The sequence below is a fragment of the Dryocola mayonis genome, assembly GCF_051307045.1.
Taxonomy (GTDB): Bacteria; Pseudomonadota; Gammaproteobacteria; order Enterobacterales; family Enterobacteriaceae; genus Dryocola.
This window is the reverse complement of record NZ_CP150452.1, coordinates 2,816,549-2,931,891: the sequence shown is the minus strand read 5'-3', so window position 1 is coordinate 2,931,891 and position 115,343 is coordinate 2,816,549. Positions and strand designations below refer to the sequence as shown.

Below are 115,343 nucleotides of genomic sequence, written 5' to 3'. Positions count from 1 at the left end.
AGAGTACCCAACCAAGTCGCGTGCGACCCAGGGCGTTATCTCCATCAAAGTGACCGAGCGTAACGGCAGCGTCGTTGGCGCGGTGCAGGTGGAAGATACCGACCAGATCATGATGATCACCGATGCGGGCACGCTGGTTCGTACCCGTGTCTCCGAGGTGAGCGTGGTTGGCCGTAACACCCAGGGCGTTATCCTCATCCGTACCGCGGAAGATGAAAACGTCGTCGGCCTGCAGCGCGTTGCTGAGCCGGTAGATGAAGAAGAGCTGGATGCCATCGACGGCACGGTAGCGGAAGGCGACGACGAGATCGCGCCGGAAGCGGAAAGCGACGATGAAGTAGCGGACGACGCGGACGAATAAGCTGCGTTTAGCGTCTGCAACGACGTCGCCTGGTTGAGGCTTCAACCCTTAAAACGCCTGATGCACCGCATCGGGCGTTTTGTATTCACGGCTTAATTAAAGAGGTAAACCAATGGCTATCCCTGAAAAGTATGAAAATGCCGAGCGCTGGGCGTTCGGCGACACCGGCCCTCAGGCGGATGAGCTGGCTAAGCTGGTGCTTGATGGCGTAAAAACGGCCACCTGCTCCAACCTGGACGGCGAGGGCATTCCGCAACCCGGCGATATTTTTGTGGTGGTGGACGGCAGGAATGAGCCCGTCTGCGCGATTGAACTGACCACGGTGGAGATGAGCACTTTCGAGCAGGTGAACGAAGAGCATGCCCGCGCGGAAGGTGAGGGCGATCGCACGCTGGCCTACTGGCGCAACGAGCATAAGCGCTTTTTTGAAGCCTACGATCTGTTCTCACCGGATATGACGCTGGTGCTGATGCACTTCAGGGTTATCGAAAAGTTCTGATGGTTATGACCGATGGCCGGCGTCCTCCACGCAGGCCGCCGTCATCCCCATCGCTGCCGGAGATAAAGCGATACGCCTTTTCTTTGCCGTTGCGAGGTCTGCCTTTTGCGGCTACCTTATCGGCATCCAACGATTTGTTTTCCTGCGACCAGGCTTAATTTGAAATATCTCGTCTCTTTTCGCACCACATTAAAAATTTCCCGCTATCTTTTTCGGGCGCTGGCGCTGCTGCTATGGCTGCTGATAGCGCTTTTTTCGGTGTTCTATATCGTTAATGCGCTGCATGAAAAAGAGTCGGATATCCGGCAGGAATTCAATATCAGCTTTGAGCAGGCGCAGCGCTACATTCAGCGTACCTCCGACGTGGTCAAAGAGCTGAAGTACATTGCGGAAAATCGGCTGAGCGCCACCAACGGCGTGCTGCCGGCGATTGAACGAGACGACAGTAAAGTTGAAACCCCTAACTTCATGCCTTTGTTCCCGGACTCGGACTGCTCGGCGGTGGGCGCCTCCTGGCGCAGTTCGCTGCAGTCGCTTTCCTGGTTCCTGCGCTACTGGCGCGATAATTTCTCTGCGGCCTATGACCTTAACCGCGTCTTCCTGATTGGCGGTGACAATTTGTGTATGGCGGATTTTGGCCTGCGCGAAATGCCGCTGGAGCGGGAAAAAGCGCTGAAAACCCTGCATGAACGCATTCTTAAATACCGCAATGCGCCGCAGGACGAGCGCAGCAACAGCATTTACTGGATAGGCCAGGGGCCGCGCCCCGGCATCGGTTATTTCTACACGCTCACCCCCGTTTATCTGGCGAACCGCCTGCAGGCGCTGCTTGGCGTAGAGCAGACCGTGCGTATGGAAAACTTCCTGACGCCCGGCACCCTGCCGGTCGGCGTCACCATTCTGGATGAAAACAGCCATCCGCTGATTTCGCTCACCGGCCCGGAAACCAAAATAGAGCCCGACGCCCGCTGGATGCAGGAGCGTTCATGGTTTGGCTACACATCCGGCTTTAAGGAGCTGGTGCTGAAGAAAAACCTGCCGCCGTCGTCACTGAGCGTTATCTACTCGGTGCCGGTCGACATGGTGCTTGAGCGTATCCGCATGCTGATTCTGAACGCGGTGCTGCTGAACGTGCTGGTGGGCATCGTGCTCTTTACCCTTGCGCGCATGTACGAGCGAAGAATATTTATTCCGGCGGAAAACGACGCCCAGCGCCTTGAAGAGCATGAACAGTTCAACCGCAAAATCGTTGCCTCGGCGCCGGTGGGCATCTGCATTCTGCGAACGCAGGACGGCACCAATATCCTGAGTAACGAACTGGCGCATAACTACCTGAATATGCTTACCCACGAAGATCGGCAGCGGCTTACGCAAATCATTTGCGGGCAGCAGGTGAACTTCGTCGACGTGGTGACCAGCAACCATACCAACCTGCAGATTAGCTTTGTTCACTCCCGCTACCGTAATGAGAACGTGGCGATTTGCGTGCTGGTCGACGTCAGCGCGCGCGTGAAGATGGAAGAGTCGCTGCAGGAGATGGCGCAGGCCTCCGAGCAGGCCAGCCAGTCGAAATCCATGTTCCTTGCGACCGTCAGCCATGAGCTTCGTACGCCGCTGTACGGGATAATCGGCAACCTCGACCTGCTGCAGACCAAAGCCCTGCCGAAAGGGGTCGACCGCCTGGTGACGGCGATGAACAACTCGTCGAGCCTGCTGCTGAAAATCATCAGCGATATCCTCGATTTTTCGAAGATAGAATCTGAACAGCTGAAGATCGAGCCGCGCGAATTCTCGCCGCGAGAGGTGATGAGCCATATCACGGCGAACTACCTGCCGCTGGTGGTGCGTAAACAGCTCGGCCTTTACTGCTTTATCGAGCCGGATGTCCCGCTGACGCTGCAGGGCGATCCTATGCGTTTGCAGCAGGTAATTTCCAACCTGTTGAGCAACGCCATCAAGTTTACCGATGTGGGCTGCATTATTTTGCACGTGTCGATTAACGGCGACTATCTCAGCTTCCGGGTGCGCGATACCGGCGTGGGCATTCCGGCCAAAGAGGTGACGCGGCTATTCGACCCGTTCTTCCAGGTCGGCACCGGCGTGCAGCGCAACTTCCAGGGCACCGGCCTTGGCCTTGCGATCTGCGAAAAGCTGATAGGCATGATGGACGGGGATATTTCCATCGACACCGAGTCCGGGATGGGCAGCCAGTTTACCATCCGCATTCCTCTCTATTCGGTGCAGCCCGCGCCCCTGGCCCAGGTCGACGGCCTGGCGGGCAAGCGCTGCTGGCTTGCGGTGCGTAACGCTTCGCTGAGCGACTACCTGGAATCCCTGCTTAATAAAAACAATATCCGCACCCAGCCTTACTATGGCGAAGAGCCGGACGGCGACGACGTGTTGATAACGGACGACACGCTGGAAACGCCGTGGAAAGGGCGAGCGGCGATAGTCTTCTGCCGTCGTCATATCGGCATTCCGCTGGAGACTTCCCCTGGCTGCTGGACGCACAGCGTGGCCGCGCCCCATGACCTGCTGAATCTGCTGGGCCGTATTTACAGCATTGACGTTGAGGTGCCGGGCAGCACGCCGGTGCTGCCTTCGCCGCAGGAAGCCTGCGAGCAGAATGACGACATGATGATCCTCGTGGTTGACGATCATCCTATTAACCGTCGCCTGCTGGCCGATCAGCTGGGATCGCTGGGCTACCAGTGCAAAACGGCCAATGACGGCGTCGATGCGCTTAACGTCCTGAGTAAAAATCATATTGATATTGTGCTCAGCGACGTGAATATGCCGAATATGGACGGCTATCGCCTGACGCAGCGCATTCGACAGCTGGGGCTAACCTTGCCGGTTATTGGGGTCACGGCCAACGCGCTGGCGGAGGAGAAACAGCGCTGTATCGAATCCGGCATGGATAGCTGCCTGTCGAAACCGGTTACTCTGGACGTGATTAAGCAAACGCTGGCGGTTTATGCGGCGCGGGTCAGAAACGCGAGGAAGTAACGGGGAAAGGCGCCCTCATCTCCACCAGGAGGTGAGGGCAGACAGCTTACTCTTTGTCAGCCGGAGACAGGCTCACGGAAGAAAGGTAGTTCAGCAAAGCGATATCGTTCTCAACGCCCAGTTTCATCATGGCTGATTTCTTCTGGCTGCTGATAGTTTTGATGCTGCGGTTAAGCTTGCGGGCGATTTCCGTTACCAGGAAACCTTCCGCAAACAGGCGCAGCACTTCGCTCTCTTTTGGCGACAGGCGCTTGTCGCCGTAACCGCCGGCGCTGATTTTTTCCAGCAGGCGTGAAACGCTTTCCGGGGTGAATTTCTTGCCCTTTTGCAGCGCGGCCAGCGCCTTAGGCAGGTCCGTCGGCGCACCTTGTTTAAGCACAATCCCTTCGATATCCAGATCCAGCACCGCGCTCAGAATGGCCGGGTTATTGTTCATCGTCAGCACGATGATGGAAATGTTGGGAAAATGGCGTTTGATGTATTTAATCAGCGTAATGCCGTCACCGTATTTATCTCCCGGCATCGAGAGATCGGTAATCAGCACGTGTGCGTCTAATTTAGGAAGATTATTGATAAGCGCTGTGGAATCTTCAAACTCACCGACAACATTCACCCACTCGATCTGCTCAAGGGACTTACGAATGCCGAACAGAACAATCGGATGGTCGTCGGCAATAATTACGTTCATACTGTTCATGTAATAGGCTACCTTGCTACAGCAAACTCTTGACGTAAGCGTCAATATCGCTGGTGTATTTTTGTATGTTGGCAGCATCACTTTCACGAATGTGATGCTCTAACGTTTCACATAACTGCTTGCCGGGTACCAGATTGAGCATGGCAAACACCCCTTTTAAACGGTGTGCCGTCTGTGCCAGCGCAGCAAAATCGCTGATCGCCGATTCAGTATACAATCTCCTTACATCTTCCGGTACCGTGTCGGCAAAGAGCGAGTAATAGCCGCTGGCGTGAAGCTGCGCGTTTTCGTCGCCGCCCTGCGGTGACTCGGACATCTCCCCCTGCGCCAGCTGCTCTTCTATCAGCTGAAGGACAGCATCCTGCATGGCATTGCTGATATTAAAGTTAACGCGGAACTGCCCCGCGCCAAGCTTGCGCATCCCGTCCTCATCATCGCTTAAAAGCAAGCCTGAAGCTGTAAGATTAGACGGATTATCGGTCAGGAAGATATCAAATTCTTGACTAACCAGCCGTTCGTCCGGGGTGATGCAGTTCGCCCCCCAGTTTTCAAGCTGGCGGGTGACGATGTTACGAACCTCGTTAGAAGTAATATCCAGCATCGCCACCACTTCATCGAGCAGTTTTTCATCCTGCGCTTCCGGCTGCGGCTCCACGTCCATTTTGATATGCAGATTGTAGCGTGTGCCGATATCGGGACGGGTTTTGATATTCAAATGCCCGCCGAGCTTGCGCGAAAGACGATCGCAAAGATAGAACGTCAGGCCATAAGCCTTGCCATAACGGTCCTCGCTGGTTTCGTTGAGGAACGGGAAGTGAAGATTGTCTATTTCTTCATTACTGATGCCTTCGCCGGTGTCCAGCACGCGGAACAGGAGGCGATCCGGCGACGACTCCTCTTCGCTTATCTCAAGGGTTATCTTACCGATCTGCGTGGTGGTGACGGAATAGTGCAGCAGCAGCTGCAGTATTTTACGCAGCGCCTCGCGATCGCCGTGACGTTCCTCATCGGCCGGCAGCTGGTTGTTGATAAGCAGCTGCAGCCCCTTACGCTTGATAATCGGCAGCATTTCCAGCGCCACCTCGTCTATCAGACCCTGAATGGTAAACGGCGTGACGGTGGTTTTCCAGCTATCGGCCTCGAGCATATTCAGCAGCTGAATTTCATCGACGAGCCGGATAATGGTCTGGGGCCTCGTTCGCCAGCTGCTTATGTTCAGGGGTATTGAACGCGGCCGCGCGCTCCGCGAGTTTTTTCACCGGCAGCTGCAATGCCTCGCCGATGTGCTGCATAAACGCCACGCGGCCCTGCTGGTTTTTCTCGTACAGGCGCTGCGCCTGCTTGAGCTTTTTATTTACCAGAATCTCGCGATCCTGATCGCGAATAACGAAAATCTGCGTGCGCGGCGCAATCTGGCTGCGGAACTGGCGAATCTCGTAGAGCTCGTTATTAATGGTGGCCTGAATCACGCCCTGGTGCTGATCGGCCATCGCAATAATATTCTGCAGGTTCAGATGGGGAAGCAGGTGGTCGGCAATCTTGTTGCTGATAACCGTCCTGTTGGCGTCGAGATCGTGCACCAGCAGGCCCAGCGGCAGCAGGGCGACGATCTCTTCGTTTAGCGCGCGCAGCACCTGCAGCTCGCCGTTGCCGCCCGGCGTCTCCGTCGAGCGCGGAGCCTGCTGGCGGAACGTCGTATAACCGAACAGTGCCAGCGCCAGCAGCCCGATGTTAAGCAGCAGCGGCAGCAGAATATTTTGTAGCGTATCCATCAGCAGCGTGCCGAAAGGCACCTGCCACACCAGGCGCAGATGCGTACTGCCTAACGGCGAGGTGATTTCAATGCGCGCGCTATTAAAGTTAATGGTGACGCTGTCCGGATCTTCCTTGCCGGGCTGCGCGGCGTTCAGGCTGTCGTCCGGCTCAAGCTGGAAGCTATCCAGCGCCATGGTGGGCGGGATAAGATCGTTAATCGGCAGGTCAAACGCGACGACCGTGGCCAGATGCCCCGGCTGATTAAAGGTGGTCCGCAGCGTAAAGTAGTAGCCGTTTTGCCACACCAGGCGCCGTAGCGGAGAGAAGCTTTCGCGTTCATCCAGCGCGTTCGCCTGCTGCAGCATCTCCGCGCGGCGGGAATCAACGATGGTTCCCACGCCGGTTTCTTTAAAGCCGGAAGAGAGATCTTTTAAGGGCAGGGTTGAAACCAGGATCATGCTGTTGTCCTGACCGTTGAGATAGTACATCGACCACGGGCTGCTTTCCGCGCCCCAGAGCGTATCCAGATAGGTGGAGATGCGCTGGGTCATCTCAAGCGTGGAGCTATCGTGGGAGCCAAAAATCAGCGCTTCGGTTTTGCGGCGCGGCTTTTCAAGATAGTAGACGTCCTGGCGCAGGCGCGTTTCCTGTAAGCCATCGCTGGCAGACGCAGGCGCGGCGGCAACGTTGTCGTAGATTTGCCAGGTGGCGTAACGGTAGGTATCGACGCGTTTATGCAGCGCATGGGTGATATCGACTATCTGATAGCTTTTATCTTTTAGCCAGGCGTTAACGGCGCTTTGTACCATCACACCCATAGCGACCAACAGCACGACGATCAGCAGAAGAAAGAAGCGCGTGATATTGCTGGGAATAAGGGAAAATTTGTTAGGGATCATGCCGTCTGACTGACTCATTATAAGCGCGTAACCCGGCGAACATTCGCCACTCAGGAAAAATTACCACGCTACCTACGCATGCAGGCGCCGTAGCTGTTATCGATGCATCAAACGCACCCGGCCTAAGGATACCTGTATCAGAGGCTGCCGTCATCGACTCTCTTATATTCACAAGCAGTATAAGGGTAAATCATGACATTGCCAGGCCGTTGATAATTAGCCGAAATAAGAAGCAAAGAAGGCATACCGAAGATGGCTACGCGGCGTTATTTTTGTACACCGCAGACGCACTCGTACAATTATTACGTTTGAAACTATTAACCTGGGGAAATAAATATGCGCGAAAATTCTCCGCTAACAGGAACTTAGCGGCGACAGGCGGAAGCGTTTACTTAATAATCGTTATCTTTTTGTGCGGTGTAGCACAAAAATATTCAAGTAACGTAAAGAAGAGTAAAAAAAACCGGATGCACGCATCCGGTATCAATAGGGGGTAAACAGACATTCAGAACTGAATGACGGTAATAAATAAAGTTAATGATGATAGCGAGATATATTTTATAGCTAAAAACAGAAACCATTTTGGCAATCAGTGCTACATGATTGTGTCTTTGTAACTTGATGATTTAACTATAAATAATATTATTTTTGATTATAGGTGCTTATATTTTTAGCTATTTGTGCGAAAAAAAGTTCCCTCAAATATACATTTTGAAACATCTATCTGGACAAATGAAACATCTATATAGTTTTAGTATCATAATGATGTTGGATTATTCTGGATTTGTTTTGGACAATGAGTTCGCCGACTGATTAGAGGGTAATCAGTAAGCAGTGGCATATAAAAAGGCATATAACAGAGGGTTAATAACATGAAAGTTAAAGTACTGTCCCTCCTGGTTCCAGCATTGCTGGTAGCAGGCACCGCTCATGCAGCCGAAATTTATAATAAAGACGGCAACAAATTAGATCTGTACGGCAAAGTTGATGGTCTGCACTACTTCTCTGACGATAAGAGCGCGGATGGCGATCAGACCTACATGCGTCTGGGCTTCAAAGGCGAAACGCAGGTAAACGACCAGGTGACCGGTTACGGCCAGTGGGAATACCAGATCAACGGCAACACCGCTGAAAGCGAAAACAACGCGTGGACTCGTGTGGCGTTCGCGGGTGTTCGCGTGGGTGACGCAGGTTCCTTCGACTACGGTCGTAACTACGGCATCATCTACGACGTTGCAGCATGGACCGACGTTCTGCCTGAGTTCGGCGGCGACACCTACGGCGCTGACAACTTCCTGTTCAGCCGTGCAAACGGCGTGGCAACCTACCGTAACACCGACTTCTTCGGTCTGGTTGACGGCCTGAACTTCGCCGCCCAGTACCAGGGCAAAAACGGCAGCACCAGCGGTGAAGACTTTGGCGGCCGTAGCGTTCTGCAACAAAATGGCGACGGTTACGGCCTGTCTCTGACCTACGATCTGGGCGAAGGCTTCAGCGTCGGCGGTGCGATGGCTTCTTCCAAACGTACCTGGGATCAGAACAACACCGCGGCCCTGGGCAACGGCGACCGTGCTGAAGCGTACACCGGCGGTCTGAAATATGACGCCAACAACGTTTACCTGGCCGCGCAGTACACCCAGTCTTATAACGCCACTCGTTTTGGCGGCAACTCTTCTTCCGCAGCTTACGGCTTTGCTGATAAAGCGCAGAACTTCGAAGTGGTTGCGCAGTACCAGTTCGACTTCGGCCTGCGTCCATCCGTGGCCTACCTGCAGTCCAAAGGTAAGGATATCGAAGGCTACGGCGACCAGGATCTGCTGAAATATGTTGATGTTGGCGCGACTTACTACTTCAACAAAAACATGTCCACCTACGTTGATTACAAAATCAACCTGGTTGACGACAACGACTTTACCCGTGCCGCCGGCATCGGTACCGACGATATCGTAGGTGTTGGTCTGGTTTACCAGTTCTGATTCCGACCTTCGTTGTGAAAGGCGCCTGCGGGCGCCTTTTTTTATCTCTGCAGCCTCAACGGCGCCCCGCTTTTCCGCACCTCTTGCCGCATTTGATATACTCTTGCGCCTCTTCAGAGGAGAAACGACATAATGGAACGACATTTGCTTCGCCGCGGCCTGCTGGTTGTTGCTGTGCTGGCGCTTGCCGGCTGCGATAACCCGCCCGCCGCCGTTAAGCCGGGGCTGGTGCTGGAAGGCAAAACCATGGGCACCTTCTGGCGAGTAAGCCTGGCCGGCATCGACGCTGCCCGGCAGAATGAGCTGCGCGCCAGCATTCAGGCCCAGCTCGACTACGACGATCGTCTGCTGTCCACCTATAAATCTGACTCCGCGCTGTCCCGCTTTAACCAGTCCCGCAGCACCGAACCGTACCCGGTAACAGAAGCGATGAGCGATATAGTGACAACATCCTTACGCATCGGCGCCAAAACCGGCGGCGCGATGGATGTTACCGTTGGCCCGCTGGTGAATTTATGGGGATTCGGCCCGGACAAACAGCCGGTAAAGGTGCCCACGCAGGCGCAAATTGACGCGGCGAAAGCCCTTACCGGGCTGCAGCATCTGACGGTGATGAATAAAGCCGGGCGGCAGTGGCTGCAAAAGGATCTTCCAGGCCTGTATGTCGATCTTTCTACCGTTGGCGAAGGCTATGCCGCGGATCGTCTGGCGCGCCTGATGGAACAAAATGGTATTAGCCGTTATCTGGTTTCCGTAGGCGGCGCTGTGGTGACGCGCGGCACAAACCAGGACGGAAAAGCCTGGCGCGTGGCGATTCAAAAACCGACCGACCGGGAAAATGCGGTACAGGCGGTGGTCGATCTGAACGGCCACGGCATCAGCACCTCCGGCAGCTACCGCAATTATTACGAACTTGAAGGCAAGCGGCTCTCACACATCATCGATCCCGTATCGGGCGCGCCTGTTCAACACCGGCTGGTTTCGGCAACGGTTATCGCCCCCACGGCGCTGGAGGCCGACGGCTGGGATACGGGCCTGATGGTGCTTGGCACGGAAAAAGCAAAGCAGGTCGCTCAAAAAGAGGGGCTGGCGGTGTATCTGATTACTAAAGAAGACGAAGGTTTTTCCACCTGGATGTCGCCGCAGTTTAAAACTTTCCTGCTGAGCGAGTAAAATTAGAAAGCAAGAATGTGGGTTTTCCAGAACGGCGATGCTGGCAAAGTAGGTCTGTGACAGCAAAACCAGGAGCCAGTCATGAAAAACGTCAATGACATTACCACTGATAACGGCCGCTGGCAGGCCGTGGAAACCCGCGACGGCGGCGCGGACGGAGAATTTGTCTTCGCCGTGAAAACGACGGGCATTTTCTGCCGCCCATCCTGCAGCGCAAAACACCCGCTGCGTAAAAACGTCCTTTTTTTTAGCGGCCCGGATGCTGCGAAAGAGGCGGGGTTTCGCCCCTGCAAACGCTGCCAGCCGGATAAGCTCGCCCCTGAACGGCAGCGCGCCGGGCGTATCGTTCAGGCCTGCCGCATTATTGAGGCAAGCCCTGAGCCCCTGACGCTTGCGGCTCTTGCAGACCAGGTCGCCATGAGCCCGTATCACTTTCACCGCCTGTTTAAAAGCGTAACCGGCCTGACGCCAAACGCCTGGCAAAAAGCGCTGCGGACGCAGAAACTGCGCGACCAGCTGGCGCAGGGCGAAGCCGTTACCCGCGCCGCATACGATGCCGGCTATCAGTCGGGCAGCCAGTTTTATCAGCAGGCGGACGCGGCGCTTGGCATGACCGCGCGCCAGTATCGCCGGGGCGGCGAGCGGGTAGCGATCCGATTTGTGGTCGGCACCTGTCAGCTTGGCGAGTTTCTGGTGGCCCAAAGCGAACGCGGAATTTGCGCCATCCTGCTGGGCGACACGCCGGAAGCGTTGATTGCCGAGCTGGAGGGCCTGTTCCCGCATGCTGAATTAGTTGCTGATGATGAAGGATTTGCCGGGCGCGTTGCGCGGGTAGTGAGCTTCCTCGACCATCCGGCCCGGCATTTTGATCTGCCGCTCGATATTCAGGGCACGGCCTTCCAGCAGCAGGTCTGGCAGGCGCTGCGGGCGATTCCTCCGGGAGAAACGCTGAGCTATCAGAAGGTTGCCGAACGTATCGGCAGACCCGGCGCGGTCAGGGCGGTCGCCAGCGCCTGTGCGGCCAACCGGCTTGCGGTGATCGTTCCCTGTCATCGGGTCGTGCGCAACGACGGAACGCTCTCAGGCTACCGCTGGGGCGTGGAGCGTAAGCAGCAGCTTCTGAATACAGAGGCGGAACAGAGGAATGAATAATGCTCGATCTCTTTGCTGATGAAACACCCTGGCAAGAGCCGCTGGCGGAGGGCGCCGTTATTTTGCGGCGCTTTGCCCGCGCCGACGCTGACGAATTAATTAAGCAGATCGGGGAAGTGGCGCAGCGTTCGCCGTTTCGCCAGATGGTGACGCCCGGCGGCTACACCATGTCGGTGGCGATGACCAACTGCGGTGAACGAGGCTGGACGACCAACCGGCACGGCTATCTCTACTCGACGGAAGATCCCCTGACGGGCAGGCCCTGGCCCTCGATGCCGCAGGCGTTTCGAAAATTATCCGATGCGGCTTCGGCCGCCGCGGGCTATCGCGGTTTTCATCCGGATGCGTGCCTTATTAACCGCTATGCGCCGGGGGCGAAACTCTCCCTTCATCAGGATAAAGACGAACCCAACCTGCAGCAGCCAATCGTTTCCGTTTCGCTCGGCTTGCCGGCGGTTTTCCAGTTTGGCGGCCTGAAGCGTAACGATCCGCTGGCGCGCATTATGCTGGAGCACGGCGACGTGGTGGTGTGGGGCGGGGCGTCCCGCTTGTTCTATCACGGCATATTACCCCTGAAGCCGGGGCATCATCCCGCCACCGGCGATGTGCGCTATAACCTCACCTTCCGCAGCGCCGGAAAAAGCGAATAAAAATAAGAATTATTCTTGCTGTAGCTAGATAGCCGTTTAAACTGCTCGCTGTTTTTGTTAGCGGGTAATGAGCGATGGAACTTTTACGAGTGGTTTACCGGCAGTATCGCTGGCCTTTTTTAATGGTGATGCTCTTAAGCTTCGCCAGCGCGGCGTTGGGCATCGGCCTTATCGCCTTTATCAACCAGCGGTTGATTGAAACGCCGGACGTTTCACTGCAGGTGCTGCCTGAATTCCTCGGCCTGCTGCTGCTGCTGATGGCCGTTACGCTTGGCTCGCAGCTGGCTCTCACCACCCTTGGCCACCATTTTGTGTTTCGCCTGCGCAGCGAATTTATCAAGCGCCTGATGGATACCCATATCGAACGCGTTGAGCAGCTCGGCAGCGCCGCGCTGCTGGCGGGTTTAACCAGCGACGTGCGCAACATTACCATCGCGTTTGTTCGTCTGCCGGAGCTGGTGCAGGGGATTATCCTGACGTTTGGCTCGGCGGCCTGGCTTGCCTGGCTGTCTCCTGAAATGCTCGGCGTCACCGCTATCTGGATGGCGATAACCATTCTGGGTGGTTACCTGCTGGTGGCCCGCGTTTATAAGCACATGGCGCAGCTGCGTGAGACAGAAGATCTTTTGTACAACGACTACCAGACGGTGATTGAAGGGCGCAAAGAGTTAGCCCTTAACCGCGAACGCGCCGAGCGCGTGTATGAAGATACCTATATTCCTCACGCCAGCGATTATCGTCGCCATATTATTCGCGCCGATACTTTCCACCTGAGCGCGGTGAACTGGTCGAACATTATGATGCTGGGCGTGATTGGTCTGGTGTTCTGGATGGCAAACAGCCTCGGCTGGGCTGATACCAACGTGGCGGCAACCTTTTCCCTGACGCTGCTTTTTCTGCGCACGCCTTTGCTTTCCGCCGTGGGGGCTTTGCCAACGCTGCTTAGCGCCCAGGTGGCCTTCAATAAACTGAGAAAGTTTGAGCTGGCGCCGTACGAAGCCGCCTTCCCGCGAGCTAAAGAAGCGGGCGAATGGCAAACCCTCGAAATGCGCGACGTGGTATTCAAATACGGCGATAACGCCTTTGCCGTCGGCCCGCTGAATCTGAAAATAGAGCGCGGCGAGCTGATCTTCCTGATCGGCGGCAATGGCAGCGGCAAATCCACCCTCGCCATGCTGCTCACCGGCCTGTATCACCCGGTTTCCGGAGCGATTTATTTAGACGGCAGGCAAGTCGATGCCGGCTGTCTGGATGACTACCGCAAGCTGTTTTCAGCCGTTTTCACCGACGTCTGGCTGTTTGACCGTCTGCTCGGGCAGCAGGGCGAGCAGGCCAACCCGCAGCTGGTGGCGAGCTGGCTTGAACGCCTGAAGATGAGCGAAAAGCTGGAGCTGGACAACGGCACCATCCTCAACCTGAAGCTTTCCAAAGGGCAGCGTAAGCGCGTGGCGCTGCTGCTTGCCCTCGCCGAAGAAAGAGAGATTATCCTGCTTGATGAGTGGGCCGCGGATCAGGATCCCCATTTCCGCCGTGAGTTTTACCAGGAGCTGCTGCCGCTGATGCAGCAAATGGGCAAAACGATTTTCGCCATCAGCCACGACGATCACTACTTTATTCACGCCGACAGGCTGCTTGAAATGCGTAAAGGGCAGCTAAGCGAGCTGACGGGCCATGAGCGCGAAAGCGCCTCGCGGGATGCGGTAGCGAGAACGGGCAGCTAATAAGCAAATAAACCAGCCATTTAAGGCTGGTTTTTTGTTTTTCGGGCGGCTTCAGGCTATAAATAAGCTCGTCGTTATCAGGGAATAAACGTCAGATGTCAGCCACTGTGAAGTACAACACCAAACAGCGTGCACAAGACCGCGCGCGAATCCTCCAGATCCTGCTTACCAACAGAGCCGTTGCCGGCGGCATACTTGGGCGTTTGCCTGCGCCTGACGTCCACACGCCGGAGCAGGATATCGCTGAGGTCGCCTCGCTGGCTGAAAAGCTGCCGGCCCCGGATCTTGCGGACGTGCTCGAGGCGCTTCCTACGGAAGAGCGCCACGCGCTGTGGAGCCTCGTAAAAGAGGACAAGCGCGGGCACGTGCTGATCGAGGCGGCGGAAAACGTCTGGGACGACCTGATTGAAGATATGAGCGATAAGGACTTGCTTAAGGCGCTGCGCCCGCTCGATATAGACGACCAGATCTACCTCGCGCAATATTTACCGCGTGACCTGATGGGCCAGCTGCTGTCCACGCTTCCGCAGGAAGAGCGTACCCAGGTTCGTAAGGTGCTGCATTACGACAAGCACAGCGTCGGCGCCATCATGGACTTTGAGGTGATTACCGTTCGTGCGGATGTCACCCTTGCCGTCGTGCAGCGTTTTTTGCGCCTTCGCGGCAAGGTTCCGCAGAACACCGACAAGCTCTTTGTCACCACCCGTAATAAAACGCTGCTGGGCGAGCTGGGCCTGACCACTATTCTGCTTCATCCGCCCGAAACCCCCGTGCTGAAAGTGATGGACGATAACCCCACCTGTTTTGTGCCGGAAGACGACGGCGAAACGGCTGCGAGAACCTTTGAAAGGGACAACCTGGTCAGCGCCGCCGTTATCGACACCAGCGGTAAGCTGATGGGCCGCGTGACCGTGGATGAGATAGTTGACGTCGTATACGAAGAAACGGATAACGATCTTCGCCGCATGGGGGGGCCTGAGCGCGGAAGAGGATGTCTTCGCGCCGGTAGGCAAGGCCGTTAAAGCGCGTTGGGCGTGGCTTGCCATCAATCTGTGTACCGCCTTTGTCGCATCACGCGTGATCGGCATGTTTGAACATACCATCTCACAGCTGGTGGCTCTGGCTTCGTTAATGCCGATAGTGGCGGGTATCGGCGGCAACACCGGTAACCAAACCATCACCATGATCGTTCGCGCGCTGGCGCTGCAGCACATTCAGGCCGGCAACTACTCGTTCTTAGTGCTGCGTGAGCTGGGCGTGGCTTTAATAAACGGCATCGTCTGGGGCGGGGTAATGGGCACGGTAACCTGGCTGCTGTATGACGATCCGGCGCTCGGCGGCGTGATGACGCTCGCGATGGTGCTCAATCTGTTAGTCGCGGCGTTAATGGGGGTGCTGATCCCGATGCTCATGACGCGGCTGGGCAAGGATCCGGCGGTGGGCTCAAGCGTTATGATTACCGCATTAACCGATACCGGCGGCTTTTTTATCTTCTTGGGGCTGGCGACGATTTTCCTGCTCTGAGCGATAAGAAGAGTTGGTCTTTTTAGTAAATTTTTTATTCAGATACTAATCTCAGAGGGCGGAAACCCCGCCCGGACTTATGCTGAATTTGAGAACTAGCCGACGGGAGGTAAGTCCAGCAGATGAATTTCCTCAATATGGCGTTTGTTAAGGTTTATCACGCACTGATCGATAAATGACTGGTAGTCATAAGCATCCTCGTTAAGCTCTGTCGCCACCGCAAGACACAGCTCGTCCCTGTACTGCTTCCATTTTATTTGGGCATCGAGAAAACGCCTGCTGTATACTTCCCCATAGGTTTCTTCAGCATCCTCTTTGCCGTTAAAGTCGCCTACGTTATTAGCTTTAATTCGTTTTACTGAATCTTTTATCAATAAATCAACTTTCGTATTACTTGCTTTCTTTTCAGTGGACAAACATTCATATGCGAAAGGTATGTTGTCAGGGTGTTCATCAAAGCATTTCTCGCGTTCACTACCGCTATACAAGGCTGCTGATGCTCCGTTCATTAAGAATAAGCATGCTGATACAGCAATTACTATTGTTCTCATTTTAAATATCCTATTCTATTTCGCTGTTGCTCAAAGCCCATGTATTCCCTGTCATTGCGAATATACTTTATTAATTCAGCCTTTCCACTTGCCGCTGCCTGAATAAGACCCCGCGCCTTATGTACCCCCTGATAAAAAATATCAACAACGACGTCACGTATTTTGGGGTCCAGTTCATTCCACGCCGGTGCTGCCGGCATAGTTCTGGTCAGACGCCTGTACAGGCTTTGGGCCTCCATAAGCTTTGTTTTATAGGCGATTTCAAACAGCCCGATCTGTTGCTGATGCGTAATCTCTCCGACCAGCGGCCCGTACACCTTCACAAATTCACCTGCACGCTTTCCCTTAAGGCCGGCCGCTCTGGCGCAAAGGCTGGCTTTATACTCCTCCAGCTCCGCCTGCCGCAGCGTGGCGTAGACTTCTCCGGCAGAGCGGTTCCCCATATCATAACCCCGCCCCAGCGTAACCCCGGACAAACCCACGGGAGGCCAGTGCAGTATCCGTGAAAAACCAGGCGTCCTGTACTGCCGGAACGGCTGCACGGCTGTCACATAATCAACCCCTTCCGCATCGAAGGTTATCTGTCCTTCCGTTACCGTCAGCGAACCACGCTGGTGTTTCGGACGCCAGCCCGGCGCTGCGTTTCTCAGGGCTTCCATAAAGGCAGCGTCGACAGGATGAACCAGACCCGACGGATGCATATGCAGCAAGCGCTGATACCAGCGAATGGCCTCAATGGTCGCCTGTCCGCACCGCCCGTTTATCTCAAGAACCCGGCCGGTCGCCTGCTGATAGCCGGCATGCGCCATCATTTTCTGTATGCTTTTTACATCGTCAGCGGCGTTGGTGCCGCAGGTTCCGACCGAGGAAAATAACCGCGAGGGATGAAGCAGCACTGGATCGTGATATCCGGACATGAAAATCTCCCTTTATTCTTGTCTTCGCAGGAGAGTGTAATTGCTGTTTTCTGCTATGTTCTGAAAGTGGCTTAAAACAGGATTTTTGCCCGGGCATAAATCCTGGAATGCGGGCTGTAACAGGCGGGCCTTAACAAAGGACAAAATAATATTTATATGTCATATCTTTGTATGGTTCAGGATGTATATAAAAATTGAAATGAACAGGATAGCCATTAACCGTGGCATATGACGCGCAGTTCTGACCTGTTTGTTTGCTAACCGCTGGGAAGCGTCGAAGTATTGACTCCACAAATTACAGGCAATAAAAAAAGCAGCCATAAAGGCTGCTTTTTCGGAGTTTTTGGTCGGCACGAGAGGATTTGAACCTCCGACCCCCGACACCCCATGACGGTGCGCTACCAGGCTGCGCTACGTGCCGACATCCGGATAAAAATATTACCTTTTTTGCCGGCCTTTGCAAGGCCAACGACTGCTAAGTGCTTTATAAATATACAATCAGTTAGCGATGAAGCGTTTTTCGTCGGTCAGAACCTGCAGCAGCAAGCCGAGCTGCGGCTTTGTCTCTTCCACGCGTTCGCCCTGCAGGTCGTAGATGCGATAGTTGCCGTTATTATCAAGCACCAGCGTCATATGCGGCATGGTGATGGCCAGGCTGTTGTTATCTGCGCCCACAACCCAGTTGTTATGGCGCGTAGCGGCAAACAGATCCTCGCCCTGCGAATACTCATTCGCCGGCGTTTTAACGTGCAGCAGGCGCTGCATCAGGGTGGTCATCACATCCTGATGATCGGTCAGCTTGCTGATGGTTTGCGCAGGCGTGCCCGGCCAGTGGATAACCAAAGGCACCTGGATACGCGAGCGTGACCAGGCGAACGAATCCCTGTCATCGCCCAGCGGAACGCCGTGGCCCGCCGTAACGATAACCACGGTATTATCCAGCTTGCCGGCGGCTTTCAGGGCGTTCAGCACTTCCTGAATGCGATCGTCCACGTTACGCGCCGCGCGGGCATAGCGACGCGTGAAATCTTGTTTGCTGCTGTCGCCGTTAATGCTGGTGCCGTTAAAGGCGATCCAGGAGAACCAGCGGTTATCTTCGGAGGCGTACTGCGTGAGCCAGTTCACCCATTGCGAAGCGGTCTGGCTATCCGACTGGCTTTTGGCCGTCGGCAGCGAGAAGTCTGAAAGCAGCGCCTGGCGGTACATCGACGAGTTAAAGCCGTCGGAGGCAAACAGGCCCAGCTGGTAACCCTGCTGGTTCAGGGCGGTAATCAACGCCGCCGGAATGCGCGCGGAAAGCACGCCGTCCATATAGGCCGGCGAAATGCCGTAGAACAGCCCGAAGATGCCGTTATCGGTGCCGTTGCCCGCGCTCATGTGCTGCGTGAAGTTAATATTGCCACGCGCAAACTCATTGAGGGCAGGGAGATCTTTGGCAAAGCGGGAGGCGTTCAGACCGTCCACCGTGATCAGCAGGACGTTATGGCCGGTACCCATATCGCTAAACTGCAGATTGCTTAGCGGATACTGCACCGACACCGCTTCCGGATTGCCTTGTTCCACCAGGCGACGCTGGTATTCCTTCGCGTCCAGCAGGCCGTGTTTCTCAAGGAAGCGGCGCGCCGTCATCGGATAGGCCAACGGCAGGTTTGCGCGCTGCATGGTAATCGGACGATAGAAGTTCGCGTCCGCCCAGATATACATAATGTGGCTGCTAAAGAAGGCCACGAAGAACAGGGCGACGACGGGTTTGGCAAAATGTCTGCGCCGCCCGAGGCTGCGCAGCTTCTGCCAGCTCCAGGTGGCAAATAACATCTCAATAAGCAGGATCACCGGCACGCTGATGAACATCAGCTGCCAGTCGCGCGCCATTTCGCTCTGGTCCGGGTTGATCACCAGCTCCCAGACGACAGGATTGAGATGAAGGTGGAAACGGGTAAAGACTTCGCTGTCTATCAGCAGCAGCGTCATGCCCGCGGTGGCGAAGGCCGCCGACAAAAAGCGCATCAGGCGCTGGGACATGACGACAAAAGTCAGCGGGAAGAGAATCAGCAGGTAGGCGGCAAACACCAGAAAGCTGAAGTGGCCGATAACGCTCAGGTATGAATAGATACGCCCGGTGAGCGTCGTCGGCCAGTCGGCGACAAACAGATAGCGGCTACCCAGCAGCGTGGCCAGCAGGATATTGAACAGGGCGAACCAATGTCCCCAACTGACCATCTGGGAAACTTTTTCGCGGTAGCGCTGACGGTTAGTCACCATAACTCGTAGCTACAATCCCTTAATGAGCTTGATCTTCGCTCACGGAGGCCTGCAGCGCCTCAGCGAAAGAGCGGGCCAGCGTGCGGCGTTGTGCGGAAGCCACGCTGGTATTAATCAGGTTAGTGACCATATTTCCCAGCACCATCAGGGAAAGATCGGTAGGCGTCTGGTGTTTTTCCAGCACGCCCGCCAGTTCGGCCAGCAGTTCTTCGACGCGTTCGTCACTATAACGGGATGTTTGTGGCATAAATTAACAATCAGTCAGGTTCAGGAAAGGGCGTTATCTTACCGTAGGAAGACCTTTTTTTCTGCTTTTTTATCTTCTGTTGCACAAGGCTCCCGGCAGTGGTTGAATACCGCCCAGTCTAAAAGGAGAGTTTATCATGAGTCTGGATATCAACCAGATTGCCCTGCATCAGCTTATCAAGCGCGGCGAAGACACGCTTGAAGTGGTGCTGCGCGATTCCCTGCTGGCGACTAACGGCGCCGTAGAAGAGATGATGGCTGAGCTTCACCGTGTTTATAGCGCAAAAAATAAAGCATACGGGCTGTTCAGCGAAGAGAGCGAATTGGCGCAGGCGTTACGTTCGCAGCGTAAAGGCGATGAGGATTTTCTCGCCTTTAGCCGTGCGGCAACCGGCCGACTGCGCGACGAGCTGGGGAAATATCCCTTCGCCGACGGCGGCATCGTGCTGTTTTGCCATTACCGCTATCTGGCCGTCGAGTATCTGATGGTGGCGGTGCTTAACAACCTGAGCAGCATGCGCGTCAACGAAGAGCTGGATATCAGCTCCACCCACCATCTGGATATCAACCACGCGGATATCGTAGCGCGTGTTGATTTGACCGAGTGGGAAACCAATCCGGAATCAACCCGCTACCTGACATTCCTCAGAGGACGCGTAGGACGTAAGGTTGCTGATTTCTTTATGGACTTCCTCGGCGCCAGCGAAGGGCTGAATGCCAAAGCGCAGAACAAGGGCTTGCTGCAGGCGCTGGATGACTTTACTAACGAAGCGCAGCTCGACAAAAACGAGCGTCAGGCTGCCCGCCAGCAGGTGTACGCCTACTGCAACGAGCAGCTGCAGGCCCGGCGAAGAAATCGAATTGTCTTCCCTTGCAGACGAGCTGCCGTGGGCCGTCGACGACAGAAACTTCAAAGAGTTTACCGCAGAAAAGGGCTACGAGCTGGAAGAGAGCTTCCCGGCGGACCGCAGCACGCTGCGCCAGCTGACCAAATACGCGGGCAGCGGCGGCGGCTTGACGATTAATTTCGACGCCATGCTGCTGGGCGAGCGCATTTTCTGGGATCCCGCGACGGATACGCTGACCATCAAAGGCACGCCGCCGAATCTGCGCGACCAGCTGCAGCGCCGCAGTTCGGGTAAGTAATATTAGGGTGGCGGGGCATTAACCCCGCCCGCGTCGGACAAGCATAGCGCCATCCGACGTTTAGCGTGACGCAAAAACAAAAAACCCGCCGAAGCGGGTTTTTTTTCGAACAGGGTTCGCGATTAAGCGCGAACGAAGTCGATGTGAGACAGTTTTGGCTTGAACGGGTGACGCTGAACAGCCTGAACCTTCGCTTTTACTTCTTTACCATCAACAACCAGAGTCAGCACTTCTTCGTAGAAACCTGGTTTAGTCTGCAGGTTCATTACGTTGTCGTGGTCCAGTTCGATGGAGATTGCAGCTTCGGAACCACCGTAGATGATTGCCGGGAATTTGTTAGCTGCACGCAGGCGGCGGCTCGCACCCTTGCCCTGCTCTTTGCGTTCTACTGCATTGATAGTGAACATTAACTGTTTCTCTCTTAAATACTCCTGTTACAGGCGACCCAGCAACAGGAAAGATTTCTGCTTTGCGGATGCAAAAGCGGGCGGCATTATAGCCATTCCTTGTGGTATCAGCAACGAAAAGAACCCTCAGCCGCGCAATTCATTTGCGCGCCGGAAGCGCCCCTGGTAATCGAACACCTTTTCCCGCACGTTCCAGAAGTTGCCGTTTTTGCGCGCCACCACAAAATCCGGATGACGCAGCAGCGGCTGCTGGGCGATGACGTCAGCCACGGTTATCCAGCGTAGCGGTACGCCGGGCGCCCGGCTGTGCGGGCGGATAAACAGCTGTTCGAAGGCCATGCGTTGGGCGGGGGTGTGCAAACGGAAGCGCTCACTTACATCGGCGCCGTCTTCGTCGTAATAGGTCACTTTCAGCCAGTCCCCTTTGGCGTCGCCGCCTTGCTGTAAGGCCATGCCGCTGCAGCGCAGCACCAGCGCGTCTTTCAGCTTCAGCGCCGCTTTTAGCATATCGTCCGGGTCGACCAGCACCCAATCGCACTGGTGACAGCGGCGGGCGGCGATATCGTTCTCCGCGTTGCACTGCGGGCAGTTTTTGAAGCGGAAGCGATAATCACACTGTTCCCGCTGGCCCTCGTCATCCTCGAACCAGCCCTGACAGCGGCGGCCAAAGTGTTCGATGATGGCGCCATCGGCGGTGGTTTTTCCCCAGAACGTATTGGCGAACCCGCAGGAGGGACAGAAAACCTGCACCGGGACATTGTCACTTTTGCCTTTGGCGTTGCCTACTTCGGGGGTGAAGAGATCGTGCGGGTTACCGGCGTAATCAAGAATCAGGCAATCGGTCTTCCCGGGCGCGAGGCGCAGCCCGCGGCCGACAATTTGTTGGTAAAGGCTTACTGATTCCGTGGGGCGCAGAATGGCGATTAAATCCACATGCGGCGCGTCAAAGCCCGTCGTCAGCACCGAGACGTTAACCAGAAAACGGAACTGCTGATTCTTAAAGGCCTCAATCAAGGCGTCGCGCGCCGGGCCGGGAGTATCCGCCGTAATCAGCGCCGCATCGTTCGCAGGCAGCAGGGCGGTCACCTCTTTTGCGTGTTCTACGGTCGCGGCAAAAATCATCACGCCGCGTCGTTCGGCCGCAAACTCCACAATCTGGCTGATGATATGCGGCGTAATGCGCTTTTGCTGCTTCAGCTCGCGGTTAAGTTCCGCCTCGCTGAACAAACCGTTGGCCTGGGCCTGCAAACGGCTGAAATCATACTGCACAACCGGCATATCCAGCCTTTCCGGCGGCGTGAGATAGCCGTGCTTAATCATATAGCGCAGCGGGAGCTCATAAATGCAGTCGCGGAACAGCGCTTTTTCATCGCCGCGCACCATGCCGTGGTAGTGATAGCGATAAATCCAGCCTTTGCCCAGACGATAGGGCGTGGCGGTCAGCCCCAACAAACGCAGCTTTGGATTCGCGCGGCGTAGATGGGTGAGAATTTGCTGATACTGGCTGTCGTCCGCTTCGCCGATACGGTGACACTCATCGACTATCAGCAGCGAAAACTCGCCGTGAAACTGCTCAAGGTTGCGGGCGACCGACTGCACGCTGCCGAAGACAACCTTGCCGTGGCTCTCTTTGCGCTGCAGCCCGGCGGCAAAAATATCGGCCTCAAGCCCCAGCGCACGGTATTTAGCGTGGTTCTGCGCCACCAGCTCTTTAACGTGAGCGAGCACCAGCACGCGCCCGCGGGCTATGCGCGCCAGCTCTGCGATAACCAGGCTTTTTCCGGCGCCGGTCGGCAGCACAATCACCGCGGGTTCAAGCTGCCTGCGGAAATGGGCGAGGGTGGCGTCCACCGCTTCTTGTTGGTAGGGGCGTAAAGTAAAAGACATCGGCATTCAGGTTTTTAAGTCATCAGTGCCGATTATGGCACGAAACGGGGTTTTAACTTGAGAGAGTTTTTGATGTCGCTATACTGGCAAACTAATTAACAGGCAAACGATTTTGGCCTCAAAAGCGGGCTCCAGATGCCCGACCAGTTATCTTTAGCTGGCTCCTCTTTGAAACAGGCAAGACTTAATGCGACTCGACAAATTTATTTCTCAGCAGCTCGGCGTGAGCCGTGCCATTGCTGGCCGTGAAATTCGTGCTCAGCGTATCACCATCGACGGAGAAGTGGTGCGTGACGCCTCTTTTAAGCTTCAGCCAGACCATCAGGTCGAGTTCGACGGCAACCCTTTGGATCAGCAAAACGGCCCTCGCTATTTTATGCTGAATAAGCCGCAGGGCTACGTGTGCTCGACCGAAGATCCGGATCATCCGACGGTGCTCTATTTTCTGGATGTGCCGGTGGCGCACAAGCTGCACGCCGCCGGTCGTCTGGATATCGACACCACCGGCCTGGTATTGATGACGGACGACGGCCAGTGGTCGCACCGCATCACCTCACCGCGCCATCACTGTGAGAAAACTTATCTGGTGACGCTGGAATCGCCGGTTGCCGAGGATACGGCCGAGCAGTTTGCCCGGGGCGTACAGCTGCATAACGAAAAAGACCTCACTAAGCCTGCCAGGCTTGACATCATCACCCCGACGGAAGTTCGTCTGATCATCAGCGAAGGGCGCTACCATCAGGTCAAACGCATGTTCGCCGCCGTGGGCAACCGCGTCATTGGCCTGCACCGTGAGCGCATCGGCGATATCAAGCTGGACCAGGATCTGCAGCCGGGCGAATACCGTCCGCTGACGGAGGAAGAGATCGCAAGCGTAGGCATGCCGAAAAGCTAACTTCAGGAGCTACCCTTGAGTACCAAGCAGAATTCGTCAGTCGGGATTATCGTCATTCTTGGCCTGCTGGCCATGCTGATGCCGCTGTCGATTGACATGTATCTTCCGGCTTTGCCGGTTATCGCTTCCGAGTTTGGCGTGCCTGCCGGCAGCGCGCAGATGACGTTAAGCACCTACATCCTCGGCTTTGCTATCGGGCAGATTTTCTATGGCCCGATGGCGGACAGCATCGGACGTAAGCCGGTGGTGCTCGGCGGCACGCTGGTCTTTGCGGCCGCGGCGATAGCCTGCGCGCTTTCCCAGACTATCGATCATCTGATCGCGATGCGTTTCCTGCACGGCCTTGCGGCCGCGGCGGCAAGCGTGGTGATTAACGCCCTGATGCGCGATATCTACCCGAAGGAAGAGTTCTCGCGCATGATGTCGTTTGTCATGCTGATAACCACTATCGCGCCGCTGATTGCGCCGATGGTGGGCGGGGCGGTGCTGGTATGGTTCAGCTGGCATGCCATTTTCTGGATCCTCGCGCTGGCCGCGCTGCTGGCCTCCGCGATGATATTCTTCCTGATCCATGAAACGCTGCCGGTTGAACGGCGGCAAAAATTCCATTTGCGCACCACCATCGGCAACTTCGCGACCCTGTTCCGCCACAAGCGCGTGCTCAGCTATATGCTGGCGAGCGGCTTTAGCTTTGCGGGCATGTTCTCGTTTCTCAGCGCCGGGCCTTTTGTTTACATCGAGCTTAACCACGTTGCGCCGCAGCATTTCGGCTACTACTTTGCGCTGAACATCGTGTTTTTATTTATTATGACCATCATCAACAGCCGCTTCGTGCGGCGCGTCGGGGCGCTGAATATGTTCCGCTTCGGCCTGTTTGTGCAGTTTGCGATGGCCATCTGGCTGGTGATCAGCGCGCAGTTTGATTTTGGCTTCTGGGCGCTGGTGCTTGGCGTGGCGGCCTTTGTGGGCTGCGTTTCGATGGTGTCCTCTAACGGCATGGCGGTTATTCTTGACGAGTTTCCTCATATGGCGGGCACGGCGTCATCGCTGGCAGGGACCTTCCGTTTTGGCATCGGCGCGCTGACGGGGGCGCTGCTTTCCGTGGCAACCTTTAACACCGCCTGGCCGATGATCTGCTCAATCGCCGTGTGCGCTACCTGTTCGATACTCTTCTATTTCTACGCCAGCCGCCCCCGCAAGGCCAAAGCCTAATCCTAAACGGGTACCCAGGTGCCCGTTTGTTAATTCAAATCAACGAAATTTCCCCGCCGTCCTCTACAATTTGTTTCTGAAATGTAAACTTCACAACAACAAAAAGTCACAGCTTTGTAGTTAAAAAGGTTGAGTTAGATCACGGAAAGCGTTACATATAGCGCCGAAACGCGTGCGCAGGCGCACAAATAAGCGTTCCTGTGGGAAAAAAAATTTAACTATTACAGCGGATGTGAAGGGTTTTCATGTTGTTTATGCGCAATTTATCAACATTATGTTAACCTTTGTGTAAACTATTTTAAGTAACACTTTTGTACGAATTTCTTCGGGGAGACGATTTTGAATACGTTACAGCTTTCCATCGTTCACCGCCTGCCGCAAAGCTACCGCTGGTCGGCGGGTTTTGCTGGTCTGAAGGTTGAACCGATTCCGCACCATGCCCAGGGCACGGAAAACTGCCTTATCGGCCTGAAATTGCTCAGCGAAGACGGCGACAAGGCGTGGCCCATCATGCACAAACTTAGCCAGGCGCTTAGCGATATCGAAGTGGACTGCTCGGTGGTGGAATGCGACGGCGAGCCGTGCCTGTTTGTTCATCGCCAGGACGAACCGGCAGCAACCTGCCGGCTGAAGAATTTTGGCGTGGCGATCGCCGAGTCGTTCTCCAGCGTTAATCCTTTCTGACGCGCCCGCAGCCTCAGGCCAGCGCTAAAAGCTGGCGCGTGTACTCCGTCTGCGGCGCCGCAAAAACCTTCTGACATTCACCCTGCTCGACGACTTCCCCCTGCCGCAACACTATTACCTGGTGGCACAGCGACTTCACAATCTTCAGGTCATGGCTGATAAAGATGTACGCCAGCCGGTGCTTTTCCTGCAGCGACTTCAGCAGCGCCAGGATTTGCGCCTGCACGGAACGGTCTAACGACGAGGTTGGCTCATCCAGAATAATCAGCTGCGGCTGCAGAATAAGCGCGCGGGCAATGGCGATGCGCTGACGCTGGCCGCCGGAAAACTCCGCCGGATAGCGGTGACGGGTTTGCGGATCCAGCCCGACCTCGCTTAATGCCGCTATCACCCTTTGTTCACGTTCGGGCCGCGCTCAGCTGCGGATGATGAACGCGCAGACCCTCTTCGACGATCTGTAAAACGTCCAGCCGCGGGTTAAGCGCCGAATTGGGATCCTGAAACACAACCTGAATGCGATGGCGAAGCGGAAGAAGCTTTTTGCGGTTTAATGCGTGTAGCGGATGCCCGTCAAACCAGATGCCGCCGCTGGAGTGGATTAAGCGCAGCAGCGCCATGCCGGTGGTGCTTTTTCCCGAGCCGGATTCGCCCACCAGCCCAACGCATTCGCCCGGACGCAGCGAGAAGCTCAGCCCTTTAATGCCGTAGTGGTAGCCCACGGTTTTCTTCAGCAGGCCGCGGCGAATGGGGAAGGCGACTTCCAAATCCTCCACCTTTAACAGCGGGGCGCTGCCTTCATCCAGCGGCCAGGGATCGCCGCCCGGCTCGGCGGCCAGAAGCTGTTGCGTATAAGGGTGCCGCGGCGCTTGCAAAAGCGCCGGCGCCTGGTTTTGCTCGACGCATTTTCCGTTTCGCATTACCGCAATATTATCCGCAAGCTGGCGCACGATGCCGAGGTTATGGGTGATAAACAGCAGCCCCATGTTCAGCTCCTGCTTCAGCTCTTTGAGCAGCTGCAGGATTTGCGCCTGGACGGTGACGTCCAGCGCCGTCGTGGGCTCATCGGCAATCAGCAGCTGCGGACGGGTGAGCAGCGCCATGGCGATCATTACGCGCTGGCGCTCCCCGCCGGAAAGCTGGTGGGGAAAATCCGTGAGGCGCGCGGCCGCGTTACGGATGCCTACGCGATCGAGGCAGGTCAGCATTTCGGCCCGCGCGGCTTCGCGGCGCATTCCCCGGTGCAAAGACAAAACCTCATAAAGCTGTTTCTCGATGCTGTGCAGCGGGTTTAGCGAGACCATCGGCTCCTGGAAAATCATGGCGATTTTATTGCCGCGAATACCGCGCAGCATACGTTCCGGCGCACGCAGCAGCTCCTGGCCTTTAAAGTAAATTTCCCCTGCAGGATAAACCGCAGGCGGCGACGGCAGCAGGCGCAGCACCGAAAGCGCCGTCACGCTTTTTCCCGAACCGGATTCGCCCACCAGCGCCAGCGTTTCGCCGGCCTCAATTTGCAGCGATAAATCTTCTACAACCCGGTGGGTAACCCCGCCGTGGCGGAAAGCGATGGAGAGGTTATTAATGGACAGTAGCGGAGTTGTCATATCAGTGCGCCTTACTCGGATCGAAGGCGTCGCGCACCGCTTCGCCAATAAAAATGAGCAGCGTCAGCAAAACGGCCAGGTAAACAAAAGCGGTAATGCCAAGCCAGGGCGCCTGCAGATTGTTTTTACCCTGCAGCAGCAGTTCGCCAAGGGAAGGCGAACCCAGCGGTAAGCCGAAGCCGAGGAAATCCAGCGAGGTGAGGGTGGTTATCGAGCCGCAGAGAATAAAGGGTAAAAACGTCAGCGTGGCGACCATGGCGTTGGGCAGCATATGGCGGGTCATTATCGCCCAGTCGCCGACGCCCATCGCCTGGGCTGCGCGTATATAGTCAAAGTTACGCGTGCGCAAAAACTCCGCGCGCACCACGCTTACCAGGCTCATCCAGCCAAACAGCACCGTGATGCCCAGCAGCCACCAGAAGTTAGGCTGCACCACGCTTGAAAGCAGGATAATCAGAAAAAGCGTCGGCATGCCGGACCAGACCTCGATAAAGCGCTGGCCCCAGAGATCGGCTTTTCCGCCGTAATAGCCCTGGGCTGCGCCTGCCAGAATGCCGATAACGCTGGAAAAGAGCGTCAGCAGCAGGCCAAAAAAAATCGAGATGCGCGTGCCGTACAGCAGCCGCGCCAGCACGTCGCCGCCGTTGGCGTCGGTGCCCAGCCAGTTCTGGCTGCTCGGCGGCGAGGGGAAGGGAACCTGAGTGGCGTAGTTAATGGCCCGGTCGCCAAAGCGAATCGGCGCCCAGAGCGTCCAGCCGTCACGGCTTAAATGTTCGGCAAGCCACGGATCCTGATAGTCCGCGGCGGTAGCCAGCGGGCCGCCGAAATCGCTTTCGCTGTAATTGACCACCACCGGGAAATAAAAGCGATCCTGGTAATGCACAACCAAAGGGCGGTCGTTGGCTACCAGCTCCGAGCCCAGGCTCAGGACGAACAACACGGCAAAGATCCACAGCGACCAGTAGCCGCGTCGGTTATGGCGAAAACGCGCCCAGCGGGCCTGATTCATCGGGCTTAAACGGCTCATCCGCGCCCCTCGAAGTCGATACGTGGGTCAACAAAGGTGTAGGTGATATCGCTGAGAATATTCAGCAGCAGGCCAATAAGGGTGAAAATATAAAGCGTGCCGAACATCACCGGGTAATCCCGGGACAGGGTGGAGTCATAGCCCAGCAGGCCCAAGCCCGTTGAGCGAGAAGATCACCTCGATAAGCACCGAACCGGTAAAAAACATGCTGATAAAGGTGGCCGGGAAGCCGGCGATAACCAGCAGCATGGCGTTGCGGAACACGTGGCGGTAGAGAATTTTCTTCTCGTCCAGGCCTTTCGCCCGGGCGGTCACCACGTACTGCTTGCGGATCTCATCCAGAAAGGAATTTTTCGTCAGCATCGTTAAGGTGGCGAACCCGCCGACGACGGTGGCGAGCACCGGCAGCGTAATATGCCAGAGGTAATCGGTCACCTTTCCATACCACGGCAGGGAGTCAAAGTTTGTCGATACCAGGCCGCGCAGCGGGAACCAGTCCAGATAGCTGCCGCCGGCAAACAGCACAATCAATAAAATGGCGAATAAAAAAGCCGGGATGGCGTAGCCGATAATAATGAAGGTGCTGCTCCAGATATCAAAGCCGCTGCCGTTGCTGACGGCCTTGCGGATCCCCAGTGGAATAGAAACCAGATAGATAATCAGCGTGCTCCACAGGCCAAGGGAAATCGACACCGGCAGGCTTTCTTTAATCAGATGCAGCACGGACGCGCTGCGAAACAGGCTGTCGCCGAAATCGAAACGCACATAGTCCCACAGCATTTTAAAATAGCGCTCGTGAAGAGGCTTATCGAAGCCGTAGCGGTGGGTGATTTCTGCGATCACTTCCGGGTCCAGCCCGCGCGAGCCGCGATACTGGTTATCCGTGCCGTTGCCGACCCCGACTCGCGCACGGCCGCTGCCCATAGCCTCTGCGCTAACGCCGGGCACGCCGGCGCCGTGGCCGAACTGAATATTGGCGATAGCCTGATCCACCGGGCCGCCCGGCGCGATTTGCACGATAAAAAAGTTGATGGTGATGATCGCCCACAGCGTTGGAACGATCAGCAATAAACGCCTGAGCAAATAGCTTCCCACGGTTTCCCCTTAGCGCCGCTGCGCAGGCAACTGCGCGGCTTTATTAACGTCATACCACCAGGTATCAAATCCGGATGCGTATAACGGGTGAATCGCAGGCTTTGAGAATTTATTCCACCAGGCGAAACGGTCCGCCGTCATGTACCACATCGGAATCATGTAGAAATTCCAGGTGAGCACGCGGTCGAACGCCCGGCCCAGCGGCAGCAGCTTTTTCTTATCGCCCTGGTTTGCCACGATTTGATCCACAAGTTTATCTATCACCGGACTTTTCACGCCGGGCGCGTTATAGGTGGAGTCCACGTATTCCGAGGCCCAGGAGATCTGCACGTCGGCGCTTGGATAGGGCATTGCGCTGTACAGCGTGGGCATCATATCGTAATCACGGCTGCGCAGACGGTTGGTGAGCTGCGAATTATCAACCTGGCGGATTTCCATCGTAATGCCCAGCCGCTGCAGGTTGTGCTGGAACGGCAGCACCCACTGGGTGTTGCCGGTGGTGCCGATCAGCAGCTCAAAGGTAAAGGGCTTGCCGGTTTTAACGTTCACCAGCTTCTGGTTTTTTAACGTCCACCCGGCCTGCCCGAGCAGGGCCTGCGCTTTTAACAGGTTATCGCGGTCGAAACCGTTGCCGCTGGATTTGGGCGGTTTATAAATAGTGGTAAAGACTTCCGGCGGCAGATCTTTTTTCAGCGGCGCGAGCAGCGTAAGCTCGTCGGCATCCGGGTACGATCGCGCGGCATATTCCGTATTCTGGAAGTAGCTGTTCGGGCGGCTGAAAGCGCCGTAAAACAGCGCCTTATTCATCCACTCAAAGTCAAACGCCAGGCTTACCGCCTCACGAACTTTACGGTCGGCGAATACCGGACGCTGAATATTAAACGCCAGCCAGCGGGTGTCCTGGGCCGCATCGTTTTCCTGCTCTTCTTTGATGATGTAGCGGCTGGCGAAGTTCTTGCCGATATAGCGCGTAGCCCAGTTTTTGGCCGAGCTTTCGGCGCGGAAATCAAAGGCCCCGGCTTTAAAGGCCTCAAAGGCGACGTTGTCGTCCAGATAATAGTCATAGCGGATGGAGTCGAAATTCCAGCGTCCGCGGTTGACCGGCAGATTGGCGGCCCAGTAATCCTTAACCCGTGAATAGGTAATGTACTGCCCCATACGCCAGGCGGTGATTTTGTACGGGCCGCTCGCCGGCGGCGGCGCGGAAAGGGGATCGCTCAGCTTATGCTTCTGCCAGAACTTTTGCGGAAATACCGGTAGCGAAAACAGGCCCAGCATGCGCTCTTTGCTCGGCTGGGCCCAGCTCAATGCGTATGGTCAGCGGAGCGATAGCTTTGACTTTCGCGCCTTTATAAATAAGCCGGAACTGCGGCACGCCCTCGGTCATAAACTTATTGAAGGTAAAAGCGAAGTCCTGCGCGGTAATGGGGGCGCCGTCGTGAAAACGGGCGCGGGGATTAATCTCTATTTCCGCCCAGGCGAAGTTTGCGGGATAGCGCGCCATTTCCGCCACCAGCGGGTAATAGCTTCCCGGTTCGTCATCTGAGGTAGTAAACAGGGAGTCGTAAAGGGTTTCCGTACGCACGCCGGGATTACCGCGCAGCGCGTAGCGGTTGAAGTTATCGAAGGTGCCAATAGCGGAAAGCGTGATGTTGCCGCCCTTGGGGGCCGCGGCGTTAACGTAGTCGAACCGGGTGAAGTTGATGGCGTATTTAGGCTCTCCCAGCACGGCAAAGGAGTAGCTTTCTTTGATGTCTTCCGCCAGGCTACCGGCGGCAAACAGGCCCAGGCAAAACAGAATAATAGCGCGCACAAGCATCAGTCAGGTCAGTCCTTGTTGAAGAGGGCCACCGCGAGAGTCTCACTCCCGAAACGATAAACAGGCCAACAACCTACCGCTTTATAACACCATGAGGGTAAATCATAAGTCAGGCAAGAGTGATTGTGAAATTAATGGCCGTCTTTGCGGGAATTATCGCCAGCCTGCGACCGATCCCAGCTTACCAGCTGCGCCAGGGTTAACGGATGGCTGAAATAGTAGCCCTGCAGGAAATTCACGCCGCGCTCAATCAGCCATTTTGCCTGCTCCTGGGTTTCAACGCCTTCCGCCACGGTGGCCATATTCAGGCGCTTAGCTAAGGTCAGCACCGCGTCGAGCACCGGCGCCGTAACCGTTTCCATGCCGATGGAGTTGACGAAACCGCGGTCGATTTTCAGATAATCCAGCGTGAAGCGCTCCAGGTAAATCAGCGCGCTGTGCCCGGTGCCGAAGTCGTCTATCGCGATTTCAAAGCCCTGCGCCTGCAGCCAGCAGAACAGGCTCATGGCCTCCTTTTCTTTGAGCATATCGCGTTCGGTAATTTCAAAGACGAGGCTGAAATGGCGCGCGGGCAGGGAGGCGGCAAAAGCGAGAATATCCTCTTTAAAAGTCGGCGCGTATAAATGGCTTGGCGCAAGGTTAATGCCGAGCTTCGCCCCGGCGGGCAGCACGGTACGCAGCTGCTGGGCATCCCGGGCGACCAGCGCAAACAAATGCTGTGTTAACGGCACGATAAGCTGCTGCGCTTCGGCAAAGGCGATGAACGCGTCAGGCGGGATGATGCCGGCCGTGGGGTGCTCCCAACGCATCAGCGCCTCGATTCCCTGCATCTCCAGTTTTTGCGCGTCAAACACCGGCTGGTAGGCCACGTAAAACTGCCCGCGTTTTATCCCGGTCAGGATCTCTTTTCCCGGCCGCATACGCACGGACAAAAAGTAACGGCATATCACGCCGCTGAATAAGCCGGAGATAAGACCCGCCAGCAGCGCCAGCTGAATATCCTCCACAGGCCAGAGCTTGCCGTAGAGATAAATCTTTATCGGATAATCGGGAAGGGTGGCGGTGCGGGTAGGATGCGGCGGCAGGGAAGCGGTACTAACGACTTCAGAAGAAAGCGTCGTCAGCGCCCTGTCCCCAACCACAATCGCGATCGACAGGACGTCGTTCTGGCGAGCGGTAAACAGCAGGTAGGGGATCAGGTTTACATTTAGCGTGGTGAAGACGCCGCGTGCTTCTGACGCCGGGTTTTTAAACCACACCGCTATGGTCGGCTTGCCGGGCATCATCGGCGTGCCGGTCATAATAAAGAGGTCGTTATTTTTAGTTAAATCGATGCCGGGAATAAGCGTATACATCGACATATTCAGCGCGCCGGTGGCGGATGAGCAATAGGCTTCGCCGTCGCGAACCAGCACAAAAGCCCGCACGTTGACGTTAAACGCCGCTCTGGAGGTCAGCTCTCTGTTAACGAGCCGGCAGTCGGCCGCCGTCAAGGGCTGAATGCCGTCTGCGGTGGCGTGGAGGTCGTGAAAGAAAGCGCTTAAATAATGGCGAACGTCTTGCGTCAGCACGTCATATCCCACCTCGCGTTTGTGATGCAGCATCAGGCTGGTTAAGCCGCCAAACAGCAAAGCGCCCACAAGGCCGGCCAAAACGCTGAGATAAGCAATTTTCCCCGGCGTGGAAAAGTAGCGCGCAAAAATATTATGTGCAGACATGAAGAGAGTGTTCCTGCTGACGCAGCAGACGCGGGATTTCCGTGCGTTTTTTTCGTCTGGAGCGTAAAAGACCGGGTGCCTTTATATAGTTTCGTGTGGAAATTATAACGATTGTGGAGGCGTTTGGGAAGGGTAAGGTGCTGATATTAAAACGTTTGGCAAAAAATACGCTGCCGGGGCAGCGTATTTTTTTGTCTCTTCGGGCATCCAAGGGAATTAAATGCCGGTAACGAGAATCAACTACGACTTAACACGCGTCGCGCTTCGTTGTAGCGCTTGTTCCAGTACGGCTCGTTCATGCTGGAGATCACTACGCCGCTGCTGGTGGAGGCGTGTACGAACTGGTTATTGCCGATATAGATGCCCACGTGGCGACCGGTAGAACCCGCGCGGAACAGCACTAAATCACCGGTGCGCAGTTTACTGCGTGAAACGGATTTACCCATTTCCTGCTGTTCGTAGGTTGAACGAGGCAGCTCTAAACCAAACTGATCGCGGAAGGTCTGCTGCACGAAGGCAGAACAGTCGATACCTTTTTTGCTGCTACCGCCAAGGCGGTAACGCACGCCTTTCCAGCTAGCATACTGATCCATAAGACGGGACTTCACGTCTACATTACGGACCATTTCTTCGAATTCATCCTGAGAGGCTTGCAGTAAAAAACTGTCTTTATTGCCGACTGCATGCGTCTCAGAATGCATATTTGCTGTGTTTGTCGAACTACATGCTGAGAGCATTACTGCTACAGCAACCGCGGGAATCGCCCGCAAGATATATCTCAAAATAGGCTGAGATTTGACCATTTTGTTTATTTTCCCTTGATGTCCTTAACGATGCTAATCGTTATACAAAAATACCAACGTGAGGAGACTAATTATCTAAGCGCCGCGAAACAATTCCCTCTGGGCAGAAATGTGGTTTAACGCACACTTTATTTCTGTCAGGGAGACATAAGGATTAGCAGCACAAAACGCATCTGAGAGTACCCTATCACCACAGGGATGGCGAGGGGTTTTCGCAGCTTTTTTATAAGAAATTGTGATGTTAAAAGAAGAAAAATAAATTTGTACAAATGTTAGCAAAAAGTGCTGCTTATCTATGCAGGTTCTTCAAATTTCAAGGGAAAAATAATGGTTAATAACCAGGCTATTTTTCCCCAGCTGAAAAAAGCAGCCGGGATCCTGTGCGGATCCCGAATAATTTGCGTTAGGGGATGTTTATTTTATGTTATGAACTTGTTTTATTTTTGCCGGGAAGCGTGCGATTCAGAACGTTAATTAACCCGTCGCTGAGTGGGGTTAATAGCACCCACGGCAGGCCAACCAGCGCTATAGAGAGCGCCCCGACAAATACATCGGTAAACCAGTGTGCGCCAATCATTATGCGCGGCAGGGCAAATACCAGGAAAATAAGCACCGCAATAAAGAACGCTTTTTGACCAAAATAACGCAGCATAAAACCGGTAAAAATGAGCAGCATTAAACCATGGTCGCCGGGGAAGCTGTCTTTCGAGGCGTCCTTGGTCGGGAAATGCAGCAGCTCGCTGACGCGGTGGATATCGGTGAAATAGAGCGTTGGGCTGACGTGGGAAACCGGAATCAAATGACCCAGTTGATTGATCACCACCGCGCTTAGCAGCATCACGATGCCCATAATAACCAGGCGGCGACGGCCGGCGGGCGTTTCGTGCCACCAGAACCAGGCAAACAGCGAGCCCATCGCCAGCAAAGAGATGCCGTCGAATACGCGGTTATTGGTAACGGCGACCAGCACCAGGAAAGCGTGGCTTTTCACCAGCTCTTCATTGAAGAAATGAAAAATACCGGAGTCCAGGGTGAACCAGAATCCATGGTTTTCAGGCAGGTACCAGCTAAAAAACAGCGCCAGGCCCAGGGCGTTCAGTAACACAATCAGCGGTAAGCGAATTTTCATCATGCAGGCTTTATTTATCATCTGACAAGTCGGGGAGGGTAGACTTACAAACTTAAACGTAGCTTCAACAGAGTGCTTTGCAAGCTGTTCCAGTCCGTCTCTTCACTATTTATCAATTCGATACGACTATCCGGCGGCGCGACGTTTTGCGTCTCGATATGCAGGTCGTCGCCCTGACGATTGATACGCACCAGGCCTTCAGCAATGCGCAGCACCCCTTTTACCCGGCTCACCGGCGCAAGCCTTGCCCATTCCAGAATGCCGATGGTGTCGAAAACAGTATCCGCATCGAAGATCCAGCCGCAGGCAAAGTAGCCCTGGCCGCTGTTCACGCTGCGTCTCCAGCGCTGGTGGCCCGGCAGGCTTAATGCGGCAAGCCCGCGGTTAGCGGCGTGAGTATGGCTATGTTCGGCGCTGGCCGGCAGTTCGCGCAGGTTCTGGCGAGGCCTGTCTAACAGGCTGATATCAATCTCCCCTTTTTGCGTCAGCACCACTTCCCGCCCGCTGGCGTGCGCCTGCTGCCAGTCGGCCAGAGCCTGACGGCTTTGGTCATTAGCGCGATCGCTCTTATTGGCGATAACGATATCGGCGGCGGCAAGCTGATCGCGGAAATTGTCATTGTTAACGGCGCGCTCATCAAGCAGCTGGCGAGCGTCGAGCAGGCAGAGCGTAGCCTTAAGGTCGATCCAGGGCTGGTAAACGTCCGCGGTAAGCATGTCGAGGATTTGCTTCGGGTGGCCAAGCCCGGTGGGTTCAATAAGCAGGCGGTCCGGCTTTGCCTGGCGCAGCAGGGTATTTAACCCAACCTGCATCGGCAGTCCGTTTACGCAGCACATACAGCCACCGGGGATCTCCTTGAGCAGCGCGCCGCTGTCGGCCAGCAAAGCGCCGTCAATGCCGACTTCGCCAAACTCATTAACCAGCACCGCCCACTTTTCGTCGCGGGGTTTACTGGCAAGAAGATGCAAAATGGTGGTGGTTTTTCCGCTGCCGAGGAAGCCGGTAATCAGGTTGGTTTTGGTCACTGTCGCTCCGGATAATAGCAATCGCGCTGATGATAATTATCGCTATCCTGAACAACATTTGGAAAAAAATGAAGCCTTAACAGGAGACGTTATTTAACGGCAGCCTGTTAAGGGCATGGATTGTCAATTATCCGATGAGGTCGGCAACGCTCCGGCGGGCGCCTTTGCTGCACAGCTCATCCCATGCGGCGCCAACGCGGCTGACGAAACGCTCATCGGCAGGCAGATCGCTGCCGAAGATTTCAGTCAGGCTCAGCAGGGCGGCAACCCGCTCTTTTTCCGAGGCGTTATCCACCAGCCCTTTAATTTTTTGCGCCAGCGGATCGCGGACGTCGATGGCGTTTCCGGCATCGTCAACCCCGCTGACATAGCGCATCCAGCCCGCGATGCCCAGCGCCAGGCAAGGCCATTCATCTCCCTGCTGCAGGTGCCAGCGCACGCTTTCCAGCATGCGCTGCGGCAGTTTCTGGCTGCCGTCCATCGCGATTTGCCAGGTACGGTGCTGCAACGCGGGGTTGCTAAAGCGCGCTAAAAGATTGTTTGCGTATTGTTGCAGATCGACACCCGTCACGCGCAGTGTCGGCGCCTGTTCCTGCATCATTAGCCGATGCGCCGCGCGGTAGAAACTCTCATCCGCCATGCATTCATTAATGTGCTGATAGCCGGCGAGATAGCCCAGCCAGGCGAGGAAAGAGTGGCTGCCGTTAAGCATGCGCAGCTTCATCTGCTCCCACGGCATCACGTCGTCGACCATCTCAACGCCGGCTTCTTCCCACCGCGGGCGGCCAGCGACGAAATTGTCTTCGATAACCCACTGAATAAAGGGTTCACCGGAGATAGCGCACGGATCTTCAACGCCCAGGGTATCGGTGATTTCCTGCAAGGATTCCGGCGTGGCGGCGGGCACGATACGATCGACCATGGTGCCCGGAAAAGTCACCTGCTCGCCTATCCAGTCGGCCAGCTGCTGGCTGCGTTTTTCCGCCATGCCGATAATGGCATTGCGCACGACGTGACCGTTATCAGGAATGTTATCGCACGAAAGCACGGTAAAAGGACGCAGGGCCGCGCTCGCGGCGGCGGTTTAACGCTTCAACCAGAATTCCCGGCGCCGAATGGGGCGCGCCCGGATTTTGCAGATCGTGAACGATGCGCTCGTTACTGGTATCCAGCCTGCCCGTCGCCGGGTCGATGCAGTAACCCTTTTCGGTCACCGTCAGCGAAACAATGGCCACCTGCGGCTCGCAAAACTTTTCGATAATGGCCTCCAGCCCGTCGAGCTTCGCGTTCAGGCACTCCTTCACGGCGCCGACAATAATAGCCTGATTACCCGCAGGCCCTTTTTCCAGCACGGTATACAGATGATCCTGGGCGCGCAGGGCGCTCATCAGCTTATCGCCGCTAAACAGGCTGATTTCGCAGATGCCCCAGTCGCCGCCCAGCGCGTTAAGCACGCGGTCGGTCAGCAGCGCCTGGTGGGCGCGGTGAAAGGCGCCAAAGCCAAAATGCACGATGCGCGTCTTTAACGCGCTACGGTCGTAACGCGGCTGCTGAATACTGGCCGGCAGGCTGACTGAAGCGATGGTGTTCATAAAATGCAAATCCTGATTAACGAATTAGTAACATGCCTAGTCTAAAGTTATATGACAGCAAATTGAATTGGTGTGCTGGCTTTATCGTTTTAATGTGAGCTGGATCAACCAATTTCGCGGGTAAAATGGATCGTTGCCGGCTTTGTGGTATGGTAGTCGTCAAAGCAATATTGTAGAATTGGTATGACAACTTATTCAATGAGGAACTGGTAATGGAACAAACCTGGCGTTGGTATGGACCGAAAGACCCGGTATCGCTGGATGATGTGCGCCAGGCGGGCGCAACCGGCGTCGTCACCGCTTTGCACCACATTCCAAACGGCGAGGTCTGGCCGGTAGCTGAAATCAAACAGCGCCAGGCCGAGCTCGCGGCGAAAGGGCTGACCTGGTCAGTGGTAGAGAGCATTCCGGTACACGAAGAGATTAAAACCCATACCGGCGACTACGACCGGCATATCGCCAACTATCAGCAGAGCATTCGCAACCTGGCCGCATGCGGCATCGACACCGTCTGCTACAACTTCATGCCGATCCTCGACTGGACCCGCACCGACCTGGAATATGAACTGCCGGACGGCTCAAAAGCCCTGCGTTTTGACCAGATCGCCTTTGCCGCCTTCGAGCTGCATATCCTGCAACGTCCCGGCGCGCAGGCGGACTACAGCGAAGAAGAGCGGCGCCAGGCGCTGGACTACTTCCATAACATGTCCGGGGCGGAAAAAGAGAAGCTGACCCGCAATATCATCGCCGGCTTACCGGGTGCGGAAGAGGGCTATACGCTCGATCGGTTCCGCGCTCGCCTGGCGGAGTATGACGGCATCGACAAAGCGCAGCTGCGTGAAAACATGGCCTACTTCCTGCGCGCGATTGTTGCGGTAGCGGAAGAGGTCGGCGTACGCCTGGCCGTGCACCCGGACGATCCGCCGCGTCCGATCCTCGGCCTGCCGCGCATTGTCTCGACCATTGAAGACATGCAGTGGCTGAAGGAGACGGTCGACAGCATCCATAACGGCTTCACCATGTGCACCGGCTCCTACGGCGTGCGCGCGGACAACGATCTGGTGCGCATGATTGAAACCTTCGGCGATCGCATTCACTTTACCCATCTGCGCGCTACCTGCCGCGAAGAAAACCCGAAAACCTTCCATGAAGGTGCGCATCTGCAGGGCGATGTGGATATGGTGTCGGTGGTGAAGGCGATTCTTACCGAAGAGCAGCGCCGTAAAAACAGCGGCGACTTGCGTCCTATTCCGATGCGCCCGGATCACGGCCACCAGATGCTTGACGATCTGCACAAGAAAACGAACCCCGGCTACTCGGCGATTGGCCGCCTGAAAGGGCTGGCGGAAGTGCGCGGCGTGGAGCTGGCGTTGAAGCAGACGATGTTCCCGGATTTGCTGAAGTAGTTTTCAGCCGCCATAAAAAAACCCGCCGCGGCGGGTTTTTTATTTTCTTAGTCCGCGCGGGCCCATCGAGCGCTTCTCAGCGATATGGATGCGGATCTTCTCGCCGGTCACCATGTATTCCGGCACCTGAATCACAAGGCCGGTGGAAAGGGTGGCGGGCTTGGTGCGGGAGCTTGCGGAAGCGCCTTTAATGCCCGGCGCCGTTTCAACAATTTCCAGATCCACGGTTTGCGGCAGTTCCAGCGCCAGCAGCTGGCCGTCCCAGGTCAGCACCTGCATGTCCGGCATGCCGCCTTCCGGGATGAACTGCAGCTCTTCTTCAATCTGATCTTTGGTGAAGATGTACGGGGTGTAATCTTCTTTATCCATAAATACGTATTCGTTGCCATCGATATAGGAGAAATCAACGAAACGACGGGTCAGGGTAATGGTATCGACGATGTCGTCGCCTTTAAAACGCTCTTCCACCTTCTGTCCGGTGCGGACGTCGGAAAAACGCATTTTATAAAGGGTTGCCGCGCCGCGCGCGCTCGGCGACTGAATGTCGATATCTTTTACAATCAGCAACTTGCCGTTGTAGTTCAGTACCATGCCTTTTTTGACTTCGTTAGCTCTTGCCATCGATGTTTCCTGTAAAAAATTGAGGGGCGAAAATATTGCGACAAATTACTCGCGAGGTGCATTTCAGGCAAGCGGATTTCATCGTCTGTGCGACAAAGTATAAATGAGCATAGTAAAGCCCGCGTGGTACTGATACAGTCCGCCCACAAGCCAGCCCACCGGAGTAATGCTGATGGACTGCCGTCCTGATTGCGGAGCCTGCTGCACCGCGCCTTCTATTTCAAGCCCGATACCCGGCATGCCCAACGGCAAGCCGGCAAACACCCCTTGCGTTCAGCTGGCCGCAGATATGCGCTGCAAAATATTCTTCTCGCCGCTACGCCCGAAAGTCTGCGCGAGCCTGCAGGCCAGCCGCGAGATGTGCTTCACAAATCGGGATCAGGCGATGATATATCTGATTAAACTCGAAGCGGATACCGCGCCTTAAACGTCTTTAATACGCGCCATGCAATAGGCCGTAACGGCTATCATGCCCAGCGCGATAAAAAATACGCTGTGGTAGTTCCAGATTTCAGCAGCCACGCCCGCCAAAGAACCGGCGATAATCCAGCCCACGCGCGTGGTATTGGTGTAAAGCGTGGTGGCGGCTCCCGCCTGGCCCGGCATCAAATCCTGAAAATAAAGCATGCCGATGCCCGCCAGAATGCCGATAAAAATAGCGTTCAGCAGCTGTAAAGCAAGCAGCATGATTTCATTGTGCAGGGTCAGCATGCCGACGTAAAACAGCAGGCCCGCGACGGCCGCAATACGCATCAGCAGGCGCTTACCGAAGCGTTTGGCGTAATAGCCCGCAATCAGCATGGTAGGGATTTCCAGACCGGCGGCCGTCCCCATCATCACCCCCGCCAGCTTCTCCGGCAGATGCAGTTCATTAATGATGTAAAGCGGCATATTGATGATGTACAGGCTGTTGCAGCCCCACATCATGGTGCAGGCGACAAACAGCAGCAGCGCATCGCGGCGGTTGCGGCGCGGGGCTTCAAGCCGGCCGGCCGTAGCCAGCGGCTCTTTGCGCATGGAGGGCAGAAACAGCCACACCATCAGGCTACAAACCACAAACGCAAAGGCCGCGCTGAGATACATGGCGGTGAAGCCGAAACCCAGCGCCAGCGCATAGGCGATTGGCGGGCCGATAACCCAGGCAAGCGACACCTGAGCGCGCAAAATAGAGCTGAACATCACGGCTTCGCGCCCGGTGCGGTCAGCGTGCTCGCGGGCAAGGGCGAACATCTGCGGGTTGGCGGTCGAGCCAAAACTGCTCAGAAACACCCCGACAAACAGCAGGATAAAGTAGTTCCGGTTCCAGGCAAACAGCACGCAGGCCAGTGCGCCGAGCAGGCAGCAGACGAAGATCAGCGACTTGCGGTCGCCTTTACGATCCGAACGCCCGGCCAGAAACTGGCTGACCAGAATGCCGATTACCGCGCTGCCGGTAAAGAAGAAGCCCACCATCGCCGGACGAACGTGCACCTCCTCGGTTAAAAACAGGCTCAGCGTCGGCGTTTGCAGGGCGCCGGCAATGCCGGTTAAAAAAGCTACAATCAAGAAGGCGGAAGAGGTCAGATCGAGAGGCTTACGGGCGGCGGCAACAGGGGTGTTTTGCATGGGCTTGGGATCGGTTAAAAGGGAACGCGCGGAGTTTACGCGCCTCGTCACAAAATAAACAGCCGTTCAAATCAAAAGCGATACAAAAAGCTAAAACGGCGTTCTGATTTCATGCCTTAACCCGCCGGATTTTGCCTTAACGGCGTTCAGCTTTGCCGTTTCGATTAGCAAGGAATGTGCGGAACCTCAAAAATTTGGCAACGAAATGACAACAAAACTTGCCTGATTTTCGGGAAAAACACACACTCCTTGAAACGTTTCAGCGTCGTCTTCGTTTAAAGCCTGAGTGGAGTGACGCTTTTTTTCTCACGCAAGCTGAATCGTTTCAATTCAGCAGGAGAGGAACCATGTTTCAGTTATCTGTGCAGGATATCCACCCGGGGCAGAGCGCCGGGAATAAAGAAGAGGCCATCCGTCAGGTTGCCGCGGCGCTCACGCAGGCGGGTAACGTAAGCGAAGGCTATGTGGACGGGATGCTGGCCCGCGAGCGGCAAACCGCAACCTATCTTGGCAACGGCATCGCCATTCCACACGGCACCACCGATACCCGGGATCTGGTGTTAAAAACCGGCGTTCAGGTTTATCAGTTTCCGCAGGGCGTTGAATGGGCCGAAGGGCAGAAAGCCTACGTCGCCATCGGCATTGCGGCCAGCTCCGACGAACACCTTGGCCTGCTGCGTCAGCTGACGCACGTGCTGAGCGACGATGCGGTGGCCGGGCAGTTAAAAACGGCAACCACCGCCGAAGAGCTGCGCGCGCTGCTGATGGGCGAAAAGCAAAGCCCGGCGCTGCTGTTTGATAACTCGCTTCTTACGCTGGACGTCAACGCGGACGATCTGATGACCCTGCAGGCGTTAAACGCAGGCCGTATCCGGCAGGCCGGCGCCGCCGACGCTTCCTTCGTAAGCCAGGTGGTGTCCAGCAAGCCGCTGTATCTCGGCCAGGGAATCTGGCTTAACGACAGCACCGAGGGCAACCTTGCGAGCGCCGTGGCCATCAGCCGTCCGACCCATACGTTTGAAGCCGAAGGCAAGCCGGTCGCCCTGCTGATGACCGTGGCCGTGGTCGACGACCAGCCGCTGCAGCTGCTTAACCGCCTGAGCGACATGCTGATAAGCAATAAAGCTGAAAACCTGCTGAACGCGGATGCGCCGACTTTGCTGACGCTGCTGACCAGCGATACGGCTACGGCTGAAAACCTGCTGACCGAAGAGTTCACCATCCGCAACGAGCACGGTCTGCACGCGCGCCCGGGCACCGTTCTGGTGAACACCATTAAACAATTTACCAGTGAGATAACCGTGACAAACCTCGATGGTTCCGGCAAGCCGGCCAACGGGCGCAGCCTGATGAAAGTGGTTGCGCTGGGCGTGAAAAAAGGCCACCGCCTGCGCTTTACCGCGCAGGGCGATGACGCGCAGCAGGCGCTGCAGGCGATTGGCGAAGCTATCGCCGCCGGTCTGGGCGAGGGGGCAGCATGACCAGACGCGTAGCTACCATCACCCTTAACCCGGCTTACGATCTTGTTGGTTACACCGCGGAAATTGAACGCGGCGAAGTAAACCTGGTGCGCACCACCGGGCTGCACGCCGCGGGTAAGGGCATCAACGTCGCCAAAGTGCTTAAGGACCTCGGCATCGACGTCACCGTCGGCGGTTTCCTCGGCAAGGACAACCAGGACGGCTTTCAGCAGCTGTTCAGCGAGCTGGGCATTGCCAACCGCTTCCAGGTCGTCCAGGGCCGCACCCGTATTAACGTCAAGCTGACCGAAAAGGACGGCGAGGTCACCGACCTGAACTTCTCCGGCTTTGAGGTGACGCCGGCGGACTGGGAGCGCTTTGTCGCCGACTCCCTGAGCTGGCTTGGCCAGTTCGACATGGTTTGTGTGAGCGGCAGCCTGCCTGCGGGCGTCACGCCGGAAGCCTTCACCGACTGGATGACGCGCCTGCGCAGCCAGTGTCCGTGCATTATCTTCGACAGCAGCCGCGAGGCGCTGGTGGCGGGCCTGAAAGCCGCGCCGTGGCTGGTGAAGCCTAACCGCCGCGAGCTGGAAATCTGGGCCGGCCGCAAGCTGCCGGAAATGAAAGACGTGATTGACGCCGCGCACGCGCTGCGCGAGCAGGGCATCGCCCATGTGGTTATCTCGCTGGGCGCCGAAGGGGCGCTGTGGGTAAACGCGTCGGGCGAATGGATTGCTAAACCGCCGGCCTGCGAGGTTGTCAGCACCGTCGGCGCCGGGGATTCCATGGTCGGCGGCCTGATTTACGGCCTGCTGATGCGTGAGTCCAGCGAGCACACCCTGCGCCTGGCCACGGCCGTCGCCGCGCTGGCGGTAAGCCAGAGCAACGTTGGAATAACAGATCGCACGCAGCTGGCCGCCATGATGGCCCGTGTTGACCTGAAACCGTTTAACTGATTCAGGAGAGGAACCATGAAAACGCTGCTGATTATCGACCCTACGCTTGGACAGGCGCGCGCATACCTCGCGAAAACCCTGCTGGGCGCCGCGGCGCAAAAAGCGCATCTGACGATTACCGATAACCCAAACGAAGCCGAACTGGCTATCGTGGTGGGTGACGCCATTCCTGCGGATAGCGCGCTGAACGGCAAAAATGTCTTTCTCGGCGATATAGACCGCGCGGTGCTGCATCCGGAGCTGTTTTTAAGCGAGGCAAAGGGCAAAGCCAAACCTTACACCGCGCCCGTGGCCGAAGCGGCGGCGGTTGCGGTAGCCAAAGGCCCGAAACGCATCGTTGCGGTCACCGCCTGCCCTACCGGCGTGGCGCATACCTTTATGGCTGCTGAAGCCATTGAAACCGAAGCGAAAAAACGCGGCTGGTGGGTGAAGGTCGAAACCCGCGGCTCCGTCGGCGCAGGCAATGCCATCACCCCTGAAGAAGTGGCTGAAGCGGACCTGGTGCTCGTTGCGGCGGACATCGAAGTGGACCTGGCGAAGTTTGCCGGTAAGCCGATGTACCGTACTTCTACCGGCCTTGCGCTGAAGAAAACCGCCCAGGAGCTGGATAAAGCCGTGGCTGAAGCCAGACCTTACGAAGCGACAGGACAAAGCGCTGCCGCCGCGAAGGAAGGCAAAAAAGAGAGCGCGGGCGCCTATCGCCACCTGCTGACCGGCGTCTCCTATATGCTGCCGATGGTGGTGGCGGGCGGGCTGTGTATCGCGCTTTCCTTCGCGTTCGGTATCGAAGCCTTTAAAGTGCCGGGCACGCTTGCCGCGGCGCTGATGCAAATCGGCGGCGGCTCAGCCTTTGCGCTGATGGTGCCGGTGCTGGCGGGCTATATCGCCTTCTCCATCGCCGACCGTCCGGGCCTGACGCCGGGCCTGATCGGCGGTATGTTAGCGGTGAGCACGGGTTCCGGCTTTATCGGCGGCATCATCGCCGGCTTCCTTGCGGGTTACGTGGCGAAAGCCATCAGCACTAAGCTGAAGCTGCCGCCGAGCATGGAAGCCCTGAAGCCAATCCTGATCATTCCGCTGATTTCCAGCCTGATCGTCGGCCTGGCGATGATCTATCTGATTGGCACGCCGGTTGCGAAAATCCTTGAGGGCCTGACCCACTGGCTGCAAACCATGGGCACCGCTAACGCGGTTCTGCTGGGTGCAATCCTCGGCGGCATGATGTGCACCGACATGGGCGGTCCGGTGAACAAAGCGGCGTACGCCTTTGGCGTCGGCCTGCTGAGCACCCAGACCTACGCGCCAATGGCGGCCATTATGGCGGCGGGCATGGTTCCACCGCTGGCGCTGGGTCTGGCGACGCTCGTTGCCCGTCGTAAATTCGACAAGGCGCAGCAGGAGGGCGGCAAAGCGGCGCTGGTGCTCGGCCTGTGCTTTATCACCGAAGGGGCGATTCCTTTCGCGGCCCGCGACCCGATGCGCGTACTGCCCTGCTGTATCGTTGGCGGCGCGGTGACCGGTGCAATCTCCATGGCCGTTGGCGCGAAGCTGATGGCGCCGCACGGCGGCCTGTTCGTTCTGCTGATTCCTGGCGCCATTACGCCGGTGCTGGGCTACCTGATTGCCATTGTGGCGGGTACGCTGCTGGCCGGTCTGTCGTACGCCTTCCTGAAGCGCCCGGAAGGGGAGCTGGCCGCAAAAGCCGCTTAATCTCCAGGACCGCTAAGCTTTACCTCAACGCCTCCGGCCAGACCGGGGGCGTTTTGCTTTCCAGCTGCGCAAAGCTTCACTTACAGCCTGAATTAACCTTTGAAGGTTGCCTGATGAACCATATGGTTCAAACTTAGCTTATCGTCAGTCAGCCTCAGAGGAATATATGCAGCGTTCAATAGCCACAGTTTCCGTTGCCGGTACGTTGCCCGAAAAGCTTCGCGCCATAGCCAATGCGGGTTTCCGTGGCGTGGAAATCTTCGAACCCGATCTGCAGGCCTGGGAAGGCGGCGCCCGCGATATCGCGCGGCTTGCTGCCAGCCTCGATCTGCAAATCCTGCTCTACCAGCCGTTTCGTAACTTCGAGGGGATGCCTGCGGAAGATTTGGCGGCAAATATGGAGCGCGCGCGTAGAACTTTTGCCACCATGCAGCAGCTGGGCTGCGAACAGCTGCTGCTGTGCAGCAACGTTGACGAGCGCGCCAGCGCAGACCGTCACCGGCAGGCTGAAGATCTGGCGAAAATAGCCGACCTTGCCCGGCAGCACGGCATAAGAATCGGTTTTGAAGCGCTGGCCTGGGGCAGGCATATTCGACGTTACTCCCAGGCCTGGGATCGCGTAAAAGCCGTCGATCATCCGTCGTTAGGGCTGGTGCTGGACAGTTTTCACGTGCTGTCTACCGGAGACGAGCTGCGGCTTGCAGATATACCGCTGGAGAAGATCTTTTTTGTGCAGCTGGCTGACGCGCCGCGCAAAGATCTCGACGTGCAGGAGTGGAGCAGGCGCTTTCGTTGTTTCCCCGGCACGGGCGATCTGCCGGTGCCCGCCTTTGCCCGCGCATTGCTGGATAAAGGCTATCGCGGCCCCTGGTCGCTTGAGATCTTCAACGAGGAGTACCAGACCGCGCCGGCGGAAAATATTGCTAAGGCCGGGTTCGAGTCTTTCGGCTGGCTGGAAGAGAAGCTTAGCTAAAGCGCGCAGGCGGATAAGCTTAAGCGCCATCCGCCATAACGCGTTACGCGGCGGTTTCCTGACGCTGCTGGGCTTTCAGCCAGGCGATTTCTTCCGCCCAGATATCCGGATTGGTGGTTTCCAGAATCAGCGGAATGCCGTTAAAACGGTCGTCGCGCATAATCCAGCTGAAGGGCGCGTGGCCGATATTGCCCTCGCCGAGACTGTTATGACGGTCGACGCGGCTGGCAAAGGCGCTTTTTGCATCGTTAAGGTGCATGCCGCGCAGGTATTTAAAGCCGACGATCCTTTCGAACTCGCTAAAGGTTTTTTCGCATTCTTCTTCGGTGCGTAAATCATAGCCTGCCGCAAACGCGTGACAGGTATCGATGCACACACCGACGCGCGATTTGTCCTCGACGCCGTCGATAATCGCTGCCAGATGCTCAAAGCGGAAGCCCAGGTTGCTGCCCTGGCCCGCGGTGTTCTCAATCACCGCCGTTACGCCCCGGGTTTTATCAAGCGCCACGTTAATGGACTGGGCGATCTTCGCCAGGCACTCTTCTTCTGAGATCTGCTTGAGGTGGCTGCCGGGATGGAAGTTCAGCAGCGTCAGCCCGAGCTGTTCGCAGCGCTGCATCTCGTCAATAAAGGCCTCGCGGGACTTTTCCAGCGCCTCTGTGACCGGGTGCCCAAGGTTAATCAGATAGCTGTCGTGGGGCAGGATCTGGCCCGGCGCGTATTGATACTTTTCGCAGGCGCGTTTGAAACTGCTGATAACTTCTTGGGTCAGCGGGGCGGCCCGCCATTGACGCTGGTTTTTCGTGAACAGGGCAAACGCGGTGGCTTGCAGCTCGTGGGCGCGAATGGCGGCGTTTTCCAGCCCGCCCGAGGCGCTAACGTGCGCTCCAATAAACTTCATCTTTTCGTCTCCTGTCAAAACCCGCTACCGGGAAAGCGACAATGATAGCGGGTTAACAGGAATATTTCCGTTCCAGATTATGCCAGCAGATGGTGGACGCCGAGGTTAATCGCGCCGCCGCCGATAATCAGCCAGACAAACAGCACCAGCGCCATCAGTAAAGGACGCACGCCGGCTTTTTTCAGCGCGCCGATGTGGGTGGTTAAACCCAGCGCCGCCATCGCCATCGCCAGCAGGAAGGTATCCAGCGTCACCAGCGCGTTGACCAGCGGGTTAGGCAGCAGATGGAACGAGTTAACTATCGCCACCAGGATAAACAGCACCGCAAACCATGGAATGGCGATTTTGCCCGTCCGTGACGCGCCCGCCGGAGCAAGCTGTTTGATTCTTGCCGCCAGCAAGATCAGGAACGGCGCCAGCATCATCACGCGCAGCATTTTGGCGATCACCGCCGCATTTTCCGTTTCCGGGCTGATGGCGTGGCCGGCGGCCACAACCTGCGCGACCTCATGCATGGTTGAACCGGCGTAAATCCCGAATGCTTCCGGCGTGAACCAGTGGGCGACAAGGGGATAAATCATCGGATAGATGAAGATCGCCAGCGTGCCGAAGATAACCACGGTCGCCACGGCGACGGTCACCTTGCTGGCTTCGGCCTTAACAACCGGCTCGGTGGCAAGAATAGCCGCCGCGCCGCAGATGCTGCTGCCCGCGCCAATCAGCCAGCTGGTTTGTTTATCCAGGCCGAACATTTTTTGGCCCAGCACGCAGGCCAGCATAAAGGTACTGGTTAAGGTCAGCATATCGATAATCAGCCCGCTTGCGCCCACGTCGGCAATTTGCGAAAACGTCAGGCGGAAGCCATAAAGAATAATCCCCAGCCTTAATAAATGCTGTTTGGCGAACAGTACGCCGTCGTCGCACTGCCGTGAAATGTTTGGGTACAGGGTGTTGCCGACGATCATTCCGCACAGGATGGCGAGCGTCAGCGCGCCCAGGCCGAGTCCGGCAACGGCCGGAATATCGCCCAGCCAGAGTGCCAGCGCGGTAATAGCGCCTGATAGCGCCAGCCCCGGCAGAAGATGCCGCGGGGCGTGGCGGTGAGCGGGAACGGTAAGTTCAGTCATAACCTTCTCCTTTGTGATGGCCAAAGGTTAAGGCCGGCTGGTTTAAAAATAAAATTGATTATATATTTATAATCAATCTGAATAAGTAATAAGACAGGTTTTTATGCATATCACCCTACGGCAGCTTGAAGTGTTCGCCGAAGTCTTAAAAAGCGGCTCCACCACCCAGGCCTCGCAGATGCTTGCGCTCTCCCAGTCGGCGGTGAGCGCGGCGCTTGCCGACCTTGAAGGGCAGCTTGGCGTTCAGCTTTTCGATCGCGTCGGTAAGCGACTGGTCATCAACGAGCACGGACGTTTGCTCTATCCGCGCGTGGTCGGGCTGCTGGAGCAGGCGGGTGAAATAGAACAGCTGTTCCGCGAAGACAACGGCGCAATCCGCGTTTACGCCAGCAGCACCATCGGCAACTACATTCTGCCGGCGATGATCGCCCGCTACCGCCGTGATTTTCCGTCCTTGCCGCTGGAAATGAGCGTGGGCAACAGCCAGGACGTGATTAACGCCGTGGCGGATTTTCGCGTGGATATCGGTCTTATCGAAGGCCCGAGCCATATGACCGAGCTGGTAACCGAGCCGTGGCTGGAGGACGAGCTGGTGGTGTTTGCCGCGCCTTCGGCGCCGCTGCTGTCAAAACCCGTCACCCTGGAGTCGCTGGCCGCCCAGCAGTGGATCCTGCGTGAGAAAGGCTCGGGCACGCGTGAAATCGTCGACTATCTTCTGCTCTCCCATCTGCCGCAGTTCCATCTGGGCATGGAGCTTGGCAATTCGGAAGCGATAAAGCACGCCGTTCGCCACGGGCTTGGGATTAGCTGCCTTTCGCGCAGGGTAATCGAAGAGCAGCTGGAAACCGGCTCGCTGGTCGAAGTCGCCGTGCCGCTGCCGCGCCTGGTGCGCACCCTGTACCGCATTCATCACCGACAAAAGCATATCTCTAACGCCCTGCAGCGTTTCCTGCGCTACTGCGAAGCCTGATGCACTAAAAAATGGCGGCGGCACCTTATTGGGGGGCCGCCGCGAGGCAGCGTCGCGTCACGGCAGAGCACAATTTCCCGCTGGGCAAGAAAATATCTCCGCGCGCCTCGTTGGCACATTAGTTGCAAATTTGAATCTAAAGAATCTTTTGTTTCAATCAGGCGACGAGGCTGCACATGACGATGAAAAAATGGTTGTTCACTTTAGTTGGCGCAACGGTGCTGCTGGCCCAGGCCGGGGCGGCGATGGCGGATCGGCTGCAGGATATAGAAAAGCGCGGCGTGCTGCGCGTGGCGGTGCCGCAGGATTTTCCGCCCTTTGGCTCGGTGGGTACCGACCTGCAGCCCCAGGGTTACGATATCGATATGGCGGCCCTGCTTGCCAGGGGCATGAAGGTCAGGCTGGAGCTGGTGCCGGTGACCAGCGCCAACCGCGTGCCGTATCTGCAAACCAATAAGGTGGATTTGGTTATCTCAAGCCTTGGTAAAAACGCCGAGCGCGAAAAAGTAATCGACTTCAGCCGCGCCTACGCTCCGTTCTTCCTCGGGGTCTTCGGCCCGAAGGAGAGCGCCCTGAGCGATGCTAAAGACCTGGGCGGCAAATCCGTGGGCGTAACGCGCGGCGCGGTGGAGGATATGGTGCTAAGCGACCTTGCTCCGAAGGACGCGCAGGTCAAACGCTACGAAGACAACAACACCACTATTTCCGCTTACCTGTCCGGCCAGGTGCAGTACCTTGCCACCGGCAACCTCGTGGTGGCGGCTATCGCCCGGCAGAATCCGGCAAAAGCGCCGGTCAGCAAGTTTATGCTGCAGGATTCGCCGTGCTTTATCGGGCTGAAGAAAGGCGAGCCGGCGCTGAAGGCGAAAGTGGACGAGCTTATCGACGCCGCGCTCAAAGACAACTCCCTCAACACGATGTCGCAGAAATGGATGCACGCGCCGCTGCCTGCCAGCATTGCGCTTTGAGGTGCGACAACGATGATCGCGCAACTTGATTTTGCCGCGCTGCTGCCATACTGGCCGCAGCTGCTCTCCGGGCTGTGGACCACGCTGACCTTAACCGCGCTGGCGACCGTGGGCGGCATCGCTATCGGGGTTACCGGCGCTGCGATCCGCAGCGGCAAGCCGGGTCCGCTGAGCCTGGTATGGGGCGGCTACGTTGAGCTTATCCGCAATACGCCGTTCGTGGTGCAGCTGTTCTTTATCGTCTTCGGCCTGCCGGGGCTGGGGCTGAAGATGACCGCCGGCCAGGCGGCGCTGCTTGCCATGCTGGTGAACCTTGGCGCGTACAGCACCGAGATTGTGCGCGCCGGTATCCAGGTGACGCCAAAAGGGCAGTGGGAAGCGGCGCGGGTGCTGGGGCTTACCCGCAGCCAGACCTTTATGCGCGTGGTGCTCCCGCCCGCGCTGAAGCGTATTTATCCGGCGCTGGTCAGCCAGTGCATCATCGTGATGCTCGGCTCGTCGGTGGTTTCCCAGGTTTCCTATGAGGAGCTGACGTTTATGGCCAACCTGATCCAGTCGCGCACCTTCCTGAGCTTTGAGGTCTATCTGGTGACCACGCTGCTGTATCTCGCCCTGTCGCTGCTGATGCGCCAGGCGCTGCTTGCCGCCGGGCGAAAATGGTTAGGGAGTGACGCCTGATGATGAGTTTTACCGACTGGGATATCGTGCGCAACCTGCTGCTGGCGGCGCGCTGGACCGTGCTGCTGTCGCTGATCGCCTTCTTCTGCGGCACGCTGGTTACGCTGCCGCTCCTGCTGCTGCGCATCAGCCGCTGGAGAGGGCCGAAGCGCCTGATTAGCGGCTATGTGGCGCTGTTTCAGGGCACGCCTTTGCTGATGCAGCTTTTCCTCGCTTTCTTCGGCATCGCGCTGTTCGGCATAGACGTCAGCCCCTGGACCGCGGCGACGCTGGCCCTGACCCTGTTTACCAGCGCCTTTTTGCTGGATATCTGGTACGGCAGCCTGCGCGCGTTGCCGAAAGGGCAGTGGGAAGCGTGCCGCTGCCTCGGGCTGAGTTTCGGCCAGACGCTGTTGCGGGTGATAGCTCCCCAGGCGCTGCGCATCGCCATCGCGCCGACGGTGGGATTTTCAGTGCAGGTGATTAAAGGCACCGCGCTGGCTTCCATTATCGGCTTCGTCGAGCTGACCAAAGCCGGCACCATGCTAAACAACGCCACCTTCGAGCCGTTTAAGGTTTTCGGCCTGGTGGCGTTGGGCTATTTCCTGCTGTGTTATCCGCTGTCGCGCTACAGCCGCTACCTGGAGAAAAAGTTTCATGCCGCTCATCACCATTAACGATGTTCAGAAATTCTACGGCGAAAACCACGTCCTGAAAGGCGTGAGTCTCGATATTGAAATGGGCGAGGTGGTGTCCATCATCGGCCGCAGCGGCTCCGGCAAAAGCACGCTTTTGCGCTGCATGAACGGGCTGGAAGGCTATCAGGACGGCAGCATCAAACTTGGCGGGATGACCATTACCGACCGGGAATCCCAGGCGCGGGAGATTAGCCGATCGGTAGGGATGGTATTTCAAAGCTTTAATCTGTTCCCGCATATGACGGCGCTGGAAAACGTGATGCTGGCGCCGCGCCGGGTATTAAAGAAAAGCGCCGCCGAATGCCGCGAGCTGGCGGCGGAGATGCTCAATAAAGTCGGGCTTGGCGAGCGCGTCGATTACTATCCGGCCAGCCTTTCGGGCGGCCAGCAGCAGCGCGTGGCCATCGCCCGGGCGCTGGCGATGAAGCCGAAGGTTCTGCTGTGCGATGAAATCACCTCGGCGCTGGATCCGGAACTGGTGGGCGAGGTGCTGAAAGTGCTGGAACAGCTGGCGGCGGAAGGCATGACGCTGATTCTGGTGACGCACGAAATGAACTTCGCCCGGGAAGTTGGCGATCGCGTGGTCTTTATGCACCAGGGGAAAGTGTGGGAGCAGGGCGAGAGCAAATCGTTCTTCGCCAGCCCGCGCACCCAGGAGCTACAGCAGTTTATCTCGTCCGTTCGCGGACTCGGTTAACCCCTCACCGCCTGCCGGTTTAGCCGGACAGGCGGTTTTTTTATCCCGCCTGCGCCTTCCGATAAGTCCTTTACTTATAATTCAACGCCGATCATGAAGCTCTCTTATAACCCGGCATTTCTGCTATAAGAACGAGGCGGTTTTGTTACAATCTTGCCTCATTTTTTGGAAGGACCGCAATTTTCTATGGTTTCTCAAGATAAAACCACACAAGCGCCTGGCTTACGTCGTGAGCTGAAAGCGCGCCACCTGACGATGATCGCCATCGGCGGTTCCATCGGTACGGGGCTTTTTGTCGCATCGGGTGCGACCATTTCTCAGGCGGGCCCCGGCGGCGCGCTGTTGTCCTACATGCTGATTGGTCTGATGGTCTACTTCCTGATGACAAGCCTCGGCGAACTCGCCGCCTACATGCCCGTTTCCGGCTCTTTCGCCACCTACGGCCAGCAATATGTCGAAGAAGGTTTTGGCTTCGCGCTGGGCTGGAACTACTGGTACAACTGGGCGGTCACCATCGCCGTGGACCTCGTTGCCTCGCAGCTGGTGATGAACTACTGGTTCCCGGATACCCCGGGCTGGATCTGGAGCGCGCTGTTCCTCGGCATCATGTTCCTGCTCAACTACATCTCCGTGAAAGGCTTTGGCGAAGCGGAATACTGGTTCTCGCTGATTAAGGTCACCACCGTCATTATCTTTATCGTCGTCGGCGTGATGATGATCGTCGGCATCTTTAAAGGGGGGCAGCCTGCGGGCTGGAGCAACTGGACGATTGGCGAAGCGCCGTTCGCCGGCGGCTTCTCGGCAATGATTGGCGTGGCGATGATCGTCGGCTTCTCCTTCCAGGGCACCGAGCTTATCGGCGTTGCGGCGGGCGAATCTGAAGATCCGGGCAAAAACATCCCGCGCGCCGTGCGTCAGGTTTTCTGGCGTATCCTGCTGTTCTACGTGTTCGCCATTTTGATTATCAGCCTGATCATTCCTTATACCGATCCGAGCCTGCTGCGTAACGACGTGAAAGATATCGGCGTCAGCCCGTTCACGCTGGTCTTCCAGCACGCGGGGCTGCTGTCCGCGGCGGCGGTGATGAACGCGGTTATTCTGACGGCGGTGCTCTCAGCGGGTAACTCCGGCATGTACGCCTCAACCCGTATGCTCTACACCCTGGCCTGCGATGGTAAAGCTCCGCGTATCTTCGCGAAGCTTTCCAAAGGCGGCGTGCCGCGTAACGCGCTGTATGCGACCACCGTTATCGCCGCGCTGTGCTTCCTGACCTCTATGTTTGGCAACCAGACCGTTTACCTGTGGCTGCTTAACACCTCAGGCATGACCGGCTTTATCGCCTGGCTGGGCATCGCCATCAGCCATTACCGCTTCCGTCGCGGCTATGTGAAGCAGGGCTTCGATATTAAGGACCTGCCGTACGTGTCGGGCTTCTTCCCGCTTGGGCCGATCTTCGCCTTCGTACTGTGCTTAATCATCACCCTGGGGCAGAACTACGAAGCATTCCTGGCTGATAGCATCGACTGGGGCGGCGTTACCGCCACCTATATTGGTATCCCGCTGTTCCTGATTATCTGGTTCGGCTACAAATTGACCAGGGGCAGCCGTTTTGTGAAGTACAGCGAAATGACCTTCCCGGCGAGCGTTAAGAAATAAACACCCGAGGGCGCGATAATCGCGCCCTTTTCTTTGCCGCGTTCCGCCGTTTCTTTTTCGTAACCTTAACAAGCGAAGTGATATTTACCGCCATCTGATTTATGGTTAGCGCTTCCTTTTGAGATGAAGAAGCCATGAGTACCCACTCCACGATTTCAGGCCGTTACCGGCTCGTGCTGCGCCGCCGTTACTGGCTGATGCTGGCGCTGGTGCTGGGCCATCCTCGCTTCGCTGCTGCTGGATTTTACCCTCGGGCCCGCGGGCCTGCCGCTGAAGGCTTTATGGCAGACGCTTATCGACCCGGCGCAGGCTGACGCGGGCACCCGCGTGATAGTCTGGGACATCCGCTTGCCGTACGCGCTGATGGCGCTGCTGGTGGGCATGGCGCTCGGCCTCGCCGGCGCGGAGATGCAGACCATCCTCAATAACCCGCTCGCCAGCCCCTTTACCCTTGGCGTTTCCTCCGCGGCGGCGTTCGGCGCGGCGCTGGCGATTGTTCTGGGCATCGGTATTCCGGGCGTTCCCGACCAGTGGTTTATCCCGGCAAACGCCTTTGTTTTCGCGCTCTTTACCGCCCTGATGCTGGATGCGGTGACAAGGTGGACGCGGGTCGCTTCGTCCGGCGTGGTGCTGTTCGGCATTGCGCTGGTGTTTACCTTTAACGCGCTGGTGTCGCTGATGCAGTTTATCGCCAGCGAAGATACGCTGCAGGGGCTGGTGTTCTGGACGATGGGCAGCCTTGCGCGCGCCTCCTGGGAGCGGCTCGGGGTGCTGGCGCTGGCCTTTGCCATCGTGCTGCCCGTCTCGATGATGAGCTGCTGGAAGCTCACCGCGCTGCGCCTGGGCGAGGACAGGGCGGTAAGCTTCGGCATCGACGTAAGGCGCCTGCGGCTGGCGACCCTGCTGCGCATCAGCATTATTTCCGCGCTGTCGGTCGCCTTCGTCGGGCCGATTGGCTTTATCGGCCTGGTGGCGCCGCATATCTCCCGCATGATGTTTGGTGAAGATCACCGTTTTTATCTGCCGGGCAGCGTGCTGGTCGGCGCGCTGGTGCTGTCTGCGGCTTCCGTTGCCTCGAAGAATATCGTGCCGGGGGTCATCGTTCCGGTAGGCATCGTGACCTCGCTGGTGGGCGTGCCGTTCTTCCTGAGCATTATTCTGCGCCACCGGGGGAACGTCTGATGCAGGGCTTGCAGATTGCGGACTTTAACGCCGGCTATCCGAAACACAAAATTATTGAAAACCTGAACGTGCCCACGCTGCCGCGCGGAAAAATCACCGTGCTGCTGGGGCCAAACGGCTGCGGGAAATCCACGCTGCTGCGCGCTCTTGCCGGACTCGGCCACGCGCAGGGGCGGCTGCTGCTGGATGGCGAAGACCTGATGGCGCTGCCGTTTGCAAAACGCGCCGGGCAGGTGGTTTATCTGCCGCAGTCGCTGCCGCAGGGCGTTCACCTGCACGTTTTTGAGTCCATTATCGTGGCGCAGCGCGCCTCGGGCGGGCGGCACAATCCGCAGGGCGAGGCGCAGGTGATGGCGCTGCTGGAGCAGCTGGGGATAGCGCATCTGGCGTTAAGCTACCTCGACCAGCTGTCCGGCGGGCAAAAGCAGCTGGTGGGGCTTGCCCAGTCGCTGATCCGGCGCCCTTCTTTATTGCTGCTTGATGAGCCGCTTAGCGCGCTGGATCTTAATTACCAGTTCCACGTGATGGACCTGGTGGCGCAGGAAACCCGCCGGCGCAATATCGTCACCGTTGTGGTGGTGCACGATATTAATATCGCCCTACGCCACGGCGAACACGTGCTGATGCTGCGTGCGGGCAAGCTTGTCGCCAGCGGCGAGCCGGAAGAGGTGATTACTGCGCAAAGCCTGGCGCAGGTATACGGCGTGAAGGGCAGAATCGAGCGCTGCTCCCGGGGAGTGGCGCAGGTATTGATCGACGGACTGGTTGAAACGCCAGGGGAATAGGCCGGCAAAAGAAAAGCCCGCAGCCAAAGAATGCGGGCTTTTTAGCAGCGAACGCTACGATCAGAAGTTATAGGTTAAGCCTACGGTATAGCGACGGCCGTCGAGAATGGTCTCGTAGTTTTCGTAATCGATAGTTTTATCAAAGACGTTATACACCCCCGCGGAAACCGTCATGTCTTTATTCGCGTTATAGCGCAGACCGACATCGACCAGCGTGTAGGAAGGTGTGCTTTGCGCCATCGAGGTTCTGCTCAGGTACTCGGAGGTTTTCCCGCGCAGGTTCAGGCGGCTCCAGAAGCCCACGTCCGGCGTAGCCTGCCAGTCAAGGGTGGAGTTGAACATATGCTTAGGCATTTTGTTCAGCGGCTTGCCGGAGAACTGCCCGCTTTTTTGTTCTGACTCGGTATAGGTGTAGTTGCTGGTTAAGTTCAGCGTCGGCGTTATCTTCCAGCCAAAGGTGGACTCCACGCCGCGCATGTTGGCCTTATCCACGTTTACCCGGTCGCTGACGAAGTCATAGCTGTGGTTGCCGATGCGGCACGCGGGATCGGCACTGCTTTCACAGCGGCGCACTTCCGTGATTTTATCCTTAAAATCAGTATTAAACAGGGTGATGCCGGCGTTGAGGTTATCGCTGTTGTCCCACAGCAGGGCGATTTCTTCGCTCAGGCTTTTTTCAGGCTTCAGGTCGGGGTTGCCGACGATGATGCCGTCCAGGCGTCCTCCGCCGGTCACCTGGCCCCAGCTGGCCGAAGACTGGCGTAAATCCGGCGAGCGGTAGCCCGCCGACACGCCGCCTTTAAGCGTCCACTGTTCAGCGAGATGCCAGACGCCGTAGCCGCGCGGCGTCCAGTGGGTGCCGTAGTTTTCGTCTTTATCCATGCGCAGGCCGCCCGTCAGCGTGAAGCTGTCGGTCATTGCCCATTCGTCTTCGCTAAACAGCGCCCAGCTCCAGCGCGTCAGTTTGTTAAGGCCCTGCGCGGCTTCAAGCTGGTTGCCGTCGTCCCTGAGTTTTTCATAACGGTACTGCCCGCCGAGCGTCAGCGTGTGGTCGCCCAGGAAAAGCTGGTTTTGGTTATTGAGGATGGTGTTGTAAGACGCCATGTCACGCCCGGGATTGTTGCTTTTCTCCTGCTGGACATAGGTGGTGGTGTTAATGTCGTCGTAGTAGCCGTGGTGGGTCAGGGCGTAGGTCGTGTGCTCATAGCGGCTTTCGCTTTTGGTGTTCGGGGTGCAGGTTTTGCCGCATTTTTCAGCCGCCATGGATTCGCCAGGCGTGCTGTTGCGATCCTGAAGCTCCCGTGAAAGCTCAAGATCGAAATCGTTTTTATCATCCGGCGTCAGGTTGAAGGCGACCGAGCCGTTACGCATTTTCTGCTCGTTGTAGCCGTTAACGATTTTGTCTTCCGCCCGGCGTGAGAGCAGGCCGGTGACCTTCGCGCCCAGCAGGCCGTCAATCAGAGGCCCGGAGGCGTAGAAATCCGTCTGGAAGATATCGCCGGAATCATGATTTTCCTGGAAGGTCGCGTCGCCGTGAAGCGATCCCGCCCAGCCGCGGGTATTGGATGTTTTTTTGGTAATGACGTTAATCACGCCGCCCATCGCATCGGAGCCGTACAGGGAGGACATAGGGCCACGGATAACCTCAATGCGTTCGATTGATTCGAGAGGCGGCATCCAGCCCTGCTCAATGCCCGCGTTATCGCTGTTCGGGCGCGTGCCTCGCGTGCTGATGCGCTTGCCGTCGATTAAAAACAGCGTGTACTGGGATGACATGCCGCGAATACTGATATCGCTGCTGCTGCCGCCGCCGGTCACCACGACGCCGGGCACGTCTTTTAGCGCGTCGGTGATATCGCGATAGGCCTTATCTTCAATTTGCTCTTTGCTGATAACCGAGATCGACGCCGGCGCGTTTTGTATTTTCTGTTCAAAGCCCGTGGCGGTTACGACCAGCGTATCCTGGGTTTCTGCCTGGGCAAGGGAAGGTGCTGAAGCTGCGCAGATAACTGCGGCGATAAGTTTGATGCGAGGCATTGGCATATTTTCCACTCCATGTGTTAAGAAAAGGCTCCATCAGTCATAACCCGGTAATAATTGTGCGTATATCTTTGACTTCTAAGGCCTCTGAGCCGATGAAGAACCGTGGGGGATTGTACAAAAAAATCCTCTTTTGTAAACACGAATGATATTAATTATCATTTTGTTTCATTGTGGAGGAATTCGGCAGAGAGCGGGAAGGGGAAGTAAAAGGCGGGGAAAGCCCCGCCTGACGCTATTTCAGCAGATGCTGCGCGTGGAAGCGCAGGTGATCTTCTACGAAGGTGGCAATAAAGTAGTAGCTGTGGTCGTAGCCCGGCTGCACGCGCAGGGTTAGCGGCCAGTTTTTTTGCCGCGCGATTTCGGCAAACTGCGAGGGCTGGAGCTGATCGGCGAGGAACTGATCCGCGTCGCCCTGGTCGATAAGCGTCGGCAGGGCGTCTGCCGGATCGCTCGCCGCCAACAGGCAGCAGCTGTCCCATTCCCGCCACTGGCTTTCATCCTCGCCCAGATAGGCGCTAAAGGCTTTTTTCCCCCAGGGCACGCGCGTTGGGTTCACAATGGGCGCAAAGGCGGAAACGGAGCAGAAGCGGCCGGGGTTTTTCAGCGCGATGCTTAGTGCGCCGTGTCCGCCCATCGAATGGCCGAAGATCGACGCCTTTTCGCTGACGCTGAATTTGTCGGCGATTAAAGCCGGCAGCTCGTCGCGAATGTAGTCATACATGCGGTAATGTTCGGCCCACGGCTGCCGGGTGGCGTTGAGATAAAACCCGGCGCCCTGGCCTAAATCATAGCTTTCGTTATTCGGCACCTTCTCGCCGCGCGGGCTGGTATCCGGCATCACCAGCACGATGCCCAGCTGTGCCGCTACACGCTGGGCGCAGGCTTTGGTGGTGAAATTCTCATCGTTACAGGTCAGTCCGGATAGCCAGTAGAGAACGGGCGGGGGAGTGGTGCGCGGCGGAGGCAGAAAAATACTGAACGTCATCGGGCAGTTAAGCGCCCGGGAGTCATGCCGCCAGCGCTGCTGCCAGCCTTCAAAACATCGGTGTTCTTCGAGGAGTTCCATCAGGACGTTTCCTTAATTATCTTCAGGATCAATGAACAACTTTCACTTCACCCCAGTCTAGTCATGCTGCATCATGCTGACAACGATATTGTAACAACCGAGGTTGATGTGGCGGCACGTATCGCGTTAACGGGTTTTCTGGTGCTGGTGGTGGCGATGGGCATTGGCCGCTTTGCGTTTACGCCGCAGGTGCCGCTGATGATAAGCGAAGGCCAGCTCACCTTAACCAGCGCCGGACTGGTGGCCGCCACTAACTATCTGGGCTATCTGGTCGGCGCCTGGGACGCGATGCGCGCCCGCCGTCACGTGGAGCTGCGTTTGCTGGCCGGAGTCTGGGGCGCGGTTATCCTGACGCTGCTTTCGGCCATGACTGACGCCGCGCCCTGGCATGCCGTGATCCGCTTTCTGCTTGGCTGGGCGAGCGGCTGGGCGATGGTGCTGATCGCGGCCTGGAGCAATGAGCGGCTGGCGCAGCTTGGCAAACCCGGCCTGAGCGCCGCGGTATTTGCAGGCCCCGGAGCGGGGATATTTATCAGCGGGCTGCTGGCGGTAGGCATTCACAGCCTTGGGCTTACGGCAAGCGAGGCCTGGCTGGTTTATGGGATGCTGGCGCTCGTTTTCGTGCTGCTGATTGCGCGCAATCTGCCTCGCAGGGGCGAGCTGCATCGCCCCGACGCGGCGCCGGAACCGCTGATTCTGACCGTGCCGCTTAAGCGGCTGGCATGGAGCTATAGCCTCGCGGGCTTCGGCTATATCCTGCCCGCCACCTTCTTATCGCAAATGGCCCACGCCCGCTTTCCGGACAGCGTATTCGCCCAGTTCGTCTGGCCGGTATTCGGCGGCGCGGCGGTTTCAGGGATTTTGCTCGGCATCGCCACGCGCCGGCTTCTGCACAGCAATCAGCGCCTGGCGCTGGTGCTCTGGCTGCAGGCGCTTGGGGTCTTCGCTTCGGATCTGGTCCCCGGCATGGCCGGCCTGGTGCTGGGCGCGCTGCTGGTCGGCGGCGGCTTTTTATGCGCGGTGCAGCTCGCCTTGCAGTACGGTCGCGAAATGGCGCCCGCGCACATGCGCTATCTGGCAGGGTTATTGACCACGGGCTACGCCGTGGGTCAGCTGGTCGGCCCGGCGCTGTCAGCGTTATCCACCGCCTTAACGCATCGTCTGGAACCCGCGCTGTATGTCGCCGGCGTCGCCCTGATCGTAGGCGGCGCCCTGGTCTGGAAAAGGAATTGACGATTTCAATAATTATCCTTTGCGCTACTGGATTATGTGGACGCGCTCACGCACAATGAGCGCACACTTTGTCCCACGTAGGGCAGAGGTCAGCCACACCTGCAGGAGAAAACAGCATGTCTACACTCAGTAAAGAAGCCGCTTTGGTGCACGAGGCTTTGGTTGCGCGCGGCCTGGAAACGCCTTTGCGTCCGCCGTTGCGCGCCCTGGATAACGAAACCCGCAAACGCGAGATTGCCGGACATATGACGGAAATCATGCAACTGCTGAACCTTGACCTGAGCGACGACAGCCTGATGGAAACGCCGCATCGCATCGCCAAAATGTATGTCGATGAGATTTTCTCCGGCCTGGACTACGCCAACTTCCCGAAAATCACCGTCATTGAAAATAAAATGAAGGTCGATGAGATGGTGACGGTGCGCGACATTACGCTTACCAGCACCTGCGAGCACCATTTCGTGACCATCGACGGTAAAGCAACGGTTGCCTATATCCCGAAAGATACGGTGATCGGCCTGTCTAAAATTAACCGCATCGTGCAGTTCTTCGCCCAGCGTCCGCAGGTTCAGGAGCGTTTGACCCAGCAGATCCTGATTGCCCTGCAAACGCTGCTTGGCACCAACAATGTGGCGGTTTCTATTGATGCGGTCCATTATTGTGTCAAAGCTCGCGGGGTGCAGGACGCCACCAGCGCCACCACCACCACCTCGCTTGGCGGCTTGTTCAAATCCAGCCAGAATACACGCCAGGAGTTCCTGCGCGCCGTTCGTCATAGCTAACTCTTAAGCAGGGGATATATGGAGAGAAACGTCACGCTGGATTTTATTCGCGGCGTCGCTATTCTCGGCATCCTGCTGCTGAATATCGTGGCCTTCGGTTTACCGAAGGCGGCGTATATTAATCCCGCCTGGTCCGGCTCTGTTACCCTTAGCGACGCCTGGACATGGGCGACGCTCGACCTGTTCGCCCAGGTCAAATTCCTCACCTTATTCGCCTTGCTGTTCGGCGCGGGCCTGCAGATGTTGTTACATCGCGGCAAACGCTGGATACAGTCGCGCCTTACGCTGCTCGTGCTGCTCGGTTTTATGCACGCTTTGCTGCTGTGGGATGGCGATATTCTGCTGGCTTACGGCCTGGTGGGGCTGGTTTGCTGGCGTTTGATTCGCGACGCGCCGGGCAACCGCCCGCTGTTTAATACCGGCGCGCTGCTGTACCTCACGGGCGTGGGCGTTTTGCTGCTGCTGGGGTTTATCTCCGGCGATGCGCCTAACCGGTCCTGGGTGCCGGACGCGGCGAATCTGCAGTATGAAAAATACTGGAAAGTTAACGGCGGCGTGGAGGCCATCAGCAACCGCGTTGACCTGCTCTCTTCAAACCTGCTGGCGCTGGGCGCGCAGTATGGCTGGCAGCTGGCCGGCATGATGCTGCTGGGCGCCGCGCTGATGCGTAGCGGCTGGCTGAAGGGGCAATATAGCCTGCATCACTATCGCCGCATCGGCGCCTGGCTGATTGCGGCGGGGATGCTGATTAACCTTGCGGGCATTTATGCCCAGTGGCACGTCAGCTGGAACTACCGGTGGTGCGCATTTTTACTGCAGGCTCCCCGTGAGCTGAGCGCGCCGTTTCAGACCATCGGCTATGCCGCGCTGGCGTTTGGCTACTGGCCGTGGCTGGCAAAACGTCGCCTGGCGGGCGCCATCGCCTGCGTTGGGCGCATGGCGCTGTCGAATTATCTGCTGCAAACCCTAATCTGTACCACGCTGTTCTTCCGTTTTAAGCTGTTTATGGAATTTGACCGCCTGCAGCTGCTGGCCTTCGTTCCGGCGGTGTGGGCGGTGAATATTCTTTTCTCGGTGCTCTGGCTGCGCTACTTCCGCCAGGGGCCGGTTGAATGGTTATGGCGACGCTTAACCGCGCGCGCGGCGGGGGTATCCCTGAGCCGTCCGGCAAGATAATGATATACATCACAAAGGTTAACGAATTGTATGTAACCGTTTTCATGAGTGTGATCCTCTTCACGTAAACCTCCCCCGACTCGCTGCCAGAATAGCTACCTTGTCAAAAACAGGGTGCAGCTATGAGACCGACTCTTTCAACGGCCTGGTATCAACTATGATCACCATTCGTGACGTTGCCCGTATCGCCGGCGTTTCGGTGGCGACGGTGTCCCGCGTGCTAAACAACAGCGCGCTGGTCAGCGCCGAAACCCGTGAAAGCGTGATGCAGGCTGTCTCCCAGACAGGATATCGCCCTAACGCAAATGCGCAGGCGCTCGCCACCCAGGTCAGCGACACCATCGGCGTGGTGGTCATGGACGTGTCCGACCCTTTCTTTGGCGCGCTGGTAAAAGCGGTGGACGTGGTGGCGCAGCAGCACAATAAATACGTGCTGATAGGCAACAGCTACCATCAGGAAGAAAAAGAACGTCACGCCATCGAGGTGCTGATTCGCCAGCGCTGCAACGCGCTTATCGTCCACGCGAAGGCCCTGAGCGACGCGGAGCTGGGCGAGTTTCTCGACCACATTCCCGGCATGGTGCTGATAAACCGCATCGTGCCCGGCTACGCCCATCGCTGCGTGGGCCTCGACAACGTAAGCGGCGCGGTGATGGCAACGCGCATGCTGCTTAATCAGGGGCATCAGCGCATCGGCTACCTTGCTTCCAGCCACAATATCGAAGATAACGAGCAGCGCCGCGAAGGCTGGCTGCGCGCCCTGACGGAGCAGGGCATCGCGCAGCCGGAAAACTGGGTTGGCGTGGGCTCGCCGGATATGCAGGGCGGGGAGGCGGCCATGGTTGAGCTGCTGGGACGTAACCTGCAGCTAAGCGCGGTGTTTTCCTACAATGACAGCATGGCGGCAGGCGCGCTTACCGCGCTGAAAGATAACGGCATTATCGTTCCCCATCACGTTTCCGTTATCGGCTTTGACGATATTCCTATCGCCCGTTACACCGACCCGCAGCTCACCACCGTGCGTTACCCCATTGTTTCAATGGCCCGTCTGGCCACCGAGCTGGCGTTACAGGGCGCGGCAGGGACGCTGGACAGGGATGCAACGCACTGTTTTATGCCGACTTTAGTGCGCCGCCATTCGGTTGCGCCAAAGCAAATTGTGGCGCCGATCACTCTCTGATTAAAGACTTTGATGTAACCGGTTTCAATCTGTGAGTAAATTCACAGTTAATTAACATGCCGCTGTCTATGATGTCAGCGTTTTATCAGCTGAAACACTATGTAACGGTAACTACTCGGTTCCACCATAGGTATTCGGCGAAAAACACCTCATAAAATGCAGTTCAGGATCGTTACAGAACACGGAAGAGTAATTATTTCAGGATAATTTTCGGCATTCAGTAACGTTTTCATAACATTGCTGCCCTGCCATGAATTTAACCAGTACTACCCTGCAAAAAAACCGGAGATACCATGAATAAGAAGGTTTTGACCCTGTCCGCCGTTATGTCCTGCATGCTGTTTGGCGCGGCTGCTCACGCTGCTGATACCCGTATCGGCGTGACCATCTACAAATACGACGACAACTTCATGTCCGTCGTACGCAAAGCTATTGAAAAAGACGCCAAGGCCAGCCCGGACGTTGAGCTGCTGATGAACGACTCCCAGAACGACCAGTCCAAACAAAACGATCAGATTGACGTGCTGTTGGCGAAAGGCGTGAAAGCCCTGGCTATCAACCTGGTTGACCCGGCGGCGGCAGGCACGGTTATCGAAAAAGCTCGTGGCCAGGACATTCCAATCGTCTTCTATAACAAAGAACCTTCTCGTAAGGCGCTGGATAGCTACGATAAAGCTTACTACGTGGGCACCGACTCCAAAGAGTCCGGCATCATCCAGGGCGACCTGATTGCTAAACACTGGGCGGCCAACCCGGCATGGGATCTGAACAAAGACGGCCAGGTTCAGTTCGTGCTGCTTAAAGGCGAACCGGGCCACCCGGACGCCGAAGCGCGTACCACCTACGTTATCAAAGAGCTGAATACTAAGGGTCTGAAAACCCAGCAGCTGCAGTTGGATACCGCCATGTGGGACACCGCTCAGGCGAAAGATAAAATGGACGCCTGGCTGTCCGGCCCGAACGCTAACAAAATCGAAGTGGTTATCGCCAACAACGATGCGATGGCAATGGGCGCGGTAGAAGCGCTGAAAGCACACAACAAATCTTCTATTCCGGTCTTCGGCGTGGATGCCCTGCCAGAAGCGCTGGCGATGGTTAAATCTGGCGCTATGGCCGGTACCGTTCTGAACGATGCCAACAACCAGGCGAAAGCAACCTTCGATCTGGCGAAAAACCTGGCCGACGGCAAGCCTGCCGCGGAAGGCACCAGCTGGAAGATCGATAACAAAATCGTCCGTGTTCCTTACGTCGGCGTTGATAAAGACAACCTGGCGGAGTTCGTCGGTAAATAAGTCAGACAGATTGCAACGGGCGTGCGCAGGTGCGCCCGATTCAGATCTAACGCTCAGTGACACTATCGCAGCCAGGTATAACTATGGTCAGCAATCAGACATCTTCGCCTGAATACTTGTTGGAAATGACCAACATAAACAAGTCATTCCCCGGCGTTAAGGCGCTCGATAATGTGAATTTAAAAGTGCGTCCTCATTCCATTCACGCGTTAATGGGAGAGAACGGTGCGGGTAAGTCCACGTTATTAAAATGCCTTTTTGGGATCTACAGTAAAGATTCCGGCAGTATTCTTTTTCAGGGACAGGAAGTGAATTTCTCCAGCACCAAAGAGGCGCTGGAAAACGGTATTTCCATGGTGCATCAGGAGCTTAACCTGGTATTGCAGCGCACCGTGATGGACAACATGTGGCTGGGTCGTTATCCGACCAAAGGCGTGTTTGTCGATCAGGATAAGATGTACCGCGACACCAAAGATATTTTTGATGAGCTGGATATTGATATCGATCCGCGCGCCCGCGTCGGCACGCTTTCCGTATCACAAATGCAGATGATCGAAATCGCCAAGGCGTTTTCCTACAATGCCAAAATCGTCATTATGGATGAGCCCACCTCATCCCTGACGGAAAAAGAAGTTAACCACCTCTTTAAAATTATTCGTAAATTAAAAGAGCGCGGCTGCGGCATCGTTTATATCTCCCACAAAATGGAAGAAATATTCCAGCTGTGCGATGAGATTACTATTTTGCGTGACGGACAGTGGATCGCCACCCAGCCGCTTGAAGGGCTGGACATGGACAAGATCATTTCCATGATGGTCGGGCCGCTCCCTGAACCAGCGCTTCCCGGACAAATCCAACGTGCCGGGCGAAGTGATTATGGAAGTGCGCAACCTGACCTCCCTGCGCCAGCCGTCCATTCGCGACGTCTCCTTTGACCTGCGCAAAGGGGAAATCCTCGGCATCGCCGGTCTGGTAGGCGCCAAGCGTACTGACATCGTGGAAACGTTATTCGGCATTCGTGAAAAATCTTCCGGAACCATTACGCTGCACGGCAAAAAGATTAATAACCACACCGCGAACGAAGCTATTAACCACGGCTTTGCGTTAGTTACCGAAGAGCGACGCTCAACGGGTATTTACGCCTACCTGGATATCGGTTTTAACTCGCTGATTTCAAACATCCGTAACTATAAAAATAAAGTTGGCCTGCTGGATAACACCCGTATGAAAAGCGATACCCAGTGGGTTATCGACTCCATGCGCGTTAAAACGCCAGGGCACCGCACGGCGATCGGCTCTTTGTCAGGCGGTAACCAACAAAAGGTAATTATTGGCCGCTGGCTGTTAACGCAGCCGGAAATTTTAATGCTTGATGAACCTACGCGCGGCATCGACGTAGGCGCAAAATTTGAAATTTATCAGCTGATTGCTGAGCTTGCCAAAAAAGGGAAAGGGATCATTATTATTTCGTCCGAAATGCCGGAGTTGTTAGGGATTACAGACCGTATTCTGGTAATGAGCAATGGCCTCGTTGCGGGAATTGTAGACACTAAAACAACCACGCAGAACGAAATATTACGTCTTGCGTCTGTGCACCTTTGATAATTTAGGGGCTATTGAAAAATGAGTGCGTTAAATAAGAAAAGTTTTCTAACTTATCTGAAAGAAGGCGGCATTTATGTCGTTTTGCTGGTGCTGCTGGCGATTATTATTTTCCAGGATCCGACGTTTTTAAGCCTGATGAACTTAAGTAACATTCTGACCCAGTCTTCAGTGCGTATTATTATCGCGCTGGGCGTGGCCGGGCTGATTGTCACTCAGGGTACCGACCTTTCCGCTGGTCGTCAGGTGGGCCTTGCGGCGGTGGTGGCGGCAACGCTTCTGCAGTCCATGGAAAACGTCAACAAAGTCTTCCCTGACATGCAGACCATGCCTATTCCGGTGGTTATCCTGATCGTCTGCGTGATCGGCGCGGTCATCGGCCTGCTGAACGGTATTATCATCGCCTATTTGAACGTGACGCCGTTTATCACCACGCTGGGCACCATGATCATCGTTTACGGCATCAACTCCCTGTACTACGACTTCGTGGGCGCATCGCCGATTGCGGGCTTTGACAGCGGCTTCTCGACCTTTACCCAGGGCTTTATCAGAATGGGTGATTTCAAGCTTTCGTACATCACCTTCTACGCGTTGATTGCGATTGGCTTTGTCTGGATCCTGTGGAACAAAACCCGTTTCGGTAAAAATATTTTCGCCATCGGCGGCAACCCGGAAGCGGCGAAAGTATCCGGCGTAAACGTAGCGCTGAACCTGATTATGATTTACGCGCTGTCCGGCGTCTTCTACGCCTTCGGCGGGATGCTCGAGGCAGGCCGTATCGGCTCGGCGACCAACAACCTCGGCTTTATGTATGAACTCGATGCGATTGCAGCCTGCGTGGTCGGCGGCGTGTCGTTCAGCGGCGGGGTAGGTACGGTCATTGGCGTGGTAACCGGCGTTATCATCTTCACCGTTATCAACTACGGTCTGACCTATATCGGCGTGAACCCATACTGGCAGTACATCATCAAGGGCGGGATTATCATCTTCGCGGTAGCGCTGGACTCCCTGAAGTACGCTCGTAAGAAGTAATCTTCGTTATGTCGGGCGGCTATGCCGACCCGATCTGCGAAAGACTTATAAGGTGGATAAGCGTACGCGCTGTCCACCTTTTTTCTTGCAACGGTATGCCTTCTACTTTTTCCCTTTCTTCTGTATTTCCAGCAGCTGCTCAGGCGTTACCGCCGGGTAAGACTGCGCATCTTCCGGAACTTCGTGCAGGGCGGGAATCGGCACCAGCGGGCCGAGGAATCTTGGTTCACGCTTGAAAATATACACGTCCGCAAGCGCTCCCAGACGCGCGCCGAATTCACGAATCCTTACCGTCATCATATTTTTAGGCGAAGGCACGGCGTAGCACTGCGCCTGAATGCCCATATGCAGGGCGATAAACAGCGCCCTTTCGCAGTGGAAGCGCTGGGTAATGATAATAAAGTCGTTGGTGTCGAACACTTTGCGGGTGCGCACGATGGAGTCCAGCGTGCGGAAACCGGCGTAATCCAGCACGATATCCGCAGGATCGACGCCTGCGGCAATCAGATCCTTACGCATCGTCATCGGCTCATTATAGCTGGACTGCGCGTTGTCGCCGCTTAATAAAAGGTAGTTAACTTTGCCGCTGTTATAGGCGTTCAGCGCGCCCTGAATGCGATAGAGGTAATACTGGTTGATGACGCCGGTGCGGTAATACTTGGCGGTGCCGAGCACCACGCCCACCTGGCGATAGGGCAGGTCCTGCAGCTCGTCGTAAACGTAGGGGGCCGTTTTCCAGCTCATCCAGCGGTCAAGGCCCAGCGCGGTTAAAAGAGGCAAGCCGATGATGACTAACAGGCTGTAAAACAAGCGCTTCAACATTGACTTGCGGACTCATGAATAGGATGAAATTTTATCCAAGGCTACTTTACCCACGGGTTAAGAGCAAGGCGTGCGCTCCTGGTTGAGCTAAATTTCAGCAAAGCGGGTGTGGGTACACCCGCTACGGGAAGCTTAACCCAGCAGGGCGCGATCGATATTCTGGCAGCCCAGCGCTTTAAGCGTGGCCACGGTCGCATCCCACTGGGTCAGCGAGGCATCGGCGCGTTCGGCCAGAACGGCGCGTTGAATATCGCTGTAATCATAGCCAGACAGGCTCAATACGTTCAGCGCGGCCTGCAGCGGAGGCAGCGACGGGTTAAAGGCCGCGTTCTCGGCGTAGCTGCCGCAGATAATTTTCCCGTCCCGCAGTTCCAGCGCAACGCCCGCGGGCGCTTTGCTGTACGGCGCATGGCTGCGGTTGGCGGCGGAAATCGCGGCCTGGTTTAACTCATCGCCTTGCAGAGTGAAGCCGTGATCCATCTCGTCTAACAGCAGGGTGGCGATATCTAAATCGCGCGGGCCGAAAGCGTCCGGCAGGTAGTCGCCAAGCGTGGCGGGACTGCGGCCAGGAAGATTGATTTGCAGCTTCACGCCGCTGTTCAGCTCGTTCATAAACTGACGGCAGTGGCCGCACGGCGTGTAGTTAACCGTAATGGAAACCAAAGCTTTTTCGCCGCGCATCCACGCATGGGTAATGGCGCTTTGTTCCGCATGAACGGTTTGCTGCATGGTGGTGCCGGCAAATTCCATATTGGCGCCAAAATAGAGGTTGCCGCTGACGCCGCGGGCTACGGCACCCACGTTAAAATCCGATAAAGCCGCGCGGGCGCAGGAGGCGGCAAGCGGAAGCAGGGCAAAGGCCAGCGCATCGTCATCCAGACCCGTCTGGCTTTTCAGCGCTTCCACTTCCCGGACGCTGAACATGGCCGGGAAATGGTCATCGGCAAGCAGGGATTGCAGGGCGGCCTGCAGTGAAGCCGGGAGCTGTGCGAAAGCAGCATGAAAACGGGAACGCATGGGTCTTAGCCTCATAATAGGTAATGGAACCCTAGTGTACGGTGCAACAGAGGCTTTATATGTGATCGATATCTAATTGCAAATGCAACAGATGAAATAAAAAATGGAATTGCGCGATCTGTCGCAGGTTTTTAGCCAAAAAGCGCCACGATAAGCGGGAACAGGAACGGGGCGATAAGCGACGTTATAATCCCGCAGATGACCAGCGCCAGCGAGCTGAAAGCCCCTTCCTGGAAATCCAACTCCGCGCAGCGCGCCGTGCCGAGGGCGTGAGCGGCGGTGCCCATTGCCAGGCCACGTGAAGCCTTGGTCGTAATGCGCATGACGTTCAGTAAAGTGTGGCCAAACACGGCCCCAAGGATGCCGACAAAAATCACGCACACCGCGCTGATGGCGGGGATCCCGCCGATGCTGCCGCCCACCGCCATCGCAATCGGCGTGGTAACGGATTTCGGCAAGACGGACGCGGCAATTTCCGGCGTGGCGCCCATATACAGCGCAATGGCGGTGCCGCTTATCATCGCCACCATGCTGCCGATAAAACAGATGCTAATGATAGATTTCCAGCGCGCGCGGATCTGGTGGAGCTGTTCATAAAGCGGGAAGGCGAGGGCGACCACGGCGGGCTGCAGCAAATTGTTAAGCACCTCGCTGCCTTTAAAATAATGTTCATAGGGCGTGCCGGTAAAAATCAGCAGCGGGATAATCACCACCATTGAGACCAGCAGCGGATTGAGCAAAGGCGTTTTAAAACGCGCGCCAAGCCTGCGGGCGCCAAAAAAGACCAGCAGCGACAGCGGTAAAGACCACCACATATATTGCATCATTTTTTATCCGCCTCGTTTTCACCGATGATTTTGCGCTCGCCGTGCACCAGATGAGAGCTCCAGCTCACGATAATCAGCACCACCAGGGTGCTGATAAAACAGGACACCACCACCGGACCGAACTGCGCCTTGAGCACTTCGTAATACTGCATCACCCCCACGCCAATCGGCACGAACAGCAGGGCCATATAGCGAATCAGCAGGTGGCAGCTCGGCTTAACCCACTTCGCCGGCAGGATTTGCAGCGAAAGCAGCACAAATAAAATCAGCATGCCGATAATGCTGCCCGGAATGGTAATCGGCAGCAGCGAAGCGATGGCGATACCCGCGTATAAGCACAGGTAAATTAAGATAAAAGATCGCAGGTACTGCCAGATAACGGTGAGCGAGTTGCGCATGGAAATGGTCCTTTGGGAAACGCATTCATCATACAATTAAACTTAATATTGTGCTACCGATCACAACATGAATTATGAGCATATCAAATATTCCCGCCATGAAGGTTGCGGAAACTTTCGCACGGCCGGCCGACGGGCGAAAAAAAGGCGACCCGAAGGTCGCCTCATTGCGGAAAGGGAGCTTTAGTTCAGGCGAACCGGCATACCGGAACGGCTCTGAATCGCCTGGTCCACAACGTTGGTATCAACGTCCGGTTGAGCGGTAATCGCCGTCACGTTGCTTTTCAGGGTGATTGGCACGATTTCATCAGAGTTGAACTGCGCTTCGGTAGTAGACAGCGGGTTATGCACTTCAATGTAGCGCGTGCCGTCTGGCTCTACGGTCGCTTTCACCGGCTCATCAATAAACTGTACGCGAGTACCGACCGGCACGTTTTCGAACAGGAACTTGATGTCTTCGTTACGCAGGCGCACGCAGCCGTGGCTTACGCGCAGGGCCGATACCGAAGTTGGCGTTGGTGCCGTGGATCGCATACAGGCGGCCAATATAGAGCGCGTACAGGCCCATTGGGTTGTCCGGACCGGCTGGCACAACGGCCGGCAGCGGAGTGCCGGCGGCCGCGTATTCCGCGTGCATTTTGGCCGTCGGCGTCCAGGTTGGGCCGGCTTTCTTACGTTCTACTTTAGTCGTCCAGTTGATCGGCGTGTCTTTGCCCAGCTGGCCGATACCAATTGGCAGCACGATAACGGTATTGGTGTCTTTCGGGTAATAGTACAGACGCATCTCGGCGCTGTTGATAACGATGCCTTCATGAACGGTGTCCGGCAGGATAAGCTGCTGAGGAATGTTCAGGATAGTACCGGGCTTTGGCAGATAAGGATCCACGCCAGGGTTGGCTTCCAGCATGTTGGAAAGCCCCATCTGGTAACGCGCAGCAAACTCTTCCAGCGGCGCGGTGCTGCCTTCAGGAATGGTGATAACCTGGTTCTGACCAATCAGGCGGCTGCCGTCGGTTGGCAGAGGATAGGTCACGGCGGAAGCTGTTTTGCAAACAGACACAACAGCCACAAATGCCAGTAAAATCGAGCGTAATTTTATATTCATGTTGTGCGAAGTATTTTGGCCACACAGGCTAGTTAGTTGAAAATCAGATGAGGTTCAGCCGCGCATTATATGTGCATTCCCCCAGTCTGGGAAATCAGATGTGGATTAAATCACATTTTTTTCACAGCGATTACATTATAGACGGCGCACAAGCAGCGCGATCCGTAAACGCACTTATGGCATACTGTGCCCGATATCACAAATTACATTACTTCTTTTATCAGGACATCTCTGTGCTAGTTTCCAGTAACGTCACTATGCAGTTCGGCAGTAAGCCGCTGTTTGAAAACATCTCCGTCAAATTTGGCGGCGGCAATCGCTACGGCCTGATTGGCGCTAACGGTAGCGGTAAGTCCACCTTTATGAAGATCCTGGGCGGTGATTTAGACCCGACCCTGGGCAACGTTTCTCTCGATCCGAACGAACGCATCGGTAAGCTGCGTCAGGATCAGTTCGCCTTTGAAAAATTCACCGTGCTCGACACGGTAATCATGGGCCATGCTGAACTCTGGGAAGTAAAGGAAGAGCGCGACCGCATTTACGCGCAGCCGGAGATGAGCGAAGAAGACGGCTATAAGGTCGCCGATCTCGAAACCAAATACGGCGAGATGGACGGCTACACCGCGGAAGCGCGCGCGGGCGAACTGCTGCTGGGCGTAGGCATTCCCGTAGAGCAGCATTACGGCCCGATGAGCGAAGTTGCGCCCGGCTGGAAGCTGCGCGTGCTGCTGGCGCAGGCGCTGTTCTCCAATCCGGACATCCTGCTGCTCGATGAACCGACGAACAACCTCGACATCGACACCATCCGCTGGCTGGAAACCGTGCTCAACGAGCGCAACAGCACGATGATCATCATTTCGCACGACCGTCACTTCCTGAACATGGTTTGCACCCACATGGCGGACCTGGACTACGGCGAACTGCGCGTTTATCCGGGCAACTACGACGAATACATGACGGCGGCAACCCAGGCGCGTGAACGCCTGCTGGCGGACAACGCGAAGAAAAAAGCGCAGATTGCCGATCTGCAGTCCTTCGTGAGCCGCTTTAGCGCCAACGCCTCTAAATCGCGTCAGGGCCACCTCCCGCGCCCGTCAGATTGATAAAATCAAGCTCGACGAGGTTAAAGCCTCCAGCCGTCAGAACCCGTTTATCCGTTTCGAGCAGGACAAGAAGCTGTTCCGTAACGCGCTGGAAGTAGAAGCGCTGACCAAAGGCTTTGAGGAAGGTCCGCTGTTTAAAGGCGTTAACCTGCTGCTGGAAGTGGGGGAAAAACTCGCGGTGCTGGGCACCAACGGCGTGGGTAAATCCACCTTCCTGAAAACCCTGGTGGGCGAGCTGGAAGCGGACGCGGGCAGCGTGAAATGGTCCGAAAATGCGCAGATTGGCTACTACGCGCAGGATCATGAATATGAATTCGAAAACGATCTCACCGTCTTCGACTGGATGAGCCAGTGGAAGCAGGAAGGCGACGACGAGCAGGCGGTGCGCAGCATCCTTGGCCGCCTGCTGTTTAGCCAGGACGATATCAAAAAGCCTGCTAAGGTACTTTCCGGTGGTGAAAAAGGCCGCATGCTGTTTGGCAAGCTGATGATGGAACGCCCTAACGTGCTGGTGATGGATGAGCCCACCAACCACCTGGATATGGAATCCATCGAATCGCTGAACATGGCGCTGGAAATGTATCCGGGCACGCTGATCTTCGTTTCCCACGACCGCGAATTTGTCAGCTCGCTGGCAACGCGCGTGATTGAGATTACCCCGGAACGCGTTATCGACTTTACCGGTGGGTATGAAGATTACCTGCGCAGTAAAGGAATTGACGGTTAACAAAAAATCTGCCGTAGCGCTGTAAAGGCTGTTCGCCAGCTTAAATCCAGCGCTTCGGTTCAGATCTCAACAACGCCTTGTGCGCCGCCTGCCTGAATAACAGGGCAGGCGGGCGGTAAGGCGTTATTTTTCTTCCCATCGATATAATCGCATAGCCATGACCTTATAGCGGGCGTAAGCATAATTTTCTTATGGCTGTTATGCCTCGAAATTTTATTCATATTTTGTTTTTACCATTTCACCATTTTTCTTCATGCGATATATTTTGTTATTAGTGATAAAAGTTAGTCCCATATTTTTGCTGTTGCTGACAGAAAAAATCTTATTCTTTTCTATACAATTTATCGGGGGGTTCATATCATCAAAACAGAGTCGGTCATATTTCCCCTGTTCTTTATAGCCTCCACCGAAATCCCAAAAAACCACGGTGAAACTCCCATAAGGTGCGGGATTGAGGATATCATACTGGTTTTTTAGGCTATCTTTATTTTTCAGCCACCAGCTTATTTTCCCGTTATCCGTAAAAGGGAAATGTTTCACCAGAACATAGCTGTGGCTGCCATTTTTGTGTACAGCGATAATTTCTATCGGACGTAGCAATAACCACAAAGAATAACCGCACAGGATACAGCCGGTCAATATCAGAAGCAGAATGTATTTTTTATTTACCACTTTCATTGCGGTCTCCGATAATTTCTATATTGGTTATAAAAGGCTTAAAACCAAACTGATTGTATCGCTGGAGCACAAACCAGATGCGGAATAAACGGAACTGGTTGAATTTGGCTTTTAGAATATCGTTATCGTCGAGGCCAAAGTGATCCTGTACTTTGTAATGCACCACCGCCCGGTAGCGAGCATTATCGATCTGAAAGGGTTTAATTGTAATATGCGTGGCCCAAGCGTCATGTACGGTAATGCCCATACCGTTAAAGCTATCCTGAGACCTGTCGAATTTTGGGAGCTTTGCAAAATTTATGGCTTTGCGAAATTCATCCTTCTTTTCTGTCGGAGAGATATTAATTTTCCAGCTGATATATCCTTTAAGCGTGTTTTTTATTCGTAACTGCGTACTATTTTTTGTTCTGCCATTAAGAATATGATCTTTCAATGCGGATTTGAATATAATGCAGGGGAATTGTAGTGCAGCCATTGTAGTACTTTCCTTGTATTATCGACCTCCATGGTCACGATAACGGAATAATACGCCTTGGCGGGCCGCGGTGGAAATATTGTACAGCCTCCCGGCTCGGATTCAGAATTTTGACCGTCTCCTATGGGTGAGGTCCGCACGCCTGCACTGAAAAAACGCTGCGGTTTCTTCTCGCCGAATTGACTGAGCTGATTGCGGAGATGACGTTGTCGGTACAGATTAGTAGGGTGGATAAGCGCATGCGCCATCCACCGCCTGATTATTACAACATCCAGTAATCCTGCCCGACGCCTTCCACCAGCAAACGACGTTTTTCGCCCGCAGGCAGCGTCAGCTTCAGCTGTTTCCACGCCGGCTGATAGTCGCCTTTACGCTTAAAGGTGATATGAATTTCCTGCGCGCTGCAGCGAATCTCCCAGTCCAGCCACAGCGCGTAGCCCTGCCGGTAGCCCCAGGATTCGCCGTCGTCTTCAAACAGGCTTCCGCTTGTAACGCCCGTTCCGCGCAGCGGATAAATCTTCAGCTCGCGTACATCATCCGCTCTGTTGTCCACGTGCGCGACGCGTGCGGAATGCGGCAGGGCGGCGCCGGCGCGCACCAGCAGCGGCAGATGCTCCAGCGGCGCGTCCACGACGATATGCTGCCCGCCGCCGTACCACCGGCCGGTGTAGTAGTCATACCAGCCTTCACCGTTTGCCGGCAGCCACACTTCACGCTGGCGCTGCCCGGGCTCCACGACGCTTGCCACCAGTAAATCGCGGCCCAGCATAAAATCGTCGCACTCTTCGAAGGTCTTCGCGTCGTGCTCGTGGTCGAGGAACGTCGGGCGCAGCATCGGCTCGTCGTCCGCATGCGCCTGCCACAGCAGCGTGTAAAAATAGGGCAGCAGGCGATAGCGCGTTTCAATGGCGCTGCGAATTGCCGGGGTGATGGCCGGGTACATCCACGGCTCGTTCACCGTCTGGTCGTCATTCCACGAGTGGATGGTAAAGCGCGGGTGCATCACGCCGTTTTGCACCCAGCGCACAAACAGCTCCGCATCCGGTTTATCGCCGGAAAAGCCGCCCACGTCGTGCCCCACGTTGTACAGGCCCGGACAGGCTCATTCCCAGGCCCATGCGGGTGTTGTAGCGCAGCGTATTCCAGCTGGTGCGATTATCCCCGCTCCAGGTTTGCACGTAGCGCTGCATTCCGGCGCAGCCGGAGCGTGAAATCAGATAGGGCCTTTTCCCGGGCGCGAAACTCTGCTGCGCTTCAAGCGAGGCACGCATCATCAGCAGCGGCATAACCGGGCGGATATTCTTAATGGCGATCTCTTCACCAAAGCCGTGGCAGCGGGCTTCGCCGTCCCATATCTCAAATTCGTTATTGTCGTTCCACGTTGAATCAATGCCCATTTCCAGCAGCTGGGTAGTGACGCCGTTTTGCCACCACGCCACCGTTTCCGGATTGGTGAAATCCAGGTGCGAACCTTCGTCGTCCCAGAAGCTTGAGCGCTCCGGTCCGTCGCGTTCTGAATCCTTAATAAACAGCCCGCGCTCCGCCACTTCCGCATAGCGGGGATGATCGTGTAGCAGACAAGGCTTAATGTTCGCCGCAAGCTTAATGCCGGCATCGTGGAACGCCTGGCTCATCACCTTCGGCTGCGGCACCTTGTCGTGGTTCCAGTTAAAGACGTAGCGCTTGTTGTTGATGGAGGTATAGCCCGATGACAGCTGGAATGAATCGCAGGCAATCGCGTGTTTATCGCACAGGCTGATAAAGTTCATCAGCTGCTGCTGCGCGTCCGGCGCGTCGGTGTAATGCATGGTTGAGCCGCTGTAGCCGAGGCTCCATTTCGGGCCGAACAGCGTTTTGCCGGTCAGGCGAACAAAGGCTTTGGTGACGTCCAGCACTTTCGGTCCGAGGAACAGGTAGTAGTCGATGTCGCCGGATTCCGCCTGCCAGCGGCGGTAGGGCAGATGATAGTTGTCGATCTCGTTGCCTAAATCCAGCCAGCAGCTGCTGAGGTTGTCGTAAAACATGCCGAAGCTGACGTCCGGGCGCTTAGTAATGGTAAACGGAATGTGCTTATACAGCGGGTCGGTGGACTCCGCGTTGTAGCCCATCGCGTCGAGATTACGCATTTCATAGCGTTTACCGGTGCGGGCGAGCGGCCCGGCTTTTTCGCCCAGCCCGTAATAGCTTTCTTCTTTATACCGGCGCTGGTAGTGCGCCACGCCGTCGCCGTGCGCGTTCAGCAGATAGGCGCTGGTCGGGCGATCGCTTGCCAGCAGCCGCCACTCGCCGCCGTCGTTTTTGTACTCCCACTCCAGCCACAGCGGCCGATGGACGGTGACGCGAAGCTTATCGGCGCTGATGCGCAGCGTGTCTTCTTGCTCCTCCACCGTGAAGCCCGGTAGCGCAAAGCCTTCCAGGCTTTCACGGGCGCGTCCTTCCCAGGGCACATCGTTAAGCGGCGCGATGCTCCAGGTACGGTTCAGGGCCAGCCTGTTCTCGCGCTTAAGCAAAACGCGGAACATTCCTTGTTCCAGCACGTATAAACAGAGTCGATGCTTGTCGTCCACGTTTAATTCAACGTGATGCGCATCGCAATTCAACAGCGTCCAGTTCTTCAGGGTTTTCATCATCTACCATCCATATCAGGCGCGCCCGGCGCGGCGTTCAGCAATAAAAGAAACCAGGAATACGGCGCCAATCAGGTCAAAGAAACCCATGGCGATAAACAGCGGGTTGTAGCCGATTTTGTCGGCGGTGACGCCAATCAGCAGCGAAAACAGGAAGCTTGCAATCCAGGCCGCGGAGCCGCGCATACCGTTGACGGTGGCCATCTGGCCCCGGTCAAAGGAGTCCACGACAAGGGCGCTTAGCATGCAGGAAATTATCTGGTGCCCGAAGCCGCCCACCGAAATCAGCGCGATGGTGACGTAGGGATCTCTGGTTATCGCCACCAGCGCAAGGGAGAGCATCAGAAAGGCGCCGGTCACGGAGCTGGCCACGATGGAGTTCGTCCGCGAGCAGCCAAACCAGCGGGTATAAACCTTTGTCAGATAGCCGCTCGCCACGCTGCCGAGGTCGGCGGCAAGGAACGGCAGCCAGGCGAACATCGCAATCTGTTTCAAGTCCATACCGCGTTCGCTTGCCAGATACAGCGGCACCCAGAAGCTCAGCACCGCCCAGGCCGGCTCGGCCATAAACGCCGGGATGGCGATACCGTAAAAACGTTTGTTCCTGGAGACGGTTTTCAACGCGGTAAAGAAAGGTAACTTCACGGCCGGCGGTTCATTATCCTGCCTGATGAAGGCCAGCTCTTCCTGGCTCAGGTTCGGGTGCTGTTCGGGGTTATGGTAGAACAGCCACCACAGCGCCACCCACAGCACCGCCAGCACGCCGGTAAACATAAACGCGCCCTGCCAGCCGAAAGAGGCGTGGGCGAAATAAATAATCGGCGGCGCAAGCATCGCGCCGATGGAGAAGCCGACGCCCGCCCAGCCCGCGGCGATGGGACGCTCCTTTTTCGGAAACCATTCGCCGATGGTTTTGGCGTTGGCAGGCGTTGCCGCCGCCTCCGCGCCGCCCATAAAGAAGCGCAGAATCGCCAGCTGCAGCCAGCTACCGGCGCCGGCGTGCAGCATACAAACCACCGCCCAGACGCCGGCGCAAAGCAGAAAGCCGAGCTTGAGGCCAATCACGTCAATCAGCCAGCCGCAAAGGGGCTGGAAGAGGGTGTAGGCCAGCTGGAAGGCGCCGACTATCCAGGAATACTGTTCGGTCGTGATGCCAAGAGAGGTTTTCAGTTCAGGGGCAAGAATGCCCAGCGAATTGCGAGTGATGTAGTTAACGGTAACGCCGAGTAAAAACAGCACCAGCACCCACCAGCGTAAATTACGGATGGTGCGTCTGGTTTTTACCGCCGTTGCATCCTGTTGTATGCCATGGCTCATGTCGTTCTCCACGTAGCAGAGGGTCAGTCGGAATTGGTATAACAGCCTTCTGGCCGGATTGATTTTAATAACTGTTTGATTAATATTGTTTTATTGAGATATTTCGTTATCGAATCGCGAAAAGCTGTTCGATAAATTGAGCCTAAAACAGTTATAAAAGTGCCGACAGCAGATTTGATGCAACAATTTTCATAAGCGTGCGGAATAAGGCTTATGAGAAGAAAAATTGTCAGTAAAATGGCGATAAGCATGGCTGTGAAAATTTTTTCATGGGCAAAGTGGGCGTAGATCACAAAATGAGCAAAAAGCTAAAAATTGCCGAAATAGCGGCGCAGACCGGGCTTTCCATCAGCACCGTTTCCCGCGTGCTGGCGGGCAAAGCCAACACCAGCGAGGCGGCCAGGCAGCAGGTATTAAGCTGCGCACGGCAAAACGGCGTGCTCAAAGGCATCGCGGCGGGGAGACTGCTGCTAAACAGCCTGGTGGTGTTTGCGCCGCAGCGGGCGTTTGAAGAGCGGCTGGACGTCTTCTATTACCGCGTGATTCAGGGCATCAGCAAGGCGCTGGCGCCACATGAGGTGCGGCTGCGCTACTGCGCCCTCGAAGAACACGACAGCGACGCCAACCTGTTTTTGAGCAAGATGAACGAAGCGGAAACGGAGGCGGCGATCCTGTTGGGCATCGACGATCCGCATATTCACAACCTGGCGGCGGATCTCGCCAAACCCTGCGTGCTGATCAACTGTCGCGATCGCAAAATGCGCCTGCCGGGCGTGGCGCCGGATCACCAGCTAATAGGTGAGTTCGCCGCCGGCTATCTGTTTGAGCAGGGGCATAAACACGTCGTTAATTTACTTTGCCTGCGCCGCTACACTATGGAGCTGCGCCTGGCCGGCATTCGCGATGCCTGGGAAGAGCACAACCTTCAGTTTGACGAGGGTCAGCACTTGATTACCGCGCAAAGCTTCAGCGCCAAAGAAAGCGAAAGGATTATCGATGATTTTCTGGCGAACACGCCGCGGCACAGGTTGCCGACGGCGCTGCTGGCGGGCGGAGATTTTATGGCCGCCGGCGCGGTCAGCGCCCTGCAAAAGGCGGGTTTACGCGTGCCGCACGATATGTCGGTAATGAGCATCGACGGATTTAACCTTGCGGCCATTCACGACGTGCCCCTTACCTCGCTGCATGTGCCGCGCGACGAGCTGGGTGAGGAAGCCGTGCATCTTCTTCAGCAACGGCTTATTCGCCCTGACGCGCCGGTGGGGAATCTGCTGCTAAACGGCTCGCTGGCGGTGCGGGAATCCGTGCGCCGTATACGCCATAACAAGAGCCATACGGCGGTGAAAAGCGACGGGCTTTACGATGAGTGAGCTCCGCACACTTCGCAGCGGGCAAAACGCTGCAGCTTCATCTCGCGGAACTGGCAGGTCATGGCATCGTACATAACGATTTTCCCGGCCGCAGGCTTGCCGTAATTCGCCAGCAGCTTGATGGCTTCCATCGCCTGCAGCGAGCCAATGACGCCCACCAGCGGCGCCATTACGCCCGCTTCGACGCAGGTTAACGCGTTGTCTCCAAACAGATGGCTCAGGCAGCGGTAGCAGGGCTCGTCCGGCTGGTAGGTGAACACGCTGATTTGGCCCTCCATGCGGATTGCCGCGCCGCTGACCAGCGGCTTCTTCGCGTGAAAGCAGCATTGGTTGAGCTGATTGCGGATGGCGACGTTGTCGGTACAGTCGAGCACCAGATCGTGCTTCGCCACTTCATCTGCCAGCCGGGACTCGTCCAGCCGCGCGTTTATCGTTTCGAGCGTGATGTGAGGATTAATGGCGGCCAGCGCGTCCCGCGCGGAATCCACCTTCGCCTGGCCGATGGTCGCGTCGCGATGCAGCGTCTGGCGTTGCAGGTTAGACAGCGCTACCGTATCGAAATCCAGCAGCGTGAGATGCCCCACGCCCGCGGCGGCAAGATACTGCGCGGCGGCGCAGCCCAGGCCGCCCAGGCCGACCACCAGCGCGCGCGCCTCTTTTAACGCTTCCTGCCCGTCGAAATCAAAGCCGCGCAGGATAATCTGGCGGTTGTAGCGCAGCATTTCCGCATCGCTCAGTTCGGCCGCCATCCTAGCCTCCAAACAGCGCGTTAAAGGGTTCGATCTCCACCCATTCACCGGCCTCGACGTTGCCGCGCTCGCGTTCCAGCACGATAAAGCAGTTGGCCTGGCTAAAGGAGCTGAAAATATGCGAACCCTGATGTCCGGTGCTGAGCACTTCAAGCTGCCCGTCCAGCGCGGTGCGCATGATGCCGCGCTGGAAATCCAGACGCCCCGGCGTTTTTTTGAGCCGGCCAACCGTGCGTGCGCGCTGGCGCGGCGGGAGAGCGTTGCCCTGCTGGCCGCTTAGCCTGGCCAGCAACGGCTGCACCAGCTGGTAGAAGGTCAGCGCCGCGGAAACCGGGTTGCCCGGCAGGCCGCAGAACCAGCTATTTTGCAGGCGTCCGAAGGCAAAAGGTTTGCCGGGCTTGATGGCCAGCTTCCAGAAGCCCACTTCGCCTAACTCTTCGAGAAGCTGTTTGGTGTAATCCGCTTCGCCCACGGAAACGCCGCCGCTGCTGATGACCACGTCCGCCTGGGCGTCCGCTTCAATAAAGGCTTCGCGCAGGGCTTCAGGGTCGTCTTTAATGATCCCTGAATCGATGACCTCGCAGCCGAGCTGGTCAAGCATCAGATGCACCGCGAGGCGGTTGGTGTCGTAAATTTGCCCTTCGCCAAGCGGCTGGCCCGGTAACTGAAGTTCATCGCCCGTTGAGAACACGGCGGCGCGTACTTTGCGCAGCACTTTTACCTCGGCAATGCCCAACGAGGCGATAAGCGGCAGCTCGGCGGCGGTCAGCTTTTTGCCCGCGGGCAGCACGCTGGCGCCGCTGCGGATATCTTCGCCGCGCAGGCGGATATTCTGGCCGTTTTTCACCGGCGCATTAAAACGTACGCCGGTTTCCGTCACCTCCGTCTCTTCCTGCATGACGACCGCTTCCGCGCCCGCCGGCAGCGGAGCGCCGGTCATAATTCTTACGCAGGTGCCCGCAGGCCACTCTTCGCTAAACGGCTGTCCGGCAAAGGCCTTTCCCGCAACCGGCAGGGCGCCGCCGGCAGCAATATCGGCCATGCGCACCGCGTAACCGTCCATGGCTGAGTTATCAAAGCCCGGCACGTCCATGGGCGAGGTGACCGCAGCGGCGGTAATGCGTCCGGCGGCCTGCAACAGCGGGATAGTTTGCGATTCGGTAACGGGAACAATACGCGAAAGCATCTGCTCCAGAGCGGTTTCAAGCGGGATCAGCCCGGCGGTAAATTCCATGAAAACTCCTGCGGCGGGGGCAAAGTAAGGCGCATATTATGGCAGATAAAGCGCCGGCGCTGAATGTTCCATTAGGGGTAAGGGGCGTCGTCAATTTTCTTTACAACACATTTACGTCTTTCTATATTCAAAAATCGAATTAGTTAACGGTAACGATTCTGATATCTATAGAAAAAGTGTTGCCGGATAACAGCTATGACAGGGCCATGTCGTTATGAACAAAGCGGTAATTGCGATCCACGGCGGAGCGGGCGCCATCACGCGCGCGCAGCTAAGCGTTGAGAAAGAGCAGCTCTATATTCAGGCGTTATCGGAAATCGTCGAGGCCGGACAGGCTATCCTGGCCGCAGGCGGCAGCGCGCTGGACGCGGTAACCGAAGCCGTGCGCCTGCTTGAAGAGTGCCCGCTGTTTAACGCCGGCATCGGCTCCGTCTTTACCCATGCGGGCACGCATGAACTTGATGCCTGCATTATGGATGGCAATACGCTGAACGCCGGGGCGGTGGCGGGCGTAAGCCACATTCGCAACCCGATTATCGCCGCGCGCAAGGTGCTGGAAAACAGCCCGCACGTGCTGCTGGCAGGCGAAGGCGCCGAGGCGTTCGCGTTCGCGCAGGGGCTTGAGCCGGTATCGCCTGAGATTTTTTCCACGCCGGAACGCCTGGAGCAGCTAAGGCGCGCGCAGCTGCATAACCAGACCGTGCTGGATCACGATGGCGGCGAGCCGCTGGACCCGGATACGAAATTCGGCACCGTCGGCGCGGTGGCGCGCGACAAATTCGGCAACCTCGCGGCGGCGACCTCAACCGGCGGCATGACCAATAAAATGCCCGGCCGGGTAGGGGATTCTCCTCTCGTCGGCGCGGGTTGCTATGCTAATAACGCAAACGTTGCCGTTTCCTGCACCGGCACGGGTGAGGTCTTTATCCGGGCGCTTGCCGCCTATGATATTGCCGCCCTGATGGAATACCGCGGCCTGAGCCTGCACCAGGCCACGGAACGCGTGGTGATGGAAAAACTGCCCGCCCTTGAGGGCAGCGGCGGGGTTATCGCCATCGACAGCGAAGGCAACGTGGCGCTGCCGTTTAACAGCGAAGGGATGTACCGCGGCTATGGTTATGTCGGGGATGCACCGAGCGTAGGAATCTATCGCGACCAGGAGCATTGATGCCGCACAGTGATGAACTGCCAGAAGACCGGGTGCTCAGCGTTAACGATCTGAACATTCGGTTTCGCCAGGAGAAAACGTACAGCGAAGCGGTGCGCCACCTTTCGTTCGATCTCAAACGCGGCGAGACGCTGGCGATTGTCGGCGAGTCCGGCTCGGGGAAATCCGTTACCGCGCTGGCGTTAATGCGCCTGCTGGAGCAGTCCGGCGGCCTGGTCGCAAGCAAAAAAATCCTGCTGCGCCGCCGCAATAAGCAGGTTATCGAGCCGTATAAATTCAGCTCCTCGCAGATGCGCAACGTGCGCGGAGCGGATATCGCGATGATTTTTCAGGAGCCCATGACCTCGCTTAACCCGGTGTTCCCGGTGGGCGAGCAAATCGCAGAATCCATTCGTCTGCACCAGGGGCTTGACGGCAGGGCGGCGCTGCTTGAAGCGCAGCGCATGCTCGAACGCGTGCGCATTCCCGAAGCGAAGGCCATTCTCGGCCGCTATCCGCATCAGCTTTCCGGCGGGATGCGCCAGCGCGTGATGATTGCGATGGCGCTCTCGTGCCGCCCGGCGGTACTGATCGCCGACGAACCGACAACGGCGCTGGACGTCACCATTCAGGCGCAAATACTTCAGCTTATCCGCGTGCTGCAGGACGAAATGGAGATGGGCGTCATTTTCATTACGCACGATATGGGCGTGGTGGCGGACATCGCCGACCGGGTGCTGGTCATGTACCGCGGCGAAGCGGTAGAAACCGGCAGCGTGGAGCAGATTTTTCGCGCGCCCGTTCACCCCTATACCAAAGCGCTGCTGGCGGCGGTGCCGCGCCTTGGGTCGATGAACGGTAAAGAGCTGCCGCGTAAATTTCCGCAGGTCGATGCCAACGATCCTGATAAATACGAACCGGAAACCGAGCAGGACACCATCCCGGCGGGCGCCGCGCCGGTTTTACAGGTGCGCGATTTAGTTACCCGCTTCGATATCCGCAGCGGCGTGTTCAATCGCGTGACTAAACAGGTACACGCGGTCGAAAAGGTAAGTTTTGATTTATGGCCGGGTGAAACCCTGGGCCTGGTCGGGGAGTCCGGCAGCGGTAAATCCACCACCGGGCGTTCGCTGCTGCGGCTGGTGGAAACCCAGGGCGGCAGCATTAGCTTTAACGGCCAGCGTATCGACAACCTGCCAAACGCGCAGATGCAGCATGTGCGCAAAGATATCCAGTTTATCTTCCAGGATCCCTACGCCTCCCTCGACCCGCGTTTGACGGTCGGCTATTCGATCATGGAACCGCTGCTGGTGCATAAGATGATGCCAAAAGCGCAGGCGCAGCAACGGGTTGCCTGGCTGCTGGAGCGCGTCGGCCTGCTGCCGGAACACGCCTGGCGCTACCCGCACGAGTTTTCCGGCGGCCAGCGTCAGCGTATCTGCATCGCCAGGGCGCTGGCGTTAAATCCCAAAGTGGTGATCGCCGACGAGTCCGTCTCCGCGCTGGACGTCTCCATCCGCGCGCAAATTATCAACCTGCTGCTCGACTTACAGCGCGAGTTTGGCATCGCGTTTTTGTTTATTTCTCACGATATGGCCGTTGTGGAGAGGATCTGCCATCGCGTAGCGGTGATGTACCTGGGGCAGATTGTCGAAATCGGCCCGCGCCGCGCGGTGTTTGAAAATCCGCAGCATCCCTATACCCGTAAGCTCATGGCCGCCGTTCCGGTGGCCGACCCGGCGCACCGGCGCCCGAACCCCGTTCTGCTTTCTGATGAGATCCCAAGCGCCACGCGCAGGCTTGGGGATGAACCGCACGTTGCTCCGCTGGTGGCCGTGGGCCCCGGGCATTTCGTTGCCCGCCACCCGATCGGCAGCCATGAAAACCATATTTAGGCAGGGATAATCAGGAGAATAACAATATGACATCAAACACTACCAAGAAATGGCTGGCTGCGGCAGGCCTCGCCTCCAGCGTACTGGCCGCGCCGGCCTTTGCCGCCAAAGATGTCGTCGTGGCGGTGGCGTCCAACTTCACCACGCTCGACCCGTACGACGCCAACGACACGCTTTCGCAGGCGGTGGCGAAGTCGTTTTATCAGGGTCTGTTCGGTCTCGATAAGGACATGAAGCTGCAAAACGTGCTGGCGGAAAGCTATACCGTGTCGGACGACGGCCTCGTCTATACCATCAAACTGCATCCGGGAGTAAAATTCCAGGACGGGACGGATTTTAATGCCGAAGCGGTGAAGATAAACCTCGATCGGGCCAGCAATCCGGACAGCCACCTCAAGCGCTATAACCTCTACAAGGCGATTGCCAAAACCGAAGCGGTGGACGCAACCACCGTGAAGATCACCCTCAAACAGCCGTTCTCGGCGTTTATCAATATTCTTGCGCATCCGGCAACGGCGATGATTTCACCTGCCGCGCTGCAAAAATACGGCAAAGATATTGGTTTCCACCCGGTCGGCACCGGCCCGTATCAGCTGGATACCTGGAACCAGACGGATTTTGTGAAGGTGAAGAAATTCGCCGGCTACTGGAAACAGGGGCGGCCGTTGCTGGATACCATCACCTGGCGCCCGGTTGTGGATAACAACACCCGCGCGGCGATGCTGCAAACCGGCGAAGCGCAGTTCGCGTTCCCTATTCCTTACGAGCAGGCGGGACGGCTTGAGAAAAACGACAGGCTGGAGCTGGTGGCCTCGCCATCCATCATGCAGCGCTACATCAGCATGAACGTCACGCAAAAACCTTTCGATAATCCAAAAGTGCGCGAGGCGATTAACTACGCTATTAACCGCCAGGCGCTGGTGAAGGTGGCGTTCTCCGGCTACGCTACGCCGGCGGAAGGCGTCGTGCCGCCTTCTATCGACTTCGCGCAGAAATATAAGCCGTGGCCGTACGATCCTGCTAAGGCGCGAGAGCTGCTGAAAGAAGCCGGTTTCCCGAACGGCTTTGAGACCACGCTGTGGTCTTCACACAATCACAGCACCGCGCAAAAAGTGCTGCAGTTCACCCAGCAGCAGCTGGCGCAGGTGGGGATTAAAGTGAAGGTTACGGCGATGGACGCCGGCCAGCGCGCCGCCGAAGTGGAAGGCAAAGGGCAGGCGGAAAGCGGCGTGAGAATGTTCTACACCGGCTGGTCGGCTTCGACCGGCGAGGCGGACTGGGCGCTGTCGCCGCTGTTTGCTTCTCAAAACTGGCCGCCGACGCTGTTCAATACCGCGTTTTACAGCAATCCGCAGGTGGATAAAGACCTGAGCGAAGCGCTCAAAACCACCAACCGCGATGATAAAGCTAAGCTGTATAAAGACGCGCAGGACACCGTCTGGAAAGAGTCTCCGTGGGTGCCGCTGGTGGTGGAAAAACTGGTTTCCGCGCACAGCAAAAACCTGAGCGGCTTCTACGTGATGCCGGATACCGGGTTTAGCTTTGATGATGCGGATTTGCAGTAGAATCAGGCGTTTCGTCGCAGGATGGATAAGCGCAAGCGCCATCCTGCGAAAAAACGGCGGGCGGCGCCTGTCCGCCTTAAGTTAACGAGGTAACTTTGTTTAACTATTTCCTCAAGCGCCTGCTGGGCCTCATTCCAACGCTGCTTATCGTCGCGGTGCTGGTGTTTTTGTTCGTGCATATGCTGCCGGGCGATCCTGCGCGTCTTATCGCCGGGCCGGAAGCGGATGCCCAGGTCATTGAGATGGTGCGCAAGCAGCTGGGGCTGGATTTACCGCTGTGGCAGCAGTTCTGGCATTTTATTGTCAATATCCTGCGGGGCGACTTTGGGATATCGATGGTGTCGCGCCGTCCGGTGACCGAAGAGATCGCCAGCCGCTTTATGCCGACGCTGTGGCTTACCGTCACCAGCATGGTCTGGGCGGTCATCTTTGGTTTGTTTACCGGCATCGTCTCCGCCGTGTGGCGCAACCGCTGGCCGGACCGGATCAGCATGACGATCGCCGTGTCGGGCATTTCCTTCCCGGCCTTCGCGCTGGGCATGCTGCTGATGCAGGTATTTTCCGTCGAGCTGGGCTGGCTGCCCACCGTCGGGGCCGATAGCTGGCAGCACTACGTTTTACCGTCCATTACGCTGGGCGCCGCGGTGGCGGCCGTAATGGCCCGCTTTACCCGCGCCTCTTTTGTCGACGTGCTGCAGGAAGACTACATGCGCACGGCCCGGGCTAAAGGGGTGAGCGAAACGCTGATAGTGATAAAACACGGCCTGCGCAACGCGATGATACCGGTCGTCACCATGATGGGCCTGCAGTTCGGCTTCCTGCTCGGCGGCTCGATTGTGGTGGAAAAAGTCTTTAACTGGCCGGGGCTGGGCCGCCTGCTGGTGGATTCGGTCGAAATGCGGGATTATCCGGTGATTCAGGCGGAGGTGCTGCTTTTCTCGCTGGAATTTATTGTTATCAATCTGGTGGTGGATCTGCTTTATGCGGCCATTAACCCGGCAATCAGGTACAGGTAAGGATGCGACTTTTTAACTGGCGACGTCAGGCGATACTTAACGAGATGCCGATTGTGCGGCCCGAAGCCGTGCGCACGCCGTGGCGCGAATTCCGGCGGCGGTTGCGCAAACAGCCCGTCGCGCTGATCGCCGGGGCTTTTGTGCTGCTGCTGATAACGGTAGCGCTTATCGCTCCCTGGATTGCCCCCTTTGATGCGGAAAACTACTTCGACTACGACAGGCTAAACGACGGCCCCTCCATGCTGCACTGGTTCGGCGTGGACTCGCTGGGGCGGGACATCTTCAGCCGCGTGCTGGTGGGCGCGCAGATTTCATTAGCGGCGGGCGTGTTCTCGGTGCTTATCGGCGCGCTTATCGGCACCTTTTTTGGCCTGCTGGCGGGTTATTACGAAGGCTGGTGGGATCGCATCATCATGCGCATCTGCGACGTGCTGTTTGCCTTCCCGGGCATTCTGCTGGCTATCGCCGTGGTGGCGGTGATGGGCAGCGGGATGGCGAACGTGATTATCGCCGTGGCGATTTTCAGCATCCCGGCGTTCGCTCGGCTGGTGCGCGGCAACACCCTGGTATTAAAACACCAGACCTTTATCGAGTCGGCGCGCAGCATTGGCGCCTCGGACTGGACGATAATTTTTCGCCATATTTTACCCGGTACGGTATCGTCTATCGTGGTCTATTTCACCATGCGTATCGGCACCTCGATTATTTCGGCGGCGAGCCTGTCGTTTCTGGGGCTGGGCGCGCAGCCGCCAACGCCTGAGTGGGGGGCGATGCTCAATGAGGCAAGGGCGGATATGGTGATGGCCCCGCACGTGGCTATCTTCCCAAGCCTTGCGATCTTCTTAACGGTGCTGGCGTTTAACCTGCTGGGGGATGGTTTGCGGGACGCGCTGGATCCGAAGATAAAGGGGTGATTGTGAAAAAAGGTGGATAGCGCTCGCGCTTATCCACCCTACGGATACGTTTCGGCAGGGCGGGCAAGCATGAGCGCCGCCCGCCACAAAGTCAGTTAAACCACCGCACCCCAGAGATCGTATTCATCCGCGTTTTCAACTTTAACGCGCACCACGTCGCCCGGCTTCAGCTTAGTTTCGCCATTCAGATAAACCGCGCCGTCGATTTCCGGCGCATCCGCCATGCTGCGGCCGATAGCGCCTTCCGCGTCCACCTCGTCGACGATAACCAGAATTTCGCGGCCGACTTTCTCCTGCAGGCGCTCGGCGGAAATCTGCTGCTGCAGCTGCATGAAGCGGTTCCAGCGTTCTTCTTTCACCTCTTCGGGCACCTGATCCGCCAGTTCGTTAGCCGTGGCGCCTTCAACCGGGCTGTATTTGAAGCAGCCTACGCGATCGAGACGCGCTTCCTTCAGGAAGTCGAGCAGCATCTGGAAGTCTTCTTCGGTTTCGCCAGGGAAGCCGACGATAAAGGTGGAGCGCAGGGTTAAATCCGGGCAAATCTCGCGCCACTGCTTGATGCGCTGCAGCTGGCGATCCGCGCTGCCCGGGCGCTTCATCAGCTTGAGAATGCGCGGGCTGGCGTGCTGCAGAGGAATATCCAGATACGGCAGGATCTTGCCTTCGGCCATTAGCGGAATGACGTCGTCAACGTGCGGGTAAGGGTAAACGTAGTGCAGACGCGTCCACACGCCGAGCTTAGAAAGCTGCTCGCACAGGCTGACCATGCTGGTTTTGACCGGTTCGCCGTTGTAAAAACCGGTGCGATGCTTAACGTCCACGCCGTACGCGGAGGTGTCCTGCGAGATAACCAGCAGCTCTTTAACGCCCGCGTCCACCAGGCGTTTAGCTTCGGCCAGCACGTCGCCCACCGGGCGGCTGTCGAGATCGCCGCGCATCGAAGGGATGATGCAGAAGGTGCAGCGGTGGTTGCAGCCTTCGGAAATTTTCAGGTAGGCGTAATGACGCGGGGTCAGCTTCACGCCCTGTTCCGGCACCAGGCTCAGGAACGGGTTGTGCTTAGGCTTCGGCACGTAGTGGTGAACGTGCTGTAAAACCTGCTCGTAGCTGTGGGGTCCGGTGATTTCCAGCACCTTCGGATGCACTTCGCGAATCTGATCTTCTTTGGCGCCGAGGCAGCCGGTGACAATCACTTTGCCATTTTCATTGAGCGCTTCGCCGATCGCTTCCAGCGATTCTTGTACCGCGCTGTCAATAAAACCGCAGGTGTTCACGATAACCATATCGGCATCGTCATAGCTGGGCACGACGTCGTAGCCTTCGGTGCGCAGCTCGGTGAGAATTCGTTCTGAATCGACGAGGTTTTTTGGGCAGCCGAGAGAAACAAAGCCAATACGGGGTTGATGCATGGGTGTACGCTCACAAAGTAAACAGGGAAATAAAAAACCGGGCGATTTTACACGGGTTTTGGGCAACCCACTACCAGTTGTTATCGCCGCCGGATTTTCGGCCTTTTCCCGCGCTTTGCGACATCTCTTATTTTGCTTGCCGCAGCGGTAGGCTTTATTATCACTGCCGTTTCATCCAACGATAATGACCTCATCCACAAGGATCCCTTAATGCGCAAGATTCTCGCTTTAACCGGCATGGTTGCGGCCATGCTGCTGCTGTCCGCCTGTAATGCCATCCCGACGCCGCTTAATACGCCGCCGGACACCGCGCAGAAATTTGTCTGCGGCGGTGAAAAGCTGGCGCTGGACGGCGACTATGCCTGGTATAACGGCAGGCGCTACTCCTACCAGAATATGAGCGGCGGCCAGGCGCTGTACCGCTATCACAGCAGCCAGTTTGCGGTGAAAAAAGAGGGCAACAATCGTACGCTGGTGGTGGAGCTGAGCTCGAAACCTTGTGTCGCGGCAAACTAATTTCCTGCTGACGGCGATGCTCGCCGGCCTGCTTGCGGGCTGCGGCACGCTTTCGAACGTCGCCCCCGTCGCGGAAGTGCCGCAGCGGGCGCAGCGCGCCTGCGGGGATCCCCAGCCGCGCGCTATTAATCAGTGGCTGCCGCTGATGGTTGAGCAGCATTCGCCCGGCATGGTGGTGGGCATTATCGACGCCCGCAACCAGCGCCACTACTGGCGCTATGGCGTGACGGACCGCGAGCATCGCAATCCGGTGAATGAAAATACGCTGTTTGCGGTGGGATCGCTGAGCAAGGGAATGACGGCGGAAGCCACGGCGGTGCTGGTGGCGCAGGGCCGCCTGCGCTGGTCAGATACCCTGGCAACGCTGCTGCCGCCTTCGGTCGCCCTAAGCGATGACGCGAAGAAGATTACGCTGCTGCAGCTTGTTACCCATACGTCCGGCCTGCCGCGGCAGAATATGGATTTGCCGATGCTGGCCGCGTTTGTCCGCTACCTGGGCAACGGTGAAAACTTTTACGCCCATCTCGACAGCGACGAGGTCGTTAACGATCTTGCGCACTTCGTAAAGCCGGCCGGCCATGAGCCGCGCTATTCAAACCTCGGCTACGCGTTGCTGGACTATGTGCTTAAATACCAGACCGGGCAGCGGGCGGACCAGCTGGTGGAGTCCTTGCTGTTTGCGCCGCTGGGCATTCGCAACGCAAGCTTTACGCCGCAGAAGCTGAAGGCTTACCCGCTGCGGGCGATCGGCCACGCCGGCAGCCAGCCGAAGTTTGTCCCGGCCGGGCAGGTGGTGCCGGACTGGCAGTTTACCGGCAACATGCTGGGCGCAGGCGGGCTGTACGCCGACACCGCCGATCTGCTGACGTTTGCCGCCGCGCATCTGGACAGCACGGGAAACGACCAGCTCGACCGTGCCATGCGCGACGCCATGCAGGTTTATTACCCGCGCGATAAAGAGGCGGCAAATATCGCCTGGGTAAGCGACACCTACGGCGAGCAGACCATCACCTATCAGGTGGGCTATATCGGCGGCTACTCCAGCTATATCGGTATCGACAGGCAGCATCACTTCGCCGTAGTGGTGTTGCAAAACAGCTTCACCTGGCAAAATAATCTCGGGCACAGCGTGCTGCGCCAGCTGTGGCGCGAGCAAAATACGGCCTCCGCCTGCGGCAAAACCTCTTCTCTCTGACTGCGATCCGCGCTTGCGTTTGCGCAATGTAAAGATTGTTGCGGCGGATCAAAATCAGCTGCAATAACGTCTTGCCCGGCTAAAAATTGACCATACTATTGATGGGCGTAATGGTTCACTGCATAGGGAGGATAAACGCATGTCCAGGAGTACGTTCAGGCGCGATCTTCTGCAAAAGCTGATCGTCGCGAAAATCGACCTTTCTGCTTATCTCACGCTGCGCCGGGCGAAAGGCTATATGACGATCGTCGAGAATGAACAACTGCGCGATAATCTGTTTGAACTTTGTAACGAGTATCGCGAGAAATTGCCTGAGGTGCAGGCGGCGCTTATGCCGCAGGAAATCACCTCCTTCGATCGGGGCATCGCGGCGGTTTCTTCCGCCGCCGTCTGTCTGATGACCGGACGGCATGACTGCCCGCACTATATCGCCGTCGACGCCGACAGGCTGGAAAGCTGTCTCGATCAGCTTGCGCACAGCCTCAACGGGCTGCTTGTCTGCCAGCAGGCTATCGAAGCATGACCACGGGGGAGGCCGCTCCCCCAACCGCATTTTAATATTGTGTAAAAATCCCTTGCCGGCGAAATCAGGCGGCTACCCTTATTCTGTAAACAGAAAAAGGAGACGCTTATGTCCAGGCCTTTATCCCGCTTACTTATTATCGCCGCCTTAACCTTCTCTGCGGCCGTGGTTCAGGCCGCTGAGGTGAAAGTCGAGGTGCTGCAAAGCAAACTCGATCACCCCTGGTCGCTGGCGTTTTTGCCGGACAATAAAGGCATGCTGATTACCCTGCGCGATGGACAGCTGCGCCGCTGGCAGCCGGACGCCGGGCCTGGCGATCCCATCGTCGGCGTGCCGGAGGTTTGGGCGCATGGCCAGGGCGGGCTGTTCGACGTGGTGCTGGCGCCGGATTTCGCCAGCAGCCGCAGGGTATGGCTCAGCTATGCCGAAGCCGGGGATAATGACAAAGCGGGGACCGCCGTGGGCTACGGTACGCTGAGCAGCAATTTCGAACGCCTGGAGAATTTTAAAGTCGTCTTTCGCCAGCAGCCAAAGCTCTCCACCGGCAACCACTTTGGCGGGCGCATGGTGTTTGACGGAAAAGGACATCTGTTTATAGCGCTCGGGGAGAATAACCAGCGGCCTACGGCGCAGGATCTCGACAAGCTGCAGGGAAAAGTGGTGCGTCTTAACGAAGACGGCACGGTTCCCACGGATAATCCGTTTGCCGGCAGGCAGGGCGCGCGACCTGAAATCTGGTCTTACGGACACCGTAATCCGCAGGGGCTGGCAATCAATCCTGCCGGCGGCGCGCTGTGGCTGAACGAGCACGGCCCGCGCGGCGGCGACGAAATTAATATCGTGCAGGCGGGCAAAAACTACGGCTGGCCTCTTGCGACCTGGGGGATTAACTACAGCGGGCTGCCGATTCCGGAAGCGAAAGGCGAAATCGTCGCCGGCACCGAGCAGCCGAACTATTACTGGAAGGTTTCTCCGGCGGTGAGCGGCATGGCGTTCTACAGCGCGGATAAATTCCCGCAGTGGAAGGGGAAGCTGTTTATCGGCGCGCTCAAGGAGAAAAACCTGATTGAGCTGACCCTCAGCGGCGACAAGGTGACCGGCCAGCAGCGTTTACTGGGCGATCGTAAACAGCGCATTCGTGACGTGCGCGTCGGCCCGGACGGTTATGTTTACGTCCTGACCGACGAGTCTGACGGGCAGTTGCTGAAGCTCAGCCCGTCAGCTTAACGGAATCATCACCACTTTGCGGAACGCCGGGCGCTGGGTCAGCTGCTGATACCAGCGCCGCAGATGAACGTGCGCGCCCCATTTCACGTCAAGATTTAGCAGCGCATAAACAGATGGCCCCAGCGCGATATCCGCAGGCCCAAACTCTGTGCCGTCAAACCACGTCTGCTTCGCCAGTTCGGCGTCCAGAATGCTAAACAACGCGTCGCACTGCGCAATGCTTTCCGCAATGAGCTTCTGGTCGCGCTGTTCCGGGGCGGTGCGCACAAGGCCCATAAAGACGCCGCGGTACGGAATCACCAGGGTCGATGCCGCCCAGTCCATCCATTTCTCGCCGTATGCGCGCGTTGCGGGATCGCTGGTCCACAGCGAATCCTGGCCGTATTGGGCCGCCAGGTAACGCACTATGGTATTGGACTCCCACAGCGTCAGGTTTGTCGCCTCATCGTGAATACAGGGCACCAGCGCGTTGGGGTTCATCGCCAGGTAGTCGGCATCGTGCGTTTTACCAAACTTCCCGCCGGCCGGAATGGAAAGGTACTGCTGGCCCAGCTCTTCCAGACACCACAGAACCTTCTTCACATTGGTCGAATTCTCTCTGCCCCAAACGGTTATCATATTTGCTCCTGATAGATGCGTGCGCGTTATGGTCGGTATGTCGGTGGTTTAAGAAAACACCTTTTACCCCGCCAGGCCATAAAAAAATAAGCCAGACGGCGGCAGGCGGGGCAAATTTCGAATAAACTTAACAAACTTTACCAACACTATATTTCTTTAAGTGAATTCGCACGCTAGCTTACTTACAACTTGAAATGCGAAGTGACGGCGCGCGTCGTGACTTTTTTGAATGGATACTCGGGTGGTTTTATGAAGAGTTTGCTAATCCCTGCGTCGTTACGGGCCCTGCTTGCAGGTTCGACCCTTCTGCTGCTGGCGGCTCCGGCTGTCGCGGCTGAACAAACAACGGCAAACGCGCCGCAGATTGACGCCAGAGCCTGGATTTTAATGGATTACGCCAGCGGCAAAGTGCTGGCGGAAGGCAACGCCGACGAAAAGCTCGATCCGGCAAGCCTGACCAAATTAATGACCAGCTACGTGGTCGGGCAGGCGCTGAAAGCGGAAAAAATCCACCTTACCGATATGGTCACCATCGGCAAGGATGCATGGGCAACCGGCAACCCGGTGCTGCGTGGCTCCTCGCTGATGTTCCTCAAGCCTGGAGATTTAGTTTCGGTGGAGGACCTGAACAAAGGGGTGATTATCCAGTCGGGCAACGACGCCAGCATCGCCATCGCCGATTACGTGGCCGGCAGCCAGGACTCCTTTGTTAGCCTGATGAACAACTACGCGCAAAAACTCAACCTCACCAGCACCACCTTTAAAACGGTACACGGCCTGGACGCGCCGGGGCAGTTCAGCACCGCGCGCGATATGGCGCTGCTCGGCAGGGCGCTGATTCACGATGTGCCGGAAGAGTACGCCATTCACAAAGAAAAAGAGTTCACCTTCAACAAAATCAAGCAGCCAAACCGCAACCGCCTGCTGTGGAGCTCAAACCTTAACGTAGACGGCATGAAAACCGGCACGACGGCCGGGGCGGGCTATAACCTGGTCGCCTCCGCCACCCAGGGCGATATGCGCCTGATTTCCGTGGTTCTCGGCACCAAAACCGACCGCATTCGCTTTAACGAAAGCGAAAAGCTGCTGACCTGGGGTTTTCGCTTCTATGAAACCGTAACGCCAATCAAGCCGGACGCCACTTTCGTGACGCAGCGCGTATGGTTCGGGGACAGTAACGAGGTGAAACTTGGCGCCGGCGAAGGTGGCTCGGTCACTATCCCGCGCGGCCAGCTGAAAAACCTGAAGGCAAGCTTCACGCTGAACGAGCCGCAGCTCACCGCTCCGCTGAAAAAAGGCCAGGTGGTGGGCAACATCGACTTCCAGCTCAACGGCAAATCCATCGAACAGCGTCCGCTGATGGTGATGGAGGCCGTGGAAGAGGGCGGCTTCTTCAGCCGGATGTGGGACTTCGTGCTGATGAAATTCCACAGCTGGTTCGGCAGCTGGTTCTCCTGATTACCAAATCAGCTTGACGTTCTGCGCCGCGGCGTAATCCACAAACTCCGCGGCGGGTTTTTCATTGCTGATAATGCTGTGAAACGACGACAGCGGCCCCATGCAGGCCGGCCGCACCTTGCCGAACTTACTGCTATCCACCACCAGCACGCACAGCTGCGACATTGAAAGCGCCCAGTGTTTTACCGGCAGCTCATCAAGGTTAAAACAGGTCGCGCCGTGACGCGTGTGCAGGCCCGCCGCCGAGAAAAAGGCGATATCCGGGCACAGATTGCGCAAACATTCCTGAAAGTTAATCGGCTTGAAAATCGCATTGCTGGCGTGAAATTCGCCGCCGCTTAAAATAACGCGGCAGTTGGGTTTGTCCTGCAGGGCGAGAAAGGTATTCAGGGAATAGCAAACGCCGGTGAACGTCAGCTCGTCATCCAGCGCTTCAATGATGTACGGCGTAGTGGTGCCGCAATCAAAAAACACCGTCTGATGCGGGCGGATCGTCGCCGCCGCCAGCCGCGCGGCCCGGCGTTTTTCTTCAATCTGGCGGGTCTTCTGGTCGCTCAGTAAATAGTGGCTGGCGGTTGAGCTGCGCGGCTCGAGCACCACATAGCCGCCCAGCAGCATAACGGGCGCGGATTCGCTATTCAGATCGCGGCGGATGGTCATTTCCGACACGCCCAGCAGGGCGGCTGCGTCCTTCAGGTGAATTTTATCGCTGCGTTTTAACGCCTGAATCAGGCGATTGATGCGTTCGTCGCGCCGGGTTTCCATAATGCCTTCTGCACATTCATATTCTCCCGCCCAAAGGGGCGGGAGTCAGAACGAGGGGAATGAATAAGTTAACGCATATTACCTGCGCCAAAACGCTTAGTCACGCACCCAGCCCTTACGAATAAACAGCGCGAAGCAGAAGCGGTGCGCCTGGTGCAGGCGCTTATAAATCTGCGCCCCCCAGAGGTTCCATACCATTTGCGCCAGCCCGCACGAACACAGGCCCACCAGCAGGCCGCCCAGCATATCCAGCGGCCAGTGGACGCCCAGATACACCCGCGACCAGGCGATCGCGCAGGCGAGGGTAAACAGCACCACGCCGGACCACAGGCGATGCCAGAAGCCGAAAGCCAGCGCGCAGGTGAAGATAACCGTGCCGTGGTCGCTCGGATAAGAGTCATCCGGGGCGTGGTGCAGGAAGTTGTAGCCGATACCCTCAACAAACGGGCGATCGTGCGGGAACAGATGCCCGATAATCCATGACAGGGAGACGCTGATAACGATGGCCACCGCGGTTTTAATCACCGTTTCGCGCTGGGCGGCGATCTGTTGACGCTGGCCCCACAGCCAGAGAACCACAATCAGCAGCGGCACGATGTTGATAAGATCCCTGGCGATAAAAATGGCCATTCTGATTATCCATTCCGGCGAGGCCGGGGTGGCGTTAATCAGCAAAAAGAGCGTCTGGTTGAGTTGTTCCATCATACCGTTTTTGGTTCCTTAACTATCCAGGTGGAGACGATGCCGTACCCCACTAACTGCGTTAACCATACCCACCAACCTGCCCACAGGTTGTGGCTGAAAAAGTGCGCGCCGCGCATCACCTGGCCGTAGCCCATAGCGAGCCCGAGCGCTATGCCGCCTGCCAGGCAGCACCATGCGAGGGCCGGACGCTCGCGGTAGAACAAAAAGAACAGCGCCATAACGGCAAAGCCGCTCGAAGCGTGACCGCCCGGGAAGCAGCGTCCGGGGCCGCTGTCCGCCGGCGCCTGGCCGAACAGCGGGTAAGAAACCGCTTTGCCGCCGTACTCCAGCAGATCCCACGGGCAGGAGTGGTGGCTGGTCGCCTTCAGGATGCCCACCGTCAGGGCGCCCAGCCCAAACAGCACGGCGACCGTTACCAGGCGCGGCTGACGGCGAATCAGCCCATAAAGCAGGCCGAGCGCGCCGCCGGCAATCACCATGTCCTTCAGCAGCCGATGGTTAAGCAGATCCAGCAGATGATTCTTCTGCAACGGAAAACTATGGCTTGCTGCGTCATACCAGTAGCCGGTAATCAGCCTGTCCAGGCCTTCGTTGCGCGACAGCCAGCTAAACACGGCCGCAAGCACCGTCAGGCTGAGTAACTGATAAAGGTAAAAGCGCGTCGGCAGGCGGTAAAGCGGGTTTGTCTTAATTACCGCATCGCTAACCGCTAAGCGGGGATTGTCCTGGGCAGCCATAGCAATATTTTTAAAGAGGAAAAATGCAGCATACGCAGGCGATATTAAGAAAACCTTAAACAACACGCCGGTTGGGCTCTATCCGCCCGCGTCAGCCATAATTCACTATCTACGGCGCGGGCAATTTATTAAACTGCGCGTGATTTTCTTTTCTTCAAGTCATATCTCTTGAGTAACTCATGCAAAATAACAAACGACTTGGTCGCCAGGCGCTGCTGTTCCCGCTGTGCCTGGTGCTGTATGAATTTTCAACCTATATCGGCAACGATATGATCCAGCCGGGCATGCTGGCGGTCGTCGAGCAGTACAACGCCGGCATCGAGTGGGTGCCGACCTCAATGACGGCCTACCTGGCGGGCGGGATGTTTTTACAGTGGCTGTTAGGGCCGCTCTCCGACCGCATCGGCCGCCGTCCGGTAATGCTGACCGGCGTGGTGTGGTTTATCCTCACCTGCCTTGCCACGCTGCTGGCGCAGAATATCGAGCAGTTCACCTTCCTGCGCTTTTTGCAGGGCATCAGCCTGTGCTTTATCGGCGCGGTGGGGTATGCGGCGATCCAGGAATCGTTCGAGGAGGCGGTGTGCATTAAAATCACCGCGCTGATGGCCAACGTAGCGCTGATCGCGCCGCTGCTCGGGCCTTTGGTGGGCGCGGCCTGGGTGCATTACGCGCCGTGGGAAACGATGTTTATCCTCTTCGCGGTGCTGGCGGCCATCTCCTTCTTTGGCCTGCATAAAGCCATGCCGGAAACGGCGACGCGGCTGGGCGAGAAGCTTTCGTTAAAACATCTCGGCCATGACTATAAGCTGGTGCTGAAAAACGTCCGTTTTGTGGCGGGCTCGCTGGCGACAGGCTTTGTCAGCCTGCCGCTGCTGGCGTGGATCGCCCAGTCGCCGGTGATTATCATCAGCGGCGAGAAGCTCAGCGCCTACGAATACGGCCTGCTGCAGGTGCCGGTCTTCGGCGCGCTTATTCTCGGCAACCTCGTGCTGGCCCGCTTAACCTCGCGGCGCAGCATCCGCTCGCTGATTATTCTTGGCGGCTGGTGGATTATGCCGGGGCTGTTGGTTGCGGCGGCGGCAACCGTGGTTTCGTCGCATGCCTATCTGTGGATGACCGCGGGCCTGAGCCTGTACGCCTTTGGCATCGGTCTTGCCAACGCCGGGCTGGTGCGTCTGACCCTGTTCGCAAGCGAAATGAGCAAAGGGACGGTGTCGGCGGCGATGGGGATGCTGCAGATGCTGATTTTCACCGTAGGCATCGAGGTGAGCAAACATGCTTATCTGCACGGCGGCAGCGGCCTGTTCAGCCTGTTTAACCTGCTGGGCGGCGCGCTGTGGCTGGGGCTGATGTTTGTGTTCCTGCGCGATAAGCGGGTAGGGAACCAGACGGACGTTTGAGCATTGCGAATGCGCCATCCGACGTGTAAAAAAAGACCCCGGCTTGCCGGGGTCTTTTTTGTTACTTAACGGCCATTCCCGGCTGCGCGCCGCTGTCCGGGCTTAGCAGGAAGATGTCTTTCCCGCCCGGGCCTGCGGCCATCACCATGCCTTCAGAAATGCCGAAGCGCATTTTGCGCGGCGCAAGGTTTGCCACCATTACCGTCAGGCGGCCTTCCAGCTTCTGCGGGTCCGGGTAGGCGGAGCGGATGCCGGAGAACACGTTGCGCTTCTCGCCGCCGAGATCCAGCGTCAGGCGCAGCAGCTTGTCGGAACCTTCGACAAACTCCGCTTTTTCGATCAGCGCGATGCGCAGATCTACTTTGGCGAAGTCATCAAAAGCGATGGTTTCGCCAATAGGATCGTCCGCCAGCGGGCCGGTCGCCGGAGCGGCTGCGGCTTTAACCTCTTCTTTAGAGGCTTCGACCAGCGCTTCAACCTGCTTCAAATCGACGCGGTTATACAGCGCCTTAAAGTTATTGACCTGATGGCTAAGCAGCGGCTGCTGGATAGCATCCCAGCTCAGCTCGGTATTGAGGAAGGCTTCGGCGCGTTCGGCAAGCGTCGGCAGCACCGGCTTCAGCCAGGTCATCAGCACGCGGAACATGTTGATGCCCATGGTGCAGATGGACTGCAGCTCGGCGTCGCGGCCTTCCTGTTTTGCCACAACCCACGGCGCCTGCTCGTCAACGTAGCGGTTCGCCACGTCGGCCAGCGCCATGATTTCGCGCACCGCGCGGCCAAACTCGCGGCTTTCCCAGGCCTCGCCGATGCCTGCTGCGGCATCGGTAAAGGTTTTGTACAGCGCCGGATCGGCGATTTCCGCGGAAAGCTGGCCGTCGAAGCGTTTAGCGATAAAGCCCGCGTTGCGGGAGGCCAGGTTTACCACTTTGTTGACGATGTCGCTGTTTACGCGCTGCACGAAGTCTTCCAGATTCAGGTCGATGTCGTCGATGCGCGAAGAGAGCTTCGCGGCGTAGTAATAGCGCAGGCTGTCGGCGTCAAAGTGGTTCAGCCAGGTGCTGGCCTTAATGAAGGTGCCGCGAGATTTGGACATCTTCGCGCCGTTTACCGTCACGTAGCCGTGCACGAACAGGTTGGTCGGCTTGCGGAAGCCGCTGCCTTCCAGCATCGCCGGCCAGAACAGGCTGTGGAAGTAGACGATATCTTTGCCGATGAAGTGGTACAGCTCGGCGGTGGAGTCTTTTTTCCAGTATTCGTTGAAGCTTTCCGTATCGCCGCGCCTGTCGCAGAGGTTTTTGAACGAGCCCATATAGCCGATCGGCGCGTCCAGCCAGACGTAGAAGTATTTGCCCGGCGCGTTCGGGATTTCAAAGCCGAAGTACGGCGCATCGCGGGAGATATCCCACTGTTGCAGACCGTGCTCGAACCACTCCTGCATTTTGTTCGCCACCTGCTCCTGCAGGGCGCCGGAGCGGGTCCAGGCCTGCAGCATTTCGCTAAACGACGGCAGGTCGAAGAAGAAGTGTTCGGAATCACGCATTTCAGGCGTCGCGCCGGACACTACGGATTTCGGGTCGATAAGCTCGGTCGGGCTGTAGGTCGCGCCGCACACTTCGCAGTTATCGCCGTACTGATCCGGGGATTTACATTTCGGGCAGGTGCCTTTCACGAAGCGGTCCGGCAGGAACATGCCTTTTTCCGGATCGTAAAGCTGGGAGATGGTGCGGTTTTTAATAAAGCCGTTCTCTTTCAGGCGGCCGTAGATAAGCTCCGACAGCTCGCGGTTTTCGTCGCTGTGCGTGGAGTGATAGTTGTCGTAGCTGATGTTAAAGCCGGCAAAATCAGTCTGATGCTCCTGGCTCATCTCGCCGATCATCTGCTCAGGGGTAATGCCTAACTGCTGTGCTTTCAGCATGATAGGGGTGCCGTGGGCGTCGTCCGCGCAGATGAAGTTGACCGTGTTGCCGCGCATTCGTTGGTAACGGACCCAGACGTCAGCCTGAATGTGCTCCAGCATGTGACCGAGGTGGATTGAGCCGTTAGCGTACGGAAGTGCGCACGTTACCAATATTTTTTTCGCGACATGAGCCATAGTAGGAATTGCATCTTCGATAGAGAAAAGGGCTTTGATGTTAACCGAAAGCCCGCCCTGCGGTAAACCACACAAGGCGCACAAGGAAATTTTATCGCCCCTTACGCCTTCTGGTATGCTTAGCACACTGCAATGTACGATAAAAAACATAAGGAGTCGGGATGAGCTCTCTATCCCAGGCAAGTAAGTCCCCGGAGCAGCTACGCGCTATGGTCGCCGGGACGCTGGCCAATTTTCAGCACCCAACCTTAAAGCACAACCTCACCGCGCTTAAAGCCCTGCACCATGTCGCCATGCTCGACGACACGCTGCACGTGGAGCTGCTGATGCCGTTCGTGTGGCGAAGCGGCTTTGAAGCGCTGCAGGAACAGTGCAGCTCGGATTTATTGCGTATCACCGGCGCGAAGGCCGTGGACTGGAAACTCAGCCACAGCATCGCCACCTTAAAGCGCGTGAAAAACCATCCGGGCATCAACGGCGTAAAAAACATTATCGCCGTGAGCTCGGGTAAAGGCGGGGTAGGGAAGTCGAGCACCGCGGTTAACCTGGCGCTGGCGCTGGCGGCCGAAGGGGCGAAAGTGGGCATTCTGGATGCGGATATCTACGGCCCGTCCATTCCCACCATGCTCGGCGCCGAGCACGAACGTCCGACTTCGCCGGACGGCACGCACATGACGCCAATCTCCGCGCACGGCCTTGCGACCAACTCCATCGGCTATCTGGTTACCGATGAAAACGCCATGGTGTGGCGCGGGCCCGATGGCGAGCAAGGCGCTGATGCAGATGCTGCAGGAAACCATGTGGCCGGAGCTGGATTATCTGGTGATAGATATGCCGCCGGGCACCGGCGACATTCAGCTGACCCTTGCGCAAAATATTCCGGTAACGGGAGCGGTGGTGGTTACCACGCCGCAGGACATCGCGCTCATCGACGCCCGTAAAGGCATTGTGATGTTCGAAAAAGTCGAGGTGCCGGTGCTGGGCATCGTTGAGAATATGAGCATGCACATCTGTAGCAACTGCGGCCATCACGAGCCGATTTTCGGCACCGGCGGCGCGCAGAAGCTGGCGGAGCAGTATCACGTCGCCCTGCTGGGGCAGATGCCGCTGCATATCACGCTGCGTGAAGACCTGGACGCCGGAAAGCCGACGGTAATCAACCGGCCGGACAGCGAGTTCACCGCCATTTATCGCCAGCTCGCAGGGCGCGTAGCGGCGCAGCTTTACTGGCAGGGTGAGGTCATTCCTGCGGATATCGCTTTCAGAGCCGTGTAATCCTCCTTTGGCGGATGGCGCTTGCGCTTATCCGCCTTATCCATTGAGCGCCCGGCGGCAAAGCTCCCTCCGCGCTCAAACCAAAAAGTGCATCAGGAAATATTCTCCGTCCGGCCCTTCGCCGCGCGCTTCAATCCGCCAGCCGTGCCGCTGGTAAAACTTCTGCGCGTGCAGATTCTTCACCAGGCATTTCAGCGCGCCCGTGCTGCTAAATTCCGCCTGCACTTTTTCCAGCAGGGCATGGCCGACGCCCCGTCCGGCGTATTCCGGCGCGACAAACAGGTTATGCAGGAAGTTATTGTTCACCTGGACTGCGGCAAAACCCAGCCGGTGCCCGTCCTCTTCGGCTACCCAGATTTGTTCATCTTTGGTCGCCTCGTCGAAATCCTCCAGCCGCCAGCTACTGCCGTCCAGCCACGGCCAGGCTTCGCGCCGGGCATGCAGATACAGCGTTCTTAAAAAGGGACGATCGCTTTCGTTCCAGCAACGAATTATCACGAAGACTCCTTGCGGTTTTCACCCGCTAAAATCCCTGAAAGAGGCATTGGGGCTAAAAGCGGTGTAGTTTTTATTTCATTACGGCGGCATCCCGATATACTGCCCGCTTTTCGAGAGTTTGAACGAGAGATATCCACCATGATGAACAACGACGTATTACGCAGCGTGCGCTACATGCTGAACCTGAACAACGATGACATGGTGAAAATATTCGCCCTGACCGATACCGCAGTGACCACGGAGCAAATCGTCACCTGGACCAAAAAGGAAGATGAGGATAAATTCAAGCTCTGCCCGGATATCCTGATGGCAAACTTCTTAAACGGCCTGATCTATTTCCGCCGTGGCAAAGACGAAAGCAAACCGGCGCCGAAAACCGAACGTAAGATGACCAATAACATCATCCTGAAAAAGCTGCGCATCGCCTTCGACCTTAAAAGCGACGACGTGCTGGAAATCCTCTCTTCACAAGAGTTCCGCGTCTCCATGCCGGAAATTACCGCCATGATGCGTGCGCCGGAGCATAAGAATTTCCGCGAATGCGGCGACCAGTTCCTGCGTTATTTCCTGCGTGGCTTAACTGCGCGGGTTCAGAAGAAGTAATCTTTTGCGGCGGAGCGGCGTGCGGACGGTGAAAGAGCAGGGCGGGTAAGCAATATGCCACCCGCCCTTTGAAACCGCTTTATATCAGGTTTCTGTGCATGTTTTTATAAAGGACGATCTGTCGTCACCACCACCTCTGGCTGTGAACGGCGGCCAAACATCCCCATCGCGCCGGCAAGAACAGCCTCAATGATGAGCATGAAGAAGGAGAACCAGCTCGCTTTTGCGGTGGCCGCAGCGGCTTTATCTGCTGCTTCACGCGCTTTTTGCTCGGCTTCTTTCTTCAGCTCTTCATATTTAGCCCGTGCGGCCTGATAGTTTTTCTCGGTCTGATCGACTATCTGTTCGGCTTCGGCATCCGATTTACCCGTTCTGGCGATAATAATATTTTTTAACGCCTCACGGTCGGCCCGCCTGGAAGGTGCTGTCATTCCTCGCGGCAAGGCCTTTAATAAAGCTGCCGATATCGCCTCCCTGATTTAGCTGACTCTGCGCCTGGTTGCCTTCGCTTTGCGCCTGGTTTTTTAATGCTTCTGGCTGCAGTTCCGGCTTGCCGGTCTGCCGCAGGGTGGTTTCAAGCTCATTTTGCAGGCTATCGAGATTGATATTATTTTCGTCAAGCTTATCTTTCGCCATTCTTGTTACCGAAGGCGCGACTGCGGAAATTCCGCTGCCCAGGGTTTGCAGGCCCGCGCCGGCAATATTTGCGGCGCCGCTTAGCGCGCTATTGGCCAGTGAAATAAGGAACCAGGTACAAACCAGAGTATTTACGCCAAACATCAGCACGCCGTGCAAGGCGCCTTCACGATGCGCCAGGCGTCCGCTGATATATGCCCCGGCCGCGATGGAAATTAACATGCTTAAACCGGTCCAGATGGCGGCACCTGTTGCAATGCCGTCCAGCGGGTTTTGTTCTTTTAACGGATCGATTGTCGTTGTGCCAATTGCCGTCCCCAGAATAGCGAGCAGCAAATAAACCACCATAGAAGTAACTACGCCGGCAAAAATAGCACTCCAGGAAATACGTTTTAACGGCAGGTAATTATGCCTGGCATAGGCAAGGTCATAATCTCTGTTATCTGGAGTTTGATGATCTATCATGACAGATCTCCCTATTTTCAGCTTGGAAAGTGAGGATGGAAAAGGATGTGTAAAATTAAAATCTAGTCCTTAATTTAAATTCTGTGAAGGACCGTCTGGAAAATTAAAACTTAAAGCCGCCGGAGAACTGATCTAATTCCTAAAGAGCATTTCATCCCTGCGGCTTATCAAATTAACTATAATGGCCTTACAGGATCGCCAGGTTCAATAATCTCGTCTGGGTCTTCTGGATCGAAATCATCCGGTAAAGGTTCCTCATCGTCAGGCACGCGAGGAACAGGTTCATCATCAGGAAGCGGATCAACGAAATCAGGACGTTCGGACATAAAAACCTCCAGCTAAAACCTGCGTTCATTCGGCTAATCAAAACTCATTTCTGGTTTTGTTTAGGTTTCTTGTCATCATCTTTAGGCGTTTTTTTCGGGGTCTTCGGCTGATCTTTTGAAACCTGCAAAATAATGTTTTTCATCATAAACTCCGCTAGGGTAAGTAGCATTTTGCTACCCTCGAAGTATAGTTATTTACCCTTATTACCGCGAGCGAAGCGGCATAGCTGTCGGCGGCGTTAAGCTGCTATAAATTTAAAAAGGGTTGTAAAATCAAAGGCGAGTTATAAATAAAAATCCGATAATATATCCGCTTCGCCAGTTTAATTAACGGTTTCTTGCTGCGGTCAGCGTCGCGCTGAGCATTTTTATCACGGAAGCAGGTTATGCGTGGGTAATAATATTTGTTGTGGCGGGCTTGCGTATTCCAGGCATCCTTAAGCGCTTTTTACATTTTTAACGGTGATGTTCGAAAAAAACGGGTCACGGCCTGTAATCTGCCGTGACCCGGGGCGTTATTCTTTCGCTGTCAGCCTGTTTGCGGGCCGGTCGATAATCATCGTCTGCGTCTGGCTAAGGCTGATATCCGCCTCGCGCAGCATCTTGAGGATTTCATACAGCAGGTCGCTGCGCGTTGAGCTAACCATGCGCGGGCTGTTCACATAGCCGGTCACGCTCAGCACAATGCCGGTTGGTCCCAGCTCTTTAAAGCTCACCGATGGCGCCGGGGTTTCCAGAATAGATTCATGCAGGTTATAGGGCCCTCAAGCAGTAAATTGCGCACCTGCTCGGGGTCGATATCCAGCGGGAAGGTCAGCGTGATAGTTGCCACGCCCTGCGCGTTGCCCATAGTGGCGTTGCGCACGTTCTGCGAAATAAGCTGTGAATTCGGTACGATGACCGTGGATTTATCGCCGAGCTGAATTTCCGTGGCGCGCACGTTGATGCGGCGAATATCGCCCTCGACGCCGCTGATGCTGACCAAATCGCCCACTTTTACCGGCCGTTCGGTGAGCAGAATAAGACCGGAGATAAAGTTCTTCACAATCTCCTGCAGGCCAAAACCGATACCTACCGACAGGGCGCTGACGATCCACGCAAGCTTGTTCCACTCAATGCCCAGCATCGAGAGCGTCAGCATGATGATAAGCACATAGCCTACGTTGGTAAACAGGGTGACCAGCGAGGCGCGCAGGCCTCTGTCCATCATAGTTTTCGGCAGAAAATCGTTATCCAGCCAGCGACGCGTGGAGCGCAGCATATACCAGCCGATCGCCAGGCACAGCAAGGCGTTGACCGCATGGGCCGGGATGATGTTCATCCCTTCGAGCCCTTTACCGCCCCAGATATCGACAATTTTATTCAGCAGTTCCAGCGGCGTCGTGGTGCCGAAGGTGCCGTTAAGCAGCGCAACGGCGGCCATCAGCAGCAGGGCGGTTTTGCCCACGGCGGATAACAGGGTGGAAGCGAGCGACAGGTGACGATCGTTAACGCTCAGCGTGCTTTTCAGGATTTTGCCGCTGTGGGTGGTCGGGGAGAACGCGCTTTCGCATAAATCCACCACGAAGTGGATAAGCAGATACAGGCAGCTCACCACCAGGCCAATCCACAGTAGCTCGAAGGTCACAAAACGCGCCAGCGGAATGTAGCCGATGAGCAGCGCCATCAGGATCACGAAAGCCGTCAGGCTGATAATAAGGTGGATAATGCCGGCAAGCGTCGAGCGCGCCTCGGTTTGCACGCCGTCCGCGCGCATTTTACGGCGCATGCGGTTAACGCGGATAGGGGCGACGAGGCAGTTAATGGCGACCAGCAGCGCCGACAAACCGTTACCGAACAGGGTGGCGTCGATGCTGGCACCGACCAGCGCGTTAAGCTGTTCGATGATGCCGAAAATAAAGATAAAGGTCGCCAGCAGGATAGGGAACGAGGCCAGCGTTTTGGCCAGCGGATCGGCAATGCCCGGCAGACGCCAGGAAGGATGGCGGTTGGACAACAGCGCAATCCCCAGGCCGGCGATGATCGCCGAGAAATAGGTCAGCTCGACAAGCTGCTCGGCAAACTCGAGCACCTGCGCGGAGGTGTCCGGCAGGCGCGTGAAAATATAGCACAGCAGCTGCATGCTGATACCCAGCGTCAGCATGGTGCTCAAGGTGGTGAAGCAGGCGAGGAAGCTGCGGCGGAAACGTCCCTGCGGCAGCCAGCGCGGCAGGATCCAGTTAATCGGCATGTCCAGCGCCCGGCGCCCGAACAGGCCGATGCCAAGCGCGAGCAGCAGATAGAAGCCGGTGCCGAAACGCCATTCTTCATCCCATGCCTGGCTCCAGGCATCGCTAACCTGTGAACCAAAGTCGCTAAAGCGGCCGGCGTCTTTATCACTCGGGTCAAGAAGCGGCGTCCAGAACTTCTCGCTCAGAATGCTGCCGGTGTTAAGGGCTATCTGCGTTTTCAGCGCGTCGCGGCGCAGGCCGGAGATTTGTGCCGACAGGTTTTGCGCGCCAACGGCGATAGCCCTGGTTTGCTCAATTTGCGTGGTAAGAAGGGTTTTGCTGTTGTTTAGCTGCTTACGCTGGCTGATAACCTGCGGGGTTTCCGTCAGCGTGCCGGGGGCCGGCGCCGGGCCAAGGACGTCCAGCTGGGCCTGAACCTGCGTCAGCTGGGGGGCGAGCGCCACGGCCAGCTTATCGGCATCGCTGACGAGCTTCTGCGCGTCGTCGTTCAGGGTGGTGAACTGCTTGTCGGCCTTCGCGGCGGAAACGCGCTGTTTTAACGAGTCCAGTCGTTTTTGCAGCGCCGGCAGCTCGGCGCTGGCGTTAACTTTTACCGGTTTTTCAACCTCGGTTTGCCCTGTGCTTTCATCCGCCTGAGACACAAACGGTGTAAACATCAGACAGGACAACAATGCCAGTAACAACGGCACTCTTAACATTTTTTGCATAGCAGATGGTACCCAGGAATTCGAAAGTAACGAGTTGAAAGCAACCGGCTAAGGATACCCGTTATTTACAGGAAAAATAGCTCTCTTTGTCTGACTCAGCTTGTGTTGGCGAAGGGTTACTCATAAGGAGATGTACAAACCGCGATGCGGCGGTTTCAAAGGGGCGTTTACAAGGCTGAAACGGCGCCATGAGCGAAAGCATTATCCCGCAGCGTTTAATATTGAAGCGGTTAAGCAGGCCGTTAAGGCTGGTCATTCTGCGTCCAGCCCGGCTGCGGCCGTTATCGGCCTGTTCCTGCAACAAAACCATCCCTGGTTAAGCAGATTTGGCAGACAGAAAGTCTGAACCAGGCAAATATGTTGATTAAGCTTTTATTTTTTTAGAGACGAAATCTAAAAAATTATTTTGCGTAACCTTTGAATACGTCATTTTCCAACACTGCTATTTTCTGATTTTTATAGGTGATGATTTTATAGATGCCCTGTTGCCAGGTTGCGCCATCGCTGCCGTTTTCAACTAATGAAGCCGGCTTGCCGTCAACCTTCACCCCTTCATTCTGTTTCCATTCGATTTTCATTCCGTCGTAATGCTTGACGATCGTTTTATTTTTATGAGGAGCGGTAGCGGCGGCAGTGTTACATTGCCCGTTGGCTTCCTGCACCTGCGTACAGCCCGATTTAGCTAACTCATCACGATGAGAGTGGCTAATAGCGAAAGCGTTGCTCACCATGAGTGAAGAAACAGCTACGGCAAGGAATAATTTTTTCATAACATCACCTCTATAATCTGATAACTTTCTAATATTAGTAGAACGGCTCTGTGCGGGAAAACGCCTGACACGTTCAAATAACCGGCAACAGAATTTCCTGTTGTTAATTTTTTATGCAAAAACCCTAATTATTAGGTTGTTTGTGCTCTGCCTCATCCAATGCTTTAGCGCTATTTTTTAATGCTTGTTTCTGGTAAACAGTTTCCATTGCCGTTTGGCGATCCATGTCTTTCGCATAACAGGTATCAATGCTAACGCCTAAACTCTGACATTTAGCTAATCTATCCGCTTGAGTTGTACAGCCACTTAACAGAATTACAGCTACGCAAATAAACTTTTTCATTTAAAGTCTCTAACGTTAATGATGAATTAAGCTTCCGGATAAATTGCAGGAGCAGAATTAAAAGCGTTTACCAGCCTACGGCTGCGGAAACAGCAACCACAGCATCGCCATTAGATGTATCAGCAGCAGAAATAGTCGCGGCCGCGTTATCTGCAAACTTATGACGATAACCGAGCGCATAGCCTTGCGAATCTTTAAAATCAGCGGCGCCGACGGCTACGCTATTATCGGTGTTTTCCACATAGTGCAATCCAGCGATAGCGCCCACGCCCGCAATCCCGCTACGGTATTCTTTACGATCGTCTGATTGCTGTTTTTCAATATCAGAGAAGCGGCTGTTGGTGCTTTGTTCAAAAGATTGTTGGCGACTGGCAATGTTGCTTACCGCATGAGAAGCGGCGAGGACGGGCGCCCGCGAGCTTGATTAGAGACGCCGTTGTTAGCGTAAGTGGTAACAGGCTGCGTCTGTTTAACCAGCGTCGCAGGCTTAGCTACTTTAACAAGCGCTGATTGCTTCTGTATTACAACAGCACGATAGCTGCTCGCGATGACAGAAGGTGCTTTATCTACAGCGTTTTTATGTTGAGCATTCAGCTCGTTAGCTTTCATAGCGCTTGCGTTTAGGCTGGGAACCGCCACAGGCTGAGCAAGCTTAGGCGGCGCAATTAATGAACGTTGCGCGTTGAGCTCAATAGCTTTCATCAGGGTAGCGTCTATGCCAGGGGTTTTAGCTACCGGCACAGGTACGCTTTGCGCTGGCATCACCGGGGCAATAATGGGTTTACCGGTCGGATCATTTTTAGTTATTTTTTCAGGTACGGCTATAACAGGCGTCATTGGGGTTTTCTGCACAACCTGAGCCGGAGCATTAACATGCTGATCGTCCACCACAGTAGCGGTTTTCATCATCGAAGGGGCCTGTTGAGCGCCTTGTGTTACCTGGGGTTGGGTAGCCACGCCGGTTGAATAGGTCCAGTTGCGGTTAGTACCGGTTTGTGCAAAACGGTTTTCATGGCTCAGATCTTCAGCAGCCTGGTTATTATTGTTTTGGTTACTCAGGTCGATAGTGTACTTATAACCCATCTCCGCCTCATACTGGCGTGCCTGATTACGTTCGCCTTCATCCATGCGATCCCACTCTTTTTGCGCCTCAGCAAAACTAGTGTGATTCGCCACCAGGTTATCAATAAAGCTGACGCCATCAGCATGGGCGAAAGAAGACACGGCAGATAAAACAGCAATAGCAACCATAGATGTAACACGAGATTTCATTTTCAAAACTCACAATGAATTAAGGGACTTTGTGGTTAAACGCAATAAAACGTTTCGCTTTAAAACCTGTTAACCGAATACATATAAACCTGAATTAATAAATTTCATATGAAAGTTCATCCTTAATTTCATTCGAAATAACCCTCTATAATTAATACCCCAAAGTGGGTATTAATTACTTATAAAGGAGGTGGTCATCCTGCCTGGCGACACGGTTTTTATAATTTATGAAAGATTAAAAAAGATACTTTTTGCAAACCAAATGAATATTGATTTTGAGCCGTTACTATCACTTTTAATAATCTTCCCAGTATTGATCCGGATCAACCTTTAGCATTAATGGCTAAAGCGCCCTGAAGCAATAAACCCGCCTGAAAACGTTAGGTTTGTTATATGGATGTGAAAGAGATTTATAAAGAAAGATACTTATTTAAATAATATGTATTGTTCCTGGTGGTTTAATTGTTGACGTGTCATGTTTACTGTGCTGGCTGGGGTTATTTCAGCGGATACTAAATTAAAGGGAAAAGATTTCTCCAGGAATAATCCTCAAATCATATAACTTACAGGCGGCTTCATTTATGGTTGCCTGGTCTTAACGGATTAAAAATCCGCTTGGGTTATCAGGCCAATAACAGGCAAGGAATTAAAAGAGAACGATAAAGAGTATCAATAACTTCTTTTATCTGCTTTATCCTGATGGCGCCGCTGACCGGAAAGGCGGGCTTGCGTCAGCAGGCGACTTCCCCTAATCTGGCAAAAAGTAAAGAGATTCAAACTACATGACTCGGGGTGCCCTTCCTTGTGAAGGCTGAGAAATACCCGTACCACCTGATCTGGATAATGCCAGCGTAGGGAAGTCAGATGCCTGTCCGGCATCCCTTCTTCACGCCGGACAGGAGCCCGTAATGCAACCTGACCTGTTACCCGGCCATCGCGCCGCGTCCGTTCTGCGCAACCTGCGCCTTTCTTCCCCCTTGGTTCACTGTATGACTAACGACGTGGTGCAAAACTTCACCGCCAACGTTCTGCTTGCCCTCGGCGCGTCGCCGGCGATGGTGATTGAGCCTGAAGAGGCCGCGCAGTTTAGCCCGCTGGCCGACGCGCTGCTGATTAATATCGGCACGCTGACCGCGCAGCACGGCGGTGCAATGCTTGCTGCTGTTCATGCGGCAAATGAATCGTCCACTCCATGGGTGCTCGATCCCGTAGCCGTCGGCGGCCTTACTTTTCGCACTCGATTCGCGCATGACGTTCTGTCTTTGCGCCCCGCGGCCATTCGCGGCAACGCTTCCGAAATCCTCGCGCTGGCGGGAGTGGTGGCGGGTGGACGAGGTGTGGACAGCACCGCCGACGCATTAAGCGCCTTACCGGCAGCGCGGCAGCTTGCGCAGCAAACCGGCGCGGTTGTGGCCGTCACCGGCGAACTTGACTACGTGACGGATGGCAGCAGTTCATGGGCGATTGCCGGCGGGGGCGCTTTGATGACGCGCGTGGTCGGCACCGGCTGCGCGCTTTCCGCGGTGGTCGCCGCCTGCTGTTCGCAGCCCGGTTCCCGGCTGGATAACGTTGCTTCCGCCTGCCGCTTGATGAAACTGGCCGGCGAGCAGGCGATTGCCGCCGGTCGTGGTCCCGGCAGCTTTAGCCCGGCGTTTCTGGATGCGCTTTATCTTCTCAATGAGGAGGCGCTGGCATGAAGGGCATGAAAAGAATCAATGCGTTAACCATCGCCGGCACCGATCCAAGCGGCGGCGCCGGGATTCAGGCCGATCTGAAAACCTTCTCGGCGTTAGGCGCTTACGGCGCCAGCGTGATTACCGCGCTGGTGGCACAGAATACGCGCGGCGTGCAGTCGGTTTACCGCATTGAACCCGACTTTGTCGCCGCCCAGCTCGACTCGGTTCTGAGCGATGTGCGGATCGATACCATCAAAATTGGCATGCTGGCAGAAACGGATATCGTTGAGGCGGTGGCCGAACGCCTCGCCTTTTACCAGGCGCAAAACGTGGTGCTGGACACGGTCATGCTGGCGAAAAGCGGCGATCCGCTGCTTGCTCCCCGTGCGGTGGAAAGCCTGCGCCGCCGTTTACTGCCGCAGGTGGCGCTGATTACGCCAAACCTTCCCGAGGCGGCGGCGCTGCTTGACGCGCCGCATGCCCGCAACGAACGCGAAATGAAAGAGCAGGGCGATGCGCTGTTGGGCATGGGATGCCGGGCCGTGCTGATGAAAGGCGGGCATCTGGATGACGCTGAAAGCCCTGACTGGCTGTTTACCCGCGAAGGCGCGCAGCGTTTTACCGCGCCGCGCGTGCAAACGCGAAATACCCACGGTACGGGCTGCACGCTTTCTGCCGCGCTGGCCGCCCTTCGACCACGTTACGGCGACTGGCCGCAAACCATCCTCGCGGCGAAAAAATGGTTGTCCCGGGCGTTAGAAGAGGCCGATTCGCTGGAGGTGGGGCAGGGTATCGGTCCGGTGCATCATTTTCATGAGTGGTGGTGAGGGCGATAAAGAGCTTTTACGCCGTGGCCGCTTAGCGTTACAAAACGACGCAGGCTGAAAGTGCTGCCGAAGGTGGCGAAGGCTGCAAGTCGCGACCAGGATTATGTCTGCCCCTGCGCGCCATGCGCCGAGGGCCTGGAATCTTATCCTCTGCGGGCAGCCCGCCCGCAGACTTACGGGAGCATATTATGACTGATATTACGCAGTTGCTTGGCAAAGACGCCGACGGCTTATTACAGCATCGTTGTATGACTATTCCTGCAGACCAGCTGTACCTGCCCGGCGCGGATTATGTGGACCGGGTTATGATCGACAATAATCGCCCGCCTGCGGTGCTACGAAATATGCAGACGCTGTATAACACCGGGCGGCTGGCGGGAACCGGCTATCTTTCCATTCTGCCGGTTGACCAGGGCGTGGAACACTCTGCGGGCGCGTCTTTTGCGGCCAACCCGCTCTACTTCGACCCGAAAAATATCGTTGAGCTGGCCATTGAGGCGGGCTGTAACTGCGTGGCGTCCACCTACGGCGTGCTGGCTTCGGTTTCCCGTCGCTACGCCCACCGCATTCCTTTCCTCGTTAAGCTTAACCATAACGAAACGCTGAGCTATCCCACCACTTACGATCAAACGCTGTATGCCAGCGTCGAGCAGGCTTTCAATATGGGGGCCGTGGCGGTCGGCGCGACGATTTACTTTGGCTCGCCTGAGTCGCGCCGCCAGATTGAAGAGATTTCCAGCGCCTTTGAACGCGCGCATGAGCTGGGCATGGTCACCGTGCTGTGGGCCTATTTACGTAACCCGGACTTCAAAAAGGACGGCGTGGATTACCATGTAAGCGCCGATCTGACCGGACAGGCGAACCACCTGGCCGCCACCATCGGCGCGGATATCGTGAAGCAGAAAATGGCTGAAAACAACGGCGGCTATAAGGCGGTTAACTTCGGCTATACCGACGATCGCGTCTACAGCAAGCTAACCAGCGATAACCCAATCGACCTGGTTCGTTATCAGCTGGCCAACTGCTATATGGGCCGCGCCGGGTTGATTAACTCCGGCGGCGCGGCGGGCGGAGAAACCGACCTTGCCAACGCGGTACGCACCGCGGTTATCAACAAACGCGCGGGCGGCATGGGGCTGATTCTGGGCCGTAAGGCGTTTAAAAAGTCCATGTCCGAAGGCGTGAAGCTGATAAACGCCGTACAGGATGTTTACCTGGATACGAAAATTAGCATCGCTTAGCGCTGTGTTCGCCCCGTACGGCCGTTGTCGCCTCGCCTTAGCCGAGCAGCGGGCAGTTTGGTGGCAAACGGCAGCGCAGGGCGTTCGGGTGAACGTCGATGCGAAACTCGCGTCCCTTCAACGGCTCGCCGTCGAGATTAAAGGTTATTTCGTGCGGCGCGCTGATTTCAAACCATGAGGACTGCCCGTCGATAATGTTTGGGTTTTCCTCCGGGCGGGTAAGGGTGGATAACAAAGCCGGCAGCAGCTCTTCGCCGGTAAAAATGCGCAGATCCAGCAGCCCGTCATTAATGAGCGCCTGCGGACACAGCTGTTGCCCGCCGCCGGCCTGACGACCGTTGCCGATACCTATTACCAGCGCATCGCCTTCCCAGGAGAAATTCTCGCCGCGGATTTCGCAGCGGTCGGGCTTTAGCGTGTCGATACGCAGCAAGCCGTGGATAAAATAAGAGGCGCCGCCGAGCGCTGCCTTCAGCTTTTCCGGCGTTTCGGTCGTGATGCGCGTACCGAAACCGCCTGTCGCCATATTCAGAAAGAATGCCGTTTTGTTGACCGCCACCAAATCAATATCAAAGGCGCGGCCGACCATGGCCAGCTGCAGGGCCTTATCCAGCTCGACGGGAATACCGATGCTGGTGGCAAAATCATTTGCCGTGCCCAGCGGTAAAATACCCAGCGCGGGGCGGTTAGCCTGCTCGCGTTGCGCCAGGGCCGTCGCCACTTCATTAATGGTGCCGTCGCCGCCGCCGGCAACGACGGTTTCCACGCCGAGCTCAATGGCTTCATCCACATAGCGGGCGGCATCGCCCTCTTCCCAGGTGACGCGTATATGCAGCGTATAACCTTCTTCGCGCATTACGGCGATGGCACTACGCAATTCAGGAAGATTGGCGCCCTTGCCGTTTAGGATCACAAGCGTGACCGGAAACTTCTCCATGGTTTACCTCAGGAATATCGATAGTGAAGAAAGTGTATCGCATCAACGGTAAGGGAGGGTAAGAACGCGCTGAATTAGCGACAAAAAAAGAAGGCCTGCGCAAGGGAGATTGCGCAGGCCAAGGAGGTGGTTCCTGGTACAACTAGCATTTATGGGTTATGTTTTTCAGCCCGCGCATCATACCCAACTCAAGCCGAGCGGTGTGTGATCGATTTCTAAGAATTATCCCGGTGCGAAAAAATAACTCAAATTAACTAGTTACCTTGGGAATTGCCGGTGGTCTGACCTGCCAGATTACGCATTAACAGCGCATAATCCAGCGAGACGTCCTGGGGCACAGGCAACCATACGGTGTGGCCGTCGCCGGGCGCTACGTCAATCGGCTGGGCTTTGCCGTTTTCTAATAATTCCAGCGTAAAGGTCACGTTGCCCTGCGGGGTCATCAGCTCAAGGCTGTCGCCGAGCAGGAATTTGTTTTTCACCGCCACGGCCGCCAGGTCGCCGCGGCGTTCGCCGGTGAACTCCCCGACAAACTGCTGGCGTTCGGAAATAGAGTGGCCGTATTCATAGTTCTGATGGCTTTCGTGCGTATGACGACGCAGGAAACCTTCGGTATAGCCGCGGTGCGCCAGCCCTTCTAACGTTTGCAGCAGCGTTGGATCGAACGGTTTGCCTGCCGCCGCGTCATC

85 protein-coding genes, 1 tRNA gene, 17 pseudogenes and 1 riboswitch (2 of these 104 running past the window's edge) are annotated in these 115,343 nt (G+C 56.5%); of the genes and pseudogenes, 52 read left to right on the top strand and 51 right to left on the bottom strand.

Features of this window, described 5'->3' with window-relative positions; all coding sequences use genetic code 11:
* The 3 genes and pseudogenes from gyrA to rcsC all read left to right on the top strand — a co-directional run.
* Nucleotides 1-361, top strand: a pseudogene (gene gyrA / locus WLO32_RS14130) (DNA topoisomerase (ATP-hydrolyzing) subunit A); it begins 2,277 nt to the left of the window's first position.
* Nucleotides 362-473: 112 nt separating this feature from the next.
* On the top strand, nucleotides 474-860 hold the full coding sequence (locus tag WLO32_RS14125) for an ASCH domain-containing protein (protein ID WP_435945681.1): 387 nt from the start codon (nucleotides 474-476) through the stop codon (nucleotides 858-860).
* A 159-nt stretch (nucleotides 861-1,019) separates the two neighbouring features.
* Nucleotides 1,020-3,869 carry a two-component system sensor histidine kinase RcsC gene (gene rcsC, locus WLO32_RS14120; RefSeq protein WP_435945680.1) on the top strand — a complete coding sequence of 950 codons (2,850 nt, stop codon included), beginning with the start codon at nucleotides 1,020-1,022 and terminating at the stop codon, nucleotides 3,867-3,869.
* Between the two features lie 46 nt (nucleotides 3,870-3,915).
* On the opposite strand, the gene rcsB is transcribed toward rcsC, so the two are convergent.
* Entirely contained in the window at nucleotides 3,916-4,566 is a 651-nt protein-coding gene (rcsB, locus tag WLO32_RS14115; RefSeq protein WP_121268599.1) for a response regulator transcription factor RcsB, read from the bottom strand.
* Between the two features lie 16 nt (nucleotides 4,567-4,582).
* A pseudogene (rcsD, locus tag WLO32_RS14110) lies at nucleotides 4,583-7,220 on the bottom strand (phosphotransferase RcsD).
* An 872-nt stretch (nucleotides 7,221-8,092) separates the two neighbouring features.
* Here rcsD and WLO32_RS14105 point away from each other — a divergent pair.
* The 6 genes and pseudogenes from WLO32_RS14105 to mgtE all read left to right on the top strand — a co-directional run bounded on the left by WLO32_RS14105 (nucleotide 8,093) and on the right by mgtE (nucleotide 15,416).
* Nucleotides 8,093-9,196, top strand: coding sequence for a porin OmpC (locus tag WLO32_RS14105; protein ID WP_435945679.1), 1,104 nt, complete (start codon nucleotides 8,093-8,095; stop codon nucleotides 9,194-9,196).
* Nucleotides 9,197-9,328: 132 nt separating this feature from the next.
* Complete coding sequence (apbE, locus tag WLO32_RS14100) at nucleotides 9,329-10,369, top strand: FAD:protein FMN transferase ApbE (RefSeq protein ID WP_435945678.1); 1,041 nt, start codon at nucleotides 9,329-9,331, stop codon at nucleotides 10,367-10,369.
* An 81-nt stretch (nucleotides 10,370-10,450) separates the two neighbouring features.
* Nucleotides 10,451-11,521, top strand: a complete 1,071-nt coding sequence (gene ada / locus WLO32_RS14095; RefSeq protein ID WP_435945677.1) for a bifunctional DNA-binding transcriptional regulator/O6-methylguanine-DNA methyltransferase Ada — start codon at nucleotides 10,451-10,453, stop codon at nucleotides 11,519-11,521.
* Nucleotides 11,521-12,171 (top strand): DNA oxidative demethylase AlkB, encoded by a 651-nt coding sequence (gene alkB, locus WLO32_RS14090; protein WP_435945676.1) that lies wholly within the window; start codon nucleotides 11,521-11,523, stop codon nucleotides 12,169-12,171. Before ada ends, alkB begins: the two co-directional genes overlap by 1 nt.
* Nucleotides 12,172-12,245: 74 nt before the next feature.
* Entirely contained in the window at nucleotides 12,246-13,892 is a 1,647-nt protein-coding gene (locus WLO32_RS14085) for a multidrug ABC transporter permease/ATP-binding protein (RefSeq protein ID WP_435945675.1), read from the top strand.
* A 95-nt stretch (nucleotides 13,893-13,987) separates the two neighbouring features.
* Nucleotides 13,988-15,416: pseudogene (gene mgtE / locus WLO32_RS14080) on the top strand (magnesium transporter).
* Between the two features lie 95 nt (nucleotides 15,417-15,511).
* On the opposite strand, the gene WLO32_RS14075 reads toward mgtE, so the two are convergent.
* From WLO32_RS14075 to WLO32_RS14055, 5 genes are all read right to left on the bottom strand, one after another.
* Nucleotides 15,512-15,967 (bottom strand): lysozyme inhibitor LprI family protein, encoded by a 456-nt coding sequence (locus tag WLO32_RS14075; RefSeq protein ID WP_435945674.1) that lies wholly within the window; start codon nucleotides 15,965-15,967, stop codon nucleotides 15,512-15,514.
* Nucleotides 15,964-16,884: a peptidoglycan-binding protein gene (locus WLO32_RS14070; RefSeq protein ID WP_435945673.1), complete on the bottom strand. Its 921-nt coding sequence runs from the start codon at nucleotides 16,882-16,884 to the stop codon at nucleotides 15,964-15,966. Before WLO32_RS14070 ends, WLO32_RS14075 begins: the two co-directional genes overlap by 4 nt.
* A 344-nt stretch (nucleotides 16,885-17,228) precedes the next feature.
* Nucleotides 17,229-17,305: transfer RNA gene (locus WLO32_RS14065), tRNA-Pro, on the bottom strand.
* A gap of 77 nt (nucleotides 17,306-17,382) precedes the next feature.
* The gene (gene yejM / locus WLO32_RS14060; protein WP_435945672.1) at nucleotides 17,383-19,146 is read right to left on the bottom strand and encodes an LPS biosynthesis-modulating metalloenzyme YejM; all 1,764 of its coding nucleotides are present in this window, start codon (nucleotides 19,144-19,146) and stop codon (nucleotides 17,383-17,385) included.
* A 19-nt stretch (nucleotides 19,147-19,165) separates the two neighbouring features.
* Nucleotides 19,166-19,393 (bottom strand): YejL family protein, encoded by a 228-nt coding sequence (locus WLO32_RS14055; protein ID WP_435945671.1) that lies wholly within the window; start codon nucleotides 19,391-19,393, stop codon nucleotides 19,166-19,168.
* Between the two features lie 136 nt (nucleotides 19,394-19,529).
* Between WLO32_RS14055 and yejK the strand changes: the two are divergent.
* Nucleotides 19,530-20,538 (top strand): annotated as a pseudogene (yejK, locus tag WLO32_RS14050) (nucleoid-associated protein YejK).
* A 122-nt stretch (nucleotides 20,539-20,660) separates the two neighbouring features.
* On the opposite strand, the gene rplY reads toward yejK, so the two are convergent.
* Complete coding sequence (gene rplY / locus WLO32_RS14045; protein WP_435945670.1) at nucleotides 20,661-20,945, bottom strand: 50S ribosomal protein L25; 285 nt, start codon at nucleotides 20,943-20,945, stop codon at nucleotides 20,661-20,663.
* Nucleotides 20,946-21,071: 126 nt separating this feature from the next.
* Entirely contained in the window at nucleotides 21,072-22,832 is a 1,761-nt protein-coding gene (locus tag WLO32_RS14040) for a DEAD/DEAH box helicase (protein ID WP_435945669.1), read from the bottom strand.
* 187 nt (nucleotides 22,833-23,019) lie between these two features.
* Here WLO32_RS14040 and rsuA point away from each other — a divergent pair, with 187 nt between their 5' ends.
* The 3 genes from rsuA to WLO32_RS14025 all read left to right on the top strand — a co-directional run bounded on the left by rsuA (nucleotide 23,020) and on the right by WLO32_RS14025 (nucleotide 25,623).
* The gene (gene rsuA, locus WLO32_RS14035) at nucleotides 23,020-23,727 is read left to right on the top strand and encodes a 16S rRNA pseudouridine(516) synthase RsuA (RefSeq protein WP_435945668.1); all 708 of its coding nucleotides are present in this window, start codon (nucleotides 23,020-23,022) and stop codon (nucleotides 23,725-23,727) included.
* Between the two features lie 15 nt (nucleotides 23,728-23,742).
* Complete coding sequence (locus WLO32_RS14030; RefSeq protein WP_435945667.1) at nucleotides 23,743-24,939, top strand: Bcr/CflA family multidrug efflux MFS transporter; 1,197 nt, start codon at nucleotides 23,743-23,745, stop codon at nucleotides 24,937-24,939.
* A gap of 339 nt (nucleotides 24,940-25,278) precedes the next feature.
* The gene (locus WLO32_RS14025; RefSeq protein WP_435945666.1) at nucleotides 25,279-25,623 is read left to right on the top strand and encodes a YejG family protein; all 345 of its coding nucleotides are present in this window, start codon (nucleotides 25,279-25,281) and stop codon (nucleotides 25,621-25,623) included.
* Nucleotides 25,624-25,636: 13 nt separating this feature from the next.
* On the opposite strand, the pseudogene yejF reads toward WLO32_RS14025, so the two are convergent.
* The 9 genes and pseudogenes from yejF to WLO32_RS13980 all read right to left on the bottom strand — a co-directional run bounded on the left by yejF (nucleotide 25,637) and on the right by WLO32_RS13980 (nucleotide 37,435).
* A pseudogene (gene yejF, locus WLO32_RS14020) lies at nucleotides 25,637-27,227 on the bottom strand (microcin C ABC transporter ATP-binding protein YejF).
* Nucleotide 27,228: 1 nt separating this feature from the next.
* Entirely contained in the window at nucleotides 27,229-28,254 is a 1,026-nt protein-coding gene (locus WLO32_RS14015) for a microcin C ABC transporter permease (RefSeq protein ID WP_435945665.1), read from the bottom strand.
* Nucleotides 28,251-29,349 (bottom strand): annotated as a pseudogene (locus WLO32_RS14010) (microcin C ABC transporter permease YejB). The gene WLO32_RS14015 and the pseudogene WLO32_RS14010 overlap by 4 nt, the downstream one beginning before the upstream one ends.
* Nucleotides 29,350-29,358: 9 nt before the next feature.
* Nucleotides 29,359-31,168: pseudogene (locus WLO32_RS14005) on the bottom strand (extracellular solute-binding protein).
* A 131-nt stretch (nucleotides 31,169-31,299) separates the two neighbouring features.
* Entirely contained in the window at nucleotides 31,300-32,886 is a 1,587-nt protein-coding gene (locus WLO32_RS14000) for a cyclic di-GMP phosphodiesterase (RefSeq protein WP_435945664.1), read from the bottom strand.
* 236 nt (nucleotides 32,887-33,122) lie between these two features.
* Entirely contained in the window at nucleotides 33,123-33,689 is a 567-nt protein-coding gene (mepS, locus tag WLO32_RS13995; protein ID WP_435945663.1) for a bifunctional murein DD-endopeptidase/murein LD-carboxypeptidase, read from the bottom strand.
* A gap of 424 nt (nucleotides 33,690-34,113) precedes the next feature.
* Nucleotides 34,114-34,818 (bottom strand): phosphatase PAP2 family protein, encoded by a 705-nt coding sequence (locus WLO32_RS13990; protein ID WP_435948307.1) that lies wholly within the window; start codon nucleotides 34,816-34,818, stop codon nucleotides 34,114-34,116.
* Between the two features lie 44 nt (nucleotides 34,819-34,862).
* Nucleotides 34,863-35,843, bottom strand: a complete 981-nt coding sequence (locus WLO32_RS13985) for a CobW family GTP-binding protein (protein WP_435945662.1) — start codon at nucleotides 35,841-35,843, stop codon at nucleotides 34,863-34,865.
* 127 nt (nucleotides 35,844-35,970) lie between these two features.
* Nucleotides 35,971-37,435: pseudogene (locus WLO32_RS13980) on the bottom strand (mannitol dehydrogenase family protein).
* Nucleotides 37,436-37,647: 212 nt separating this feature from the next.
* On the opposite strand from WLO32_RS13980, the gene uxuA reads away from it, so the two are divergent.
* Nucleotides 37,648-38,841 (top strand): mannonate dehydratase, encoded by a 1,194-nt coding sequence (uxuA, locus tag WLO32_RS13975; RefSeq protein ID WP_435945661.1) that lies wholly within the window; start codon nucleotides 37,648-37,650, stop codon nucleotides 38,839-38,841.
* Nucleotides 38,842-38,880: 39 nt separating this feature from the next.
* Here uxuA and yeiP read toward each other — a convergent pair whose 3' ends face one another.
* The gene (gene yeiP, locus WLO32_RS13970) at nucleotides 38,881-39,462 is read right to left on the bottom strand and encodes an elongation factor P-like protein YeiP (protein WP_435945660.1); all 582 of its coding nucleotides are present in this window, start codon (nucleotides 39,460-39,462) and stop codon (nucleotides 38,881-38,883) included.
* Between the two features lie 172 nt (nucleotides 39,463-39,634).
* Between yeiP and WLO32_RS13965 the strand changes: the two genes are divergently transcribed.
* Nucleotides 39,635-39,889: a YkgJ family cysteine cluster protein gene (locus WLO32_RS13965; RefSeq protein ID WP_435945659.1), complete on the top strand. Its 255-nt coding sequence runs from the start codon at nucleotides 39,635-39,637 to the stop codon at nucleotides 39,887-39,889.
* Here the strand turns inward: WLO32_RS13965 and setB are convergent.
* A complete protein-coding gene (gene setB, locus WLO32_RS13960; protein ID WP_435945658.1) occupies nucleotides 39,886-41,067 on the bottom strand; it encodes a sugar efflux transporter SetB in 1,182 nt (393 codons plus the stop codon). The two genes, WLO32_RS13965 and setB, sit on opposite strands and share 4 nt — an antisense overlap.
* A 347-nt stretch (nucleotides 41,068-41,414) precedes the next feature.
* On the opposite strand from setB, the gene fruB reads away from it, so the two are divergent.
* The 4 genes from fruB to WLO32_RS13940 all read left to right on the top strand — a co-directional run bounded on the left by fruB (nucleotide 41,415) and on the right by WLO32_RS13940 (nucleotide 46,166).
* Entirely contained in the window at nucleotides 41,415-42,548 is a 1,134-nt protein-coding gene (gene fruB, locus WLO32_RS13955) for a fused PTS fructose transporter subunit IIA/HPr protein (protein ID WP_435945657.1), read from the top strand.
* A complete protein-coding gene (fruK, locus tag WLO32_RS13950; RefSeq protein ID WP_435945656.1) occupies nucleotides 42,545-43,483 on the top strand; it encodes a 1-phosphofructokinase in 939 nt (312 codons plus the stop codon). The genes fruB and fruK overlap by 4 nt, the downstream gene beginning before the upstream one ends.
* A 15-nt stretch (nucleotides 43,484-43,498) precedes the next feature.
* Nucleotides 43,499-45,193: a PTS fructose transporter subunit IIBC gene (gene fruA / locus WLO32_RS13945; protein ID WP_435945655.1), complete on the top strand. Its 1,695-nt coding sequence runs from the start codon at nucleotides 43,499-43,501 to the stop codon at nucleotides 45,191-45,193.
* A gap of 166 nt (nucleotides 45,194-45,359) precedes the next feature.
* Nucleotides 45,360-46,166 carry a sugar phosphate isomerase/epimerase family protein gene (locus WLO32_RS13940; RefSeq protein ID WP_435945654.1) on the top strand — a complete coding sequence of 269 codons (807 nt, stop codon included), beginning with the start codon at nucleotides 45,360-45,362 and terminating at the stop codon, nucleotides 46,164-46,166.
* 43 nt (nucleotides 46,167-46,209) lie between these two features.
* Here the strand turns inward: WLO32_RS13940 and nfo are convergent, their stop codons facing one another.
* Nucleotides 46,210-47,067 carry a deoxyribonuclease IV gene (nfo, locus tag WLO32_RS13935; RefSeq protein ID WP_435945653.1) on the bottom strand — a complete coding sequence of 286 codons (858 nt, stop codon included), beginning with the start codon at nucleotides 47,065-47,067 and terminating at the stop codon, nucleotides 46,210-46,212.
* 77 nt (nucleotides 47,068-47,144) lie between these two features.
* A complete protein-coding gene (locus WLO32_RS13930) occupies nucleotides 47,145-48,194 on the bottom strand; it encodes a YeiH family putative sulfate export transporter (RefSeq protein WP_435945652.1) in 1,050 nt (349 codons plus the stop codon).
* Nucleotides 48,195-48,297: 103 nt separating this feature from the next.
* On the opposite strand from WLO32_RS13930, the gene yieE reads away from it, so the two are divergent.
* The 8 genes and pseudogenes from yieE to WLO32_RS13890 all read left to right on the top strand — a co-directional run bounded on the left by yieE (nucleotide 48,298) and on the right by WLO32_RS13890 (nucleotide 55,807).
* Entirely contained in the window at nucleotides 48,298-49,164 is an 867-nt protein-coding gene (gene yieE, locus WLO32_RS13925) for a DNA-binding transcriptional regulator YeiE (RefSeq protein ID WP_271123247.1), read from the top strand.
* Between the two features lie 182 nt (nucleotides 49,165-49,346).
* Nucleotides 49,347-50,132 carry a transporter substrate-binding domain-containing protein gene (locus tag WLO32_RS13920; RefSeq protein WP_435948306.1) on the top strand — a complete coding sequence of 262 codons (786 nt, stop codon included), beginning with the start codon at nucleotides 49,347-49,349 and terminating at the stop codon, nucleotides 50,130-50,132.
* Between the two features lie 12 nt (nucleotides 50,133-50,144).
* A complete protein-coding gene (locus WLO32_RS13915) occupies nucleotides 50,145-50,810 on the top strand; it encodes an amino acid ABC transporter permease (RefSeq protein ID WP_435945651.1) in 666 nt (221 codons plus the stop codon).
* A complete protein-coding gene (locus tag WLO32_RS13910; RefSeq protein ID WP_435945650.1) occupies nucleotides 50,810-51,466 on the top strand; it encodes an amino acid ABC transporter permease in 657 nt (218 codons plus the stop codon). The genes WLO32_RS13915 and WLO32_RS13910 overlap by 1 nt, the downstream gene beginning before the upstream one ends.
* On the top strand, nucleotides 51,447-52,184 hold the full coding sequence (locus WLO32_RS13905) for an amino acid ABC transporter ATP-binding protein (protein ID WP_435945649.1): 738 nt from the start codon (nucleotides 51,447-51,449) through the stop codon (nucleotides 52,182-52,184). Before WLO32_RS13910 ends, WLO32_RS13905 begins: the two co-directional genes overlap by 20 nt.
* Before the next feature lie 186 nt (nucleotides 52,185-52,370).
* On the top strand, nucleotides 52,371-53,840 hold the full coding sequence (locus WLO32_RS13900; protein WP_435945648.1) for an amino acid permease: 1,470 nt from the start codon (nucleotides 52,371-52,373) through the stop codon (nucleotides 53,838-53,840).
* A gap of 134 nt (nucleotides 53,841-53,974) precedes the next feature.
* Nucleotides 53,975-55,022 (top strand): annotated as a pseudogene (locus tag WLO32_RS13895) (FecCD family ABC transporter permease).
* Nucleotides 55,022-55,807, top strand: coding sequence for an ABC transporter ATP-binding protein (locus WLO32_RS13890; RefSeq protein WP_435945647.1), 786 nt, complete (start codon nucleotides 55,022-55,024; stop codon nucleotides 55,805-55,807). Before WLO32_RS13895 ends, WLO32_RS13890 begins: the two are co-directional and overlap by 1 nt.
* Before the next feature lie 60 nt (nucleotides 55,808-55,867).
* Here WLO32_RS13890 and WLO32_RS13885 read toward each other — a convergent pair whose 3' ends face one another.
* Together WLO32_RS13885 and fghA are read right to left on the bottom strand one after the other, a co-directional pair.
* Nucleotides 55,868-57,850, bottom strand: a complete 1,983-nt coding sequence (locus WLO32_RS13885; protein WP_435945646.1) for a ligand-gated channel protein — start codon at nucleotides 57,848-57,850, stop codon at nucleotides 55,868-55,870.
* 232 nt (nucleotides 57,851-58,082) lie between these two features.
* Nucleotides 58,083-58,916, bottom strand: a complete 834-nt coding sequence (fghA, locus tag WLO32_RS13880) for an S-formylglutathione hydrolase (protein WP_435945645.1) — start codon at nucleotides 58,914-58,916, stop codon at nucleotides 58,083-58,085.
* A gap of 108 nt (nucleotides 58,917-59,024) precedes the next feature.
* Here fghA and WLO32_RS13875 point away from each other — a divergent pair, with 108 nt between their 5' ends.
* From WLO32_RS13875 to mglC, 7 genes and pseudogenes are all read left to right on the top strand, one after another.
* Nucleotides 59,025-60,149, top strand: coding sequence for a YbfB/YjiJ family MFS transporter (locus WLO32_RS13875; protein ID WP_435945644.1), 1,125 nt, complete (start codon nucleotides 59,025-59,027; stop codon nucleotides 60,147-60,149).
* Nucleotides 60,150-60,265: 116 nt separating this feature from the next.
* Nucleotides 60,266-60,931, top strand: a complete 666-nt coding sequence (gene folE / locus WLO32_RS13870; RefSeq protein WP_435945643.1) for a GTP cyclohydrolase I FolE — start codon at nucleotides 60,266-60,268, stop codon at nucleotides 60,929-60,931.
* A gap of 18 nt (nucleotides 60,932-60,949) precedes the next feature.
* Complete coding sequence (yeiB, locus tag WLO32_RS13865; RefSeq protein ID WP_435945642.1) at nucleotides 60,950-62,107, top strand: DUF418 domain-containing protein YeiB; 1,158 nt, start codon at nucleotides 60,950-60,952, stop codon at nucleotides 62,105-62,107.
* A gap of 157 nt (nucleotides 62,108-62,264) precedes the next feature.
* Nucleotides 62,265-63,287, top strand: a complete 1,023-nt coding sequence (gene galS, locus WLO32_RS13860; protein ID WP_435945641.1) for an HTH-type transcriptional regulator GalS — start codon at nucleotides 62,265-62,267, stop codon at nucleotides 63,285-63,287.
* Nucleotides 63,288-63,580: 293 nt separating this feature from the next.
* Nucleotides 63,581-64,579, top strand: coding sequence for a galactose/glucose ABC transporter substrate-binding protein MglB (mglB, locus tag WLO32_RS13855; protein ID WP_435945640.1), 999 nt, complete (start codon nucleotides 63,581-63,583; stop codon nucleotides 64,577-64,579).
* Between the two features lie 83 nt (nucleotides 64,580-64,662).
* Nucleotides 64,663-66,181: pseudogene (mglA, locus tag WLO32_RS13850) on the top strand (galactose/methyl galactoside ABC transporter ATP-binding protein MglA).
* A gap of 21 nt (nucleotides 66,182-66,202) precedes the next feature.
* Nucleotides 66,203-67,213: a galactose/methyl galactoside ABC transporter permease MglC gene (gene mglC, locus WLO32_RS13845; RefSeq protein WP_435945639.1), complete on the top strand. Its 1,011-nt coding sequence runs from the start codon at nucleotides 66,203-66,205 to the stop codon at nucleotides 67,211-67,213.
* Between the two features lie 102 nt (nucleotides 67,214-67,315).
* On the opposite strand, the gene sanA is transcribed toward mglC, so the two are convergent.
* The 5 genes and pseudogenes from sanA to ldtB form a co-directional block, all read right to left on the bottom strand.
* Nucleotides 67,316-68,035: an outer membrane permeability protein SanA gene (gene sanA, locus WLO32_RS13840; RefSeq protein ID WP_435945638.1), complete on the bottom strand. Its 720-nt coding sequence runs from the start codon at nucleotides 68,033-68,035 to the stop codon at nucleotides 67,316-67,318.
* Nucleotides 68,036-68,167: 132 nt separating this feature from the next.
* Nucleotides 68,168-69,052 (bottom strand): cytidine deaminase, encoded by an 885-nt coding sequence (gene cdd, locus WLO32_RS13835; RefSeq protein ID WP_435945637.1) that lies wholly within the window; start codon nucleotides 69,050-69,052, stop codon nucleotides 68,168-68,170.
* A gap of 131 nt (nucleotides 69,053-69,183) precedes the next feature.
* The gene (locus tag WLO32_RS13830; protein ID WP_435945636.1) at nucleotides 69,184-69,879 is read right to left on the bottom strand and encodes a CidB/LrgB family autolysis modulator; all 696 of its coding nucleotides are present in this window, start codon (nucleotides 69,877-69,879) and stop codon (nucleotides 69,184-69,186) included.
* Complete coding sequence (locus tag WLO32_RS13825) at nucleotides 69,876-70,277, bottom strand: CidA/LrgA family protein (RefSeq protein ID WP_435945635.1); 402 nt, start codon at nucleotides 70,275-70,277, stop codon at nucleotides 69,876-69,878. The genes WLO32_RS13830 and WLO32_RS13825 overlap by 4 nt, the downstream gene beginning before the upstream one ends.
* Nucleotides 70,278-70,460: 183 nt before the next feature.
* Nucleotides 70,461-71,382 (bottom strand): annotated as a pseudogene (gene ldtB / locus WLO32_RS13820) (L,D-transpeptidase).
* A gap of 233 nt (nucleotides 71,383-71,615) precedes the next feature.
* Between ldtB and WLO32_RS13815 the strand changes: the two are divergent.
* Nucleotides 71,616-73,212 (top strand): annotated as a pseudogene (locus tag WLO32_RS13815) (ABC-F family ATPase).
* A gap of 213 nt (nucleotides 73,213-73,425) precedes the next feature.
* On the opposite strand, the gene WLO32_RS13810 reads toward WLO32_RS13815, so the two are convergent.
* The 4 genes and pseudogenes from WLO32_RS13810 to WLO32_RS13795 form a co-directional block, all read right to left on the bottom strand.
* Nucleotides 73,426-73,890: a DUF943 family protein gene (locus tag WLO32_RS13810; RefSeq protein ID WP_435945634.1), complete on the bottom strand. Its 465-nt coding sequence runs from the start codon at nucleotides 73,888-73,890 to the stop codon at nucleotides 73,426-73,428.
* Nucleotides 73,874-74,329 (bottom strand): annotated as a pseudogene (locus tag WLO32_RS13805) (YPO3983 family protein); the annotation flags it as partial. The pseudogene WLO32_RS13805 and the gene WLO32_RS13810, both read right to left, overlap by 17 nt.
* 298 nt (nucleotides 74,330-74,627) lie before the next feature.
* Nucleotides 74,628-76,992, bottom strand: a pseudogene (locus WLO32_RS13800) (TIM-barrel domain-containing protein).
* A gap of 15 nt (nucleotides 76,993-77,007) precedes the next feature.
* Nucleotides 77,008-78,309, bottom strand: coding sequence for an MFS transporter (locus tag WLO32_RS13795; RefSeq protein ID WP_435945633.1), 1,302 nt, complete (start codon nucleotides 78,307-78,309; stop codon nucleotides 77,008-77,010).
* 269 nt (nucleotides 78,310-78,578) lie between these two features.
* On the opposite strand from WLO32_RS13795, the gene WLO32_RS13790 reads away from it, so the two are divergent.
* Nucleotides 78,579-79,679 carry a LacI family DNA-binding transcriptional regulator gene (locus WLO32_RS13790; RefSeq protein WP_435945632.1) on the top strand — a complete coding sequence of 367 codons (1,101 nt, stop codon included), beginning with the start codon at nucleotides 78,579-78,581 and terminating at the stop codon, nucleotides 79,677-79,679.
* Here the strand turns inward: WLO32_RS13790 and moeB are convergent.
* Entirely contained in the window at nucleotides 79,667-80,428 is a 762-nt protein-coding gene (gene moeB / locus WLO32_RS13785; RefSeq protein WP_435945631.1) for a molybdopterin-synthase adenylyltransferase MoeB, read from the bottom strand. The two genes, WLO32_RS13790 and moeB, sit on opposite strands and share 13 nt — an antisense overlap.
* 1 nt (nucleotide 80,429) lies before the next feature.
* The gene (gene moeA, locus WLO32_RS13780) at nucleotides 80,430-81,662 is read right to left on the bottom strand and encodes a molybdopterin molybdotransferase MoeA (protein WP_435945630.1); all 1,233 of its coding nucleotides are present in this window, start codon (nucleotides 81,660-81,662) and stop codon (nucleotides 80,430-80,432) included.
* A gap of 214 nt (nucleotides 81,663-81,876) precedes the next feature.
* Between moeA and iaaA the strand changes: the two genes are divergently transcribed.
* From iaaA to gsiD, 5 genes are all read left to right on the top strand, one after another.
* Nucleotides 81,877-82,830: a beta-aspartyl-peptidase gene (iaaA, locus tag WLO32_RS13775; protein ID WP_435945629.1), complete on the top strand. Its 954-nt coding sequence runs from the start codon at nucleotides 81,877-81,879 to the stop codon at nucleotides 82,828-82,830.
* Nucleotides 82,830-84,704: a glutathione ABC transporter ATP-binding protein GsiA gene (gene gsiA, locus WLO32_RS13770; RefSeq protein WP_435945628.1), complete on the top strand. Its 1,875-nt coding sequence runs from the start codon at nucleotides 82,830-82,832 to the stop codon at nucleotides 84,702-84,704. Before iaaA ends, gsiA begins: the two co-directional genes overlap by 1 nt.
* A gap of 26 nt (nucleotides 84,705-84,730) precedes the next feature.
* A complete protein-coding gene (gene gsiB, locus WLO32_RS13765) occupies nucleotides 84,731-86,269 on the top strand; it encodes a glutathione ABC transporter substrate-binding protein GsiB (protein ID WP_435945627.1) in 1,539 nt (512 codons plus the stop codon).
* A 95-nt stretch (nucleotides 86,270-86,364) separates the two neighbouring features.
* Nucleotides 86,365-87,285 carry a glutathione ABC transporter permease GsiC gene (gsiC, locus tag WLO32_RS13760; protein ID WP_435945626.1) on the top strand — a complete coding sequence of 307 codons (921 nt, stop codon included), beginning with the start codon at nucleotides 86,365-86,367 and terminating at the stop codon, nucleotides 87,283-87,285.
* Between the two features lie 2 nt (nucleotides 87,286-87,287).
* On the top strand, nucleotides 87,288-88,199 hold the full coding sequence (gene gsiD / locus WLO32_RS13755) for a glutathione ABC transporter permease GsiD (RefSeq protein WP_435945625.1): 912 nt from the start codon (nucleotides 87,288-87,290) through the stop codon (nucleotides 88,197-88,199).
* Between the two features lie 95 nt (nucleotides 88,200-88,294).
* Here the strand turns inward: gsiD and rimO are convergent, their stop codons facing one another.
* Complete coding sequence (gene rimO / locus WLO32_RS13750) at nucleotides 88,295-89,608, bottom strand: 30S ribosomal protein S12 methylthiotransferase RimO (RefSeq protein WP_435945624.1); 1,314 nt, start codon at nucleotides 89,606-89,608, stop codon at nucleotides 88,295-88,297.
* Nucleotides 89,609-89,818: 210 nt separating this feature from the next.
* On the opposite strand from rimO, the gene WLO32_RS13745 reads away from it, so the two are divergent.
* From WLO32_RS13745 to WLO32_RS13730, 4 genes are all read left to right on the top strand, one after another.
* The gene (locus tag WLO32_RS13745; protein ID WP_435945623.1) at nucleotides 89,819-90,124 is read left to right on the top strand and encodes a hypothetical protein; all 306 of its coding nucleotides are present in this window, start codon (nucleotides 89,819-89,821) and stop codon (nucleotides 90,122-90,124) included.
* Nucleotides 90,108-91,319: a serine hydrolase domain-containing protein gene (locus WLO32_RS13740; RefSeq protein ID WP_435945622.1), complete on the top strand. Its 1,212-nt coding sequence runs from the start codon at nucleotides 90,108-90,110 to the stop codon at nucleotides 91,317-91,319. Before WLO32_RS13745 ends, WLO32_RS13740 begins: the two co-directional genes overlap by 17 nt.
* Nucleotides 91,320-91,458: 139 nt before the next feature.
* Nucleotides 91,459-91,842, top strand: a complete 384-nt coding sequence (locus WLO32_RS13735) for a biofilm formation regulator BssR (protein ID WP_435945621.1) — start codon at nucleotides 91,459-91,461, stop codon at nucleotides 91,840-91,842.
* A 108-nt stretch (nucleotides 91,843-91,950) separates the two neighbouring features.
* Nucleotides 91,951-93,069, top strand: coding sequence for a PQQ-dependent sugar dehydrogenase (locus tag WLO32_RS13730; protein ID WP_435945620.1), 1,119 nt, complete (start codon nucleotides 91,951-91,953; stop codon nucleotides 93,067-93,069).
* Here the strand turns inward: WLO32_RS13730 and WLO32_RS13725 are convergent.
* Nucleotides 93,061-93,687, bottom strand: coding sequence for a glutathione S-transferase family protein (locus tag WLO32_RS13725; RefSeq protein WP_435945619.1), 627 nt, complete (start codon nucleotides 93,685-93,687; stop codon nucleotides 93,061-93,063). The genes WLO32_RS13730 and WLO32_RS13725 overlap by 9 nt on opposite strands.
* Before the next feature lie 249 nt (nucleotides 93,688-93,936).
* On the opposite strand from WLO32_RS13725, the gene dacC reads away from it, so the two are divergent.
* Nucleotides 93,937-95,145, top strand: a complete 1,209-nt coding sequence (gene dacC / locus WLO32_RS13720) for a serine-type D-Ala-D-Ala carboxypeptidase (RefSeq protein ID WP_435945618.1) — start codon at nucleotides 93,937-93,939, stop codon at nucleotides 95,143-95,145.
* Here the strand turns inward: dacC and deoR are convergent, their stop codons facing one another.
* The 3 genes from deoR to WLO32_RS13705 all read right to left on the bottom strand — a co-directional run bounded on the left by deoR (nucleotide 95,146) and on the right by WLO32_RS13705 (nucleotide 97,352).
* Nucleotides 95,146-95,910 (bottom strand): DNA-binding transcriptional repressor DeoR, encoded by a 765-nt coding sequence (gene deoR, locus WLO32_RS13715; protein WP_435945617.1) that lies wholly within the window; start codon nucleotides 95,908-95,910, stop codon nucleotides 95,146-95,148.
* A gap of 96 nt (nucleotides 95,911-96,006) precedes the next feature.
* Complete coding sequence (gene ybjG, locus WLO32_RS13710) at nucleotides 96,007-96,615, bottom strand: undecaprenyl-diphosphate phosphatase (RefSeq protein ID WP_435945616.1); 609 nt, start codon at nucleotides 96,613-96,615, stop codon at nucleotides 96,007-96,009.
* Complete coding sequence (locus WLO32_RS13705) at nucleotides 96,612-97,352, bottom strand: phosphatase PAP2 family protein (RefSeq protein WP_435945615.1); 741 nt, start codon at nucleotides 97,350-97,352, stop codon at nucleotides 96,612-96,614. Before WLO32_RS13705 ends, ybjG begins: the two co-directional genes overlap by 4 nt.
* A 179-nt stretch (nucleotides 97,353-97,531) precedes the next feature.
* On the opposite strand from WLO32_RS13705, the gene WLO32_RS13700 reads away from it, so the two are divergent.
* Complete coding sequence (locus tag WLO32_RS13700; protein WP_435945614.1) at nucleotides 97,532-98,752, top strand: MFS transporter; 1,221 nt, start codon at nucleotides 97,532-97,534, stop codon at nucleotides 98,750-98,752.
* A gap of 61 nt (nucleotides 98,753-98,813) precedes the next feature.
* On the opposite strand, the gene metG is transcribed toward WLO32_RS13700, so the two are convergent.
* Nucleotides 98,814-100,847, bottom strand: a complete 2,034-nt coding sequence (gene metG / locus WLO32_RS13695) for a methionine--tRNA ligase (protein ID WP_435945613.1) — start codon at nucleotides 100,845-100,847, stop codon at nucleotides 98,814-98,816.
* Nucleotides 100,848-101,008: 161 nt separating this feature from the next.
* On the opposite strand from metG, the pseudogene apbC reads away from it, so the two are divergent.
* Nucleotides 101,009-102,122 (top strand): annotated as a pseudogene (apbC, locus tag WLO32_RS13690) (iron-sulfur cluster carrier protein ApbC).
* 75 nt (nucleotides 102,123-102,197) lie between these two features.
* Here the strand turns inward: apbC and WLO32_RS13685 are convergent.
* Nucleotides 102,198-102,620 carry a GNAT family N-acetyltransferase gene (locus tag WLO32_RS13685; protein ID WP_435945612.1) on the bottom strand — a complete coding sequence of 141 codons (423 nt, stop codon included), beginning with the start codon at nucleotides 102,618-102,620 and terminating at the stop codon, nucleotides 102,198-102,200.
* A gap of 138 nt (nucleotides 102,621-102,758) precedes the next feature.
* Between WLO32_RS13685 and WLO32_RS13680 the strand changes: the two genes are divergently transcribed.
* Nucleotides 102,759-103,223, top strand: a complete 465-nt coding sequence (locus WLO32_RS13680; protein ID WP_435945611.1) for a DUF1456 family protein — start codon at nucleotides 102,759-102,761, stop codon at nucleotides 103,221-103,223.
* A 104-nt stretch (nucleotides 103,224-103,327) separates the two neighbouring features.
* Here the strand turns inward: WLO32_RS13680 and WLO32_RS13675 are convergent.
* The 7 genes and pseudogenes from WLO32_RS13675 to WLO32_RS13645 form a co-directional block, all read right to left on the bottom strand.
* Nucleotides 103,328-104,324: pseudogene (locus WLO32_RS13675) on the bottom strand (hypothetical protein).
* 176 nt (nucleotides 104,325-104,500) lie between these two features.
* Nucleotides 104,501-104,650 (bottom strand): hypothetical protein, encoded by a 150-nt coding sequence (locus tag WLO32_RS13670; RefSeq protein ID WP_183042615.1) that lies wholly within the window; start codon nucleotides 104,648-104,650, stop codon nucleotides 104,501-104,503.
* Between the two features lie 515 nt (nucleotides 104,651-105,165).
* A pseudogene (locus WLO32_RS13665) lies at nucleotides 105,166-107,588 on the bottom strand (DUF3772 domain-containing protein).
* Between the two features lie 401 nt (nucleotides 107,589-107,989).
* Nucleotides 107,990-108,358 carry a hypothetical protein gene (locus tag WLO32_RS13660; RefSeq protein WP_435945610.1) on the bottom strand — a complete coding sequence of 123 codons (369 nt, stop codon included), beginning with the start codon at nucleotides 108,356-108,358 and terminating at the stop codon, nucleotides 107,990-107,992.
* 124 nt (nucleotides 108,359-108,482) lie between these two features.
* Nucleotides 108,483-108,701, bottom strand: coding sequence for a hypothetical protein (locus tag WLO32_RS13655; protein WP_435945609.1), 219 nt, complete (start codon nucleotides 108,699-108,701; stop codon nucleotides 108,483-108,485).
* A gap of 67 nt (nucleotides 108,702-108,768) precedes the next feature.
* The gene (locus WLO32_RS13650) at nucleotides 108,769-108,942 is read right to left on the bottom strand and encodes a YadA-like family protein (RefSeq protein WP_435945608.1); all 174 of its coding nucleotides are present in this window, start codon (nucleotides 108,940-108,942) and stop codon (nucleotides 108,769-108,771) included.
* A gap of 140 nt (nucleotides 108,943-109,082) precedes the next feature.
* Nucleotides 109,083-109,973 carry a hypothetical protein gene (locus tag WLO32_RS13645; RefSeq protein ID WP_435945607.1) on the bottom strand — a complete coding sequence of 297 codons (891 nt, stop codon included), beginning with the start codon at nucleotides 109,971-109,973 and terminating at the stop codon, nucleotides 109,083-109,085.
* A gap of 778 nt (nucleotides 109,974-110,751) precedes the next feature.
* Nucleotides 110,752-110,848: riboswitch (TPP riboswitch) on the top strand.
* Between the two features lie 33 nt (nucleotides 110,849-110,881).
* Here WLO32_RS13645 and thiM point away from each other — a divergent pair.
* The 3 genes from thiM (at nucleotide 110,882) to fbaB (ending at nucleotide 113,717) form a co-directional block, all read left to right on the top strand.
* The gene (gene thiM / locus WLO32_RS13640) at nucleotides 110,882-111,670 is read left to right on the top strand and encodes a hydroxyethylthiazole kinase (protein WP_435945606.1); all 789 of its coding nucleotides are present in this window, start codon (nucleotides 110,882-110,884) and stop codon (nucleotides 111,668-111,670) included.
* Nucleotides 111,671-111,675: 5 nt separating this feature from the next.
* A complete protein-coding gene (gene thiD / locus WLO32_RS13635; protein WP_435945605.1) occupies nucleotides 111,676-112,476 on the top strand; it encodes a bifunctional hydroxymethylpyrimidine kinase/phosphomethylpyrimidine kinase in 801 nt (266 codons plus the stop codon).
* A gap of 188 nt (nucleotides 112,477-112,664) precedes the next feature.
* Complete coding sequence (fbaB, locus tag WLO32_RS13630) at nucleotides 112,665-113,717, top strand: class I fructose-bisphosphate aldolase (protein ID WP_435945604.1); 1,053 nt, start codon at nucleotides 112,665-112,667, stop codon at nucleotides 113,715-113,717.
* 37 nt (nucleotides 113,718-113,754) lie between these two features.
* Here the strand turns inward: fbaB and yegS are convergent, their stop codons facing one another.
* Together yegS and trhP are read right to left on the bottom strand one after the other, a co-directional pair.
* Nucleotides 113,755-114,654, bottom strand: coding sequence for a lipid kinase YegS (gene yegS, locus WLO32_RS13625; RefSeq protein ID WP_435945603.1), 900 nt, complete (start codon nucleotides 114,652-114,654; stop codon nucleotides 113,755-113,757).
* Between the two features lie 254 nt (nucleotides 114,655-114,908).
* Nucleotides 114,909-115,343: the final stretch of a prephenate-dependent tRNA uridine(34) hydroxylase TrhP gene (gene trhP, locus WLO32_RS13620; protein WP_435945602.1), read on the bottom strand. Its footprint extends 927 nt past the window's final position; 435 of the gene's 1,362 nt are visible here — the last part of the coding sequence; the start codon falls outside the window, past its right edge; the stop codon is at nucleotides 114,909-114,911.

Coding starts and splice junctions, on each gene's coding strand:
- WLO32_RS14125 (WP_435945681.1), top strand. CDS start 474: ATGGCTATCCCTGAAAAGTATGAAAATGCCGAGCGCTGGGCGTTCGGC.
- rcsB (WP_121268599.1), bottom strand. CDS start 4,566: ATGAACAGTATGAACGTAATTATTGCCGACGACCATCCGATTGTTCTG.
- WLO32_RS14105 (WP_435945679.1), top strand. CDS start 8,093: ATGAAAGTTAAAGTACTGTCCCTCCTGGTTCCAGCATTGCTGGTAGCA.
- apbE (WP_435945678.1), top strand. CDS start 9,329: ATGGAACGACATTTGCTTCGCCGCGGCCTGCTGGTTGTTGCTGTGCTG.
- ada (WP_435945677.1), top strand. CDS start 10,451: ATGAAAAACGTCAATGACATTACCACTGATAACGGCCGCTGGCAGGCC.
- alkB (WP_435945676.1), top strand. CDS start 11,521: ATGCTCGATCTCTTTGCTGATGAAACACCCTGGCAAGAGCCGCTGGCG.
- WLO32_RS14085 (WP_435945675.1), top strand. CDS start 12,246: ATGGAACTTTTACGAGTGGTTTACCGGCAGTATCGCTGGCCTTTTTTA.
- WLO32_RS14075 (WP_435945674.1), bottom strand. CDS start 15,967: ATGAGAACAATAGTAATTGCTGTATCAGCATGCTTATTCTTAATGAAC.
- WLO32_RS14070 (WP_435945673.1), bottom strand. CDS start 16,884: ATGTCCGGATATCACGATCCAGTGCTGCTTCATCCCTCGCGGTTATTT.
- yejM (WP_435945672.1), bottom strand. CDS start 19,146: ATGGTGACTAACCGTCAGCGCTACCGCGAAAAAGTTTCCCAGATGGTC.
- WLO32_RS14055 (WP_435945671.1), bottom strand. CDS start 19,393: ATGCCACAAACATCCCGTTATAGTGACGAACGCGTCGAAGAACTGCTG.
- rplY (WP_435945670.1), bottom strand. CDS start 20,945: ATGTTCACTATCAATGCAGTAGAACGCAAAGAGCAGGGCAAGGGTGCG.
- WLO32_RS14040 (WP_435945669.1), bottom strand. CDS start 22,832: ATGTCTTTTACTTTACGCCCCTACCAACAAGAAGCGGTGGACGCCACC.
- rsuA (WP_435945668.1), top strand. CDS start 23,020: ATGCGACTCGACAAATTTATTTCTCAGCAGCTCGGCGTGAGCCGTGCC.
- WLO32_RS14015 (WP_435945665.1), bottom strand. CDS start 28,254: ATGAGCCGTTTAAGCCCGATGAATCAGGCCCGCTGGGCGCGTTTTCGC.
- WLO32_RS14000 (WP_435945664.1), bottom strand. CDS start 32,886: ATGTCTGCACATAATATTTTTGCGCGCTACTTTTCCACGCCGGGGAAA.
- mepS (WP_435945663.1), bottom strand. CDS start 33,689: ATGGTCAAATCTCAGCCTATTTTGAGATATATCTTGCGGGCGATTCCC.
- WLO32_RS13990 (WP_435948307.1), bottom strand. CDS start 34,818: ATGAAAATTCGCTTACCGCTGATTGTGTTACTGAACGCCCTGGGCCTG.
- uxuA (WP_435945661.1), top strand. CDS start 37,648: ATGGAACAAACCTGGCGTTGGTATGGACCGAAAGACCCGGTATCGCTG.
- yeiP (WP_435945660.1), bottom strand. CDS start 39,462: ATGGCAAGAGCTAACGAAGTCAAAAAAGGCATGGTACTGAACTACAAC.
- WLO32_RS13965 (WP_435945659.1), top strand. CDS start 39,635: ATGGACTGCCGTCCTGATTGCGGAGCCTGCTGCACCGCGCCTTCTATT.
- setB (WP_435945658.1), bottom strand. CDS start 41,067: ATGCAAAACACCCCTGTTGCCGCCGCCCGTAAGCCTCTCGATCTGACC.
- fruB (WP_435945657.1), top strand. CDS start 41,415: ATGTTTCAGTTATCTGTGCAGGATATCCACCCGGGGCAGAGCGCCGGG.
- fruK (WP_435945656.1), top strand. CDS start 42,545: ATGACCAGACGCGTAGCTACCATCACCCTTAACCCGGCTTACGATCTT.
- fruA (WP_435945655.1), top strand. CDS start 43,499: ATGAAAACGCTGCTGATTATCGACCCTACGCTTGGACAGGCGCGCGCA.
- WLO32_RS13940 (WP_435945654.1), top strand. CDS start 45,360: ATGCAGCGTTCAATAGCCACAGTTTCCGTTGCCGGTACGTTGCCCGAA.
- nfo (WP_435945653.1), bottom strand. CDS start 47,067: ATGAAGTTTATTGGAGCGCACGTTAGCGCCTCGGGCGGGCTGGAAAAC.
- WLO32_RS13930 (WP_435945652.1), bottom strand. CDS start 48,194: ATGACTGAACTTACCGTTCCCGCTCACCGCCACGCCCCGCGGCATCTT.
- yieE (WP_271123247.1), top strand. CDS start 48,298: ATGCATATCACCCTACGGCAGCTTGAAGTGTTCGCCGAAGTCTTAAAA.
- WLO32_RS13920 (WP_435948306.1), top strand. CDS start 49,347: ATGAAAAAATGGTTGTTCACTTTAGTTGGCGCAACGGTGCTGCTGGCC.
- WLO32_RS13915 (WP_435945651.1), top strand. CDS start 50,145: ATGATCGCGCAACTTGATTTTGCCGCGCTGCTGCCATACTGGCCGCAG.
- WLO32_RS13910 (WP_435945650.1), top strand. CDS start 50,810: ATGATGAGTTTTACCGACTGGGATATCGTGCGCAACCTGCTGCTGGCG.
- WLO32_RS13905 (WP_435945649.1), top strand. CDS start 51,447: ATGCCGCTCATCACCATTAACGATGTTCAGAAATTCTACGGCGAAAAC.
- WLO32_RS13900 (WP_435945648.1), top strand. CDS start 52,371: ATGGTTTCTCAAGATAAAACCACACAAGCGCCTGGCTTACGTCGTGAG.
- WLO32_RS13890 (WP_435945647.1), top strand. CDS start 55,022: ATGCAGGGCTTGCAGATTGCGGACTTTAACGCCGGCTATCCGAAACAC.
- WLO32_RS13885 (WP_435945646.1), bottom strand. CDS start 57,850: ATGCCAATGCCTCGCATCAAACTTATCGCCGCAGTTATCTGCGCAGCT.
- fghA (WP_435945645.1), bottom strand. CDS start 58,916: ATGGAACTCCTCGAAGAACACCGATGTTTTGAAGGCTGGCAGCAGCGC.
- folE (WP_435945643.1), top strand. CDS start 60,266: ATGTCTACACTCAGTAAAGAAGCCGCTTTGGTGCACGAGGCTTTGGTT.
- yeiB (WP_435945642.1), top strand. CDS start 60,950: ATGGAGAGAAACGTCACGCTGGATTTTATTCGCGGCGTCGCTATTCTC.
- galS (WP_435945641.1), top strand. CDS start 62,265: ATGATCACCATTCGTGACGTTGCCCGTATCGCCGGCGTTTCGGTGGCG.
- mglB (WP_435945640.1), top strand. CDS start 63,581: ATGAATAAGAAGGTTTTGACCCTGTCCGCCGTTATGTCCTGCATGCTG.
- mglC (WP_435945639.1), top strand. CDS start 66,203: ATGAGTGCGTTAAATAAGAAAAGTTTTCTAACTTATCTGAAAGAAGGC.
- sanA (WP_435945638.1), bottom strand. CDS start 68,035: ATGTTGAAGCGCTTGTTTTACAGCCTGTTAGTCATCATCGGCTTGCCT.
- cdd (WP_435945637.1), bottom strand. CDS start 69,052: ATGCGTTCCCGTTTTCATGCTGCTTTCGCACAGCTCCCGGCTTCACTG.
- WLO32_RS13830 (WP_435945636.1), bottom strand. CDS start 69,879: ATGATGCAATATATGTGGTGGTCTTTACCGCTGTCGCTGCTGGTCTTT.
- WLO32_RS13825 (WP_435945635.1), bottom strand. CDS start 70,277: ATGCGCAACTCGCTCACCGTTATCTGGCAGTACCTGCGATCTTTTATC.
- WLO32_RS13810 (WP_435945634.1), bottom strand. CDS start 73,890: ATGAAAGTGGTAAATAAAAAATACATTCTGCTTCTGATATTGACCGGC.
- WLO32_RS13795 (WP_435945633.1), bottom strand. CDS start 78,309: ATGAGCCATGGCATACAACAGGATGCAACGGCGGTAAAAACCAGACGC.
- WLO32_RS13790 (WP_435945632.1), top strand. CDS start 78,579: ATGGGCAAAGTGGGCGTAGATCACAAAATGAGCAAAAAGCTAAAAATT.
- moeB (WP_435945631.1), bottom strand. CDS start 80,428: ATGGCGGCCGAACTGAGCGATGCGGAAATGCTGCGCTACAACCGCCAG.
- moeA (WP_435945630.1), bottom strand. CDS start 81,662: ATGGAATTTACCGCCGGGCTGATCCCGCTTGAAACCGCTCTGGAGCAG.
- iaaA (WP_435945629.1), top strand. CDS start 81,877: ATGAACAAAGCGGTAATTGCGATCCACGGCGGAGCGGGCGCCATCACG.
- gsiA (WP_435945628.1), top strand. CDS start 82,830: ATGCCGCACAGTGATGAACTGCCAGAAGACCGGGTGCTCAGCGTTAAC.
- gsiB (WP_435945627.1), top strand. CDS start 84,731: ATGACATCAAACACTACCAAGAAATGGCTGGCTGCGGCAGGCCTCGCC.
- gsiD (WP_435945625.1), top strand. CDS start 87,288: ATGCGACTTTTTAACTGGCGACGTCAGGCGATACTTAACGAGATGCCG.
- rimO (WP_435945624.1), bottom strand. CDS start 89,608: ATGCATCAACCCCGTATTGGCTTTGTTTCTCTCGGCTGCCCAAAAAAC.
- WLO32_RS13745 (WP_435945623.1), top strand. CDS start 89,819: ATGCGCAAGATTCTCGCTTTAACCGGCATGGTTGCGGCCATGCTGCTG.
- WLO32_RS13735 (WP_435945621.1), top strand. CDS start 91,459: ATGTCCAGGAGTACGTTCAGGCGCGATCTTCTGCAAAAGCTGATCGTC.
- WLO32_RS13730 (WP_435945620.1), top strand. CDS start 91,951: ATGTCCAGGCCTTTATCCCGCTTACTTATTATCGCCGCCTTAACCTTC.
- WLO32_RS13725 (WP_435945619.1), bottom strand. CDS start 93,687: ATGATAACCGTTTGGGGCAGAGAGAATTCGACCAATGTGAAGAAGGTT.
- dacC (WP_435945618.1), top strand. CDS start 93,937: ATGAAGAGTTTGCTAATCCCTGCGTCGTTACGGGCCCTGCTTGCAGGT.
- deoR (WP_435945617.1), bottom strand. CDS start 95,910: ATGGAAACCCGGCGCGACGAACGCATCAATCGCCTGATTCAGGCGTTA.
- ybjG (WP_435945616.1), bottom strand. CDS start 96,615: ATGATGGAACAACTCAACCAGACGCTCTTTTTGCTGATTAACGCCACC.
- WLO32_RS13705 (WP_435945615.1), bottom strand. CDS start 97,352: ATGGCTGCCCAGGACAATCCCCGCTTAGCGGTTAGCGATGCGGTAATT.
- WLO32_RS13700 (WP_435945614.1), top strand. CDS start 97,532: ATGCAAAATAACAAACGACTTGGTCGCCAGGCGCTGCTGTTCCCGCTG.
- metG (WP_435945613.1), bottom strand. CDS start 100,847: ATGGCTCATGTCGCGAAAAAAATATTGGTAACGTGCGCACTTCCGTAC.
- WLO32_RS13680 (WP_435945611.1), top strand. CDS start 102,759: ATGATGAACAACGACGTATTACGCAGCGTGCGCTACATGCTGAACCTG.
- WLO32_RS13670 (WP_183042615.1), bottom strand. CDS start 104,650: ATGTCCGAACGTCCTGATTTCGTTGATCCGCTTCCTGATGATGAACCT.
- WLO32_RS13660 (WP_435945610.1), bottom strand. CDS start 108,358: ATGAAAAAATTATTCCTTGCCGTAGCTGTTTCTTCACTCATGGTGAGC.
- WLO32_RS13655 (WP_435945609.1), bottom strand. CDS start 108,701: ATGAAAAAGTTTATTTGCGTAGCTGTAATTCTGTTAAGTGGCTGTACA.
- WLO32_RS13645 (WP_435945607.1), bottom strand. CDS start 109,973: ATGAAATCTCGTGTTACATCTATGGTTGCTATTGCTGTTTTATCTGCC.
- thiM (WP_435945606.1), top strand. CDS start 110,882: ATGCAACCTGACCTGTTACCCGGCCATCGCGCCGCGTCCGTTCTGCGC.
- thiD (WP_435945605.1), top strand. CDS start 111,676: ATGAAAAGAATCAATGCGTTAACCATCGCCGGCACCGATCCAAGCGGC.
- fbaB (WP_435945604.1), top strand. CDS start 112,665: ATGACTGATATTACGCAGTTGCTTGGCAAAGACGCCGACGGCTTATTA.
- yegS (WP_435945603.1), bottom strand. CDS start 114,654: ATGGAGAAGTTTCCGGTCACGCTTGTGATCCTAAACGGCAAGGGCGCC.